This window comes from Pseudomonas sp. REB1044, from assembly GCF_038813925.1.
Classification (GTDB): domain Bacteria; phylum Pseudomonadota; class Gammaproteobacteria; order Pseudomonadales; family Pseudomonadaceae; genus Aquipseudomonas; species Aquipseudomonas boreofloridensis.
Genome location: NZ_CP046139.1, coordinates 2,809,748 through 2,922,844, shown reverse-complemented (window position 1 = coordinate 2,922,844; position 113,097 = coordinate 2,809,748). Strand labels below are relative to the sequence as shown.

Annotated in this window: 97 protein-coding genes, 14 pseudogenes and 1 riboswitch (2 of these 112 only partly in view); of the genes and pseudogenes, 52 read left to right on the top strand and 59 right to left on the bottom strand. The window is 65.3% G+C overall.

Annotation, left to right across the window (positions count from 1 at the left end):
* The 8 genes from GKC70_RS13280 to GKC70_RS13245 all read right to left on the bottom strand — a co-directional run.
* On the bottom strand, positions 1–1,029 hold the 5' portion of the coding sequence (locus GKC70_RS13280) for a cytochrome c (RefSeq protein WP_342648910.1). The gene continues 312 nt to the left of window position 1, outside the view; only the first 1,029 of its 1,341 coding nucleotides appear in the window; the start codon lies at positions 1,027–1,029; the stop codon falls past the left edge of the window.
* A 13-nt stretch (positions 1,030–1,042) separates the two neighbouring features.
* Positions 1,043–3,292 carry a molybdopterin cofactor-binding domain-containing protein gene (locus GKC70_RS13275; RefSeq protein WP_342648909.1) on the bottom strand — a complete coding sequence of 750 codons (2,250 nt, stop codon included), beginning with the start codon at positions 3,290–3,292 and terminating at the stop codon, positions 1,043–1,045.
* Positions 3,292–3,759 (bottom strand): (2Fe-2S)-binding protein, encoded by a 468-nt coding sequence (locus GKC70_RS13270; RefSeq protein WP_039577293.1) that lies wholly within the window; start codon positions 3,757–3,759, stop codon positions 3,292–3,294. Before GKC70_RS13270 ends, GKC70_RS13275 begins: the two co-directional genes overlap by 1 nt.
* A gap of 221 nt (positions 3,760–3,980) precedes the next feature.
* Positions 3,981–4,700, bottom strand: a complete 720-nt coding sequence (locus GKC70_RS13265; RefSeq protein ID WP_317871558.1) for a TorF family putative porin — start codon at positions 4,698–4,700, stop codon at positions 3,981–3,983.
* Between the two features lie 126 nt (positions 4,701–4,826).
* A complete protein-coding gene (locus GKC70_RS13260) occupies positions 4,827–5,090 on the bottom strand; it encodes a hypothetical protein (RefSeq protein WP_342648908.1) in 264 nt (87 codons plus the stop codon).
* Positions 5,091–5,285: 195 nt separating this feature from the next.
* Positions 5,286–6,347 carry a UV damage endonuclease UvsE gene (locus tag GKC70_RS13255; protein ID WP_342648907.1) on the bottom strand — a complete coding sequence of 354 codons (1,062 nt, stop codon included), beginning with the start codon at positions 6,345–6,347 and terminating at the stop codon, positions 5,286–5,288.
* A 78-nt stretch (positions 6,348–6,425) separates the two neighbouring features.
* The gene (locus GKC70_RS13250) at positions 6,426–8,000 is read right to left on the bottom strand and encodes a sensor domain-containing diguanylate cyclase (RefSeq protein ID WP_342648906.1); all 1,575 of its coding nucleotides are present in this window, start codon (positions 7,998–8,000) and stop codon (positions 6,426–6,428) included.
* A 101-nt stretch (positions 8,001–8,101) separates the two neighbouring features.
* Positions 8,102–8,590, bottom strand: coding sequence for a hypothetical protein (locus GKC70_RS13245; protein ID WP_342648905.1), 489 nt, complete (start codon positions 8,588–8,590; stop codon positions 8,102–8,104).
* Between the two features lie 229 nt (positions 8,591–8,819).
* On the opposite strand from GKC70_RS13245, the gene GKC70_RS13240 reads away from it, so the two are divergent.
* Positions 8,820–9,104: a hypothetical protein gene (locus GKC70_RS13240; protein WP_342648904.1), complete on the top strand. Its 285-nt coding sequence runs from the start codon at positions 8,820–8,822 to the stop codon at positions 9,102–9,104.
* 19 nt (positions 9,105–9,123) lie between these two features.
* Here GKC70_RS13240 and GKC70_RS13235 read toward each other — a convergent pair whose 3' ends face one another.
* The 3 genes from GKC70_RS13235 to GKC70_RS13225 form a co-directional block, all read right to left on the bottom strand.
* On the bottom strand, positions 9,124–9,279 hold the full coding sequence (locus GKC70_RS13235) for a hypothetical protein (protein ID WP_155290521.1): 156 nt from the start codon (positions 9,277–9,279) through the stop codon (positions 9,124–9,126).
* 67 nt (positions 9,280–9,346) lie between these two features.
* Positions 9,347–10,501 carry a DUF1624 domain-containing protein gene (locus GKC70_RS13230; RefSeq protein ID WP_342648903.1) on the bottom strand — a complete coding sequence of 385 codons (1,155 nt, stop codon included), beginning with the start codon at positions 10,499–10,501 and terminating at the stop codon, positions 9,347–9,349.
* Between the two features lie 99 nt (positions 10,502–10,600).
* Positions 10,601–12,730 (bottom strand): TonB-dependent receptor, encoded by a 2,130-nt coding sequence (locus tag GKC70_RS13225; RefSeq protein ID WP_342648902.1) that lies wholly within the window; start codon positions 12,728–12,730, stop codon positions 10,601–10,603.
* A 107-nt stretch (positions 12,731–12,837) separates the two neighbouring features.
* Positions 12,838–13,063: riboswitch (cobalamin riboswitch) on the bottom strand.
* 157 nt (positions 13,064–13,220) lie between these two features.
* On the opposite strand from GKC70_RS13225, the gene GKC70_RS13220 reads away from it, so the two are divergent.
* Positions 13,221–13,967: an outer membrane beta-barrel protein gene (locus GKC70_RS13220; protein WP_342648901.1), complete on the top strand. Its 747-nt coding sequence runs from the start codon at positions 13,221–13,223 to the stop codon at positions 13,965–13,967.
* Positions 13,968–14,034: 67 nt separating this feature from the next.
* Here the strand turns inward: GKC70_RS13220 and GKC70_RS13215 are convergent, their stop codons facing one another.
* From GKC70_RS13215 to GKC70_RS13195, 5 genes and pseudogenes are all read right to left on the bottom strand, one after another.
* Complete coding sequence (locus tag GKC70_RS13215; protein WP_116888083.1) at positions 14,035–14,604, bottom strand: N-acetyltransferase; 570 nt, start codon at positions 14,602–14,604, stop codon at positions 14,035–14,037.
* A 109-nt stretch (positions 14,605–14,713) separates the two neighbouring features.
* The gene (locus GKC70_RS13210; protein ID WP_342648900.1) at positions 14,714–16,105 is read right to left on the bottom strand and encodes a HAMP domain-containing sensor histidine kinase; all 1,392 of its coding nucleotides are present in this window, start codon (positions 16,103–16,105) and stop codon (positions 14,714–14,716) included.
* Positions 16,083–16,763 carry a response regulator transcription factor gene (locus GKC70_RS13205; RefSeq protein WP_039577318.1) on the bottom strand — a complete coding sequence of 227 codons (681 nt, stop codon included), beginning with the start codon at positions 16,761–16,763 and terminating at the stop codon, positions 16,083–16,085. Before GKC70_RS13205 ends, GKC70_RS13210 begins: the two co-directional genes overlap by 23 nt.
* An 858-nt stretch (positions 16,764–17,621) precedes the next feature.
* On the bottom strand, positions 17,622–18,869 hold the full coding sequence (locus GKC70_RS13200) for an IS256 family transposase (protein WP_342648746.1): 1,248 nt from the start codon (positions 18,867–18,869) through the stop codon (positions 17,622–17,624).
* 126 nt (positions 18,870–18,995) lie between these two features.
* Positions 18,996–19,930 (bottom strand): annotated as a pseudogene (locus GKC70_RS13195) (LysR substrate-binding domain-containing protein).
* A 146-nt stretch (positions 19,931–20,076) separates the two neighbouring features.
* On the opposite strand from GKC70_RS13195, the gene GKC70_RS13190 reads away from it, so the two are divergent.
* Positions 20,077–21,453: an L-serine ammonia-lyase gene (locus tag GKC70_RS13190; RefSeq protein ID WP_342648899.1), complete on the top strand. Its 1,377-nt coding sequence runs from the start codon at positions 20,077–20,079 to the stop codon at positions 21,451–21,453.
* A gap of 38 nt (positions 21,454–21,491) precedes the next feature.
* On the opposite strand, the pseudogene GKC70_RS13185 reads toward GKC70_RS13190, so the two are convergent.
* The 3 genes and pseudogenes from GKC70_RS13185 to GKC70_RS13175 all read right to left on the bottom strand — a co-directional run bounded on the left by GKC70_RS13185 (position 21,492) and on the right by GKC70_RS13175 (position 25,298).
* Positions 21,492–22,786, bottom strand: a pseudogene (locus GKC70_RS13185) (FAD-binding oxidoreductase).
* Positions 22,787–22,801: 15 nt separating this feature from the next.
* Positions 22,802–23,890, bottom strand: coding sequence for a polyamine ABC transporter substrate-binding protein (locus GKC70_RS13180; RefSeq protein ID WP_342648898.1), 1,089 nt, complete (start codon positions 23,888–23,890; stop codon positions 22,802–22,804).
* A 49-nt stretch (positions 23,891–23,939) separates the two neighbouring features.
* On the bottom strand, positions 23,940–25,298 hold the full coding sequence (locus GKC70_RS13175) for a glutamine synthetase family protein (protein ID WP_342648897.1): 1,359 nt from the start codon (positions 25,296–25,298) through the stop codon (positions 23,940–23,942).
* Positions 25,299–25,483: 185 nt separating this feature from the next.
* Here GKC70_RS13175 and GKC70_RS13170 point away from each other — a divergent pair, with 185 nt between their 5' ends.
* Both GKC70_RS13170 and GKC70_RS13165 read left to right on the top strand, forming a co-directional pair.
* Positions 25,484–26,386 (top strand): helix-turn-helix domain-containing protein, encoded by a 903-nt coding sequence (locus GKC70_RS13170; RefSeq protein ID WP_342648896.1) that lies wholly within the window; start codon positions 25,484–25,486, stop codon positions 26,384–26,386.
* Positions 26,387–26,708: 322 nt separating this feature from the next.
* The gene (locus GKC70_RS13165) at positions 26,709–27,245 is read left to right on the top strand and encodes a sterol desaturase family protein (protein WP_039577343.1); all 537 of its coding nucleotides are present in this window, start codon (positions 26,709–26,711) and stop codon (positions 27,243–27,245) included.
* Here the strand turns inward: GKC70_RS13165 and GKC70_RS13160 are convergent.
* From GKC70_RS13160 to fni, 5 genes are read right to left on the bottom strand one after another with little or no spacing between them, the layout of a single operon-like run.
* Positions 27,127–28,113, bottom strand: coding sequence for a phytoene/squalene synthase family protein (locus GKC70_RS13160; RefSeq protein ID WP_342648895.1), 987 nt, complete (start codon positions 28,111–28,113; stop codon positions 27,127–27,129). The genes GKC70_RS13165 and GKC70_RS13160 overlap by 119 nt on opposite strands.
* Positions 28,110–29,600 carry a phytoene desaturase gene (locus tag GKC70_RS13155; RefSeq protein ID WP_342648894.1) on the bottom strand — a complete coding sequence of 497 codons (1,491 nt, stop codon included), beginning with the start codon at positions 29,598–29,600 and terminating at the stop codon, positions 28,110–28,112. Before GKC70_RS13155 ends, GKC70_RS13160 begins: the two co-directional genes overlap by 4 nt.
* Entirely contained in the window at positions 29,597–30,763 is a 1,167-nt protein-coding gene (gene crtY / locus GKC70_RS13150; RefSeq protein ID WP_342648893.1) for a lycopene beta-cyclase CrtY, read from the bottom strand. Before crtY ends, GKC70_RS13155 begins: the two co-directional genes overlap by 4 nt.
* Positions 30,748–32,034 carry a glycosyltransferase gene (locus GKC70_RS13145; protein WP_342648892.1) on the bottom strand — a complete coding sequence of 429 codons (1,287 nt, stop codon included), beginning with the start codon at positions 32,032–32,034 and terminating at the stop codon, positions 30,748–30,750. The genes crtY and GKC70_RS13145 overlap by 16 nt, the downstream gene beginning before the upstream one ends.
* Positions 32,031–33,080, bottom strand: coding sequence for a type 2 isopentenyl-diphosphate Delta-isomerase (gene fni / locus GKC70_RS13140; RefSeq protein ID WP_304485335.1), 1,050 nt, complete (start codon positions 33,078–33,080; stop codon positions 32,031–32,033). The genes GKC70_RS13145 and fni overlap by 4 nt, the downstream gene beginning before the upstream one ends.
* Positions 33,081–33,257: 177 nt before the next feature.
* On the opposite strand from fni, the gene GKC70_RS13135 reads away from it, so the two are divergent.
* Both GKC70_RS13135 and GKC70_RS13130 read left to right on the top strand, forming a co-directional pair.
* Complete coding sequence (locus tag GKC70_RS13135) at positions 33,258–34,223, top strand: polyprenyl synthetase family protein (RefSeq protein WP_342648891.1); 966 nt, start codon at positions 33,258–33,260, stop codon at positions 34,221–34,223.
* Positions 34,220–34,447, top strand: coding sequence for a hypothetical protein (locus GKC70_RS13130; protein ID WP_342648890.1), 228 nt, complete (start codon positions 34,220–34,222; stop codon positions 34,445–34,447). Before GKC70_RS13135 ends, GKC70_RS13130 begins: the two co-directional genes overlap by 4 nt.
* Before the next feature lie 54 nt (positions 34,448–34,501).
* On the opposite strand, the pseudogene GKC70_RS13125 reads toward GKC70_RS13130, so the two are convergent.
* The 7 genes and pseudogenes from GKC70_RS13125 to GKC70_RS13095 form a co-directional block, all read right to left on the bottom strand.
* Positions 34,502–35,157, bottom strand: a pseudogene (locus GKC70_RS13125) (glycosyltransferase).
* The gene (locus GKC70_RS13120) at positions 35,154–35,753 is read right to left on the bottom strand and encodes an SAM-dependent methyltransferase (protein WP_342648889.1); all 600 of its coding nucleotides are present in this window, start codon (positions 35,751–35,753) and stop codon (positions 35,154–35,156) included. Before GKC70_RS13120 ends, GKC70_RS13125 begins: the two are co-directional and overlap by 4 nt.
* Before the next feature lie 13 nt (positions 35,754–35,766).
* Positions 35,767–36,522, bottom strand: coding sequence for a PIG-L family deacetylase (locus GKC70_RS13115; RefSeq protein ID WP_342648888.1), 756 nt, complete (start codon positions 36,520–36,522; stop codon positions 35,767–35,769).
* A complete protein-coding gene (locus GKC70_RS13110) occupies positions 36,519–37,562 on the bottom strand; it encodes an acyl-CoA dehydrogenase (RefSeq protein WP_342648887.1) in 1,044 nt (347 codons plus the stop codon). Before GKC70_RS13110 ends, GKC70_RS13115 begins: the two co-directional genes overlap by 4 nt.
* Positions 37,559–40,036 carry a DNA ligase D gene (gene ligD, locus GKC70_RS13105; RefSeq protein WP_342648886.1) on the bottom strand — a complete coding sequence of 826 codons (2,478 nt, stop codon included), beginning with the start codon at positions 40,034–40,036 and terminating at the stop codon, positions 37,559–37,561. Before ligD ends, GKC70_RS13110 begins: the two co-directional genes overlap by 4 nt.
* A gap of 60 nt (positions 40,037–40,096) precedes the next feature.
* On the bottom strand, positions 40,097–40,960 hold the full coding sequence (locus GKC70_RS13100; protein ID WP_342648885.1) for a DMT family transporter: 864 nt from the start codon (positions 40,958–40,960) through the stop codon (positions 40,097–40,099).
* Positions 40,960–41,844: a MurR/RpiR family transcriptional regulator gene (locus GKC70_RS13095; RefSeq protein ID WP_342648884.1), complete on the bottom strand. Its 885-nt coding sequence runs from the start codon at positions 41,842–41,844 to the stop codon at positions 40,960–40,962. The genes GKC70_RS13100 and GKC70_RS13095 overlap by 1 nt, the downstream gene beginning before the upstream one ends.
* A gap of 68 nt (positions 41,845–41,912) precedes the next feature.
* Here GKC70_RS13095 and GKC70_RS13090 point away from each other — a divergent pair, with 68 nt between their 5' ends.
* The 18 genes and pseudogenes from GKC70_RS13090 to GKC70_RS13005 all read left to right on the top strand — a co-directional run bounded on the left by GKC70_RS13090 (position 41,913) and on the right by GKC70_RS13005 (position 57,255).
* On the top strand, positions 41,913–42,809 hold the full coding sequence (locus tag GKC70_RS13090) for an oxidoreductase (RefSeq protein WP_342648883.1): 897 nt from the start codon (positions 41,913–41,915) through the stop codon (positions 42,807–42,809).
* Positions 42,810–42,915: 106 nt separating this feature from the next.
* Positions 42,916–43,382, top strand: a pseudogene (locus GKC70_RS13085) (phosphotransferase system, HPr-related protein).
* Entirely contained in the window at positions 43,375–43,605 is a 231-nt protein-coding gene (locus GKC70_RS13080; protein ID WP_029612109.1) for a metallothionein, read from the top strand. Before GKC70_RS13085 ends, GKC70_RS13080 begins: the two are co-directional and overlap by 8 nt.
* A 111-nt stretch (positions 43,606–43,716) precedes the next feature.
* Positions 43,717–45,381 carry a malonate decarboxylase subunit alpha gene (gene mdcA / locus GKC70_RS13075; RefSeq protein ID WP_342648882.1) on the top strand — a complete coding sequence of 555 codons (1,665 nt, stop codon included), beginning with the start codon at positions 43,717–43,719 and terminating at the stop codon, positions 45,379–45,381.
* Positions 45,381–46,226, top strand: a complete 846-nt coding sequence (locus GKC70_RS13070; RefSeq protein ID WP_295486922.1) for a triphosphoribosyl-dephospho-CoA synthase — start codon at positions 45,381–45,383, stop codon at positions 46,224–46,226. Before mdcA ends, GKC70_RS13070 begins: the two co-directional genes overlap by 1 nt.
* A gap of 1 nt (position 46,227) precedes the next feature.
* Complete coding sequence (locus GKC70_RS13065) at positions 46,228–46,527, top strand: malonate decarboxylase subunit delta (RefSeq protein WP_039577386.1); 300 nt, start codon at positions 46,228–46,230, stop codon at positions 46,525–46,527.
* On the top strand, positions 46,520–47,365 hold the full coding sequence (locus GKC70_RS13060; RefSeq protein ID WP_342648881.1) for a biotin-independent malonate decarboxylase subunit beta: 846 nt from the start codon (positions 46,520–46,522) through the stop codon (positions 47,363–47,365). The genes GKC70_RS13065 and GKC70_RS13060 overlap by 8 nt, the downstream gene beginning before the upstream one ends.
* Positions 47,365–48,156, top strand: a complete 792-nt coding sequence (mdcE, locus tag GKC70_RS13055) for a biotin-independent malonate decarboxylase subunit gamma (protein ID WP_342648880.1) — start codon at positions 47,365–47,367, stop codon at positions 48,154–48,156. Before GKC70_RS13060 ends, mdcE begins: the two co-directional genes overlap by 1 nt.
* Before the next feature lies 1 nt (position 48,157).
* A complete protein-coding gene (locus tag GKC70_RS13050) occupies positions 48,158–48,772 on the top strand; it encodes a malonate decarboxylase holo-ACP synthase (RefSeq protein ID WP_342648879.1) in 615 nt (204 codons plus the stop codon).
* A complete protein-coding gene (gene mdcH / locus GKC70_RS13045; protein ID WP_342648878.1) occupies positions 48,769–49,689 on the top strand; it encodes a malonate decarboxylase subunit epsilon in 921 nt (306 codons plus the stop codon). The genes GKC70_RS13050 and mdcH overlap by 4 nt, the downstream gene beginning before the upstream one ends.
* A 60-nt stretch (positions 49,690–49,749) precedes the next feature.
* Entirely contained in the window at positions 49,750–50,166 is a 417-nt protein-coding gene (gene madL, locus GKC70_RS13040) for a malonate transporter subunit MadL (protein ID WP_342648877.1), read from the top strand.
* A gap of 1 nt (position 50,167) precedes the next feature.
* Positions 50,168–50,931, top strand: a pseudogene (madM, locus tag GKC70_RS13035) (malonate transporter subunit MadM).
* A gap of 893 nt (positions 50,932–51,824) precedes the next feature.
* Entirely contained in the window at positions 51,825–52,676 is an 852-nt protein-coding gene (locus tag GKC70_RS13030; protein WP_342648876.1) for an STAS domain-containing protein, read from the top strand.
* A 4-nt stretch (positions 52,677–52,680) separates the two neighbouring features.
* A complete protein-coding gene (locus GKC70_RS13025) occupies positions 52,681–53,043 on the top strand; it encodes an STAS domain-containing protein (protein WP_029615277.1) in 363 nt (120 codons plus the stop codon).
* Positions 53,040–53,444, top strand: coding sequence for an ATP-binding protein (locus GKC70_RS13020; protein ID WP_342648875.1), 405 nt, complete (start codon positions 53,040–53,042; stop codon positions 53,442–53,444). Before GKC70_RS13025 ends, GKC70_RS13020 begins: the two co-directional genes overlap by 4 nt.
* Complete coding sequence (locus GKC70_RS13015; protein ID WP_342651517.1) at positions 53,441–54,451, top strand: ATP-binding protein; 1,011 nt, start codon at positions 53,441–53,443, stop codon at positions 54,449–54,451. The genes GKC70_RS13020 and GKC70_RS13015 overlap by 4 nt, the downstream gene beginning before the upstream one ends.
* Positions 54,444–55,319 carry an ATP-binding protein gene (locus GKC70_RS13010; protein WP_342648874.1) on the top strand — a complete coding sequence of 292 codons (876 nt, stop codon included), beginning with the start codon at positions 54,444–54,446 and terminating at the stop codon, positions 55,317–55,319. The genes GKC70_RS13015 and GKC70_RS13010 overlap by 8 nt, the downstream gene beginning before the upstream one ends.
* Complete coding sequence (locus tag GKC70_RS13005) at positions 55,309–57,255, top strand: response regulator (RefSeq protein ID WP_342648873.1); 1,947 nt, start codon at positions 55,309–55,311, stop codon at positions 57,253–57,255. The genes GKC70_RS13010 and GKC70_RS13005 overlap by 11 nt, the downstream gene beginning before the upstream one ends.
* Before the next feature lie 42 nt (positions 57,256–57,297).
* Here GKC70_RS13005 and GKC70_RS13000 read toward each other — a convergent pair whose 3' ends face one another.
* Positions 57,298–59,451 (bottom strand): TonB-dependent siderophore receptor, encoded by a 2,154-nt coding sequence (locus GKC70_RS13000; protein ID WP_342648872.1) that lies wholly within the window; start codon positions 59,449–59,451, stop codon positions 57,298–57,300.
* A gap of 203 nt (positions 59,452–59,654) precedes the next feature.
* Here GKC70_RS13000 and GKC70_RS12995 point away from each other — a divergent pair, with 203 nt between their 5' ends.
* Together GKC70_RS12995 and GKC70_RS12990 are read left to right on the top strand one after the other, a co-directional pair.
* On the top strand, positions 59,655–62,015 hold the full coding sequence (locus tag GKC70_RS12995; RefSeq protein WP_342648871.1) for a DNA polymerase II: 2,361 nt from the start codon (positions 59,655–59,657) through the stop codon (positions 62,013–62,015).
* An 86-nt stretch (positions 62,016–62,101) separates the two neighbouring features.
* Complete coding sequence (locus GKC70_RS12990; RefSeq protein ID WP_342648733.1) at positions 62,102–63,349, top strand: IS256 family transposase; 1,248 nt, start codon at positions 62,102–62,104, stop codon at positions 63,347–63,349.
* A gap of 103 nt (positions 63,350–63,452) precedes the next feature.
* On the opposite strand, the pseudogene lpxO reads toward GKC70_RS12990, so the two are convergent.
* A pseudogene (gene lpxO, locus GKC70_RS12985) lies at positions 63,453–64,350 on the bottom strand (lipid A hydroxylase LpxO).
* 203 nt (positions 64,351–64,553) lie between these two features.
* Between lpxO and thpR the strand changes: the two are divergent.
* A pseudogene (thpR, locus tag GKC70_RS12980) lies at positions 64,554–65,101 on the top strand (RNA 2',3'-cyclic phosphodiesterase).
* Here thpR and GKC70_RS12975 read toward each other — a convergent pair.
* Positions 65,062–65,688: an NAD(P)H-dependent oxidoreductase gene (locus GKC70_RS12975; RefSeq protein WP_342648870.1), complete on the bottom strand. Its 627-nt coding sequence runs from the start codon at positions 65,686–65,688 to the stop codon at positions 65,062–65,064. The pseudogene thpR and the gene GKC70_RS12975 overlap by 40 nt on opposite strands.
* Positions 65,689–65,776: 88 nt before the next feature.
* Between GKC70_RS12975 and GKC70_RS12970 the strand changes: the two genes are divergently transcribed.
* Positions 65,777–66,376, top strand: coding sequence for a TetR/AcrR family transcriptional regulator (locus GKC70_RS12970; protein ID WP_039577405.1), 600 nt, complete (start codon positions 65,777–65,779; stop codon positions 66,374–66,376).
* A 9-nt stretch (positions 66,377–66,385) separates the two neighbouring features.
* On the opposite strand, the gene GKC70_RS12965 is transcribed toward GKC70_RS12970, so the two are convergent.
* The gene (locus GKC70_RS12965) at positions 66,386–67,291 is read right to left on the bottom strand and encodes an AraC family transcriptional regulator (RefSeq protein ID WP_039577408.1); all 906 of its coding nucleotides are present in this window, start codon (positions 67,289–67,291) and stop codon (positions 66,386–66,388) included.
* A gap of 180 nt (positions 67,292–67,471) precedes the next feature.
* Here GKC70_RS12965 and GKC70_RS12960 point away from each other — a divergent pair, with 180 nt between their 5' ends.
* Together GKC70_RS12960 and GKC70_RS12955 are read left to right on the top strand one after the other, a co-directional pair.
* A complete protein-coding gene (locus tag GKC70_RS12960; RefSeq protein WP_342648869.1) occupies positions 67,472–68,524 on the top strand; it encodes an NAD(P)-dependent alcohol dehydrogenase in 1,053 nt (350 codons plus the stop codon).
* 202 nt (positions 68,525–68,726) lie between these two features.
* Complete coding sequence (locus GKC70_RS12955; protein ID WP_295485319.1) at positions 68,727–69,953, top strand: sugar transporter; 1,227 nt, start codon at positions 68,727–68,729, stop codon at positions 69,951–69,953.
* Here the strand turns inward: GKC70_RS12955 and GKC70_RS12950 are convergent.
* The 3 genes and pseudogenes from GKC70_RS12950 to GKC70_RS12940 all read right to left on the bottom strand — a co-directional run bounded on the left by GKC70_RS12950 (position 69,936) and on the right by GKC70_RS12940 (position 72,421).
* Positions 69,936–70,526: a LysE family translocator gene (locus GKC70_RS12950; protein ID WP_342648868.1), complete on the bottom strand. Its 591-nt coding sequence runs from the start codon at positions 70,524–70,526 to the stop codon at positions 69,936–69,938. The two genes, GKC70_RS12955 and GKC70_RS12950, sit on opposite strands and share 18 nt — an antisense overlap.
* Before the next feature lie 48 nt (positions 70,527–70,574).
* A complete protein-coding gene (locus GKC70_RS12945; protein WP_342648867.1) occupies positions 70,575–71,405 on the bottom strand; it encodes an AraC family transcriptional regulator in 831 nt (276 codons plus the stop codon).
* 105 nt (positions 71,406–71,510) lie between these two features.
* A pseudogene (locus GKC70_RS12940) lies at positions 71,511–72,421 on the bottom strand (LysR family transcriptional regulator).
* Between the two features lie 102 nt (positions 72,422–72,523).
* On the opposite strand from GKC70_RS12940, the gene nfsB reads away from it, so the two are divergent.
* Positions 72,524–73,174, top strand: a complete 651-nt coding sequence (gene nfsB, locus GKC70_RS12935) for an oxygen-insensitive NAD(P)H nitroreductase (RefSeq protein ID WP_116888110.1) — start codon at positions 72,524–72,526, stop codon at positions 73,172–73,174.
* Positions 73,175–73,219: 45 nt separating this feature from the next.
* On the opposite strand, the gene GKC70_RS12930 is transcribed toward nfsB, so the two are convergent.
* From GKC70_RS12930 to GKC70_RS12915, 4 genes are all read right to left on the bottom strand, one after another.
* Positions 73,220–73,765, bottom strand: coding sequence for a cupin domain-containing protein (locus GKC70_RS12930; protein ID WP_039577429.1), 546 nt, complete (start codon positions 73,763–73,765; stop codon positions 73,220–73,222).
* Between the two features lie 88 nt (positions 73,766–73,853).
* Complete coding sequence (locus GKC70_RS12925; protein ID WP_342648866.1) at positions 73,854–75,068, bottom strand: MFS transporter; 1,215 nt, start codon at positions 75,066–75,068, stop codon at positions 73,854–73,856.
* A gap of 76 nt (positions 75,069–75,144) precedes the next feature.
* Positions 75,145–75,678, bottom strand: coding sequence for a cytochrome b/b6 domain-containing protein (locus GKC70_RS12920; RefSeq protein WP_295485305.1), 534 nt, complete (start codon positions 75,676–75,678; stop codon positions 75,145–75,147).
* Positions 75,675–76,721, bottom strand: coding sequence for a catalase family peroxidase (locus tag GKC70_RS12915; protein ID WP_342648865.1), 1,047 nt, complete (start codon positions 76,719–76,721; stop codon positions 75,675–75,677). The genes GKC70_RS12920 and GKC70_RS12915 overlap by 4 nt, the downstream gene beginning before the upstream one ends.
* A 129-nt stretch (positions 76,722–76,850) precedes the next feature.
* On the opposite strand from GKC70_RS12915, the gene GKC70_RS12910 reads away from it, so the two are divergent.
* From GKC70_RS12910 to GKC70_RS12900, 3 genes and pseudogenes are all read left to right on the top strand, one after another.
* Positions 76,851–77,372 (top strand): sigma-70 family RNA polymerase sigma factor, encoded by a 522-nt coding sequence (locus GKC70_RS12910; protein ID WP_039577439.1) that lies wholly within the window; start codon positions 76,851–76,853, stop codon positions 77,370–77,372.
* Positions 77,369–78,120: pseudogene (locus GKC70_RS12905) on the top strand (anti-sigma factor). The gene GKC70_RS12910 and the pseudogene GKC70_RS12905 overlap by 4 nt, the downstream one beginning before the upstream one ends.
* A 51-nt stretch (positions 78,121–78,171) precedes the next feature.
* Positions 78,172–78,588 carry a hypothetical protein gene (locus tag GKC70_RS12900; RefSeq protein ID WP_342648864.1) on the top strand — a complete coding sequence of 139 codons (417 nt, stop codon included), beginning with the start codon at positions 78,172–78,174 and terminating at the stop codon, positions 78,586–78,588.
* Between the two features lie 3 nt (positions 78,589–78,591).
* Here the strand turns inward: GKC70_RS12900 and GKC70_RS12895 are convergent, their stop codons facing one another.
* The 3 genes and pseudogenes from GKC70_RS12895 to GKC70_RS12885 all read right to left on the bottom strand — a co-directional run bounded on the left by GKC70_RS12895 (position 78,592) and on the right by GKC70_RS12885 (position 83,517).
* A complete protein-coding gene (locus tag GKC70_RS12895; protein ID WP_342648863.1) occupies positions 78,592–79,860 on the bottom strand; it encodes a carbohydrate porin in 1,269 nt (422 codons plus the stop codon).
* Positions 79,861–79,967: 107 nt separating this feature from the next.
* Positions 79,968–82,384: pseudogene (locus GKC70_RS12890) on the bottom strand (glucose/quinate/shikimate family membrane-bound PQQ-dependent dehydrogenase).
* A gap of 218 nt (positions 82,385–82,602) precedes the next feature.
* Positions 82,603–83,517 (bottom strand): AraC family transcriptional regulator, encoded by a 915-nt coding sequence (locus GKC70_RS12885; RefSeq protein WP_317870694.1) that lies wholly within the window; start codon positions 83,515–83,517, stop codon positions 82,603–82,605.
* A 101-nt stretch (positions 83,518–83,618) separates the two neighbouring features.
* On the opposite strand from GKC70_RS12885, the gene GKC70_RS12880 reads away from it, so the two are divergent.
* The 5 genes and pseudogenes from GKC70_RS12880 to GKC70_RS12860 all read left to right on the top strand — a co-directional run bounded on the left by GKC70_RS12880 (position 83,619) and on the right by GKC70_RS12860 (position 88,053).
* Positions 83,619–84,179, top strand: a complete 561-nt coding sequence (locus GKC70_RS12880) for a carboxymuconolactone decarboxylase family protein (protein ID WP_029614370.1) — start codon at positions 83,619–83,621, stop codon at positions 84,177–84,179.
* Between the two features lie 45 nt (positions 84,180–84,224).
* A pseudogene (locus GKC70_RS12875) lies at positions 84,225–85,288 on the top strand (acyl-CoA dehydrogenase family protein).
* Entirely contained in the window at positions 85,285–86,106 is an 822-nt protein-coding gene (locus GKC70_RS12870; RefSeq protein WP_342648862.1) for an ABC transporter ATP-binding protein, read from the top strand. Before GKC70_RS12875 ends, GKC70_RS12870 begins: the two are co-directional and overlap by 4 nt.
* On the top strand, positions 86,093–87,298 hold the full coding sequence (locus tag GKC70_RS12865; protein ID WP_342648861.1) for an ABC transporter substrate-binding protein: 1,206 nt from the start codon (positions 86,093–86,095) through the stop codon (positions 87,296–87,298). Before GKC70_RS12870 ends, GKC70_RS12865 begins: the two co-directional genes overlap by 14 nt.
* Complete coding sequence (locus GKC70_RS12860) at positions 87,298–88,053, top strand: ABC transporter permease (RefSeq protein ID WP_116888118.1); 756 nt, start codon at positions 87,298–87,300, stop codon at positions 88,051–88,053. Before GKC70_RS12865 ends, GKC70_RS12860 begins: the two co-directional genes overlap by 1 nt.
* 3 nt (positions 88,054–88,056) lie before the next feature.
* Here GKC70_RS12860 and GKC70_RS12855 read toward each other — a convergent pair whose 3' ends face one another.
* Together GKC70_RS12855 and GKC70_RS12850 are read right to left on the bottom strand one after the other, a co-directional pair.
* Positions 88,057–89,322, bottom strand: a complete 1,266-nt coding sequence (locus GKC70_RS12855; RefSeq protein ID WP_317870689.1) for a D-amino acid dehydrogenase — start codon at positions 89,320–89,322, stop codon at positions 88,057–88,059.
* A gap of 47 nt (positions 89,323–89,369) precedes the next feature.
* Complete coding sequence (locus tag GKC70_RS12850) at positions 89,370–90,224, bottom strand: EcsC family protein (protein ID WP_052192026.1); 855 nt, start codon at positions 90,222–90,224, stop codon at positions 89,370–89,372.
* A 201-nt stretch (positions 90,225–90,425) separates the two neighbouring features.
* On the opposite strand from GKC70_RS12850, the gene GKC70_RS12845 reads away from it, so the two are divergent.
* From GKC70_RS12845 to GKC70_RS12830, 4 genes are read left to right on the top strand one after another with little or no spacing between them, the layout of a single operon-like run.
* Complete coding sequence (locus tag GKC70_RS12845; RefSeq protein WP_029614377.1) at positions 90,426–90,647, top strand: MbtH family protein; 222 nt, start codon at positions 90,426–90,428, stop codon at positions 90,645–90,647.
* A 3-nt stretch (positions 90,648–90,650) separates the two neighbouring features.
* Entirely contained in the window at positions 90,651–91,370 is a 720-nt protein-coding gene (locus GKC70_RS12840) for an alpha/beta fold hydrolase (protein WP_039577466.1), read from the top strand.
* Between the two features lie 60 nt (positions 91,371–91,430).
* Positions 91,431–91,982 (top strand): hydrolase, encoded by a 552-nt coding sequence (locus tag GKC70_RS12835; protein ID WP_342648860.1) that lies wholly within the window; start codon positions 91,431–91,433, stop codon positions 91,980–91,982.
* Positions 91,979–93,061 carry a DUF1615 domain-containing protein gene (locus tag GKC70_RS12830; protein WP_342651516.1) on the top strand — a complete coding sequence of 361 codons (1,083 nt, stop codon included), beginning with the start codon at positions 91,979–91,981 and terminating at the stop codon, positions 93,059–93,061. The genes GKC70_RS12835 and GKC70_RS12830 overlap by 4 nt, the downstream gene beginning before the upstream one ends.
* Before the next feature lie 101 nt (positions 93,062–93,162).
* Here GKC70_RS12830 and GKC70_RS12825 read toward each other — a convergent pair whose 3' ends face one another.
* From GKC70_RS12825 to GKC70_RS12800, 6 genes are all read right to left on the bottom strand, one after another.
* Positions 93,163–94,677 (bottom strand): DHA2 family efflux MFS transporter permease subunit, encoded by a 1,515-nt coding sequence (locus GKC70_RS12825; protein ID WP_342648859.1) that lies wholly within the window; start codon positions 94,675–94,677, stop codon positions 93,163–93,165.
* A complete protein-coding gene (locus GKC70_RS12820; protein ID WP_317870686.1) occupies positions 94,667–95,809 on the bottom strand; it encodes an HlyD family secretion protein in 1,143 nt (380 codons plus the stop codon). Before GKC70_RS12820 ends, GKC70_RS12825 begins: the two co-directional genes overlap by 11 nt.
* A complete protein-coding gene (locus tag GKC70_RS12815) occupies positions 95,806–97,251 on the bottom strand; it encodes a TolC family protein (protein WP_342648858.1) in 1,446 nt (481 codons plus the stop codon). The genes GKC70_RS12820 and GKC70_RS12815 overlap by 4 nt, the downstream gene beginning before the upstream one ends.
* A 104-nt stretch (positions 97,252–97,355) precedes the next feature.
* Positions 97,356–98,081, bottom strand: a complete 726-nt coding sequence (locus tag GKC70_RS12810) for a helix-turn-helix transcriptional regulator (RefSeq protein WP_342648857.1) — start codon at positions 98,079–98,081, stop codon at positions 97,356–97,358.
* A gap of 144 nt (positions 98,082–98,225) precedes the next feature.
* Positions 98,226–99,452 carry an MFS transporter gene (locus tag GKC70_RS12805; RefSeq protein WP_295485269.1) on the bottom strand — a complete coding sequence of 409 codons (1,227 nt, stop codon included), beginning with the start codon at positions 99,450–99,452 and terminating at the stop codon, positions 98,226–98,228.
* 187 nt (positions 99,453–99,639) lie between these two features.
* Positions 99,640–100,071: a hypothetical protein gene (locus tag GKC70_RS12800; protein ID WP_342648856.1), complete on the bottom strand. Its 432-nt coding sequence runs from the start codon at positions 100,069–100,071 to the stop codon at positions 99,640–99,642.
* 359 nt (positions 100,072–100,430) lie between these two features.
* On the opposite strand from GKC70_RS12800, the gene GKC70_RS12795 reads away from it, so the two are divergent.
* Complete coding sequence (locus tag GKC70_RS12795; RefSeq protein ID WP_342648855.1) at positions 100,431–100,631, top strand: hypothetical protein; 201 nt, start codon at positions 100,431–100,433, stop codon at positions 100,629–100,631.
* Between the two features lie 927 nt (positions 100,632–101,558).
* On the opposite strand, the pseudogene GKC70_RS12790 reads toward GKC70_RS12795, so the two are convergent.
* Together GKC70_RS12790 and pnuC are read right to left on the bottom strand one after the other, a co-directional pair.
* Positions 101,559–102,082: pseudogene (locus GKC70_RS12790) on the bottom strand (AAA family ATPase).
* Complete coding sequence (pnuC, locus tag GKC70_RS12785) at positions 102,079–102,645, bottom strand: nicotinamide riboside transporter PnuC (RefSeq protein WP_317870677.1); 567 nt, start codon at positions 102,643–102,645, stop codon at positions 102,079–102,081. Before pnuC ends, GKC70_RS12790 begins: the two are co-directional and overlap by 4 nt.
* 161 nt (positions 102,646–102,806) lie before the next feature.
* On the opposite strand from pnuC, the gene GKC70_RS12780 reads away from it, so the two are divergent.
* Positions 102,807–104,090, top strand: coding sequence for a DUF2599 domain-containing protein (locus GKC70_RS12780; protein ID WP_342648854.1), 1,284 nt, complete (start codon positions 102,807–102,809; stop codon positions 104,088–104,090).
* A 51-nt stretch (positions 104,091–104,141) separates the two neighbouring features.
* On the opposite strand, the gene GKC70_RS12775 is transcribed toward GKC70_RS12780, so the two are convergent.
* Positions 104,142–105,887 carry a DUF2599 domain-containing protein gene (locus tag GKC70_RS12775; RefSeq protein WP_342648853.1) on the bottom strand — a complete coding sequence of 582 codons (1,746 nt, stop codon included), beginning with the start codon at positions 105,885–105,887 and terminating at the stop codon, positions 104,142–104,144.
* Between the two features lie 91 nt (positions 105,888–105,978).
* A pseudogene (locus GKC70_RS12770) lies at positions 105,979–107,612 on the bottom strand (methyl-accepting chemotaxis protein).
* Positions 107,613–107,912: 300 nt separating this feature from the next.
* Between GKC70_RS12770 and GKC70_RS12765 the strand changes: the two are divergent.
* The gene (locus GKC70_RS12765) at positions 107,913–108,746 is read left to right on the top strand and encodes an undecaprenyl-diphosphate phosphatase (RefSeq protein WP_342648852.1); all 834 of its coding nucleotides are present in this window, start codon (positions 107,913–107,915) and stop codon (positions 108,744–108,746) included.
* Complete coding sequence (locus GKC70_RS12760) at positions 108,743–109,168, top strand: DUF1294 domain-containing protein (RefSeq protein WP_295485253.1); 426 nt, start codon at positions 108,743–108,745, stop codon at positions 109,166–109,168. Before GKC70_RS12765 ends, GKC70_RS12760 begins: the two co-directional genes overlap by 4 nt.
* A gap of 25 nt (positions 109,169–109,193) precedes the next feature.
* Here the strand turns inward: GKC70_RS12760 and GKC70_RS12755 are convergent, their stop codons facing one another.
* Positions 109,194–109,556, bottom strand: a complete 363-nt coding sequence (locus GKC70_RS12755; RefSeq protein ID WP_342648851.1) for an MmcQ/YjbR family DNA-binding protein — start codon at positions 109,554–109,556, stop codon at positions 109,194–109,196.
* A pseudogene (locus GKC70_RS12750) lies at positions 109,549–110,450 on the bottom strand (LysR substrate-binding domain-containing protein). Before GKC70_RS12750 ends, GKC70_RS12755 begins: the two are co-directional and overlap by 8 nt.
* A gap of 132 nt (positions 110,451–110,582) precedes the next feature.
* Between GKC70_RS12750 and GKC70_RS12745 the strand changes: the two are divergent.
* The 4 genes from GKC70_RS12745 to ilvA all read left to right on the top strand — a co-directional run.
* On the top strand, positions 110,583–111,191 hold the full coding sequence (locus tag GKC70_RS12745; protein WP_039577502.1) for an FMN-dependent NADH-azoreductase: 609 nt from the start codon (positions 110,583–110,585) through the stop codon (positions 111,189–111,191).
* 131 nt (positions 111,192–111,322) lie between these two features.
* A complete protein-coding gene (locus GKC70_RS12740; protein ID WP_342648850.1) occupies positions 111,323–112,354 on the top strand; it encodes a dienelactone hydrolase in 1,032 nt (343 codons plus the stop codon).
* Positions 112,355–112,420: 66 nt separating this feature from the next.
* Positions 112,421–112,858, top strand: coding sequence for a PACE efflux transporter (locus tag GKC70_RS12735; protein ID WP_342648849.1), 438 nt, complete (start codon positions 112,421–112,423; stop codon positions 112,856–112,858).
* A gap of 188 nt (positions 112,859–113,046) precedes the next feature.
* Positions 113,047–113,097: the 5' portion of a threonine ammonia-lyase, biosynthetic gene (gene ilvA / locus GKC70_RS12730; RefSeq protein ID WP_342648848.1), read on the top strand. Its footprint extends 1,512 nt past the window's final position; 51 of the gene's 1,563 nt are visible here — the first part of the coding sequence; its start codon is at positions 113,047–113,049; the stop codon falls past the right edge of the window.

Sequence of the window (113,097 nt, the reverse complement as noted above, 5' to 3'; positions counted from 1 at the left end):
AAGGCCGTGGCACGACGCACAGCGGGTGACATAGCTGTGCGCGCCGGGCTTGTCCAGCTCGCTGGCCGCCGACACCGCCTGGTACTGCCAGGGCGTGCCGTCGCGCGCAGGGTCGCCCGGCAGCGACTTGAGGTAGCGGGCGATGGCGCCCAGGTCGTCGTCGCTCATGAACTGCGTGGAGTTGTTGAAGGCCTCGGTCATCGAGCCGTAGACCACCGCGTGCTGGTTACGCCCGGTCTTGAGGAACTGCACCATGTCCGCCTCGCTCCAGCGGCCCAACCCGGTGTTGGGGTCTTGGCGCAGGCTCGGCGCATACCAGCCGTCGAGCAGGGCACCGGCGAGAAACGCCTTGCCAGACTCGTCGAGCGCCTTTTCGTTGAACGCCAAGCCCCGCGGCGTATGACAACTGCCGCAGTGCCCTGGACCCTGGACGATGTAGGCGCCCCGGTTCCACAGCGGGTCTTCGGTAGCCTTCTGCGCGTACGGCATGTCGGCCGCGAACAGCCCGTTCCACAGGGCGATCGGCCAGCGCATGTTCAGTGGCCAGGGAATGTCGCTGGGGATATTGGCCTGCTGGACCGGCTGCACACCTTGCATGAAGAAGGCGTACAGCGCGCGCACGTCTTCATCGCTGAGCTTGGCATAAGACGGGTAGGGCATGGCCGGGTACAGCCGCCGCCCACCGGGTGCGACGCCATGGCGGACGGCGCGGTCGAAGTCGGCCAGGCTATAGGCGCCGATACCGCTGTCACGGTCGGGGGTGATGTTGGTGGCATGGATCGCGCCCAGTGGGGTGGCCATTTCCAGCCCGCCGGCGAACGGCGCCTGGCCAGGCAAGCTATGGCAGGCCACGCAGTCGCTCAGGCGCGCGACGTACTCGCCGCGGTTGACCAAGGCGCGATCCTGCTCGGCCGCCTGCTGCTCGAACGGTGAGGCGATCTCGCGGTTGACGTACCAGGCGGTGAAACCGGCAGCGACCAGGCACGGCAGCGCCAACCAGCGGAGGGTGGTGGACAATCGGTTGTTCATGGCGGCTTCCGTGTCAGGCGAAGGTATGTCGGCTCAGGGGCAGGCTGCGCACGCGCTGGCCGGTCAGCCGCGCGACGGCGTTGGCCACTGCAGGCGCCACGGCCGGCAACGGCGGCTCGCCGATGCCGCCCATCTTCGCGCCGCTCTCGACGATGCGCACATGCACCCGGGCCATGCGCGACGGCGCCAGGATCGGGTACAGATCGTAGTTGCGCGCGCGCGGCAGACCATTGACGTACACCGCTTCCTCCACAAGCGTCTGCGACAGGCCCAGGGCCACGGCGCCGTTGACCTGATGCTCGATGATCGACGGGTTGACGATGCTGCCTGGGTCGATCGCCTGCCAGATGTCATGCACTTTGACCTGGCCGTTCTCCAGCGACACCTCGGCGATCACTGCCGCCTCCGAGCCGAACGGCGAGGCCATGGCCACGCCTCGGGCGCGTCGGGAGCCGTCCTCAGCGGTGAAGGGGCCCGGCTTCCAGCCGCCGGACAGCTCGCCCACGGCCTTGAGCAGGGTGGTCAGGCGTGCATTGTCGCGCAGCAGGTGCAGGCGCAACTCGAAGGGATCCTGGCCGCCTTTGTCGGCCAACTCGTCGAGGAACGACTCGTAGAAGAAGTCGTTCAGCGAGTTGCCCACCGAGCGCCAGTAGCCGAGCATGGCCGGGCCTTTGACGTAGATCTGCGCGATGCGTTTGTTGGCGATGGCGTAGGCTTTGCCCGACAGCCCTTCCAGCGCGGTCGGATCGATCTTTTCACCCTGCTTGCCGGCCAGGGCTTCGGTCGGGCCTTCGGTGGCACTGACCGCTTCGATGGCCACTGGCAGGCCTTTGTCGTCGAGTCCAGCGCGGAATTTCACCGCCGCCACTGGACGCAGCACGTCACGCAGGAATTCTTCTTCCCGGGTCCAGATCAGCTTCACTGGACGGCCGACCGCCTTGGCCAGGGCAATGGCTTGGGGATAAGGGTTGGCCGATTCGTAGAGGAAGTGGCGACCGAAGAACCCGCCCAACAGCGGCGAGTGCAGAATGATCTGCTCCTTGGCCAGGCCGGTGCGCTGGGCGATGTCGTCGCGGAACATGTCCGGCGCCTGGTTCGGCAGCCATACCTCCAGCGAGCCGTCGGCATTGAAGCGGGCCAGGGCTGACGGCGGCTCGAGCTGGGCGTGGTTGAGGTATTGATTGTGGTAGGTGGCTTCTACCTGGGTCTTGGCGCCCTTGAGCGCCTCGGCCACATCGCCTTCATGCTCGTCGTCGCGTAACGGGCCGGTCTGCGCGGCCAGATGATCGCGCCAGGCGTCACTGGAGAAGTCGGCCGGCATCGCACGCACCTTCACGTCGGCGCCAGGTTCTTGCCAGTCCACTTGCACGGCTTCGGCGCCCCGCTTGGCGTGCCACCAACGCTCGGCCACCACGGCCACGGCGCCGGGCAGTACATGCACCGAGTGCACGCCTTTCATGGCTTTGACCTGTGCCTCGTTGCGCAGCCTGCCGACACTCATGCCCAGGCGCGGGGCGTGTTGCACAGCGGCGTGGAGCATGTCGTCGACGGCGATGTCGATGCAGTACTGCGCCTTGCCGGTGGACTTGTCATAGGCATCCAGACGCCGCACGGGTTTGCCGATCCAGCGGAACTGGCTGGGGTCGCGCAGCTTGAGGGTGCTCGGGTCCGGCACGGGCAGGTCCAGGGCACCGCTGGCCAGTTCGCCATAGTCCAGCGAGCGCCCCGAGGCGGCATGCAGCACTTTGCCCGGCTCGGTGGTGAGCTCGCCGACCGGCACCTTCAGTTTCTCGGCCGCCGCCTGCAGCAGCATGGCGCGGGCCAGGGCACCGAGGCGGCGCATGGTCGGGTAGCTCATGCGCACCGACATGCTGCCGCCGGTGATGCGCATGCCGTTTTCCATGACCACGTAGGCTTCGCCGGGCGGCGCGCTCTGGACCACGAAGCGGGCAGGGTCCAGGTCGAGTTCTTCACCGACGATCTGCGCCATGGCGGTATGGGTGCCTTGGCCGCCCTCCATGAACGGGCACAGCAGGCGCACGCTGCCGTCGGGGCGCAGTTCCAGGAACGCCGGCACCTGGGTGCCGCGTTGATCGGCGGCGGCCGTTGCCGCCTGAACCCGCGCCGAGCCCAGCGGCAGGCCGAAGCCGAGCACCAGTGCGCCGATGGCGCTGCCGGCCAGGAAGCGTCGGCGCGACAGGTTCAGTGGACGATCCAGCGGCAGGTCAGGCAGGGCCAGGGGACGTTCGAACAGGGCGTTCATCAGGCGCTCTCCTTCCCGGCGGGCTGGGTGGCGAGCGCATGCACGGCGGCATGGATCGCATTGTAGGTACCGCAGCGGCACAGGTTGACCATCGCCGCGCTGATCTGCTCGTCGCTGGGCGCCGGTGTGTGCTTGAGCAGCGCCGTAGCGGCCATCACCTGGCCGGACTGGCAGTAGCCACACTGCGCCACCTGCTGGTCGACCCAAGTGGCGACCACGCGCTGGCCGACTGGGTCGGCTTCGATCGCTTCGATGGTGGTGACTTCACGGCCGACCACGCCGGCCACCGGGGTGACGCAGGCGCGCACCACATTGCCGTCCACCAGCACCGAGCAGGCGCCGCACTGCGCCAGGCCGCAGCCGTACTTGGTGCCGGTCAGGCCGAGGTCGTCGCGGATCACCCACAGCAGGGGCGTGTCGTCGTCGGCGTCGACCTGGTAGGTCTTCTGGTTGATGCGTAGTTCCATGGCGTTCACCCGCTGATCATCGGTTCTTGTGTCGTCGTTATAGGCAGCACGGCGCAGCGAGGCGCGGCACTGGCAGGATGACCTATGCTGGGTAGCGAGGCGGATTCCTGACCTGAAAACTCTAGACCGTGGCAGGGATGTTTCCTATCCATCGGTCAGTAAGTTCAGAGGATCAGGCAAGCATTCAGGTGGATTGCGCTAGGCATGCGCGGGCGAAACGTTCAGAAGAAGCTGCGCTGGGCCTTGAGCGTGACCATGCCGTCGCAGAAGGTATTCATGCCCGAGTACGCCCCGCAGCCGCCGCCACTGAGGTCGGAGTTGCTGTAGATCAGGTCGAGGTCCACGCCCAACCAGGGCCGCGACAGTTGCAACGACCAGTCATTGAAGCTGTCGACCTGGCTACCGTCGCCAATGGTGTATGGCGTGCCCAGGCGATGGTGCGCCACCTTGAGGGTGACGCTTGCCTGGATCAGCGGCACGTGGCCGAAATCGGCGAACAGGGTGCCGGTGCGATTGCTCGGGTTGTCGTTCAGCGCGCCGCCCAAGCGCGTGCCGAGCAGGGACAGGCCGCCGTACAGCGCGTGGCTGTCGGGGCGCGAGAGCGTGGGATAGCTGTAGCGGATCAGGCCCGCTTCATAGCCGAGGCTGTCGGTGAAACGCTGCTTGTAGCCCAGGTAGCTGTCGAGCTTGAAGGTCGAGGCCGCGCTCAGGCCCATGCTCGGGGCGTACTGGCCGACGTACCAGCCGCTGCGGTGGGTGAGGTCCAGGCCGCCATGAAAGGCGCCGGACGCGCTGGGTGAGATCAGCCCCTGGGCCATGCTGCGCGAGGGCGTGGTGCCAAGCTTGAAGTCGAAATCGCCCAGTTGTCGTTGGATCTGCTGGGCCGCGAGAGGGGCGCTGAAAAGCAGCGTCGCGCTCAGCAACAGGAGGGGCCTGGTCATGCGCGCTGTCCTGGAAGTGCCGTGTCAGAGCCCCAGAGGATACAACCACAACGCTGTTGAGAAAACCTCGCTTGTCGCTGAGCGCTGGGCCGATAGCGCGCGTATCGACCCTGGGGCGGCGCGACCTTAGCTGCCGCCGCCAGCTCCACCACCGCCAGCGCCGCTACCACCGGAGCCTGTGCCGCCACCCATGCCGCCGCCATTGCCCGTGGAACCTGAGCCATTGCCCATGCTGCCGGAACCGTTGCCCATGCTGCCCGAGCCATTGCCGGTGGTGCCCGAGCCATTGCCCATGCTACCGGTTGCGGTGCCATCGCCGCCGGTGCCGTGGGTACCGTTTTCGCGGGTGCTGCCGCTGCCCGAGCCCATGCTTTCGCCCGGCGTGCCCATGCCGCTGGCGCCCCTTGCTGGGTGCCCATACCGGGGGTCTGTTGGCCCGGCGTGCGCTGGTCATTCATGTCCGTGGCGGCCATGGCGAAGGGTGTGCCTGCGGCCAGGCACAGGACGAAGAGACCTGCGTGAATGCGTTTGCCGATCATGATGGATCTCCTGTTGCTGAAGGGATGCCCTTGATCGGGCAGCGCCTCAGTCCAGGGGTGCTACCGGATCGACCGGAGGTCGCAATGTCTGGGGCGCCTGTATGTAGCGCTCGAAGAAGTCCTGGGTGGCAAGGTTCTTGTGCTTGGCTTCGAACATGATGTCGAAACGATCGATGAACTGCAGTGCATAGCGGTTGGTCCAGTCGTTCCACATGCACTCGCTGTGCTGGTACAGGTCACGCTTGGGCACGTGCTCCAGCAACGCCGGGAGGGTCAGTTTCTCGGTGGCGCTGAAGCCCAGTGCTTGCAGACGCTCGGGCGGTTGCGAGTAGTGCATGGTCGGCCGCACGCCGCGCCAACTGTCGATGATCTGCGCGACCCTGGGCGCGTGCGGTTCGATGTAGGCGTTCTCGTGGATCCAGCAATGATGGATGTCGAGCACCACCGGCGCGAGGTCAGCCAGACCCAGGCAATCGTCGACGCCGTAGGTCTTCTCATCGTTCTCGAAGGTGATGACGTTGCGCGCTTCGCTGGACAACCGTGGCCATACGGCGCGGATGCCGTCGGCGCCGAGGCGACCGGCAATGTGGAGGTTGCATTTGAAATCCTGGAAACGCTGGCCGTAGCCCATCCAGCGGATCATGTCGGCGTGGTACTCGAACTCCGCCAGGCTGTTCTCGACCACCTCGGGACGGTCCGAGCCAAGCACGCAGTACTGACCAGGGTGAAACGAAAGGCGGATGTCATGGGCACGGGCGAAGGCGCCGAGGGCAGCGAAGCGTTGCTGTAACAGCGTTTGCACGTCGGCGTCCTGGTAGAACGCGGCGACGTCGGGATGGCTGTACAGCGGCAGCAGGTCGCTGGACAGGCGCAGCATGTGCAGCATCGGCGGCAACTCGGCGACATGGGCCAGCAGGCGCAACTGGGCGTCGAGGTTGTGCTCCACCAGTTCCAGCAATTTGGCCCGCGCCGCCTCCTGGCTGGCGCCTGACAGCCAGCGCAGGGTGGTGGTGCGCGGGTTGAAGGCGCGTTCGATGGCTTCCAGTGTCTTGATTGACTGGTCGCGGTGGGGATGGCGGTACTGGCAGGCAAAACCGAGGCGCGGCATGAACTGTGTCCTGAGCGGGGCAAGGAGGTCTTTGTCTAGGACAGCGCGGCACGACCAGTCGATCCCTGAGGTTGCGGGTCAGCTCTCGCTGACCTGCACGCGATTGCGCCCGCTGTGCTTGGCCAGGTAGAGGGCTCGGTCGGCATGGCTCAGGGCTTGCGTCGGATCGTCGACGCCATCGTTCCAACGCGCCACTCCCAGGGAAATGGTCACTGCGCCGACAGGCTCGATGGGCGTGTCCTGCACCACCAGTCGCAGGCGCTCGGCCACCACGGCCGCGACTTCCAGGCTGGCACCTGGCAGCAGCATGAGAAACTCCTCGCCGCCGGTACGGCACAGTACGTCGCCTTCGCGGCAGCAGGTGCGCATGAGGCCGGCCAGTGCGCGCAGCACCTGGTCGCCGACATCGTGGCCGTGCTGATCGTTGACCCACTTGAAATGGTCGATGTCGAGCACGATGGCGCAGAACGGGCGCTCGTCGGCCTGCAGCAGCGACAGGGTGAAGTCCAGTCGACGGCGGTTGCCCAGGCCCGTCAGCGGATCGGTCTGCACATCTTGATTGAGACGGCCGATGCGCTCCTGCAGCAAGTTCAGGCTGAACAGCAAGGCGCGCTTGAGCTCGGCGGCCTCGAAGTACCAGGCGCGCACGCCGTGGATACGTTCCAGGGTGTCGGGTCGGTCGAATGCGCGCGCGCCTGCGGCCAGTTTCCAGAGGGGCCGGGTGATGGTCAGCGCCAGCCACCACAGGGCGATACCGGCCAGCAGGGCCAGAGGCACGGAGATTTCCACTACATCGAGGATCAAGCGCTTGGTGGGCGCCAGGGTCTGCGTCAACGGCTGCTGGGCAACGATACCCCAGCCGGTGCTGGGTACCGTGGCGAAGCCGGCGAGCATGTCCACGCCGAAACTGTTGGTTACCTGCTGCACCCCATTGCCGCGGCTGTGCAGTTCGTTGATCAGGCTGTTGGTCTCGATCAGCATGCCCACGCGGTTGGGGTCAGGGTGATAGAGCATGCGGCGTTCGGCATCGACCACGTAGATGTACGAGCCGTCCTGGTAGAAATGCTCGCCCAGCAGTTTCTCCAGAATGTTGTGCTTGCGCAGGTAAAGGCTGCCGCCGACGTATCCCAGGTAGCGGCCGTCTTCGCTGAAGATGGGTTGCGAGGCCACTACGATGAGGTTGTTCGCTGCGGACACGAAGGGCGAAGACACCATGGCCCGTTTGACCCGCAGCGCCTCGGCAGTGCCGGGACTGTCCATGCGCTGGCCGATGATCCCGCGCAAGGGCGCTGGAGAGATGCTGCGCAGCACGCCTTGGCTGTCCACGACGAAGGTGGAGTTGAACGCGTTGCTCTGAGCGAGCAGCCGTTCGGTTTCGGCCAGCATCGAGGTGCCGTCGATCAATGCCTGCGGCAAATCGTGGGCACTGAAGGCCAATTGCTTGAGTGCGTTCTGCATGAACAGCTCGGTAATCGACGCCAACTTGGCCGCGTAGACTCGGTTGGACTCCAGCGCGTGATCGATGAGCAACTGGCGCTGCACTCGGTAGCTGGCGAAGTAGCTGCTCAGAAGCATCACAACGGCGGTGAGCGCCGACAGCAGGAGGATGAGCGTGCGCAGATCCATGCGCAGGCCTTTTTTAGCGTATGGCAATCCTAGGCTCGCTGACTGGGTGGTCGGAATAACCTTACTCGGAATGTGCGGTGGCAGCTATGGGGCGTGGCGAATAGGCCGCGAAAATGCCTCGCCGACCTTCAGCGATCTTCAGTGGCGGGCGCTGCGAGGTTCGCCAGTTCGTCCTGCACCTGTTGCATGCGCTGCGCGGCCAGTGCCTGGACCTGCTTGTCCTGGGCGGTGGCGCGCATCAACCTGGTGAGCTTTTCGCTCAGACGCTTGCCTTCTTCGCTTTCCCCCAGCGCCCGTGCCTTGGCCGGGTCCTGGGTGGCTGCGACGATGCTGTCGAATTCGGCGTCGGTGAAGTTCTTTTCGCTGTAGAGCTTGAACAGGTCGTTGCGCTGGTCTTCGACAGTCAGGTGCTTGCGCAGCACCTGCTTGATGGTGTCCTGCGGCACGGACGGGTGGGTCATCGCCAGCAATTGGGCCATGCGCTCGATGTTGTGGTCGTAGGCTTGCTGCAGCGGCAGGTTGGCCAGGATCCGCTCTTCGCGGGTGGGTTTCTGGTCGCAGGCGGTGAGGGCGGCGAGCAGCAGCAGGGGCAGCAGCAGTTTCGGCAGGCGGGGCATGGAAGAGGCTCGGGTAAGTTCTCGACAGTGTACTACTCCAAGGCAGTCCGGACGACAGCGTGGGAAATGTCCTTGAGAATCGACTGGCAGCGCTGCCGTGCTGGTCGACACCGCGTTTTTGACGCACAGGGCGGTGCGCCGGATTAATGCAGCTCGACTTTCAAAAGGAGCGTTTCATGCACATCGACGAACTGATTGACGCTATTGCCCGCATCTGCCTTTCCGTTCGGTGGAGGCCGCGCAAGCCTTTCTCTCGACCCTGGCGCCTGACGATCAGATCGCACTGATCTCGGCCCTGTATTTCGGCCGCTCGCACTTGGGCAGCGACTGCGTCAACGAGGATTTCCTGCCGTACCTGCGCTCTGGGCAGATGAACCGGCTGTGGGAACAGGACTCCATTGTCCCGGCCGACTTCGCCACCATCCTGTACGAAAAAGGCAGCAATCTGGCCAGCTACTACGACGCGTTCCTGCGTGCCACCAACGGTTCAGGCTACGACCGCGCCGCGTACTGATGCCGCCGGGCGGCGCGTCTCATTCCTTCAGTGGATTGCGCAGGCGCACCCAGACGATGGCGGGCAAGGCCATCAGCAGCCACTTCAGGTACTGGTTCACGGCGAAGCGTTCGCACAGCACGCCGATGGCCGTACACAGCACGACGACCACCAGGAATTGAATCATTCTGCTCATCTGACCGGCCTCGGTTGTTTGCGGGAGGGCGATGGTAACCTCATCGCCCGTCTGCCGTCGCCTCGGCTCACAGGTACTTGAGCCAGCGAATGTCGCGGCGCCCCGCCTTGAACTGGGCGAAACGCTGCACTGGCGGATACAAGGCCACGGCCAGCAGCACCGTCATCGCCCAGACGTCTCCGACGCTGCCGAAGCCGAAATAATCGCCGTGATTGCGCCCGAACATGCCGAGGGCGATCAGGTACAGCACTTTCAGCACATAAAGGTGCAACAGATAGAAGAACATCGGCGCGCTGCCCAGCACCGTCAGCACAGTTATCCAGCGTGTATCACCCACGCGCTCGAACGCGCGCAGCAGTAACAGACCGATGCCGAGGGTGAGCAGCAGGAACAGCAGCGAGGGTGGGTACTTGGTGATGTTGAGCAGGCTCATGACGGTGTGCGTGAGGTCGGGGTGCACACGCCAGGCCGCTTCGCCGTAACCATTGATCGCGCGCAACACGACAAAGCCCAACAAGGCGCCGCAGCCGCCGATCAGCAATTTGCTGGCACGCGATGCGGCATCGCTGCCGCGCGCGAACCAGGGTCCGAGGCCGTAGCCCAGGGCGATCACGCCGATCCAGGGCAGCAGCGGGTAGGTGACGCGCAGGCGCAGTTGTGGCACCACCTCGAGCCAACTGCGCTCATGCAGCACCGCCCAGGGTGCATGCCACAGCGAGTCGGGGGCGACATGCAGGCCGTCGAGCAGGTTGTGTCCGGCCACGATGAGCACACCCAGTGCCAGCAGCATCGGGCGTGGCAGCCAGATCAGCAGCGACAGGGCGATCATGCTCAGGCCGATGGCCCAGATCACCTGCAGGTAGATCACGCTGGGCGGCAGCTGCAGGCTCCAGGCGAGGTTTACCAAGGTCAGTTCGAGCACCACCAGAAACAGGCCGCGCTTGAACAGGAACGCCGAAACGTCGCCCCGGCCCTGATATTTTTCGCCATACAGCCAGGCGCTCAGACCGGTCAGTAGCACGAACACCGGCGCGCACAGGTGCGCCAGGGTGCGGCTGAAGAACAGCGCAGGCTCCGTGGTGTCGATGTCCATCGGGTCGCCGACCTGGCGGTGCAACAGGAAAGTCTCGCGCACGTGGTCCAGCAGCATGAACAGCATGACCAGGCCACGCAGGGCGTCAATGCTGTGCAGGCGAGTAGCAGGAATGTTTGAGTTTGGCATGGGGGAAGTCTGAAAAAAGCGAGATGTTATCTTATTTCTTTTGGCGGTGTGGTGTTGTCTTGCCGCTTCGCAGACCTTTGCCAGCGAAGCGGCACGGCGTCAGAAGCGGTAGTCCAGCGTCGCGAAATACGACCGCGGCGTGCCCAGCAGCCACTGCTCGCCACTGTGGGCCGCGACCACATACTGGCGGTCGAACAGGTTGTTCAGTTGCAGGCCAAGACGTACCTCGGGCAGCACCTGCCAGCCAAGGTTGGCGTCCATCACGGTATAGCCCGGTACGCTGGCCAGGTTCGCAGTGTCGGCGTAACGCTGATCGACGTAGCGCAGGCCGACGCCGGCATCGACGCGCTCGCCGAAGCCTTTGCTCAGCCACAGATTGGCGGTGCGCCGAGGCACATTGGCCGGTCGATTGCCGGCACGATCCTGGAACACGCCATCGACGCTTTCATCGAAATCGTCGTACCGGGCGCGCACCACCGCGGCGTTAGCCGACAGTTGCCATTGCTGGCCCAGGTCCAGCTCCAGGCTGGCTTCCAGCCCGTCCGCGCGCTGCTGGCCGGCCTGCTGCTTGTCATGGGTCAGCGGATCGTCCACCAGCAGCTTCTTCTTGACGATGTGGTACGCCGCCAGGGTCCACTCGCCCCGCCCCTCCCAGAAGCGCTGCTTGAGCCCTAGCTCGGTTTGCTTGGACTCGGTGAGGTCGTAGCCGATACGGCTGGCACTGAGGCTGACCAGGTCGCCCACGCCGTCCTCGCTGGTCGAAAACTGGCCGTACAGCGACAGGTCGTCGCTGACCGCGAACACCAGTCCCGCACGCCAGTTGCCGCCGTTCAGGCTGCGATCGACGCGGCTGTCGTCCACCAGGTTGTCGCGCTCGATATGGTTCTGGTCGCGGCGGATGCCGGTGACCAGCGATAGGCGTTCGCTGAGTTGGGTGCGGTTTTCGGCGAACAGGGCGAAGGTGCGAGTCGTGGACAGGGTTTGCGGGCGGGTCGCGCTGGCGCTCTGGAAACGTCCCGGCGCCGGACTCCAGGGGTCGATGAAGTCGCCGGGTTGCAGGTCGTCGTAGGGCGAATTGCTGTCAACGTTGAAGCGGATCCGGTTGTACTCGGCGCCGACCACGGTCTTGCTGGTCAAACCGAACAGGCTGTGATCGAAACTCAAGCTCTGGCGGTCGCCGACCTGTTCCTGGTTGTGGCGGATTTCAAGGTAGCTCTGCCGGGCCAGCAGGTCGCGATCCGGGTCCCAGCGGTAATCCTCGGCATTGCGCCAGTGCCGACGACTCTTGACGTAGTACAGCTGGTTGCTGGCACTGACGCTGTCGCTGATGGCCCAGTCGGTGTTCAGTCGCGTCCACTCGTCGTGGTAGCGCTGCACGTCGTTGCGGATGTTGTAGTTCTTGTCGCGCAGGCTGCCGTGCAGGCGGCCGTCGATCAGCGGGGTGCCGAAATAGTTCGCCGGCTGGTCATCGCCACGGTCGTGGGCGAGGGTGAAGCTCAGGTCGTCGCTGGCGTCGAAGCGCAGCGCCGCGTTCACCGCGAGGCTGCGCGAATCGGTGCGATCAACCCAGCCATTGCCCTGCTGCTGATCGAGGATCAGCCGGTAGCTGAGCCGCTCGCTCAGGCTACCGCCGCTGTCCAGGCCCGTCTGTTGGCGGTCCCAGGAACCGTAGCCCAGGCGCAGGTGGTTGCGAACTTCGCCTGCCAGGGGCTTTTTCGGGATCACATTGATGACCGCGCCGGTGGCACCTTCGCCGTACAACACCGAGGCCGGACCGCGAATCACGTCGATGCGCTCGACCATCCACGGGTCGACCGGAAAACTCTGGGTGCCGGCACCGGTGTACAGGCGCGAGCCGTCGAACAGGGTCATCACCGAGCTGTGGCCGGTGAAGCCTCGGGCGGAGAGGGCGGTGTTACCGTTGCCGGGCGTGCCGATCGAGGTGATGCCCGGCGTGCGGGTCACGGCGTCCTGTAGGGTACGGTTGGCGCGCTGCTGGATCTGCTCGGCGGTCAGGCTGCTGGTGCTGGCCGGGGTGTCCAAGGCGCTGAGGTTCAGGCGCGAGCCGGCCTGGGTCGGGGTGGCCAGGTCGATGCGCGGCTCTTCCAGCGTGTCAGTGACGGCCGTTGCCGGCAGTGCGAGCACGCCGCCGGTAGAGGTTTCGGCCAGGGACGGCAAGGAGACGGCCATGCAGGCGGCCAGGGTGTGAAGCGTGAAGTGTCGGGACATGTCGTTCCACTGTTGCAGGAATGAATGGATCCCGGTGGAAACAACGCAAAGACGCGCGGCCCCGCACGCAAGCGCGGGACACCGGCCTGCGCCCGCCCACCGCGGGTTTGCCAACTGAAGCTTCAGGCCGGTCTCCGGGCTTGCGAGGATCGTGAAGCCTTCACCTTCCCATGCCGATGCATTGCGGTTGCAATGCCGATACACAGTGGTGTGTTGAAGGATTCGCTCGCTTACCGTTGCGGGGGCAGCGCCGGACTTGTCCGCATGGACGCACCGGCTTCCCGTTTCACCCTGCGCACGGCGGCGCAGGACACCTAAAACTGGCGCGCATATGACCACCTGCCTGTGGGCGAGTCAATCGTTTGAGGGGATGGCGATGTGACAGACCGCAAATTCACGCTTTTTTCTCATATTTTTTTCGAACTTTTCTGGTGCACGTTGTCTCGAAACGACCGTTCGCCCATTTATTCAGTCATGGAGACTTCTGCGAATGTTTACTGCAAAACTGCTGCGTCACGCTTGCGCATTGGCCCTGGTCGGCGCGCCTCTGGCAGCGATGGCTGCGCCCAGCACCGATCCTCTGTTCACCTTCGGTCTGCTGGGCTCGTACAACAAGTTCAAATTCGAAGGCGGCAGCGACTCCGACAAGGAACATATGGGTCAAGGCGGCGTGTTCGCCAACTTTGGCAACAAGATGACCGCCGAATCCGGCTTCGTTTACCAAGTGGGTGCCGAAGCCAAGTACGGCAAGAAAAACGACGACAAGCTCAAGGAAGCTCAGGCTGACCTGGACCTGGGCTGGCGCGCCGCGCTGGATGCGCGCAACTTCGTCGACGTGATCATCGGTGGCGGCTACAGCTGGACCCGCTTCGAACCCGAGATCAACGATCTGGACACCAAGCTGACCTACAAGTCGCCGTTCGCCAAGGCCGCGCTGGGTTACAACCACCAGTTCGACGCCTCCACCCTGCGTGTGGAAGTGGGCGCTCGTCGCAGCATCGACGGCCGCGCGCGTCTGAAGGTCGAGGACTTCGAGAGCGACAGCGTCGACATGAAGGACCGTACCAACCCGTACGCCGAAGTGTCGCTGTTGATGAACCAGCAAGGCGCCATGCCGATTCAGGCCGGCCTCTACTACACCCGTACCGAATACAAGATCGACGAAGATTCGCCGGCTGCCGACAACACCAAGCTCAAGCGTGACGAGTTTGGCGTGAAGGTCGGTCTGGCGTTCTGACCCCGCGTGCCCCCGCCGTCCGGCAGGGGCGCAATGTGCGTGATCGGTAGGGGCTGTGCGACAGCCCTTACCGACCGCGTCGCCGCGACACTTTTGCCTCGATGTTCTTGCGTCCGATCAACAGCGCAGGTTTTTCCGTGACCGGCTCATCGGCCAACCACTTGTACATCACCAGGCAATCCACCAGTCCCAAGTGGGCATGGCGATAGGCCTTGGGCAGTCGCCCGACGATCTCGAAGCCCAGCTTTTGCCACAGCGCCACCGCCACCTCGTTGCTCGACACCACCGAATTGAACTGCAAGGCCAGGAAGCCTTCCTGGCGCGCCAGCTTCTGCGAGTGCTCGCACATCGCCCGGGCCACGCCGCGCCCGCGCGCCTGCTCGGTGACCATGTAGCCGCAGTTGCCCACATGGGCGCCGGGGCCTGCGGCATTGGCCTTGAGATAGTAGGAACCGAGCAACTGACCGTCGGCCTCGGCCACGTAGGTGTGCAGCGGCAGGTCGAGCCAAAGCTGGCGAGCCTGCTGCTGGGTCAGTTGCGGGTCGTAGGCGTAGGTTTCGCGCGCTTGGACGACGTGCTGGAAGGTCGGCCAGAAGCGCTCGAAGTCCTCGGCGGTCATGGGGCGGAGCTGGATCATGGGGGTTCCTACCAGGGCTGGGCAGGCAAGTCTGGCGGCGTGGCTGGCCCCTGGCAAGCCTGGATGAGGGGGCCAAGGCTTGCCAGGGGCCATCAGACCGACGCTGGGTCTAGGCGCGCGCGTCGGCGGGTAGGCAATGCAGCACCAGACGTGCGCCGCCCCATTCGCTGTCACCGACTTCTAGGGTGAAGCCATGCAGGTCGACGATCGCCGCCACGATCGACAGCCCGAGGCCGAAGCCTGGATGACGATGGCCTTCTTCGCTGCGGTAGAAGCGTTTGAGCACGGCGGTCCGTTCCTGTTCGGGGATGCCCGGACCGCTGTCCTTGATGGCCACATGCACGCCCGCGGCGTCCTGCACGGCCTGGATGCGCACCTGTCCGCCTTCGGGAGTGAACTTGATGGCATTGCCGACCAGATTGGCCAGGGCCTCGAACAGCAGTTCGCGGTCGCCGTGCAATGCGGGCAGGTGCGCGGGCTGTTGCAGTGTCAGGCGAATACCGCCGTCTTCGGCCAGGGGCAGGTAGAAGTCGTGCAGTTCGACTAGCAGGTTGTGCGGATCGAGCTCGACGAAGCCGGCGCGGCGTTGGCGGTCTTCCAGCTCACTGATGCGCAGCAGCCCGCGAAAGCGCGCCATGAGTGTGTCGGTCTCACCGATGGCCTGATCGAGGGCCTCGGCCTGGGCGGAGTCGGCACCGCTTTGCTGGCGGATGCGGTAGAGCTGGGCGCGCAGGCGGGTCAGCGGGGTGCGCAGGTCGTGAGCGATGTTGTCGCACACGCCCTTGACCTCGTGCATCAGTCGTTCGATGCGGTCGAGCATGGCGTTGACGATGGCGGCCAGCATGTCCAGTTCGTCGCGCCGCGCCGACAGCGGCAAGCGGTGGGTGAGGTCGCCGGCGACGATCAGCTCAGCGCTGGCCTGCACCGCACGAATGCGCTTGAGCGGCCGTCTGCGCAGCAGGTACCAGCCCGCGAAGCCTGGGATCAAGGTCAGCGAGATACCCCACAGCAGCGCGTGCAGGATGATCCGCGTGACCACGAACAGCGAGCCGTTGTCGCGCACCAGGACCAACCAGCGGCCATCGGCCACCCGCAGACCCACGGCATCGCAACTGTCTCGCGGCAGGTGCGGATCGTCGGCGTCCAGGCAGCGCTTGAGTTCGTGGACCTTGCCATCGAGGGCGAGCTCGGACGGGACCGAGCGTATGCGCCCGCCCAGCGGATTGAGTTGTGCATCGAACAGGCCATAGGCATCGAAGCTGCGCTCTTCGAAGGCCTGGCTGGCGATAAGGGCGTCATCGAGTTGCTTGCCGGACATGTGCACGAACAGGTGCTGACGTTGCAGCATCGAGTGGCGGGTCAGCTTGTTCAGGTAGCTGGTGACCTCGAAGTACAGCACGCCCATGAGGATGCTGCTCCAGGCCACGAACAGGAAGCTGTACAGCGCCAGCAGGCGGCTGGTGGAGGAACTCCAGCCTTTAGACGGGTTCGGCAATGGCATAGCCGGAGCCCCGTACGGTGCGGATCAGGGGCGTCTGGCCGGGGGGATCGATTTTCTTGCGCAGGCGGCCGATGTGCACGTCGATCAGGTTGGTGCCGGGGTCGAAGTGATAGCCCCAGACTTCTTCGAAGATCATCATCCGGGTGATCACCTGGCCGGAATGGCGCATGAGGAACTCGAGCAATTTGTATTCGGTGGGCAGCAGGTTGAGGCTGCTTTCGCCGCGGCGGGCTTCGTGGCTGATCAGGTCCAGCTCCAAGTCGGCGACCTGCAGGCGGGTTTGAGTCATGGGCACGCTGTTGCGACGCAACAGCACTTCGACGCGGGCGGCCATTTCATCGGAGGCGAAGGGTTTGGTCAGGTAGTCGTCACCGCCGGCACGCAGGCCGCGCACGCGTTCGTCGACATCCGAGAGGGCGCTGATCATGAGGATGGGGGTGGCGATCTTCAAGCTGCGCAGGGTGGTGACGATGGTCAGGCCATCGACCTCCGGGAGCATGCGGTCGACGGTGATCATGTCGTAGCCTCCGGCGATGGCTTTGGCCAGGCCTTCGCGGCCGTTGTCTGCCCAGTCGACTTCCAGGCCGTGGCTGGAGAGCTCGGCGACGATTTCCTGGGCGGTGACGGCGTCGTCTTCGATGGTCAGTACGCGGGGCATGCTAATAACCTGATCGGCGGGTGGATGGAGGGATTGTGCCAAAGAATAGAAAAGCAGGAATTTAAGAAAAATTCATCTTGGGTGGGGTTGGGTGTGCTAACTCGGCGCTTTGGCCTTTTTTGGAGGGCTGCTGCTGCTGCTGCTGCTGGGTTTGGGTGAATATCCGGTGGCTTTGGTGAGGCTGATTCACCTTTTCGCCCTTACGGCGACCCCCTTTTTTCTTGGAAAAAAGGGGGCAAAAACCGCTTGCTCCCGCATCCGGCCCCTTCGCTGCGCTGCGGGGTTCCCTCGCGCCGGTGGCACTCCGGGGGTACCGCGCTTAGGGGCCATCCATGGCCCCAAGCGCTTGACGGGCATCCATGCCCGTCAACCCCCTCCATGCCACCTCTGCTCGGCCTCCTGAGGTCGCGAGTGGCGGCGTCTGCACGATTGCGCGCTTAGAAGCGGGGCGGTGGGGCAGATGTTCTGGAGCGCTGCGCGATCGAATCGCCGTTGCCGTTGCCGTTGCCGTTGCCGTTGCCGTTGCCGTTGCCGTTGATCTTGATCTTAGTGCGCGGTAGCCCAATCACCGCCAACCGCGACTTCAGGAGGCCGAGCAGAGGCGTCGCGCAGGGAGGTGACGGGCATGGATGCCCGTCAAGCGCTTGGGGCCAGGACGGCCCCTAAGCGCGGTCCTCCCGGAGCGACGCCGGCGCGAGGGAACCCCTGCGCGCAGCGCAGGGGCCGTATGCGGGAGCAAGCGGTTTTTGCCCCCCTTTTTTCCAAGAAAAAAGGGGGTCGCCGTAAGGGCGAAAAGGGAGAGTGTCAGATTTTTTGTGTGCGGGCCGATAACGGCCTGCCGTCAGGCTGGCCATGCTTTTACCAGGTCGGCCTGATAAATCGATCTCCGTACAGCATCGCGAATTGATTCATCGCATTTTTCCAGTCATGGGCCGCTGAGCCCCAGTTTGCCGTGATGTTCCGCAGCCCCAGCCAGATCAGCTTGGTGGCGGCCTCATCCGTTGGGAAGTGACCACGCGTTTTGATGATCTTGCGTAGCTGGGCGTTGATGCTTTCGATCGCGTTGGTCGTATAGATCACTTTTCGAATGCCTGACGGGAAGACAAAGAATGGAATCACTCGATCCCAGGCTCTTCTCCATGCCGCAACTACCGTTGGGTACTGTTTGCCCCAAGGGCCGTTTTCAAAGGCATCCAGTGCCTGCTCAGCCGCCTCGGCGTTGATGGCCTGATAGATCGGCTTGAGCGCTTTGGCCAGATCACGACGCTTATCCCACGCTGCATAATCGAGACTGTTGCGGATCAAGTGGACGATGCATGTTTGCAGCGTGGTGGCCGGAAACACGGCGCTTAGCGCCTCTGGCATCCCTTTGAGGCCGTCGGTGACGGCGATCAGCACATCCTCAACGCCGCGCGTCTTGAGGTCATTGAAGACCTTCATCCAGAACTTCGCACCTTCGGTATTTTCGATCCAGATCCCGAGAATATCGCGCGTCCCATCGGGTAGAACGCCCAGCGCCAAGTAAATCGCTTTGTTGCGCACAAGGCCTTCTTCGCGAATCTTGACTCGTAGTGCATCAAAGAAAATGACCGGGTACATCGGCTCCAGCGGCCGCTGTTGCCACGCGCCGATTTCCTCCATCACCTCGGCCGTGACCGAACTGATGAAGTCATGCGAAACATCCGTTCCATACTGCTCGGAGAGGAATGCGCGAATTTCCCGAACGGTCATGCCTCGGGCATACATGGCGATGATCTTGTCATCGAAACCGGTATAACGGCGCTCGTGCTTGGGAATCAGGATGGGCGCAAAACTACCGTCTCGATCACGGGGGATATCCAGCCGCAGCGGCCCCTCTCCAGTCAGAACCGTCTTGCCAGTCCTGCCATTGCGCTGATTGGTTTCATCCTCTGGGCGCTGCGCGCCCGGCAGATACCCCAGGTGGTGACTGAGCTCGGCGTTCAAGGCCCGTTCGATCAACGCCTTCTTGAATGCCGCAGAGGCATCTTCGATAGCCTCCGCAGTCATCAGGCCCTCACCGAACTGCTCGAGCAGCTCCTTGGGGATTTTTGGTAGGTCACGCAGGGGTTTCTTCTTGGTTGGCATACATGCACCTCTTGCTCATGTTATGCCCGAACACAAAATTTCTGACATACCCCGAAAAGGTGAATCAGCCTCACCACAGCCAACGGATAAGCCCCCCAAATCAAAACCACCCGCAAAAAAACCAGATCACCGCAAAACCCCACCCCCCCGAAAAACCCGAGCCTCTTCCACCAGCCAATCATGCACCGCCCGTGCCCCCGGCTGAGTCAATCCCCCAGGCGGATACAGCAGCACATACCGCTTGTGATTAGGAATGGCCACCCCAAACGGCACGATCAACGCCCCCCGCTCAAGCTCATCGTTGAGCAACGTGCGCCTGGCAATCGCCACCCCAATCCCGGCAATCGCCGCCTCGATGGTGAGATGGTTGCGATTGAACGTATGCCCCCGCCGCACATCCAGTCCCCCGGCCCCAATCCCCTCGAGATAGAACTCCCACTCCGCGTATTCCGAACTCCCCCGCCAAGCCGTGATGTCATGCAGCAACGGATAGTGCACCAGGTCCGCCGGCCCGTGCAGCGGCGGGCGACCGCGCAGCAGGCTTGGCGAGCACACTGGAAATATCTGTTCGTCCAGCAACGGCGTTGAGAGCATGCCTGGGTAGCTGCCGTCATTGAGGTCGATGGCCAGGTCGAAGTCACCTTCGTTGAGCGCCTGTTTACTGTCCTCGGCCACCAAGCGCAGTTCGATGTCCGGATAGCGCTGCTGGAAGCGCGGCAGGCGCGGCGTGAGCCATTTGGCCAAGAATGAGGGAATCGAACGCAAGCGCAGGGTGCCACGGATCTCGCCTGCGTCCAGGCGCAACAGTTCGGCCTCGATGCTGCCATAGGCTTCGGCAACCGTCAGCGCCAGTCGCTGACCTTCAGCGGTCAGATCCACCCCCGGGCGCGCCGCAGGAACAGCGCAAACCCCAAGCGCTCCTCGAGCTGGCGCATCTGCTGGCTGACCGCGCCGGGCGTGATGTGCAGCTCTTCGGCGCATCGGGTGAACGACAAGTGCCGGGCTGCGCAGGCAAACACGTGAAGCCAGACGAACACCTGACCATTCAATTGGCCTTTCATCGTTTAGTCCTGCTAATGGCTTGTGTAGAAAGTTTCGTTGGTCATGCTGCGACTCGCGCGTCAGTATTACTCATACAAGCGATTCTCACCAATTACCCGCGAGGACTGGGCGGCGCCGACTATCGGCGCACCGGCCAGATATTAGTATGGCTATCAGCGTTTTCGACCTCTTCAAGATCGGCATCGGCCCGTCCAGCTCCCACACGGTAGGGCCAATGCGCGCTGCTGCAACCTTCGCCCAGCACCTGCGCGAAGCGGGTTTGCTGGCCCAGGTGACGCGGGTCGAAGTGCGTCTGTATGGCTCGTTGTCGGCCACCGGCGTGGGCCATGCCACCGACCGCGCCTGTTTGCTTGGGTTGATGGGCCAATGGCCGGACCGGATCGATCCGCACAGCATCGAGCCGCGTATCGAGCAATTGCTGCAGGAGCAGTGCTTGATCCTCGATGGCACGCAACCCGTACCCTTCGACTACGCGCGCGACATGCGCCTGCTCGACGAGAACCTCGCCTACCACCCCAATGCCATGAGCCTGGAGGCCCAGGGCGAGGCGGGCAGCCTGTTGACCGAGACCTACTACTCCGTCGGTGGCGGATTCATCGTCGAGCAGCGCGAGATCGACGCACCGGCCTGCGCCGAGGGCGAGGTCACGCTGCCCTACGAGTTTTCCTCCGGCGCCGAACTGCTGGCGCTGTGCAAGGCCCATGGCCTGAGCGTCAGCCAGCTGATGATGGCCAATGAACGTGCCTGGCGCAGTGACGAAGACATTCGCGCAGGTCTGCTGGCCATCTGGACGGCCATGCGTGAGTGCGTGGAAAACGGCCTGCGCAACGAAGGCATCCTGCCGGGCGGCCTGAAGGTCAAGCGCCGGGCTGCGCGCCTGCATCGAAGCTTGCAGGAACTGGGCAAGCCCAACGTGATCGGCTCAACGCTCAGTGCCATGGAGTGGGTGAACCTGTTCGCCCTGGCGGTCAACGAAGAGAACGCCGCGGGCGGGCGCATGGTCACTGCGCCGACCAATGGTGCTGCCGGAATCATCCCTGCGGTGCTGCACTACTACATGAAATTCAACCCCACCGTCTGCGATGACGACGTGGTGACTTTCCTGCTGGCCGCCGCTGCAGTCGGCATCCTGTGCAAGAAGAACGCATCGATTTCCGGGGCGGAAGTCGGCTGCCAGGGCGAGGTCGGCTCGGCCTGCTCGATGGCGGCCGCAGGCTTGGCCGAGGTGCTCGGCGCCACGCCACCGCAGTTGGAAAACGCTGCCGAGATCGCCCTGGAACACAACCTCGGCCTGACCTGCGACCCGGTCGGCGGTCTGGTCCAAGTGCCGTGCATCGAGCGCAATGCCATCGCCGCGGTGAAGGCCATCAACGCCGTGCAGATGGCGCTGCGTGGCGATGGCGAGCACTTCATCTCCCTCGACCGGGTCATCCGCACCATGCGCGACACCGGGGCTGATATGCACGCCAACTACAAGGAAACCTCGCGCGGTGGATTGGCGGTGGCGTTCGTCGAGTGTTGAGGGCACTCATGGCCAACGCCTGAGCAACCTCGTGTGAATCACCCCAACCGCTCCCGCATCCGATACCACAACATGCCCAACGCCAGCAGCGGCGAGCGCAGGGCCTTGCCGCCGGGGAAGGTCAGGTGCGGCACGGCGCTGAAGATGTCCAGGCCGGTGCTGTGACCGGTGGCGATGGCTTCGGCCAGCAGGCGCGCGGTCCAGTGGGTGACGTTCAGACCATGGCCTGAATAGCCCTGGGCGTAGTAGACGTTCGGCTGCTGTCGCAGCCTGCCGACTTGCGGAAAACGGTTGGCGGTGATGCCGATCATGCCGCCCCATTGGAAGTCCAGGCGCACATCGGCCAACTGCGGGAACACCTTGAGTACCTTCGGACGCATGTAGGCGGCGATGTCCTGCGGATCGCGGCCTGAATAGTGACAGGCGCCGCCGAACAGCAGGCGCCGGTCCGCGGTGAGGCGGTAGTAGTCCAGGCCGACCTTCTGGTCGCACAGCGCCATATTCTGCGGGATCAGGCTGCGCGCCCGTGCTTCGGACAGTGGTTCGGTGGCCACCACGTAGCTGCCGGCTGGCAGCACCTTGCCGCTGAGCCGCGGTTCCAGCTCATCCAGATGCGCATTGCACCCCAGCACCAGACGCCCGGCTCGCACCGTCCCCTCGGAACAGTGCAGGGTCACAGTGTCGCCATGCTCGATCCGCTGCACCGGACTCTGCTCGAACACCCTTACCCCAGGGTGCTGGCCGCACGCGCCTCGCCTTGGACCAGGTCAAGCGGATGCAGATGGCCAGAGCCCATGTCCACCAGACCGCCCGCATACTGGTCGCTGGCGACGATCTCGTGGATGTCCTGCGGGCCGATCAGGCGGGTTTCGTGGGCGTATTCCAAGTCGGCGAGGTCGCGCAGTTCGTCGTCGAACGCGGCGAACTGCGCTGGGGTATTGGCCAGCTCGCAGAAGCCCCAGCGCAGGTCGCACTCGATGCCATAGCGGGCGATGCGCTCGGCCACCAGCGTCACCGAGTCCAAGCCTGCCTGCTTGAGATAGCGCACACCGTCCTGGCCAACATGCCGGGCGAAACCCGACACGTCGTGACCGATGCCACGGATCAATTGCCCGCCATTGCGTCCGCTGGCGCCCCAACCGATGCGGCGGGCTTCGAGCAGGATCACCGAGAGACCGCGCTCGGCCAGCTCCAGCGCGGTGTTGACGCCGGTCAGACCGCCACCGACCACGCACACGTCCGCGTGCAGATCGCCCTGGAGCGTGGGGTAGTGGGTGTTGGCCCGGGCGGTGGCCGCGTAGTAGGAAGCAGTGTGTTCGGTTTGAGGGGGCATCGGCGACACTCGAAATCAGCGGTTGGACTTGATCTTGCTCCAGGAACGGGTCATGAGCCGCATGATCGGCGGACTCTGCATGCTGGACACGTACAAACGATCCAGCACCTCCTGGGGCGGGTAGATCTCGGGGTTGTCGACCAGCGACTTGTCCATGAACGCCTTGGCCTGCGGATTGGCGTTGGCATAGCCGACGGTGGTGCTCACCTTGGCGATCACCTGCGGGTCGAGCAGGTAGTTGATGAAGGCCAGGGCCTGCTCCGGGTTGCTGGCGTCCTTGGGAATGGCCAGCAGGTCGAACCACAGGTTGCTGCCTTCCTTGGGAATGCTGTAGGCGATCTTCACCCCGTTATGGGCTTCCTCGGCACGGTGGGCAGCCTGGAACACGTCGCCGGAGTAGCCGAAGGCCACGCAGACATCGCCATTGGCCAGGTCCGAAACGTACTTGGAGGAATGGAAGTAGGTGATGTAGGGCCGCAACTGCAGCAAGCGCGCTTCGGCTTTGGCGAAGTCCTTGGGGTTTTCGCTACGCGGGTTCATGCCCAGGTAGTTGAGGACCGCTGGGAAGAGTTCGTCGGGCGAGTCCATGAACGCCACGCCGCACTGCTTGAGCTTCTTCAGGTTCTCGGGCTCGAACAGCACCGCCCAGGAATCGATCTTGTCGATGCCCAGCACGGCCTTGACCTTGTCCACGTTGTAGCCGATGCCATTGGTGCCCCACAGGTAAGGCACCGCATAGCGGTTGCCCGGATCGTTCTGCTCCAGTTGCTTGAGCAGCTTCGGGTCCAGGTGCTTCCAGTTCGGCAGCTTGCTGCGGTCCAGCGGCAGGAAGGCCCCGGCCTGGGCTTGGCGGGCGAGGAAGTGGTTCGAGGGCACCACCACGTCGTACCCGGTGCGTCCGGCCAGCAACTTGCCTTCGAGGGTCTCGTTGGAGTCGAACACGTCATAGACCACCTTGATGCCGGTGCTGGCTTTGAAGTCGGCCAAGGTGGTGTCACCGATATAGTCGGTCCAGTTGTAGACGCTGACCGTCGGCTCGGCCTGGGCCGCCGCACCGAACAGCAAGGCGAAGGCGGTAGGAATCAGGGTTTGCAGATGACGCATGTCGACACCTCTTGTTATTCGAATGGAGGAGAGCGCGGGATCTGCCGGCTCAAACGCTCAGCAGCAGGAATTCCCGCTCCCAGGAACTGATCACCCGCTTGAAGTTTTCGTGCTCGGCGCGCTTGACCGCCACGTAGCCCTGCACGAACTGGCGCCCCAGATACTGTTCCAGCACCTGGCAGTCCTCCATGTGCTGCAACGCATCCTCGATGGTGATCGGCAGGCGCAGGTTGCGCCGCTCGTAGGCGCGACCCTGCACCGGCGCGCTCGGTGCGATGCGCTCGACCATGCCCAGGTAGCCGCACAGCAAGCTGGCGGCGATGGCCAGGTAGGGGTTGGCGTCAGCGCCTGGGAGGCGGTTCTCCACCCGCATCGCCTCGGGACTGGAGGTGGGTACGCGCAGGCCGGCGGTGCGGTTTTCCTCGCCCCACTCGACGTTCACCGGGGCCGAGGTGTCCGGCAGGAAGCGGCGGAACGAATTGACGTTGGGCGCGAACATCGGCAACACCTGCGGGATGTACTTCTGCAGCCCGCCGATGTGGTGCAGGAACAGCTCGCTCATGCTGCCATCCTCGTTGGCGAACACCGGTTTGCCGGTGGCGATGTCGACCACGCTCTGGTGCAGGTGCATGGCGCTACCGGGCTCGTCGGTGATCGGCTTGGCCATGAAGGTGGCGGTGACGTTGTGCTTGAGGGCAGCCTCGCGCATGGTACGTTTGAACACGGTGATCTGGTCGGCCAGGTCCAGCGCATCGCCGTGACGGAAGTTGATTTCCATCTGCGCCGGGCCGTCCTCGTGGATCAGCGTGTCCAGGTCCAGGCACTGGATTTCGCACCAGTCGTAGACATCCTCGAACAGCGGGTCGAATTCGTTGGCGGCATCGATGGAGAACGACTGCCGACCGCTCTCGGCGCGGCCTGAGCGTCCCACGGGCACCTGCAAGGGCAAGTCCGGGTCTTCGCAGCGCTGGGTCAGGTAGAACTCCATTTCCGGCGCCACAATCGGCTGCCAGCCCTTGTCGGCGTACAGTTTGAGCACCTTCTTCAAGACGTTGCGCGGCGACAGCTCGATGGGGTTGCCGTGTTTGTCGAAGGTGTCATGAATGACGATGGCGGTCGGCTCGATCGCCCAGGGAATCTGATACACCGCCGTAGGGTCCGGGCGACAGATCATGTCGATGTCGGCCGGGTCGAGCAGGGCGTAGTAGAGGTCGTCGTCGACGAAGTCGCCGGTGACCGTCTGCAACAGCACACTTTCAGGCAGGCGCATGCCGCCCTCGTTGAGGAACTTGTTGGTCGGCGCGATCTTGCCACGGGCGATGCCGGTCAGGTCGCTGACCACGCATTCCACTTCGGTGATGCGGTGTTCTTTCAGCCAGGCGGACAGCTGATCGAAAGGGGCGTTCATACAGACCTCTTGGTTGGGTTTTGGTGGTGGGTGCGGACTTGCCTGTGCAGTGGAACGCCGAGCGTCCATCGCCAAGCCCCTTCCCACGGGGCGCGCTGGGGACTATCTTGGGCGCAGCCCGTCAGGGCGATCTATCCGTTTTGTTCGTCAGAAAATGCACCATAAGAGTGCAAGAAGGACGCCGCGTGAACAGGCAACCCGCCTTGCAGGTCCAGGCTTACAGCACCTCCGATATCGGTGAGCAAGTGCGCGCCACTCCTGGATGGCAGCAGCACTATCGGCAGATGTCGCCCGGGCATTTCAGCGGCCAGTTGCGTTGCCTGGCGCTCGAGGGTGTGGAGGTCTACGAAGAATCGCTCAACACCCGCGTCGAGCAGTTCTTTCGGGCGCCGCCCGGCTCGCTGACCTTCTGTTTCGACCAGGTCGAGCACAGCCTCTACCTGCTCAACGAACACAGCCGCAACCTGTGGATCACGCCGGAGAACTACCGCGAGGTCGCCGTGGTGTTCGACCAGGCCTTCCTGCAACGGCATGGTCTGGACCTCGAGCACCTGCGGGGCTTGTTCATGGTGCCGCTGGGCAGTGGACAGAACGCCCTGTTCGGCCGCTGGCTCAGCACCACGCTGACCCGCCTCACCCAGGCCGACTGTCCCGTGCAAGGGCAGGCGCTGGCCGAGCAACTGCTCGAAGACTGCCTGTTCATCCTCGACAGCGCCTGCCAACGGCTGCAGGGCCCGGCGCAGGATCAACACGAGCAGGCGCGGGCGATCATGCAGCGGGTCGGCGACTGGGCAGCCGACTGTCCCGAAGAGACCCTCAATTTACTGGGGTTGGCGCAGGTGGCGGGGGTGTCGCTGCGCCAGTTGCAGCACGCCTTCAAAGCCTTCACGGGCATGCCGCCGGCGCAGTGGCTGCGCTTGCGCCGTCTCAACGGCGCGCGCCGAGACCTGCTGCGACCGGACGCGGGAGACGTGACGGTAGCAGAGGTGGCGATGCGCTGGTCCTTCTGGCATCTGGGGCGGTTTTCCGAAAGTTATCGCCAGTTGTTCAAGGAACTGCCGAGCCAGACGCTACGGCGGCGGCGCTGAGCCCGCCACAGCGTCCGGATCAACCGTCCGATTGCTCTTCAGGCGGCACCTGGCCGTCCGGCCATTCTGGCGCCTCCGGCTCGGTCTCCGGCACGGGTACTTCATCTCCGGGATTGTGCGGAATCGGATCGACGTAAGGGTCGAGCGGGTGCTCGGGGTCGGTTGATGGAGCGTTGCCATGGTGCACCTCCTGGGTGGGTATCATCGGTTAGGGTCATGCTCGCGGCGCGACGTTCATTCCAATTGACCCAGGTGCGCACGGAACGCCTCGCGCCGGTCCATACTCCAAGCTGCGTCCATCACCCACCCGGAGAGCCCGACGATGTTCACCAGCCTGCTGACCTTCCTGGTCACTCTGGCCGCCATGGAAGGCGTGGCGTACTTCGCGCATAAGCATGTGATGCATGGCTTCGGTTGGGGCTGGCACCGCTCGCACCACGAGCCGCGCACTGGCTGGTTCGAGAAGAACGACCTGTACGCGGTCGTGTTCGCCGTGCTGGCCATCGTGCTGATCGCCCTGGGCACAGGCGGGTGGTATCCGTTGCAGTGGATCGGCGCGGGCATGACCGCCTATGGCGTGCTGTACTTCGTCGCCCATGACGGCCTGGTGCACCACCGCTGGCCGCTGCGTATCGTCCCGCGGCGTGGCTACGCCAAGCGCCTGTATCAGGCTCATTTGATGCATCACGCCGTCAAAGGCCGCGAGGGCTGCGTGTCGTTCGGCTTTCTCTATGCCCCGCCTATCGCGCGGCTGCGCGAGCAACTGCGGGCGCGTCAGGGCGGGCCGTTGAAGCGTCCCGCCGCGGACGCTGCCACAGCCCCGGATCGCGTGGTCGATCGCGCCGCCAGCGAGCGCTGAGCGCCAGCCACAGGCCTGAGGCCACCGCCAGCAGTTTTTCCGCCTTGCCGGTCGAGCAGCGCACGTCCCAGGCGTGGCGGCCACCGGCGCGTACCTTCAAGCCGATACCGCGGTAGACCCGTGCCGCCGTGGCCACGGCCCAGGCTGAACGCCAGGGCAGGGCGGCGAGCCCGGCTTCGGCGCTGGCGTAGTAAGGTTCGGCTGCCGCGATCAAGTCACCGGCGATACGCGCCAACGCCTCGCGCTGCTCGGGCGCGGCGACCTGACCTGGGGCGATGCCCTGGGCCTGCAACCAATCTTCGGGCAGGTAACAGCGCTGCACGCCGGCGTCCTCGACGATATCGCGGGCGATGTTGGTCAGTTGCATGGCCAGGCCTAGGTCGCAGGCGCGATCAAGCACGGCAGCCTCGCGCACGCCCATCACCCGGGCCATCATCAGGCCCACCACCCCGGCCACGTGATAGCAGTAGCCGAGCAGGTCGTCGAGGCTGCGGTAGCGCTGGCCGCGCACGTCCTGATCGAAACCTTCGAGCAGGTCGAAGGGCTCGTGCGGGTCGAAGCCATGGCGCCGCGCCACGTCCCGCAAGGCGGCGAAGGCTGGGTCGTGCAATTCGCCGGCCGACAAGGCGACATCGGTCTGGCGGCGCAACTCGGCCAGACGCCGCTGGGCTTCCTCGACCGCGATCACCACCGCGCCATGGCCGGCTTCCTGGCCGTCGATGACGTCGTCACAATGCCGACACCAGGCATACAGCAGCACGGCACTGCGCCGGGTGTGCGGGTCGAACAGTCGCGAGGCCGTGGCGAAGCTCTTCGAACCGACGGCGATGCTGCGTTCGGCGTGGGCCAGAAGCTCGTCATGACTCATCGCTGCAGGTCCTCGAGCATCAACTGCGCCGTCGCCTTGGCCGACGCCACCACACCGGGCACGCCCGCACCGGGGTGCGTGCCGGCGCCCACCAGGTAGAGGTTGCTCAACTGTGCATCGCGGTTGTGCGGACGGAACCACGCGCTTTGGGTGAGCACCGGCTCCAGCGAGAAGGCCGAGCCCAGGTGAGCGCCCAAGGTGTCGCGGAAGTCTTCGGGGGTGAAGATGCGACAGGTCACCAAATCCTCGCGCAGGCCGGGGATGTAGTGACGTTCGAGATAGTCGAGGATGCGATCGCGATAGCGCGGACCTTCCACTTGCCAATCGATGTCGGCGTTGCCCAGATGCGGCACCGGCGCCAGCACGTAGTGCGCCGAGCAGCCGGGCGGCGCCAGGCTCGGGTCGGTGGCGCAGGGCGCGTGCAGGTACAACGAGAAGTCGTCGGCCAAGGTGTCGCCGTTGAAGATTTCCTGGATCAGCTCGCGGTAGCGCGGACCGAAGCACACGGTGTGGTGACGCAACTGTGGTTGCGCGCGCTTGAGGCCGAAGTGGATGACGAACAGCGAATTGCTGAAGCGCTTGCCGGCCAATTGGCGGCCATGCTGTTGGCCACGTGGGTGACCGGCCAGCAGATCCTTGTAGGTGTGCACCACGTCGGCATTGGAGGCCACGCAGTCGGCCTGGAACTGGCGGCCGTCGCGGGTGGTGACGCCGGTGAGGCGGTCGCCCTGGGTCTGCAAGGTCGCGACCTCGGCATTGAGGGCCAAGGTGCCGCCCAGGTCCTCGAACAGCCGCGCCATGCCTTGCACCAGCGCACCCGTGCCGCCGCGGGGAAACCACACGCCCCATTCACGTTCCAGGGCGTGGATCAGACTGTAGATCGACGAGGTCGCGAACGGGTTGCCACCCACCAGCAGCGCGTGGAAGGAAAACGCCTGGCGCAGCTTGGGGTGACGAATGTACTGCGCCACCTTGCTGTACACGCTGCGCCACGCCTGCAGGCGGGCCAACTGCGGACCGGCCTGGAGCATGTCGCGAAACGACAGGAACGGCACCGCGCCAAGCTTGATGTAGCCCGCGTCGAGCACCTGCCGGGAATAGGCGAGAAAGCGTCGATAGCCGTCCACGTCAGCCGGCTCCAGGGCGTGGATACGCCGCTCCAGGTCGTCCTGGTCGTTGCCATAATCCAAAGAGGTGCCGTCTTCCCAGCACAATCGGTAGAACGGGCTGACCGGTAGCATTTCGACGTAGTCGGCCATCTGCCGTCCGGCGCCGGTGAATAGCGCTTCCAGGGCGCCCGGATCGGTGATCACGGTGGGCCCGGCGTCGAAGGTGAACCCTTGGTCCTGGTAGACGTAAGCCCGTCCACCTGGCTTGTCGCGTCGCTCCAGCAGCGTAGTGCGCACGCCGGCGCTTTGCAGGCGAATCGCCAGGGCCAGCCCGCCGATGCCTGCGCCAATTACCACTGCCGATTTGCCTGGGGTCATCGATTGTCCTTGAAATGCCTGGGTGAAGAGCGAAGCGCCGCCTTGATAGCCGCGGCGACGGGAACGGGTGGCTTGCCGGTGAGGATACGCAGTTGATCGCGCCAGGTGCTGTGACCGGCGTAGAAACGTGCGATCAACGGTGCCGGGAGGCGATGGAAACGCTGCAGCACGCCCCAGCGATCCTGCGGGCGGCCGGCGAGGAACAGCATGCGGTTGAGCAGTCGGTAGAAGCCCTGACGCTGGCCGTGACGGTGAACGTACTGACCCAGCGCCGTCGCCAGTTGGGCGCTGTCATCCAGCGGCTGGGTCGCCAGCCAGTCGGCCAGGCGCACGGCGTCCGGCAGCGAGTAGCCAGTGGTGCTGTGGAACAGTCCGGCGCGCAGGCCGGAGCAGGGCAGGCCGCCGGCCTCGCGCCAGGCGCCAGGCAGGTCCTCGGCGAGGGTGATCGGCAGCACGCCATGTTCCTCGCGCAGGCAGGCTGCCACCGACCAGCCTTGCTGGTGCACGTACTCGGCGATGTGCTGGCGCAGGGTTTCGGCGGACGGCGCGGCGTCATCGACGTAGTGGGTGTCCTCCACCAGCACGGTGTCGTCGCTGAACGGCAGCAGGTAGACGAACCGGTAGCCCTGACCCTGGGTGACTCGTGCGTCCATCAACACGGGGATCTGCAGGCCGTGCGGGCGGTCCAGGCGCAGCAGTTGACCGACGAAAGCCTGATACCCAAGCACCCGGTGCGCACTGGGTCGAGCGCCACGGCCATCGATCACCACACGCGCCTCCAGTCGCCTGCCATCGTCCAGCAGCACGTGATCGGCGGCCACGCTGGCCACCGCACAGCCGGTGCGCAGGCTCAGGCCCAGCGCTGGGGTCAGCACCTCGGCGAAGCGCTCGCTGTCGAGGCTGGCGTAGCCACAGGGCAAGTTGCGCGAGAAGGCCGGGAAGTGCACCTGATAGGCCGGCCAGCGCTTGACCACCAGCGGCTCGATCCAGCGTTGCTGCGCGGCGCTGAGGTCGGCGTCATGGAATGACCAAGTGTGATTGCCGCCCAGGCGTTGGGCCTGTTCCAGACACAGGATGTTCAGTTCCGGGCGCAGCGTGCGCAGGCGCCAGGCGATCAAACCGTTGGCCAGGCCGCCGCCGGCGAGAATCAGATCGAAGCGCACGTTGCCTCCTCGTTCAGGACCGCGCGGCCGCTGGCCAGCGCCTGTTCGATCAACTGTGCCCCGCGTTGTGCGCCGTCCAAGGCTGCTGAGTCCTCGGCCAGCGACCTGAAGCGGCCCGCTGGCGCCTGGAGCAGTTCATTCAAGGCTTGGGCGATCCGCGCACGGCTAGCCCGGTGCGGCAGACGCAGGCCGAAACGATGATGCTCGACCCGCGCGGCCACGCCCGGTTGGTCGAAGGCGATCGGCAGCACCAGTTGCGGGGTGCCGGCCACGGCAGCGTCGAGCACAGTGTTCAGGCCGCCGTGGCTGATCACCACATCGGCGCGCCGCACCGCCCACTGCTGAGGGGCGAAATCGGTGACGAAGGTTGCGCCGCGGGCATGCAAGCGAGCCTGCTGCTGGGCATCGAGTCCGCCGCAATGGGCGAGCAGCAGTTGGACCTCGAGGTGCTGACAGGCACTGGCGATGCGCTCGAACAGGTCGAAGCGATGCCCTTGCAGGGTGCCCAGGCTGGCGAACACCAGCGGCCGTTCGGCGCTGATCGGCCAGGTGCCGGGTGCCTCGCGCGTGGCACGGCGCAGCGGCCCGAGGGCATGTGCGTGGGCGGGCCAGTGCTGGCGTGGGAAGTCCAAGCCAGCGGGCGTTTGACTCAGTTGCAGCAATGGCGAGAGAAAGGCATGCAATTGGCCTCTGGGCGCCAGCCCATGGTGCCGGCAAGCGCGCATCAATACCTTCGACACCGGTGTCATCAGCCCGTCATGCACGCGCTCGCTGCCGGCTTGCAGGCGCAACGCGCGGGCATCCGTACCCGCTGCGAAGGGGACGACCGGCAAGGGGATTCCCGCTTCGCGATTCACCGGCAACGCGCAGGCCACCGACACGCTCGGCAGGTGCAGCGCTTCGGCGATCAGTGCACCCGCAGGGGCCATCTGGTCGCAGATCAACGCGTCGACCTGATGCTTGCGCAAGGCGTCCGGCAGGTGCTCGCACAGCAACGCGCTGTTGTCGGCCATCTGCCGAATCAGCCGGTACAGGTGCCAGGGATTGCCTGTGCGTCCGGCCAGGCGCAGAGCCTGGGCGACATCCGCCTCGCCACGCGCCTGCGGGCCTAAGCCGACGAAGCCGATGCGTGGGGCATCGAGCCAACCGGCGACGCCGTGCTGCTGCATGAAGGTGACCTGATGGCCGCGTTCGACCAACGCCAGACCCAGCGCCTGCAAGGCGCTGAAGTGGCTGGGGTAGGTCGGCGCAACGACGGCGAAGTGGCTCATATCGGCAGCGGCGCCTGAGTCAGCAGCCGTGCTCGGCGCAACTGCGCCAGGTCGGCCGAGCCGGTGCAGAAGCAGGCGATGCGCAACTGGCGGATCAGCACGTGGAAGTGCTCGACCACCGCTTCACTGGAGCGGGTGGCCGCCTCCAGCACCCCTGCAGCCTGGCCGACCAGGTCGGCGCCGAGACGAATGGCCTTGGCCGCATCGATGCCGTCGCGAACACCTCCGGAGGCGATCAGTCCCACGCCGGGCAACGCCCGACGCACGCTCAGCACCGCCTGGGCGGTGGGTATACCCCAGTCGGCGAAGGCCAGCGCGACGGCGCGGTCGGCCGGGCTGGCGGCACGCGCAGCCTCTACTGCGGCCCAACGGGTGCCGCCGACACCCGCCACGTCGATGACGCTGACGCCCGCTTCGACCAGTTGACGCGCCACCGTCGGTGAGATGCCGCTGCCCACTTCCTTGGCGATCAGCGGCACCGGCAGTGCCTTGGCCAGCGCTTCGATGCGCCCCAGCACGCCACGCCAGTCGCGGTCGCCTTCGGCCTGCACCGCTTCCTGCAGGGGGTTCAGGTGCACGATCAGGGCGTCCGCCTGCACGCTATCCACCGCCCGCTGCGCCAGTTCCAGGCCATCGACTTCGCGCAATTGCGCCGCACCGAGGTTGGCCAGCAGCAGGATGTCCGGCGCCAGGCGCCGCAATTCGGCGGTCAGTCCCTGGTCATTGCCGCTGCGCAGGCCCACACGCTGGGAGCCGACGCCCATGGCGATGCCCAGCGCCTGGGCGGCTTCGGCCAGGTGCCGGTTGATGGCCTCGGCGCGGTCGGCACCGCCGGTCATGGAACTGATCAGCAGCGGTGCGCGCAACGCCTTGCCCAACAGGTGGGTACTCAGGTCGATGGCGTCCAGGTCCAGCTCCGGCAGGGCACAGTGTTCGAAGCGCAGCGCCGACCAACCGGCGCCATCATCGCCCGGGTTTCCGGCAGCAGAGGCCAGGACGATGTCCAAGTGATCGTTCTTGCGTTGACTGAGCATGTTTTCGTTCATGCCGGCTCCCTAGCATGGAATCATCTGCGCACAGATGAGGTCTGTGCTGAAGCGAGCTATACAACATAGAGGGCTATGTACAGCTAAGCTGAAAAAACTGCACAGCATCAGGCAACGGCACCTGCCAGTCGTTCCTTTTCACCGCGGCCTGCGTGCCGCCTGCATCCAGAGGCCGGAATGACGACCATCACCTGCGCGGCGGCGCTGACCGACACCGATTTTGCCGAGCACCTCGCCCAGTTGCGTGGGGCCCTCGAAACGCGCCTTGAGCAACTGTTGCCTGCGGTCGGCCACGAGCGCGACCTGTTGGCCGAAGGCATGCGCCACTGCACGCTGGCGCCGGGCAAACGTCTGCGTCCGCTGCTGCTGGCGCTGCTGGTCGAAGACCTCGGCGCTTGTCCGCAGGCCGCCTTGCAGGCCGGGTGCGCCATCGAGATGGTGCATGCGGCCTCGTTGGTGCTGGACGACCTGCCGTGCATGGACGACGCCGCGTTGCGTCGCGGACGGCCGACCCTGCATCGGGCTTTTGGCGAAGACGTGGCGATTCTTGCGGCGATTGCCTTGCTGTCGCGCGCCTTCGGCCTGCTGTCGGCGCTGGAAACCCTCAGTCCACGCGTGCGCAACGCCCTGGTGGCGACGCTCTCGGAAACCATCGGCGTGCAGGGCCTGGTCAAAGGCCAGTTGCAGGACCTGCGCGATGGCGCGACGCCGCGCACCGCCGAGCAAATCGCCGAGACCAACCAGCTCAAGACCGGCGTGCTGTTCGGTGCCATCGTCGAGATGGCCTGCCGCATGGCCAATGCCTCGCTTGACGTCAGCCGCGCGCTGCATGCCTTCGCCGAGGAACTCGGGCAGGCGTTCCAGTTGCTGGACGACCTGAAGGATGGCGACAGCGACACCGGCAAGGACTGCCTGAAGGATCAAGGCAAGTCGACGCTCTTTGCACTGTGCGGCGAAAAGGGCACCCGCCAGCGCCTCGACGCGCACCTGGCCGCGGCCAACCAGTGCCTGGTCCAGGCCGGTCTTGGCGGCGGGCGTATCGCCTCGCTGTTGCAGGCGTCGTTCAGCGATACCCGATCGAACCTTCCAAGCGCAGCGGGTTCTGCTGAACATCAGTCAGTGAATCGCGGAGGTATGCAATGAAATCCCATGATCCCCAACAGCCGCAGGATAAAGTGCCCGATGCCGTGTCTTCGGATCGCCTGCAGAAGGGCGAGCGCAACGAGGGTCCTGCCTTGGAGCGTCCCAACCCTGCCACCGAAACCGTGGACAAGGTCATCACGCCGACTGAGGTCAAAGAACTGGAAAACGACACGCGCGAGATCAACGAACGTTTGCGCGACGTGGAGCCAAAGCTGCGTCCCTGAGCCCACCTTGCGGGCCTGATCGCCAGGCCCCAGCCTTTTTCTGGCTGTATCGAGTCACGACCCCGCCAGCTGCGCCAGATAATCTCCAAATCCCTCCCGTGCCCGGCTGTCCCGACGGCTGCTGGTGGCCACGCTGTTGCGCGCAGTCCAGGCTATCTGCGCACCATTGGCTTCCAGCGCACGCACCAATTGCACGTCCTCATGGGCCGACAACGGCTGGAAACCGCCCGCCCGCCGATAGGCCTGGGCACAGATGCCGAGATTGGCCCATGAATGTGTCGGTGTCCTTCGCGAGCTTCGTAGCGGCTGCGGTACAGGCGGCGCAGCGCGGCGTCCTGCCAAGGCTCCCAGCGGTCCACGTGCACCGTGCCGCAGACGGCCTCGGCCTCGCATTGCAGTTGCCACATCAGCCAATGCGCGGGCACGCGGCTGTCGGCATCGGTGCAGGCCAGCCAATGGGCGCCGCGCTCGAGCATGGCCTCGGCGCCGGCACGCCGGGCGCAGCCCACGTTGCCCGCGTCCAGGCTCAAGGTGTCGACGCCATGGCGCTCGGCGATGCGCCCGCTGGTGTCGCTGCAGCGATCCAGCACCACCAGGATCTGCACCTCGTGACCCGCCGTCTGCGCCGCGAGTGCGGCGGCTTTCACCGCTTTCAGACAGCGGCCCAGGCGTCGGGCCTCATTATGCGCGGGAATGATGACGGCGATCATAGGCAGGTCTCGTCCAGGTCGACCACGCTGGGTTGGCACGACCAGTACTCGAGCAGGAAGTCCGCTTCCTCGTGGCGAAACACGCGGTACAGCGGCAGATACTCGGCCAGCCGCGCGTGCACTTCGCGGCCATCCTGCGGGCAGCCGGCGATGGGGTGAAGCCAGTGGCAGGCAAGCAGCCCGCCGTCATAGCTCAGGCTGGCCACCGACTGCTCGATGACCTGCCGCCAGGCGCGCGCATCGAGGTAGTAGCCCACTTCGCTGAGCACGATGAGGTCGAAGCTGCCGCCCGGCCAGTCTCCTGGCAGGCGCGCCTGTTCAGCGCTGGCATGGGGAGCATCGGCCAGGCGCGCGCGGGTCAGCTCGACCGCCGTTCGATCGAGGTCCTGGCACAGCAGCCCGGCGCAGCGCTCGGCCAGCAGCGCGCTGAGTTCACCGTTGGCGCAAGCCGGTTCGAAGATCCGTTCGTAGCACTGGCGCGGCAGGCTGGCCATCACCAGGTCGCGCTTGCGCTTCTCGTACCAGCGGGTGCGAAAGGCCCACGGGTCTTCGTTGCGGGCGTACAGGTCGGCGAAATACTCGGCATCGAGGCTCATGGCAGATCCTTCTTCAGAGAAACACCAGTTCAAAGGGTTGCAGCAGGCATTCCAGCAGCTTGGCGGACAGCACCGGCGGACGGTCGTCATCGGCCTGCAACTGGCTGACGTGGGCAGCGATGGCTTGACGCTTGCGCGCCACGCTGGCGTCGCTCAACTGGATCCGCCGTGCGCGTTGCCACGGCAGGCGCGGGTCATCGGCCTGCGCCCAGTGCCAGGCCCAGACCGGCACCTCGGCCAGCTCCGCACCGCGCGCCTGGGCCGCCTGGGCGCAGGCGCGGCCCACGGCGTCATGGTCGCAGTGGCCGTCCAGGCGCCAAGGACACATCAGCAGGTCGCCCGGCTGCAGCAGTTGGCTCAGGTGATTGACCAGGAACGGCTCGTCGCGGGGCAGGGCGCCGTCCTTGAGGTTCAGGCGCCGCCAGTCCACCTCGCGCAACTGCAGATCGAGCTGCTGCAGGGCATGCTGACTTTCTAGCGGACGCTGGTGGCGCAGGCGTCGCTCGCTCCAGTGCTCGGAGCCCGGATGGCTACCTTCGCCGTCGGTGGCGGAGATCAGGATCAGGTCCTGCTCACGCCCCTGGAAATGGCTGAGCAGACCGCCCGCCATGAGGATTTCATCGTCCGGATGCGGCGCCACCAGGACCAGGCGACGACCAGGCGGACACAGTTGTTCGGGGGTGATCCACGCGGCGCGGGCCAGGTGGGCGGACTTCTGCCATTCGCTCCAGGGCGTGCCAGCGCTGGCCTGGATAAGGTTCTCGCTCATAGCTGCCAGTCTCCTGCTGGGCGCTGCGCCCGCTGTTGTCCAAGGGCTGCCAGGTCGCGCTCGGCGTGGCTCTGGCGCAGGTACACGGGTAAATCGGCGTTGAGCCGGGCGAAGTGACTGTCGCGGCAGAACGGCGTGGCGCCCAGTGCGCGCCCGACATGGTGCAGAACTTGCTCGGCCGCCTGCTCGACCTGGGCCCGCGTGCGCCGCACTGGGTAACTGGCATCGGCCACAGGGTGGGCATCGATCCACGCCGCGCACTCGCGCAGCGCGGCACGTGCCCCGAGCAAGGCGCTGTCCACCGCGCCCAGATGCGCGTGGGCATGGGCATCGGCCCGGGGCGTGCGGCAATGTTCACGCAGGTAATCGGCGATCGCTGCAGCGGCCCCGTACCAGCAGGCGGCGATGCCCGCACCGCCTTGCCAGAAGCCGGGGCGCGACAGGTACTGTCCCGGCTCGCCGACGGCAATGCCAGGCGAGTCGTCGAAGTTGAGGGTGACGCTGGCGGTGGCCGCCATGCCCTGGGCTTGCCAAAGGTCCGTACTTACGCGCTGGCTAGGATGCGGCAGGTCGATAGCCACCAGTTGCGGCTTCTCGTCTGCAGTCCAGGCGGTGATCAGCCCTTGGTTCACCTGCAAGGCCCCGGAACACCAGGCCTTGGCGCCGTGCAGTCGGACTTGGTCGCCGTCCCGGGCGACGATTCGGGCCCGTGCGTCTGGCGGCTCCGCTGCCCACACGCCCCAGAGGCCATCACCGGCCAAGTGGGCGGCACCGCACTCGGCCAGAATCGCCAGGGCATCGGTGTGGCCCTCGTACAGCTTGGCCAGCGCCAGGTCACAACCGCCGACGCGTGCCAGCACTTGCCAGCGTTGCAAGGTCTGGCCCTGACCGGGCAGGGGCAGCTCATCGAGTGCCTCGGCCTGCATTGCCTGCATCAGCGTGGCCAATCCAGGGTCCAGATGCAGGGCCTGGCTGCGCTCGCCGAAGGCGCGCAGCACAGACGCCAAGCGTGTTGAGTCGATGGTTGGATCACTGTTCATGCGGTGGCGTCCATTCCCAGTTGCTTGCGCATGCGCGCGGTGATCGATTGGCGGGTCGTGCTCATCTGCGCCCAAGGGTCGTCGAGGTCGGCCAGGCGTTCGTGCAGGTTGACGAGGGTCCACTGGTCAGCGCCTTTGAGCTGCGCCAGTTCCTCGGGCCAGATCGGCACCGACACCGGCAGTCCATCGCGCGCGCGCACCGAATAGGCACTGACGGTGGTTGCGCCCTGGGCATTGCGCAGGTAGTCGATGAAGATCCGGCCCACCCGATTCTTCGGGCCGGACACGGCCGAAAAGCGATCAGGGAACAGGTCCGCCATGTGTTGCACCAGGGCATGACTGAACGCCTTCACCTGCTCCCAGGATGCGCGTCGGGTGAGCGGCACCACCAGGTGCATGCCTTTGCCACCGCTGGTCTTGAGGAAAACCTTCAGGCCCAACTCTTCGAGCAAGGTGAGGGTCAATTGGGTGGCTTCGACCATGGCTTTCCAGGGCAACGCCGGATCCGGGTCCAGGTCGAGCACCAGGCGGTCGGGCTTGTGGAAGTCCCGGGTCGTGGCGTTCCAGGTATGAAATTCCAGGGTGTTCATCTGCACGGCGCCCAGCACGCTGTCCACCCGGTTCAGCACCATGGCAGCCTGTCCCGCCTGGGCTTTGTCGAACGTGCGCACGTGAGGCAGGTGCAGTTGCCCGGCATGTTTCTGGAAGAACAGCTCCCCGCTCAGTCCTTCAGGTGCGCGCACCAAGGCCACGGGGCGATCCTTGAGTTGTGGCAGCAGCCACTCGGACACCTGGGCGTAGTACTCCAGAACCTGACGCTTGGTCACCCCGGTGGTGGCATCGATGACGCGGTCCGGGTGAGTCAGGCGCAGATCGCCGAGGGCTTCAGGCTCGGCCTTGCGGCGCTTTGCAGCGGGCTTGGGCATGGGTTGTTCCAGGTCGATGGCAGTGGCTGGCTTGTCGTCGCGCAGGCCGTGGAAAACGGCGTGGCGCACGATACCGTCGCGGGTCATCTGGGCGTAGGCGACCTCAGCCAGCAACCGTGGTTTGAGCCAGTGCACGCCGTGGGCCTGGGCACCGCTGGGCGGCTTCGCCAGTGCAGGCTTGGCGCTGTGCAAGGGCTTGAGCTGGGCATAGAGGGTTTTCAGGGTGGCGGCGCTGAACCCGGTGCCCACTCGACCGGCGTAGCGCAACTCGCCGCTGTCGGCGTCGTGCAGGGCCAGCAGCAGGGCACCGAAGGCCGTGCGGCTGCCCTTGGGGTCGGTGTAGCCGACGATGACGAACTCCTGGCGCCGCGTGCATTTGAGCTTGATCCAGTCGCGGCTGCGCTGGCCGCTGTAGGGGCTGTCGGCACGTTTGCCGATCAGGCCCTCGAGCCCCAGACGACAGGCGCTGTCGAGCAGCGAGTCGAGCGGTTGATCGAAGTCGCCGGAGTAATGCAGCACATCGGATGCATCGTCCGCCAGGAGCTGCTGCAGCGCGTCTCGGCGCTGCGACAGCGGCACCGGGCGCAAGTCCTTGCCGCCCAGGAAGGGCAGGTCGAACAGGTAATAACGAATGGCGTGGTCGTCATCGCGGTCGAAGGCGTTTTGCAGCGCCTGGAAATCCGCGACGTCGTCATCGCCGTTGACCACCACCTCACCGTCGAGCCAGGCGCTGTCCAAGGACAGCGCACGCAGGGCGTCCACCAGCCGCGGCATGCGCGCGCTCCAGTCATGGCCGTTGCGGGTGAACAGGCGCACATCCTGGCCGTCGATTCGCGCCAGAATGCGGTAGCCGTCGAATTTCACTTCATAGCGCCAGTCGCCCGCAGGCGGGGCGTCCACCAGTGTGGCCAGTTGTGGTTGCAGTGTCTGGGGCAGGCTGGCTTTCTTCGCCCGAGCGGGTGTGGACTTTGCGGTCTTGCGCGTGCGCGGCGTCAGGGTGCGATCGCTGACGACGCTGTCGGGTTGGTCCTCGACGATGCTGTAGTCGTCCTCGCTACGGGCGTGATCGTCCTTGGACTTGACCAGCATCCACTGTTCTTTCTTGCCTTCCAGGCGCGTGCGAAAAAGATTCCACGTTCCACCGAGCTTCTCCCCTTGCAGGCGAAAGCGCAGCTTGCCCTTGGCATAGGCCACCTGCGGATCACCTTCAGGCTGCCACACGCCACGATCCCAGACGATCACATCGCCGGCGCCGTAATGCCCCTCGGGAATGTGCCCTTCGAAGTCGGCGTAATCCAGCGGGTGATCTTCAACGTGCACGGCCAGGCGACGCACGCTGGGGTCGAGTGACGGCCCTTTGGGCACAGCCCAGCTCTTGAGCGCACCGTCCAGCTCCAGCCGGAAGTCGTAATGCAGGTGGCTGGCGTCGTGCTTCTGGATGCAGAACTGCAGCGCGTGGTCCGCGGCTTGGCGACGGCCCTTGCCAGAGGGCTCGGGCGTGGCCTTGAAATCGCGCTTGCGCTGGTATTCCTGCAGCGGCTTGGCCATGACTAACTCCGGGACGTTCGCGGATCGGTCTCTGGTTGAGGCGATCGGAACAAGCAGAGTTCAAAAAAGACTGATCACCATGATTCCGGCCAGCACGATCAGCCCGCCGAGGATGCGCCGTGCGAGGTGGCCTTCATGAAAAAACCACCACGCCAGGAATGAACCGATGACGATTGAAGACTCGCGCATCGGCGCGACCAGTGCCACGGGTGCGCGTTGCATGGCGGTCAGCACCAGCACGTAGGCCAGTGGGGAGAGCAGGGCGACGGCCAGGATCGGCGCTGCGTTGGCACGCAGCGCGACCGCAATGCCATGCCGGCGTCTCAACGCGAAAGGGGTCAGGATCAGGCCCTGTAGTAGCAGCGTGCCGGCGTAGTAGCTGACCGGCGGTAAATGCCACCCGGTGACAGCGTGGCTGTCCCATAACGTATACCCGGCGATGCTGGTCCCGGTCGCGACACCCCAGAACACGCCTGGGGACAGCAGGCGGCCAGCGGCCCCGAAAACCTGTCCGACCACGACGAAGATCCCGATGACGATGAGCAACGCGCCGCACATCGCTGCCAAGCCTAGGCGCTCCCCGAGTAGGGTAACCGCGATCACCATGGTCAGCAGTGGACCCGAGCCACGGGCGACTGCATACACCACGCCAAGCTCTGCGCGGTCGTAGCCAGCTTGGAGGATGAGCGAGTAGACGATGTGCAGTACCGCCGAGACGACGGAGGCGACCAGGAGCCGGCCATCGAGTGCTTGGTGTTGCTCGGCCATCAGCACCAAGCCGATCGGCAGGCACAATAACGCGCTGGCGAAGGTATAGGCCCAGACGAACAGCAAGGTGTCGCCACGCTTGTACTTCGCGGCGACGTTCCACAGCGCATGGGCGGTGGCTGCGATGAGCACGAGCGCTATTGTGTCGAGCCCCATCAGTCGATATCGGGCAGGTCGATACCGGCCCGCTCGGCTCGACGGTTGCGCTCAGGGTCGCGCATGGCGAGCGCCGTGACCAGCGAGTCGACGACCACTAGCTGGGCCAGCCGACTGCCGGCGGCAGCCATTTGCGCCGGCAGCGGTGCGCCGCCGACCACCAGAGCGGTGTCCGCGAGATTGGCCAGTGGCGTGCCGTACTGATTGGTGATGGCGATCAGCGAAGCCCCGGCCGAAGACGCGGCGTCGGCAACGGCGAGTGTGGTGGCTGTGCGTCCGGTCGAGCTGACGGCGATCACGACATCGTCCTGCCCTAACAGGCGCATAGCGATCATCGCTGACAGATGGTCCTGGATGCCGACCGTCGTTACGCCCACCGCGCGCAGGCGGAAGACGGCGTCGGCGGCCACGATGGATGACGGTCCGGCGCCGAAGGCGATCACTTGCCTGGCAGAGCGCAGCGCCTCAACCGCTCGGTCGAGCGCTGCGATGTCCAGCGCGCCCAACAGCGCATCCAGGGCGTGAGTGCCGGCATGGATCGAAGACTGGATCACGTCAACCGACGTTGCATTGGCTCCGAGCGCCTGTGGAGGTACGAAGAATTGGTTGGTACCCCGTGCCCGTGCGATCTCGATCTTCAGTTCGGCGAAGCCGCCGAAGCCCACCGCCCGTGCAGCGCGTACCACGCTTGGCGCAGAGACGCCCGCGCGGGCGGCGACCTGCGCAGCGGTGCTCGTACCGACGAACAAGGGATCGGTCATCAGCAGGGCAATGACCTTGCTTTCGCTGGCGGCCAGATCCCCGCTGCGGGCCTGAACGCTGCTTAGCCACTGGGCGATACGTGTCGAGCTATTTGAAATTTTGTTACCAGTTTTTTCATTCATTTGTTATTTATTACATGGTGTGGCGAAAGGCACAACCCTGTTTCCAACCCTTTGAGGAGCATTCGTCCATGACTAACGATCATTGCCTGTCCGTGGCTGTCGTGGGGCCTGGTGCCATAGGCACCACCCTTGCCGCCATGCTGCACGAGTGCGCACGTACGCCGACGTTATGTGGCCGACGGGCGCGCGATGAACTCACGCTGCTGGATGGCGAGCGCAGCATCCGCGTTCCCGGACCCGTGCAGACGAGTCCCGATCAGATCGGACCAGGCTTTGATGTTGTCTTTCTTGCGGTCAAAGCGACCCAAACCGACGCAGCGGCCGCCTGGCTGTCGGGCCTGAGCGGTCCGCAGACCGTGGTGTGCGTCCTGCAAAATGGCGTCGAGCAGGTGCAGGCCGTGTCTGCCCACCTGGCCGATGCGCGTGTGGTGCCCGCAGTGGTCTGGTTTCCTGCCCAGGCACAGGCCGACGGCTCGGTTCGCCTGCGTGGAGAGGCACGCTTGAGCCTGCCGGACATTCCCGCTGCCGAGGTGGTCGTGCGAGCACTGCGTGGCACGCGATGCGGCGTCGAGTTGACCGCCGACTTCAAGACGGTGGCGTGGCGCAAGCTGCTCCAAAACGCCCTGGCCGGGCTGATGGCACTCACCCAACGTCGCGCGGGCATGTACGCCAGGAGCGATATCTCCAGGTTGTCACTGGCTTATCTGCAGGAGTGTCTGGCCGTCGCTCGCGCCGAAGGCGCTAACCTGCGCGACGACGTGCCCCAAGCGATTCTCGACCAGTTTCAGGCCTTCCCCCGAGACATGGGGACCTCCATCCTGACCGACCGTGAAGCCAACCGACCGCTGGAGTGGGACATCCGTAACGGCGTCGTGTCGCGTTACGGGCGAGCCCATGGTATCGCCACCCCTATCAGCGACATGCTGGTAGCACTTCTCGCCGCGGCGAGCGACGGACCGGGCTGATTGGCCGTTGGCGTTGTCGCCCGACGAGGGCCCGCGTGATGAAAATCTGAATTTTCCCGAGCAGCGCAGAGTCGACCGCTTGAACGCACTTGACCGGAGAGCCGCCATGGCCCAAGCAGACGACGAGAAGTACCGCCCCCAGGAAATCGACGACACCGAAGACCGCATGGGCAGCATCCGTGAGCTGGACTTCAGCGAGCGCAAGGATGAACGCCGTGGGCGTGTTGGCGACGAGCGTCCCGACGCCGAGGCGGAGCAGGATTTTTCCCCAGAGCGGATCGCCGAGAGCGGCATGAGCGGGGCGAGGCGCTGACCGAGAGCTTGCACGAGGACAACGTGACCATGGACGACCTGAGCCTGGACACGCTGTACGGCGCGCCAGGTGCCCGTGACGCCCAGGACTCGGCCGAGGACGATGGGCCTGCCGACATGAACCTGCGCGAAGTGGATGCCGATGAAATTGCCGGTGGCAATGGCCTGGACGAAGCCGAACTGGCCCACGTCAAGCCCCTCGACGGCAAGCCGTGGACCGATGACGATTCGAACGCCGATGGAGAGCATCGCCATGAATGAGCAACGTTGCGCCTGTAACCACTGTTCCTGCACGGTTGACGCCAACGCCTTTTCCCACGACGGCAAGGCCTATTGCTGCGAGGCCTGCGCCAGTGGTCACCCGCACGGCGAGCACTGCCGCATGGGCGACTGCGGCTGCGGCGCAGCGACCCAGCCGGACGAAAAGAGCGTCGATAATGCGCTGGACGAAACCTATCCGGCGAGTGACCCGATCTCGCCGTGACGGCGTGGGCAATCGTTACGCTCAGCGTAATGAACTGCCGCCGTGCTTGATTGATGCCCCCCACGCCCAGGCCTAAGGTGACTCCACGACAGCGAATCCGTGGAGTCACCCATGACCACAACACAGCATCCACCGCCGCCGCACTGGTCGAGACGGCGCAGCGAAAAGCAGCGCCGCCTCGAACGGGTGCGTCACTTGGCCGAGGGCCGGGTACTACCCAGCGAGCGGATCGTCGAGGCGTTGGAGTTGCTGATCGCACCAGGCGATCGCGTGGTGCTCGAAGGCAACAACCAGAAGCAGGCCGATTTCCTCTCCCGCTCGCTGGCCAAGGTCGATCCCGAGCGCCTGCACGACCTGCACATGATCATGCCCAGCGTCAGCCGCGCCGAGCACCTGGATCTGTTCGAGCGGGGCATCGCACGCAAGCTCGATTTCTCCTTCGCCGGACCGCAAAGCCAGCGCATCGGCCAGTTGCTTGAAGACGGGCTGCTCGAAGTCGGCGCTATCCACACCTACATCGAGCTCTACTCGCGCCTGCTGGTGGACCTGATCCCCAACGTGACCTTGGTGGCAGGTTTCTGCGCCGACCGGGACGGCAATCTCTACACCGGCCCCAGCACCGAAGACACGCCGGCACTGGTCGAGCCCACCGCGTTCAGCGACGGCATCGTCATCGCTCAGGTCAACCAACTGGTCGACCGGGTGGACGACCTGCCGAGGGTGGACATTCCGGCCTCCTGGATCGATTTCGTGGTGGTCGCCGACCAGCCGTTCTACATCGAACCGCTGTTCACCCGTGACCCACGGCACATCAAGCCAGTGCACGTGCTGATGGCGATGATGGCGATTCGCGGGATCTATGAACGTCATCAGGTGCAGTCGCTGAACCATGGCATTGGCTTCAATACCGCCGCCATCGAGCTGATCCTGCCGACCTACGGCGAGTCGCTCGGCCTCAAAGGCAAGATCTGCCGCAACTGGACACTCAACCCACACCCCACCTTGATTCCCGCCATCGAGACCAGTTGGGTGCAGAGCGTGCACTGCTTCGGCACCGAACTGGGCATGGAGGACTACATCGCCCAGCGCCCTGACGTGTTCTTCACCGGCCGTGACGGCTCCATGCGCTCCAATCGCCTGATGTGCCAACTGGCCGGGCAGTACGCGGTGGACCTGTTCATCGGCGCCACCTTGCAAGTGGATGGCGACGGCCATTCCTCCACCGTCACGCGGGGCCGGCTGGCGGGCTTTGGCGGTGCGCCGAACATGGGCCACGACCCGCGCGGACGCCGCCACGCTACACCTGCCTGGCTGGACATGACCGTGCCGGACACCCTGCTCGAGCGCGGGCGCAAGCTGGTGGTGCAGATGGTCGAGACCTACCAGGAAGGCGGCAAGCCGACCTTCGTCGAGACCCTCGATGCGGTGGCGGTGGCGAAAAAAGCCGGCATGCCGCTGGCGCCGGTGATGATCTATGGCGACGACGTCACCCACCTGCTCACCGAGGAAGGCATCGCTTACCTGTACAAGGCGCGCAGCCTCGAAGAACGCCAGCAGATGATCGCGGCGGTGGCCGGCGTCACGGCCATCGGCCTGCGTCACGACCCCAAGGACACCGAGCGCCTGCGCCGCGAAGGGTTGGTGGCCTTGCCCGAGGACCTGGGCATTCGCCGCACCGACGCCAGCCGCGAGCTGCTGGCCGCGCGCAGCATCGCCGACCTGGTGGACTGGTCTGGCGGCCTCTACAACCCACCCGCACGCTTCAGGAGCTGGTGATGAAAGCGAACATGCTTGCCCCTTTGAGCCTGTCGGAGCGCCTGGCGGACCTGGCGGTGGACGCGCTGATCGACGAGGCCGAGCTGTCGCCCAAGCCCGGCCTGGTGGACCGTCGCGGCAGCGGTGCGCATGGCGACATGAGCCTGGCGCTGATGCAGGCCTCGGCGCTGTCGCTGTGGCCGTGCCTGCGGCAGATGGCCGAGGCCGCGCAACGGTTTGGCCACATCGCCACGCCATTGCGCGCCGAACTGGGGCGTCTGGGGCGTGAAGGCGAAGCGGCGATGTTGGTCACCACTGCGGGGGTGAACACCCACCGTGGCGCGATCTGGGCGTTGGGGCTGCTGGTGGCGGCGTGGGCCTTGAATCCGGCCGACAGCGACCCGCTGAGTGTGACGGCGCGGGCAGGGCGCTTGGCGCTGATCGAGGATCCTGCCGCGCCGATCGCGGACAGCCATGGCCTGCACGTGCGCCGCCGCTACGGTGTCGGCGGTGCCCGCGAGCAGGCCCAGCAGGGCTTCCCAGCGATCATCGGACATGGCTTGCCGCAACTGCTGCGCAGCCGCGCCGCCGGTGTCGGCGAAACCCCTGCGCGGCTGGATGCCTTGCTGGCGATCATGGCTGCGCTCAGCGACACCTGCGTGTTGTGGCGTGCCGGCGAGCAAGGCCTGGCAGTCCTGCAGCAGGGCGCCCGGGCCGTGCTGGAGGCCGGTGGCAGTGCCAGCCTGGCCGGCCGTCGCCACCTGCGCGCGTTGGATGCGCGCCTGCTGCACCTCAATGCCTCTGCGGGCGGGGCCGCCGATTTGCTGGCCGCCTGCCTGTTCCTCGACAAAGCCGGGAGCCTGTGACATGCAAACCCTGACCTTCGAATTTCCCGCCGCGCAGCCTGGCCGGGGCCGCGCCTTGGTCGGCTGCGTCAGCTCGGGCGACCTGGAAGTACTGATCGAGCCGGGCCAGCCGGGCCGTCTGCAGATCCAGGTGCTGACCTCGGTCGATGGCAGCCAGGCGCGCTGGAGCCAGTTGTTCGACCGCCTGTTCCAGGGCCGCGCCTGGCCTGCGCTGAACATCGACATCCATGACTTCGGTGCCACCCCCGGCGTGGTGCGCCTGCGCCTGGAACAAGGCTTCGAGGAGATCGACCATGACTGACCGCGAACACCTGCTGCGTAGCCGCAGCTTCGTTGAGCTAGGCGCGCGCCAGCGCGCTGGCGCCGTGCTCGATCCGGGGAGCCTGCGCGAATTGCTTGGCCCGTTCGAGCGCCTGATGTCGCCCTGGCTGCCGTTGCAGGGCATCGTGCCGCAGGCCGATGACGGGGTGGTCATCGCCAAGGGGCTGCTCAATCAGCGCCCCGCCGTGGTGGCCGCCATCGAAGGCGGGTTCCAGGGCGGCAGCATGGGCGAGGTGGGCGGTGCGAAGATCGCCGCGGCGCTGGAGTTGGCCGTGGAAGACAATCGCCAGGGCATCCCGACCTGCGCTGTGCTGCTGCTGGAGACCGGTGGTGTGCGCTTGCAGGAGGCCAACCTGGGCCTGGCGGCGATCGCCGAGATCCAGGCCGCGATCATCGCGCTGCGCGCGCATCAGCCGGTGATCGGCGTCATCGCCGGGTCCGTCGGCTGCTTTGGCGGCATGTCCATCGCCGCCGGACTGTGCAGCCATCTGCTGGTGACCCGCGAGGCGCGCCTGGGGCTCAACGGGCCGCAGGTGATCGAGCAGGAGGCCGGTATCGGCGAATACGATTCGCGCGACCGACCGTTCATCTGGAGCCTGACCGGGGGTGAGCAGCGCCATGCCAGCGGTCTGGCCGATGCCTATGTGGCCGATGACGTAGACCTTATCCGTGAGCAGGTACTGCGCCTGCTCGAACAACCCAGCGCTCGGCGTGCCAGCCGGCATGCCGAGTTCCTTGAGCGTCTGGCCCGCTTGGGGAGCGATTGCCCGCAAATGGACGCCGCCGCCGTGCGTACCCTGTATCGAGGAGAAGTCTGATGAACCGTGCCCAGAAGTGGTTGCAGCACCTGGCTGAAGGTCAGCCGCTGGCGGGTTTGCCAGCATCGGTGCAGGTGATCGACGCCGAGCTGGACAATCGCCCGGCGCGATTCATCGCGGTGGTCCCCGATGCGCACAATCCCTTTCCCCGCGCCCGCAATGGCGAGGTGGGACTGCTCGAAGGCTGGGGTCTGGCCAAGGCGGTGGATGACGCGGTGCAGGCCGACCGTGACGGCGACAAGCGCGTGCTGGTGGCACTGATCGACGTGCCGAGCCAGGCCTATGGTCGGCGGGAGGAAGCCTTGGGCATCCATCAGGCCTTGGCCGGCGCGGTCGAGGCCTATGCCCAGGCCCGCCTGGCCGGTCATCCGGTGATCGGGCTGCTGGTGGGCAAGGCCATGTCCGGTGCGTTTCTGGCCCATGGTTACCAGGCCCAGCGCCTGATCGCGCTGGACGACGAGGGGGTGATGGTGCACGCCATGGGCAAGGCCGCCGCCGCGCGGATCACCCTGCGCAGCGTCGAGGCGCTCGAGGCGCTGGCCGCCGAGGTGCCACCGATGGCCTATGACCTGGACAGCTATGCCTCGCTGGGCTTGCTGCATCAGCGGGTGAGCGTGACCAGCGCCGAGGCGCCGACAGCCCAGGACGTGGCGCGGGTGCGTAACATGCTGATCGAGGCGGTACGCGACATTGGCACGTGCACCGACTTGAGCGCGCGCCTGCACGGACAGCACCGCAGCGCCTCGCGCGAGGTACGTCAGCGTCTACGCGCGCAGTGGCAGGAGGCCTGAGATGAATGCCGTGCGCCCCCACGACCTGCTCTGGGGCATGACCCCGGACCTGCTGCCCGCTGACGCGCCAGCGTGGGCGCGGCAGGCGTTGGCAGCCGGTGAGCCGGTGGTGGTGCGCCGCGCGCTGCAGGCAGCGGGCTGGGTGGCGGTCGGTCTGCGCGGGCGCTCACGGGCGCAGCGCTTTGCCGCACGCATGCCGCTGGCGCAGGTCGTGCGCCGGGTCGCCCCCGAGCGCCTGCGCTGGCAGGGCGACACCGATTTACCCGCATTGCAGGCGGTGGAGCAGGTCGCCGCTGTCCTCGACGCGCAGGGGTGGTGCTGGGGGCCAACCGGCAGTGTCGGCTTCCAGTTGGCCAGCGGTATCGAGGTGGTGCACGCCGACAGCGATCTGGATGTGCTGCTGCACGCACCGCAGCGGCTGTCGTGCGAACGGGCGCGTGACTTGCTGGGCGCGCTGGAGGCAGTGGCGTGCCGGATCGATGTGCAGCTCGAAACCCCGCACGGGGCTGTCGCGTTGCGCGAATGGGCCAGCGGTGCCCGTCAGGTGCTCTTGAAAGCGGCTTCGGGAGCGCGATTGGTGAGCGATCCCTGGTCGCTTGAGGAGGCGGCCGCATGAGCAGTCTGTTCGCCTTCCCCGGCCAAGGCGCCCAGCAGCCCGGCATGCTGCATCATTTACCCGAAGGCAGCCGCGACGTGCTGGAGGCGGCCAGCGAGGTGCTTGGCGAACAGGTACTGGCGCTCGACAGCGCCGAGGCCTTGCAGCACACCCGTGCGGTGCAGCTGTGTCTGCTGCTGACCGGGGTGGCCTGGGCGCGCTGGCTGTTGCGCCGCGGCCCAGCGCCGGCCTGCGTGGCCGGGTTGTCGATTGGCGCTTATGCAGCGGCAGTCACGGCCGAGGCGTTGAAGCTGGAGGACGCGGTGCGCCTGGTGTCACTGCGCGGCGACCTGATGCAGCGGGCATACCCCAGCGGTTACGGCATGACCGCCCTCAGCGGCCTGGAGCAGGCCACGCTTGAGTGCGTGTTGGCCGAGGTCGATGGTGAGGTCTACCTGGCCAACGTCAACAGCGACAACCAACTGGTCATTGCCGGCAGCGATGCGGCCATGGGCGCGGTGGTCGCCCGTGTGCGCTCGTTGGGGCAGGGCGTGGCTCGCCGTCTGGCGGTCAGCGTGCCGTCGCACTGTGCATTGCTGCAGGCCCCGGCTGCGACCCTGGCGCAGGCCTTCGCCGAGGTCACGCTGCAGCGCCCGCGCCTCACCTACCTGAGCGGCAGCAGCGCGCGGGCGCTGTTCGACCCGCAACGCCTGCGTGAAGACTTGGCCTACAACATGGCGCGCCCCGTCGATTGGCGCGCCACCTTGCGCAGCGCCTGGGAGCGCGGCGTGCGGCTGCACCTGGAGCTGCCTCCGGGCAGCGTGCTCAGCGGCTTGGCGCGGCAGGTGTTCGACGCCGGCAAGGTGCTGAGCGTCGAATCGACCCGTGCGGATACGCTGGAGGCGCTGTTGCGCCAGGAGGTGGCTCACACCCGATGACTGTGCTGGCGCTCGAAGGACAACAACAAACAACTTCGATACAACCTGAGGACAACAATAATGATCATCTATGGTGTGGCTCTGCTGGCGGTCTGCACGCTGGCCGGCGTCATCGTCGGCGACTTCCTGGGCGTGCTGCTGGGCGTCAAATCCAATGTGGGCGGGGTCGGCATCGCCATGATCCTGCTGATCTGCGCGCGGCTGTACATGCACCGCAACGGGGGCATGAGCAAGGAGTGCGAGTTCGGCGTCGGTTTCTGGGGCGCGATGTACATCCCGGTGGTGGTGGCCATGGCGGCTCAGCAGAACGTGGTCACCGCACTGCATGGCGGCCCGGTGGCGCTGGTGGCGGCGGTGGGCGCGGTGCTGGTGTGCGGCGTGACCATCGCGCTGATCAGCCGCAGCCACCGTGGCGAGCCGTTGCCGGCGCTCGAAGCGCCAGTACCTGCGCAGGCGGCTGTGGCGGGAGGGCGCTGAGATGTGGTCGATCATTGAGAAAGCGTTGGCGCACAACGATCTGATCACAGCGTTTGCCGTGGTCGGGGCGGTGATGTGGGTGTCGGTCATGCTCTCCAAGTACCTGACTTTTGGCCGGGTGCACGGGTCGGCGATCGCCATCGTCATCGGCCTGGTCCTGGCCTGGGTGGGGGGCACCTTGACCGGCGGGCAGAAGGGCCTGGCCGATCTGACCTTGTTCTCGGGCATTGGCTTGATGGGTGGAGCGATGCTGCGCGATTTCGCCATCGTCGCGACGGCGTTCGAGGTCCAGGCGACCGAAGCGCGCAAGGCCGGAGTGATCGGCGCGGTGGCCTTGCTGCTGGGAACGGTGCTGCCGTTCATCGTCGGGGTGGTCGTGGCCTGGAGTTTTGGTTATCGCGACGCAGTGAGCTTGACCACCATTGGCGCGGGGCGGTGACCTATATCGTCGGGCCGGTGACGGGGGCGGCGTTGGGCGCCAGTTCCGAGGTGATGGCGTTGTCGATTGCCACCGGGTTGATCAAGGCGATTCTGGTCATGGTGTTCACCCCGGTTTCGGCGCGGGTGCTCGCCCTGGATAACCCGCGCTCGGCCATGGTGTTTGGGGGGCTGGCGGGGACGGTTTCGGGGGTGACGGCGGGGTTGGCGGCGACTGATCGGCGGTTGGTGCCTTATGGGGCTTTGACGGCGACCTTTCATACGGGGTTGGGGTGTTTGATGGGACCTTCGGTTTTGTATTTTTGTGTGCGGGGGATTGTGGGGTGAGGGGGTGGGTTTTGGGGCTTTGAGGGTGATGTGATTATCCGGATTTTGGGATGGGGCTGATTCACCTTTTCGCCTTTACGGCGACCCTCTTTTTTTTCTTGGAAAAAAGAGGGGCAAAAACCGCTTGCTCCCGCATTCGGCCCCTTCGCTGCGCTGCGGGGTTCCCTCGCGCCGGTGGCACTCCGGGGGTACCGCGCTTAGGGCCATCCATGGCCCCAAGCGCTTGACGGGCATCCATGCCCGTCAACCCCCTCCGTGCCACCTCTGCTCGGCCTCCTGAGGTCGCGAGTGGCGGCGTCTGCACGATTGCGCGCTTAGAAGCGGGGCGGTGGGGCAGATGTTCTGGAGCGCTGCGCGATCGAATCGCCGTTGCCGTTGCCGTTGCCGTTGCCGTTGCCGTTGCCGTTGCCGTTGCTTTTGATCTTAGTGCGCGGTAGTTCAAACACCGCCAAACGCGACCTCAGGAGGCCGAGCAGAGGCGTCGCGCAGGGAGGTGACGGGCATGGATGCCCGTCAAGCGCTTGGGGCCATGGACGGCCCCTAAGCGCGGTCCTCCCGGAGCGACGCCGGCGCGAGGGAACCCCTGCGCGCAGCGCAGGGGCCGTATGCGGGAGCAAGCGGTTTTTGCCCCCCTTTTTTCCAAGAAAAAAAGGGGGTCGCCGTAAAGGCGAAAAGGTGACTCAGCCCCACCACAGCCACCGGATAATCCCCCCAAACCCAATCCCCCTCCAACCCCTCAAAAATACCCAAACCCCCCGCCCAATTCAGCTTAAGATGGCCAATCGCGACCACCCCCACCTCAACGCATACAACTATTGAGCCCCAGGGTGGTCGGTATTCAGGGTCCAGGTGCAAATCACAAGACCCCCCCTATCAGCCCTCAGGAGCCCACAATGGCAGCACTGCAAGACAGCACGTTGAATGCGATGGAAACCCACCAGCAACAACTGCTCGAGGGTTGGCTCAAGGCCCTGCAAGCCACAGGCGCTACCCGCAATATCAAGGAACAGGAACTCACCCAGGAAGCCCAGGAGTTTCTCCAGATCCTGACCCTGACCACCCGTGCCAAGCATGGCGCCGATATCAACGCTGCCGGCTGGGAAGAGGTCCGCCGTTTCCTCGATCGCCTTTCGGCCAGCCGCGCCCGTCTCGGACACGACTCGCACCAGACCACCTTCTTCATCTTCGCCCTCAAGTCGCCCTTGTTCGGCCTGCTGCAATCGGTCTATGCCGATCAGCCGCAACTGCTCGCCGAGCAGCTCTGGGAAATCTCCGGGCTGCTCGACACGCTCGGCATGTACACCATGCGCGTTTACCAGAAAACCCGCGAAGAAGTGATCAAGCGCCAGCAGGAAGAGCTGCTCGAGCTGTCTACTCCGGTCGTCAAGCTGTGGGACGGTGTGCTGGCCCTGCCGCTGATCGGCACCCTGGACTCCCAACGCAGCCAGACCGTCATGGAGTCGCTGTTGCAGCGCATCGTCGACACCGGCTCGGAGATCGCCATCATCGACATCACCGGCGTGCCGACTGTCGATACTTTGGTTGCCCAGCATCTGCTCAAGACCGTCACCGCCATCCGCCTCATGGGTGCGGACTGCATCATCAGCGGCGTGCGCCCGCAGATCGCGCAGACCATCGTGCACCTGGGCCTGGATCTGGGCACCTTGACCACCAAGGCCAACCTCGCCGATGCCCTGCAACTGGCCCTCTCGCGCCTGGGCGTGAGCTTGGTCGGGCGCGGCTGACACTATGGAACGCATCCCGATTCTCCAGATGGGCGAGTTCCTGCTGGTGACCATCCAGGTCGACATGCATGACCAGCTCGCCCTGCGCCTGCAGGACGATCTCACCGACCGTATCAGCCGCACCTCCGCGCGCGGCGTGCTCATCGACATTTCCGCGCTGGACATGGTCGACTCCTTCATCGGCCGCATGATCGCGCAGATCGCCAGCCTGTCGCGCCTGATGGACGCGCAGACCATGGTGGTCGGCATGCAGCCGGCTGTGGCCATCACCCTGGTCGAGCTCGGCTTGAGTTTGCCGGGGGTCAGCACGGCGCTGAATGTCGAGCGCGGCATGCAGGTGCTGCGTCAGCGGACCCAGCGCTCATGAACGTACGCGACAGCGGCAGCCATCCGGTGCGTATCGAGCAAGACGTGGTGCTGGCCCGGCAACTGGTGCGCAAGCTGGCCAGTGAATGCGGCATGCGCCTGGTCGACTTGACCAAGCTGGTGACCGCCGTCAGCGAGCTGGCGCGCAACACCGTGGTTTACGGCGGTGGCGGCGACATGGACTGGCAGGTGCTGGACGACGGCGCCCGCGTGGACGTGCGCGTGCTGTTTCGCGATGAAGGCCCGGGTATCGCCGACCTCGGTCTGGCGCTCACCGACGGTTGGACCTCTGGCAACGGCCTGGGTCTGGGCCTGACCGGTGCGCGTCGGCTGGTCGACGAGTTCGAGCTGGATACGGCGGTGGGTGAGGGCACACGGGTGACGATCACGCGATGGACATGAACCTGTGCGGTAGTCTCACCCAGCTCATCGTCATCGATGACCTCAGCCACGTCGGCCACGCCCGGCGTCAGGTGCGCGAACTGGCCCAGCGCCATGCACTGGCCGAGGTTGATGGCGAGCGCGCGGCGCTGCTGGCCACCGAGCTGGCCAGCAACATCATCAAGCATGCCGAGCGCGGGGCCTTGCACCTGCGCGCCTGGCCGCACGCCGAAGGGGCGGTGCTGGAACTGCTGGCCATCGATCGCGCCCAGGGGTTTGATCGCGCCGCGTGCCTGACCGACGGCTTCTCCACCAGCGGCACCCAGGGGATCGGTCTGGGCGCCATCGAGCGCCTGGCCGACACGTTCGACCTGTACAGCGATGCGCGTGGCACGGCGCTGCTGGCCCGTGTGCACGGCCCACGCCAGGACCGTCGCGATCTGCGTATCGGCGTGTGCCAGCACACCCTGCCAGGCGAGACGGTGTGCGGCGACGGCTGGTACGTGGCCAAGCAGGAGGGTCACTTGAGCGTGCTGATGATCGACGGCCTCGGCCATGGCGAGCACGCGCGTGCGGCAGCGGACGCGGGCGAGACGGCCTTTGCTCAGGCGCCCTACGACGCGCCGGCGCGGGTGGTCGAGCGTTTGCATGGCGCCATGGGGTCGACGCGCGGCGGGGCGGTGGCCGTGATCCAGCATGACGCCGCACTCGAGCGCCTGACGTTCGCCGGCATCGGCAATATCGGCGGCGTGCTGCTGGGTCGCGAGCGCGCCCGTGGACTGGCCTCGATGCCTGGCATCGTCGGCGGGCAATACCGCAAGGTGCAGGTGTTCGACTACCCTCAGGTGAACGACAACCTGTTGATTCTCTACAGCGATGGCCTGCAGTCCAGGTGGGACCTGAAGGACTACCCAGGCCTGGCCTACCGTCATCCCGCCCTGGTGGCGGCGGTGCTGCACCGTGATTTCTGCCGTGGCCGCGACGATGTAACGATCATGGTCATCGACCTGGAGGGCGTTCATGCCTGAACAGCTTCACCCCGACAGCCCCGAACAAGACGCTGCCATTGCCCGATTGCAGGCGGAGAACCAAGCCCTGCGTGCGGAACTGGAAGAGACCAACCAAGGCGTCTTGGCGCTCTATGCCGAATTGGACACCCAGGCCGAGCAACTGCGCGAGGCGTCGGACCTCAAGAGTCGCTTCCTGTCGTACATGAGCCATGAGTTTCGCACCCCGCTGGGGTCGATCCTGAGCATCACCAGCCTGCTCAGCGACGAACTCGACGGCCCACTGTCGCCCGAGCAGCACAAGCAGGTGGCGTTCATCAGCATGGCCTCGCGCGAGCTGTCGGACATGGTCGACGACCTGTTGGACCTGGCCAAGATCGAGGCCGGACGCATCACCATCTCGCCGGCCTGGTTCGACATGCTCGACCTGTTCTCGGCCTTGCGCGGCATGTTCCGGCCCATCGTCGAAGGCTCGGCGGTGGACCTGATCTTCGAAGAGCCGGCAGGGTTGCCACAGCTGTACACCGACGACAAGAAGCTGGCGCAGATTCTGCGTAACTTCATTTCCAACGCCCTGAAGTTCACCCCGCGTGGCGAAGTGCGCGTCTGCGCGCGCCTGGAGGGCAGTGACCGGGTGCGCTTCTCGGTCAGCGATACCGGCATCGGGATCGCCGCCGACCTGCACGACGTGCTGTTCGAAGATTTCAACCAGATCGACTCGCCGCTGCAGAAACGTCTGCGGGGCACCGGGCTGGGCCTGTCGCTGTGCAAGCGGTTCGCCGAACTGCTGGGCGGTGAGGTGGGCATGGAGAGTTCGCCGGGCGTTGGATCCTCGTTCTTCGTCACCATCCCACTGGCCCTGGCGCAGGGGGATGCCGATGCGTGCTGAGACCCGCTTGCTCATCGTCGATGACAACTATGCCACCCGCTATGCCTTGCGCCGTCGCTTGGCGTTGCACGGCTATCAGGTACTGGAGGCTGCCACCGGCGGCGAGGGCCTGGCGCTGATCGCCAGTGAGGCCATCGATGCGCTGATCCTGGACGTCAACCTGCCGGACATGAGCGGTTTCGACATCGTCCGGCTGCTGCGCAAGGATCCGGCCACGGTCTTGTTGCCGGTGATTCATGTGTCGGCGGCGTCGATCCACAGCGGCGACATCATCACCGGCCTGGACGCCGGTGCCGATGCGTATCTGGTGCATCCGGTGGACCCAGACGTGCTCCTGGCCACCCTGCGTACGCTGCTGCGTGTGCGCGATGCCGAGCAGGCCCTGCGGCACAGCGAAGCGCGCTTTCGCGAGATCTTCAACAACGTGTCGGCACCGATCGCGGTGCTCGATTGCCAGTTGGGCGTGGCCGAATGCAACGAGGCGTTCGTGCGCCTGACCCAGGACAACCAAGACCGGCGCCAGTTGCGCGAGTGCTTTGCGCCCGGCCAGGAGGCAGCCATCGCTAACCTCTGCCAGCACCTGGTCGAAGGCGAGCGTTGGCGTGGCACCTTGCTGATGAGCGTCGAGGGCCAGTTGCGCGAGACCGAGTGGCAGTTGTCGCCTTACCAGGCGCCTGGCCTGTGCCTGGTCTTCGTCGAGGACATCACCGAACACCGGCACCGCGAGCGTTCGCACCTGGAGCGCCTGGACGCCACCACCCTGCAACTGGCGCAGAAGGTCGCCGAACATGCGCGCACCGAAGCACAGTTGCTGCAACTGCAGAAGATGGATGCGCTGGGTAGTCTCACAGGCGGCATCGCCCATGACTTCAACAACCTGCTGACCGGCATCATCACCAGCCTGGAGCTGATCCGCAAACGGATCGCCGACGGTCGTCCGGAGCGGGTGCCGATCTATGCCGAAGCCGCGCTGAACTCGGCCATGAGCGGCGCGGCGCTGACCCATCGGTTGCTGGCGTTCGCCCGCCAGCAGCCGCTCGACACCCGGCCGGTGGATGTCAACGCCCACGTGCGCTCGCTGGAGGAGTTGCTCAACCGCACCATCAGCGAGCGGGTGACGCTCAGGCTACAGCTGTCGAACAAGCCGGCCACCGCGCTGGTCGACCCGGTGCAGTTGGAAAGCGCGGTGCTCAACCTGGTGATCAACGCCCGCGACGCTTTGCCGCGTGGCGGACAGATCTGGATCACCACCAGTTCGGTGTGGTCGCATGGCGACCCCAACCTGTTGGACGGCCCGTACCTGGCGATCAGCGTGCGCGATGACGGCCAGGGCATCGACCCCAGTGTGCTGGACAAGGTATTCGACCCATTCTTCACCACCAAGCCACTGGGGCAGGGCACAGGGCTGGGCCTGTCGACCATTTATGGTTTCGCCCGTCAGTCCGGTGGTCACGTCCATCTCGACAGCGTGGTCGGTCATGGCACCGAAGTGCGCCTGATGTTACCGGCCACGGACGACCTGGCCATCGACGTCGAGCCGCCGCAGCAGCCCGAGCTGCGCGGCAGCGGTGAGCACCTGCTGATCGTCGACGATGTTGCCGCAGTGCGCATGCCGCTGGCCGAAGCGCTGGCCGATGCCGGTTATCGCTGCACTACGGTGGCCGGGGTCGAGCAGGCACTGGAGTTGCTGCGTGGCCAGACCCCGTTCGACCTGCTGTTGACCGATGTCGGCCTGCCGGTGCTTAGCGGTCGCGAATTGGCCGACCTGGCCCGCGAGGTGCGGCCTGAGCTGCCGGTGCTGTTCATGACCGGCTATGCCGAAACCGCCCAGGACCGCCAGTCATTCCTGGCGCCGCGCATGGACTTGCTGATCAAACCGTTCAAGATCGGTGATCTGCTCGAGCGAGTGGGGCGCTTGTTGGTCGAGGAGGGCTAGACGCCACGCGGCGGGCTGGCGCGTCCGTGCGCCGAGGTGGGGTCAGAAGCTGTATTTGGCCGTGAGCATCAGGTTGCGTGGATCGCCGAAGTTGTCGCCGCCATAGTCCACTGACTTGGAGATCGACGAGTAGTAGCGGCGGTCGAAGACATTGTTGGCGTTGAGCTGCAGGTCGAGGTGGCGATTGACCTGGTAGCCGGCCATCAGGTCGGTGACCGCGTAGCTGCCCTGCTGCAGGCGATAGGTGCTGCCGTTGACCGGGATGTTGTTGTACATCCGGCTTTGCCAGGTGACGCCGCCGCCCACGCGCAGCTTGTCCAGCGGACCTTGGAAGCGGTAGGTGGTGAACAGCTTGAACTGATGCTCGGGCGTGTCGGAGTTCAGCGGTTTGTTGACGGCGGCCGGGTTGTTGTTGTCCTTGATCGTGTGCACGCGGGCGTAGGTGTAGCCGGTGCCGACCTGCCACTGGTCGGTGAGGGCGCCCTGCAGCTCGAAGTCGATACCCTGGCTGCGCACTTCCCCGGAGGCCTGGTAGCAGGTCAGTTGTGGGCAGTTGGCCAGGCTCACTTCGACCTGGCGGTTTTCCTGGTCGATGCGGAACACGGCGAGGCTGGCATTGAGCGCACCGTCGAAGTATTCACCCTTGATGCCCACTTCGTAGTTCTTGCCGACGATGGGGATGATCGGCTTGCCGGCGGTGTCCTTGCCGTCCTGCGGGGTGAAGATGTCGGTGTAGCTGGCATACACCGAGTGGTGCTCGTCCAGCTCGTAGATGAGCCCGCCATAACGGGTGACGTTGCGGGTGACCTTGTAGTCGCCGTCGTCGCTGCCGCGCTTGTCGTAGTCGTACCAGTCCAGACGTGCGCCGAGGATGAGCGTGAGCGGGTCGGCCAGGCTCAGGCGTGTGGTGGCGTAGACGCCTTCCTGATTGATCTGGTAGCGATTGTTGCTGGTATGGACGAAGTCCGGCTTGCCGCCGTTGAGCGGGTAGTTGGGGTCATACGGGCTGTAGTCGCGCTCATCCATGTCGTAGATGCGCTTGGCTGCGCCGAGCACGAGTTCGTGCTCGCGTCCCAGCAGCTCGAACGGGCCACTGGCGAAGGCGTCCAGGCCTAGCTGGTTCTCGTCATGGGCAGACTGGTAGACGGTACGCTGCAACGCCTTGTCCGCCCTCCAGCGTGATTGGTAGGAGCCTCGGAACAGCGCGTTCTGTTCGCTGTAGTTGGCGTTGACCTGCAGTTTCCAATCATTGGCCAGTTGATGGCGCACTTCGGCGAACAGCGTGTTGATTTCCTGGTCCTTGTCTTCCCAGTCGCTGCCTGGGTTGTATGAGCGCGACAGGCGTTGGTGATGACCATTGAGGTCGGTGGGGATCGAGCCCCAGAACACGTTGGTCTTGTCCTTCTGGTGCGAGAAGCCCAGGGTCAGGGTGGTGTCATCGCTCAGGTCGGCTTCGCTGACGGCGTAGAACAGGCCATGGTTTTCCTGCTGGCCATCACGGAAGCCATTGCTGTCCTGCCAGGAGGTCACCACGCGCCCGCGCAGGATGCCGCTGTCGTTGAGCGGGCTGGAAGCGTCCAGTTCGCCACGGTAGTTGTCCCAGGTGCCGGCAGCGCCGGTGAGGGTCACGGCCTGGCCAGGTAGCGGGCGCTTGCGCACCAGGTTGATGGCGGCCGAGGGTGTACCGGCGCCGGTGACCAGCCCGGTGGCGCCGCGCACCACCTCGACACGGTCGAACATGGCCAGGTTGGGCTGAGCGCCGACCACCCAGCCGCTGTAGGCGCTGGGGATGCCGTCGTACATCAGGTTGTCGACATCGAAGCCACGGGCGGTGTAGGTCTGCCGACCGGGGCCGCTGGACTGGTTGAGGAACAGGCCCGGCGTGTAGCGGGCCACGTCGTTGATGCTGGTCATGTTCTGGTCGTCCATGCGCTGGCGCGTGACCACGGTCACGGCCTGTGGCGTCTCGCGCAGGCTCAGGGGCAGCTTGGTAGCGGTTTCCATGGCACCGGTGGTGTACGACGTGGTGCCTTCGGTGGTGCTGCCCAGGCGGTTGTCGCTGATTTCGGTGGCGCCGAGTTCCAGAACACCGGCGGTAGGGGCGTCTTCGGCCATGGCATTGGCCAGCGGTGTGGTGCAGAGAGCGAGGGCCAGCAGGTTGGGCGCGAAGCGGCGGGGCGGGGCAGCGGGGATCATGCCGGAGTTGTCCTTATTGAGAGTACGTATGAGAACGATTAGCAATAAGTGTGTCAGGATTTGTCGTGGTGCGGAAGCGGTGTGGGTATCGATTTCGACGAATTTTTCACAACTGCCCAACGGTCCGGTCGGTGGGCATAAAGATCCCGGTAGTGGCGCAAAGCCGTTAGACTCGCCGACCTGATGACTATTTCGAGGTGGCTGTGACGCTGCAGCAGGGGTTCGTCCTGACCCGCCATTGGCACGACACGCCCGAGGGCACCTGCGTGGAGTTCTGGCTGGCCACCGACCAGGGGCCGCGCCGAGTGCGTCTGGCGCCGCAGACCTCGGTGGCCTTCGTGCCGGCCGAGCAGGCCGCCCATGCTCGCGCGCTGCTGGCCGACGAGCCGGGCGCGCAGTTGCGCCCGCTGCAGTTGCGCGACTTTCAGCAGCGTCCGGTCATGGGCCTGTATTGCCAACAGCACCGGCAGTTGATGGCGTTGGAGCGACGCCTGCGCGAGGCAGGCGTCGAGGTCTTCGAAGCCGATATCCGCCCACCGGAACGCTACCTGATGGAGCGCTTCATCACCGCGCCGGTGCTGTTCGGTGGCCACGACGACGGTCAAGGCATGCTGGAGCGCGCCCAACTCAAACCGCATCCGCACTATCGGCCACGGCTGCGGCTGGTATCGCTGGACATCGAGACCACCGAGCGCGGCGAGCTCTACAGCATCGGCCTGCACGGTTGCGGGCAGCGCGTGGTGTACATGCTCGGCCCGCCCAATGGCGACGCACAGTCGGTGGACTTCGAACTGCACTACTGCGACGACCGCGCCGCGTTGCTCGACTGCCTCAACCAGTGGTTGGCTCACCATGACCCGGACGCGATCATCGGCTGGAACGTCATCCAGTTCGACCTGCGCGTGCTCCACGAGCATGCCCAACGTTTGAAGGTGCCGTTGTACCTGGGCCGTGACGGTGCGCCCATGACCTTGCGCGAGCATGGCAGCCGCACCCACTTCTTCGCCGACGCGCCCGGCCGCCTGCTGATCGATGGCGTCGAGGCGCTGCGCTCGGCGACCTGGAGTTTTCCGTCATTCAGCCTGGAGAACGTCGCCCAGACTTTGCTCGGCGAGGGCAAGGCGATTTCCACGCCGTACCAGCGCATGGACGAAATCAACCGTATGTTCGCCGAGGACAAGCCGGCGCTGGCGCGCTACAACCTCAAGGACTGCGAGCTGGTCACGGCGATCTTCGAGCACACCCGGCTGCTGGACTTTCTGCTCGAGCGTGCTTCGGTCACAGGTCTGCCGGCCGACCGCAGCGGCGGCTCGGTGGCGGCGTTCGGTCATCTATACATCCCGGCCATGCACCGCCAGGGTTTCGTCGCGCCGAACCTGGGCGAGCGCGACGGCGAGGCCAGTCCGGGCGGATTCGTCATGGATTCGCGACCCGGGCTGTACGAGTCGGTGCTGGTGCTGGACTACAAGAGTCTGTACCCGTCGATCATCCGTACCTTTCTGATCGATCCGGTGGGCTTGATCGAGGGCCTGCGTGAGCCGGATGAGTTGCATTCGGTGGAGGGCTTTCGAGGGGCACGGTTTTCCCGTACCCGGCACTGCCTGCCAGCCATCGTCGAGCGGGTCTGGCAGGGCCGCGAGGCGGCCAAGCAGGTGGGCAACGCGCCGCTGTCCCAGGCGCTCAAGATCATCATGAATGCGTTCTACGGGGTATTGGGCTCCAGCGGTTGCCGCTTTTTCGACCCGCGCCTGGCGTCGTCGATCACCTTGCGCGGGCACCAGATCATGCGCCAGACCCGTGCACTGATCGAGGCGCAAGGGTTGGAGGTGATCTATGGCGATACCGACTCGACGTTCGTCTGGCTCAAGGGTGCCCATGGCGAGGAGGCGGCGGCGCAGATCGGCCGGGCCCTGGTGGCGCAGGTCAACCACTGGTGGCGCGAGCACTTGAGCACTGAGATGGGGCTAGACAGCGCGCTGGAGTTGCAGTTCGAGACGCATTACCGGCGGTTTCTGATGCCCACCATCCGTGGCACGGAGGAGGGTAGCAAGAAGCGCTATGCCGGTCTGGTGCAGCGTGGCGAGCGGCACGATGAGGTGGTGTACAAGGGGCTGGAGTCGGTGCGCACCGACTGGTCGCCATTGGCGCGGCTGTTTCAGCAGGAGCTGTATGGGCGGATCTTTCGCGATCAGCCGTATCGCGAGTATGTGCGCGAGTTCGTGGGGCGTACGTTGGCGGGGGAGCTGGATGAGTTGCTGGTGTATCGCAAGCGGTTGCGGCGGCCCTTGAGCGACTATCAGCACAACGTGCCGCCGCATGTGCGGGCGGCGCGGTTGGCTGATGAGTACAACCGGCGGGTTGGGCGGCCTTTGCAGTACCAGCGGGGGGGATGGATCAGTTACGTGATGACTGTGGCGGGGCCGGAGCCTTTGGAGGAGCGGCGCTCGCCTGTGGATCATGAGCATTATTTGAGTCGGCAGTTGCAGCCGGTGGCGGATGCCATCTTGCCGTTTGTGGGGGATGATTTTGCGGGGTTGACGGGGCGGCAGCTTTTGCTTTTCTGAGGGTGGTTTTTTTGGGGGGCGGGGGGTGAATATCGGGTATGTCAGAAATTTTGTGTTCGGGCATAACATGAGCAAGAGGTGCATGTATGCCAACCAAGAAGAAACCCCTGCGTGACCTACCAAAAATCCCCAAGGAGCTGCTTGAGCAGTTCGGTGAGGGCCTGATGACTGCGGAGGCTATCGAAGATGCCTCTGCGGCATTCAAGAAGGCGCTGATCGAACGGGCCTTGAACGCCGAGCTCAGTCACCATCTGGGGTATCTGCCGGGCGCGCAGCGTCCAGAGGATGAAACCAATCAGCGCAATGGCAGGACTGGCAAGACGGTTCTGACTGGAGAGGGGCCGCTGCGGCTGGATATCCCCCGTGATCGAGACGGTAGTTTTGCGCCCATCCTGATTCCCAAACATGAGCGCCGTTACACCGGCTTCGATGACAAGATCATCGCCATGTATGCCCGAGGCATGACCGTTCGGGAAATTCGCGCATTCATCTCTGAACAGTACGGAACGGATGTTTCGCACGACTTCATCAGTTCGGTCACGGCCGAGGTGATGGAGGAAATCGGCGCGTGGCAACAGCGGCCGCTGGAGCCGATGTACCCGGTCATTTTCTTTGATGCGCTGCGAGTCAAGATTCGCGAAGAAGGGCTTGTGCGCAACAAAGCGATTTACTTGGCGCTGGGCGTTCTACCCGATGGGACGCGCGATATTCTCGGGATCTGGATCGAAAATACCGAAGGTGCGAAGTTCTGGATGAAGGTCTTCAATGACCTTAAGACGCGCGGCGTTGAGGATGTGCTGATCGCCGTCACCGACGGCCTCAAAGGGATGCCAGATGCGCTAAGCGCCGTGTTTCCGGCCACCACGCTGCAAACATGCATCGTCCACTTGATCCGCAACAGTCTCGATTATGCAGCGTGGGATAAGCGTCGTGATCTGGCCAAAGCGCTCAAGCCGATCTATCAGGCCATCAACGCCGAGGCGGCTGAGCAGGCACTGGATGCCTTTGAAAACGGCCCTTGGGGCAAACAGTACCCAACGGTAGTTGCGGCATGGAGAAGAGCCTGGGATCGAGTGATTCCATTCTTTGTCTTCCCGTCGGGCATTCGAAAAGTGATCTATACGACCAACGCGATCGAAAGCATCAACGCCCAGCTACGCAAGATCATCAAAACGCGTGGTCACTTCCCAACGGATGAGGCCGCCACCAAGCTGATCTGGCTGGGGCTGCGGAACATCACGGCAAACTGGGGCTCAGCGGCCCATGACTGGAAAAATGCGATGAATCAATTCGCGATGCTGTACGGAGATCGATTTATCAGGCCGACCTGGTAAAAGCATGGCCAGCCTGACGGCAGGCCGTTATCGGCCCGCACACAAAAAATCTGACACTCTCCAAAATCCGGATAATCACCCAATCACCCAATCACCCAACAAGTCAAATATAAATAAACACCAAAACCAACCCAGCCACCACCGCCCACTTCTCCAGGTAATACCGCGTCCGATTCCGCTTCTTCAGCGCCTTCCCCCGCTCCCGAATCCTGTAAATCCGAGTAAAGAGCCGGTTGATCCCCCAGTCTTGTCATTCGCATCATTAGGCGCCGCCGCCGCCGCCATGACATTACGACTGAACCACCGGTTGAACGCGCCGGCCCAACGATACTTCAGCGGCCGCTCCACATCACAGAACAGAATGATCCGGTTCTGTTCAGTAGTATTGGCCGCATAGTGGATATAGGTCTCGTCGAACACCACCGCTTCACCATCGCGCCAGGAATACTTCTCCCCGTCGACGTCGATGTAACAGCCATCGTCGTTAGGTGTTTGCAGCCCCAGGTGATAACGGTACGACCCCGCATAAGGATCGCGATGACGCACCAGCTTGGCCCCAGGGGCAGGGTGGCGAACATCGCTGCCTTCACCGTGCCGATGCCTTGCAGCAACTCGGTAGTACGTGGGCACAGACTCATCGCCGACGGATGACTTTCGCCATACCACTTCAAGTAAAAGCGCTTCCAGCCCGTCTTGAAGAACGAATTGAAGCCAACATCGTCATAGTTATCGGACTTCTTGATTTCCCCCGCCTGCAGCAGTCGCACCGCCTCTTCGCGGATTTCCTGCCAGTGGTCCTTCAGCGGTTGCAGTTCCGGGAACGACTCGACCGGCAAATAGGGCTTGGCCGGTAGCTTGGAGAACAGGTAGAGGAAGCTGTTCACCGGCGCCAGGAAGCTGGAGTGATCGCCCAACTGCCGGGTCAGCTTGTGACGGACCCGGCCGCGCAAGTGAACATAGGCGATCGAGAGGACGAAGATCAGTACGAGAGCAATTTTCATGGACGGTTACTTGTCGAGTAAAAATGGCCATGCGCCATGGCCGTAGCCTGTCAGCATAAACAATCGTGCAGATGGTTTGTACCTATTGTTGCTGCGTGACGTGGCTGCCTGGCACGATCCGCCGCTGTCAGCACAAACGATTCAACCTCGCGCGTTTCTCCCTGTTAGTCAGCCGAAGCGCTTCGAGCCAGGAGGCCATTTCAATGATTCAGGATGTCCGGTCGGGGGCGAGCCCTTCAAACGACTGTTTTTCGCATTCTCTTTGGCTGAGCCGCAACGCCGTGCCATAGCCCAATGGCGGCGTGCGCTCGGACTGCGGGCCGGTAAACCGGTGCCCGTTGAGAACTTCCATGTCACGCTGCTGTTTTTGGGCGATGTACCGGCCGCTCAGGTGCCGGCGCTGTGCGCGGTGGTCGACGGTCTGAAACGCCCGGCAGCGCCTGTGCGTCTACTGCTCGACCGCCTCCAGACCTGGCGACGCCCAGGCGTGCTGGTACTCGAGCCGAGTGACACGCCCGTTGCACTGCGCCAATTGGTCTACGCCCTGCACCAGGCACTGCTGCCGCTGGGCATCGCCGACCAGGCCCGCGATTACCGTGCACACCTGACCCTTTCCCGCGACTACCCAGGCGAGCCGCCCGAAGCAGGCGTCGCGCCCGACTTCCACCTCAATGTACGCCAGTTCGGCTTGTACGAGTCGCGCAAAGGGCGCTATCTGCCGCTGGCCGAATGGCCGCTGAGCGGCGCTTGAGCCCCGAGGTCGAACAGCGAGCGACCCAACTGATGGGCCTGCTGCTGATGCCACGCGGCCTCGGAGCCTTCACTGTCATCGAGCAACAGCGAAGTCGAGACCTGCGCGCCGCACCAGTCGAAGATGCCGTGCTCGATTTGCGTGCGCATGGCGCGGTCATAGCCGTGCCGCGCGAACAGGCCCTGATCGGCGCCACCGAGGGCGAGCAGATGCACGTTGAGGTGCCCGAGTCGCTTGGTGGTTCTGCCCTCGGCATCGTAGTCGAAGGCCCAGCCGTTGCTGAACACACGGTCGATCCAGCCCTTGAGCAAGGCAGGAAATGACCACCAGTAGACCGGGTACACCAGTACCAAGGCGTCCGCGCCTTCGATGCGCCGTTGCTCGGCGACCACTGCAGCGCTGGGTGGGCCCAGGCGACGATGTACGGCCAGGTCGGCGGGGGTGAAACGAGGATCGAAGCGTTCGGCGGCGAGATCGGCGATCTCGCTGCTGTGACCGGCGTAGGTCAGGCCCTCGGCGACCTGTCGGGCGAGGGTGTGGGTCAGCGCGTCGGGTTCTGGATGAGCGACGACGATCAGAGCGTGCATGGCAGTATTCCTGAACGGATGAAGAACGAGGGCGAGTGCGGTACACTCGGTAAGTTACGATTGGTAAGTTACTTTTGGTAGGTAATCGATGTCAAGCGAAGAACAGGCTCGCCCGCGCAAGCGATTGAGCCGCTCCGAACGCCGACGCCAACTGATAGCCGTGGCGTGGCAGATGGTTCGAGAGGAAGGTACCGACGCCCTGAGTCTGGGGCGACTGGCTGAACTGGCGGGCGTTACGAAACCGGTGGTGTACGACCACTTCGATACCCGAAACGGCTTGCTGGTCGCGCTCTACGAGGAGTACGACACGCGTCAGAGTGCGCTGCTCGACAGGCTGCTGGCCGACTGTGAAGCGACGCTCCAAGCGCGTGCGGCAGTGATTGCCGCCGCCTACGTCGATTGTGTGATGACCCAGGGCCAGGAGATGCCCGGGGTGGTGGCGGCACTCGCCGGCTCACCCGAGCTGGAGGCGCTCAAGCGCGGCTATGAAGATCCTTTTCTGGACAAGTGCCGCCAGGCGCTGGCGCCGTTCGCGCCGACTGGCGATATCGGCGTTGCGGGCCTGCGCCTGCTGGTCGGAGCCGGCGATGCCTTGGCCCAGGCAGCGGCCAGCGCAGAGGTCGAGCCGGGGCTGGCGAAGGAGGAACTGAGTGCGGCAATCAGCGCGATGGTGCTTCGCCAGAAATGACCAGGGTCGTTACACCGGCAGACTCTGATAAGGCAGTTCATCGCCCGGGCTGCGGGCGAACTGGCGCTTGTACTCGCGGCTGAACTGCGAGGTGCTCTGGTAGCCCACACGATGCGCCACCTGGGCCACGCCCAGGCGCTCGCCGATCAGCATCTGCTGCGCCTTGAGCAGGCGCAGACGCTTGAGGTACTGCATCGGTGCAAGCTCCGTGCAGCGCTTGAAGTGGTCGTGGAAGGTCGACACGCTCATGTTGGCGCGGCTGGCCAGCGCCTCCACGCTCAAGGGCTCGGCATAATGCTCACGCAGGTAGGCCAGCGCCGAGCCGATGCGGGCGAAATGGCCCTGCTGTTCCACCAGCGCCCTCAGCACGCCCGCCTGGGGACCGCGCAGGGCGGTATAGAGCACTTCGCGCACCCGGGTCGGGCCCAGCACCTTGGCATCCATCGGGTCTTGCAGGCATTCGAGCAGGCGCTCCACGCTGGCGCGCATGGCCGCGTCCAACGCCGCCGAGCTCATCGACTGTGGAGTCTGCACCTGCACCGCCGGATCCGGCGGCAGCGCCATGCTTTGCACCAGTTCGCCAAGCACCGCGCGGTCGATGTCCACCGCCACGCCGAGCATCGGCGCCTGCGCGGTGGCGAAGGTCTCGCACATGAACGGCACCGACAGCGCTTGGATCAGGTAATGCCCTGCGCCGTATTCCAGCGTGCGCGGGCCCAGGCGCGCCAGCTTGCTGCCCTGGGCGAGGATGATCAGGCTTGGCTCGTAGATCTGCGGGCTGCTGGCCACGTAATGGTCCCAGGACAGGACCTGCACCTGCGGCAAGTGGGTGGCAACGAAGCCGGGGCGCGAGGCGAGGGCGCGAATCAGTGCGCACAGGGGCGCATTGGCATCAACGTGGTGGGTCAGGTGCATGGCAAACCGCAGGCAGAGGATCAGACAGTTGGATGATCGCAGATTGACAGTCTAGCGCCAGATCGCGGTGAGCAGGTTCGGAGAATCAGGCACGAATCCCGGAGGATCGACCGTGGTCCGCGCGGTCTGAGGTGCGCAAAATGGCACGCCTGAATCGTTTCAATCTGCGAGGTCCAGAGCATGTACACCGCCATCGGCTACGCCGCCCAATCCTCCACTGCGCCCTTGGCGCCCATGACCTTCCAACGCCGCGCCCTGCGCGCCGACGACGTCGCCATCGACATCCTTTACTGCGGCGTGTGTCACTCCGACCTGCACCAGGCCCGCAACGAGTGGGGTATCGCTGTGTATCCGCTGATGCCGGGCCATGAAATCGTCGGCCGCGTCACGGCGGTGGGCGACAAAGTGGGCAACTACCAAGTCGGCGATCTGGTCGGCGTCGGCTGCATGGTCGACTCGTGCCGTCAGTGCGAAGCGTGCCACAAGGATCTGGAACAGTATTGCCTTGAAGGCCCGACCATGACCTACGCCACGCCCGACCGCGTGGACGGCAGCAACACCATGGGCGGCTACTCCAGCAGCATCGTGGTCAGCGAGCACTTCGTCCTGCGCATGCCGCAGGGCCTCGACCTGCCGAGCGCAGCACCGATTCTCTGCGCTGGCATCACCACCTATTCGCCGCTCAAGCACCACGGCGTCGGCCGTGGCCACAAAGTGGGCGTGCTGGGCGTGGGCGGTCTGGGCCACATGGGCATCAAGTTCGCCAAGGCCCTGGGCGCTGAAGTCACCGTGTTCACCCGTTCCCAGGCCAAGGCCGAAGAAGCGCGTCGTCAGGGTGCCGACCAGGTGATCGTGTCCACCGACGAGGCGCAGATGCGCGCGGCAGCCGGGCATTTCGACTTCCTGCTCGACACCATTCCGGTGCAGCATGATCTCAACCCCTACCTGGAAACCCTGAAGTTCGACGGCGTGCACATCCTGGTCGGGCTGATCGAGCCGATCGACCCGCCGGTGCACGCGGCCAACCTGGTGCTCAAGCGCCGCGTGGTCGCAGGTTCCTTGATCGGCGGCATCGCTGAAACCCAGGAAGTTCTGGATTTCTGCGCCGAGCACGGCATTACCTGCGACATCGAGATGCTCGACATCCGCAACATCAACGAAGCCTTCGAGCGCATGCACAAGGGTGACGTGAAGTACCGCTTCGTGATCGACATGGCCACGTTGCACGCCTGATCCGGGCTGTCCGACCGGCCTTCGGCGCTACGCCACTGCCCTGTGTGGCGCCGCAGCGGACTCCTGCGGTTGTGGCGCCTGGCCACGCCGCGTACCATGGCCGTCATTCCCCCTAACAAGAAAAACCGTGCAGCCGCCGCCCTGAACCTCGGGCGGCGCTGTGCGTCCTATCGCTTTGCCTGCGGAGAATGCAGTGGCCTCCATGAATGCACCCCTACCCGAATCCCTACCTGCTCCGGCAGGCGGCGGCAGCTGGCTGAGCGTGATCGCGCTGGCGCTGGCGGCCTTCATTTTCAACACCACCGAGTTCGTTCCGGTGGCACTGCTCAGTGACATCGGCCGCAGTTTCGACATGACCACCGCGCAGGTCGGCTTGATGTTGACCATCTATGCCTGGGTGGTGGCCCTGGCCTCGTTGCCGCTGATGCTGCTCACCCGCAACATCGAACGGCGGCGCCTGCTGCTGCTGGTATTTCTGGTGTTCATCGTCAGCCACTTGATGTCATGGCTGGCGCAGAGTTTTGCCATGCTGTTGTTGAGCCGCATCGGCATTGCCCTGTCGCATGCCGTGTTCTGGGCCATCACCGCCTCGCTGGCGGTGCGTGTGGCGCCGGCCGGCAAGCAGGCCAAAGCGCTCGGGCTGCTGGCGACCGGTACCACTCTGGCCATGGTGCTGGGCATTCCACTGGGGCGGGTGGTGGGCGAAGCGCTGGGTTGGCGCGTGACCTTCCTCAGTATCGCCGGGGTGGCCCTGGCCACCATGTTGTGCCTGATGAAGTCGCTGCCGCTGCTGCCGAGCCAGAACTCCGGCTCGTTGCGCAGCTTACCTGTCCTGTTCCGGCGTCCGGCACTGGTCATCACCTACCTGCTGGTCACCTTGGTGATCACCGCGCAATTCACCGCCTACAGCTACATCGAGCCGTTCGCCCTGCACGTGGCGCAGATCAGTGGCGACCACACCACGCTGGTCCTGCTGCTGTTTGGCGGCGCCGGTGTGTTCGGCTCGGTGCTGTTCAGCCGCTACAGCGATCGCTTCCCCCAGGGCTTCCTGCTGGGTTCGATCGCCTGCCTGGCGCTGTGCCTGCTGTTGTTGCTGCCGCTGGCCGGCAGCTTCACGGCGTTCGCCGTGCTCAGCATGTTCTGGGGTGTGGCGATTCTCAGTTTCAGTCTGGCGCTGCAATCGAAGACGCTGAAACTGGCGTCCGATGCCACCGATGTGGCCATGGCGCTGTTCTCCGGGATCTACAACATCGGTATCGGCGGCGGCGCACTGCTGGGCAGCATCGTCAGCAGCCAAGTGGGCGTGGCCTATATCGGCCTGACCGGCGGCGCGGTGGCACTGATCGGCCTGGTGATTGCGGTGACCAGCGCCCAGCGGTTTCGCCAGGCCTTGGCGGCGCCTACGGCGGCGTCAGGCTCCGCTCAGTAGTGCCGACCACGCCGAGACCAGCAGCACGAGCGCCAGCAGTTGGTTGAACCGCCGCCATTGCGGCGCTGCACCCAGCCAGCGGGCGCTGCCAACGCCGAGCAGCGCCCAGGCGCCCATGCAGGGCAGGGCGACCAGCAGAAATACCAGCGCCAATTGCCATACCGGCCACTGCGGTGCCGCGAACACCCCAATCACCGCCACCGCCATCAGCCAGACCTTGGGATTGACCAGTTGCAGCGATGCCGCGCTGCTCGCGCCGAAGCGCCGGGTAGGCGAAGCTCGAACCGGCTCGCCGGCAGCGCGAAACAACTGCCAGGCCAGCAGACTCAGCCACAGCGCACCGGCCCAACTCATCACCTGCTGCGCCAGTGGATGACGCAGCAGCACCTCACCCAACCCCAGCCCGACCAGCCAGACGATACCGGCCGCCGCCGCACAGGCCGCGAAGATCGGTGCCAGGCTGGCGCGCAGGCCATGTTGCGCGCCGTGGGCGAGGATCAACAGGTTGGTCGGGCCAGGGCTGATGCTGGCGACCAGGGCGAAGAGCATGAAAGGCAGCAACGAGGGCGACATGAGCGAACTCCAGAAAGACCAGTCACCAGGGTGCAGGGTGAGCGCGGTTCAGTCTGGAAGGTTTGAGCAGCGTCGGCGGTAGTCGGCGGGGGTCAGCCGGTAGGCGCGGCGGAACCAGCGCCCCAAGTGGCTCTGGTCGGCGAAGCCCAGGGCCATGGCCACGTCGCTGGGCGTGTCGCCTCGGGCCAGCAGGCGCCGGGCGCGGGTCAGGCGCAACTGGATCAGGTAGGCGTGCGGGGCCAGGCCGAACGCCGCCTTGAACGCGCGCGTCAGGCGGAAGCGGTCGACACCACAGGCCTGCGCCAGGTCGCTCAGGCCGATGTCGCTGCCCATATGAGCGTGCAGGTAGTCCCGCGCGCGCTGGGCGCTCAGCGGCAACCGTGGGTCGGGGTTGAGCCGCTTGCGCCAGTGCAGGTGGCGCGTCAGGCAGGCCAGTAGATCGTCCAGGGCAGTCTGGCGCACGATGCGCAGTTCCCCGCCGTGCAGCGCCTGAAAGGCGCGGCTGGTCGCCCCGGCCAGGCGCGGGTCGGTGCACAGGGTGTCGGCAAACGAGGGCAGGCACTGCGCCGGTGTGCTGTCGAACAGCGCATGCACCTGGTTTTCCAGCCAATGGCTGTCCAGGTACAAGGTGCAGTAGGTGAACCCCTCGTGAGTGGGCGCCTCGCCATCATGCAGATCGCCGGGTTCGAGCAGAAACACCTGTCCCGGTGTGCTGCAGTGGCGCACCCGGCGGCAGTTGAACTGTTGCACGCCCTGTTCGGTGACGCCCACCAGAAAACTGTCGTGCCAGTGCGGGTCGTAGGCGTGGCCGGTGAAATGCGCGCGGACCGACTCGATGCCCGTGTCGGCGTCCTGCTGGAGGTCGATCCAGTTGCTCATGGCTGCGGCTGTCCAGAAGAATGGAGGGTTAGCCTAGCGCAGATGCAGTGCTTGCGCTTAGAACGCCTGTGCAGCGTCTCGGCGCAGACTGCACGCGCTGTTCGTCTAGTCGCTGGGCTGTTGCGCGTTGCAGGGTCGCATCTGCGCGAACCTGTCATAGAGCCACTGGTGCAGCCTCGTCACTGCCGCAGACAACTGCTTGCGGTGGGGGCAGACCAGCACCAGCGGCCGCAGATCCCCCGGAAAGTCCGGCATCAGCACGTCGAGTTCGCCAGCCGCCACATTGGCGCTGACATCCAGCCAGGACTTGAAGGCGATGCCTTCGCCGGCCACCGCCCAGCGCCGGACCACGTCGGCATCATCACAGAACAATGGCCCACTGACCTGCACGGTCTGATCGCCCAAGTGCCACCGATCGAACACCCGCGACTGCTGCAGGTACAGCAGGCAGTCGTGGCGCTTGAGGTCCTCTGGGGTGTGCGGGCGGCCGCGCCGCGCCAGATAGGCTGGCGAGGCCACCACCACTCGGCGATTCCAGGGCACCAGCGGCAGGGCGATGTAGTTGGCGTCTTCCTCGACGCCGTAGCGGATACCGACATCCACCGGGTCGCGGAAAAAGTCGGCCAGTTCATCGGAGAGGAAGAAGCGCAGGTTCAGGCCTGGGTGTTCGCGCCGGAAGGCGCTGAGCCAGGCAGCAGCAGGTTGCGCCCGACGTCCGAGGGCGCCGACACCTGCAGCACCCCGCGCAGTTCGCTGTGGTCGCCATGCAGGCTTTCGCGGCCCTGGCGCAGGGTTTCCAGCACGCTGTGCGCGGTCGGCAGGTACAGCTCGCCCTCGGCAGTCAGGCGCAGGCTGCGGGTGGTGCGGGCGAACAGACGCACGTCCAGTTCGCGCTCCAGGCGCTTGATCGCCGCCGCCACCTGGCCGGGCAGCACACCCGTCTCCTGGGCGGCCGCGGTGAAACTGCCGAGCACGCTGGAGCGAATGAACAGATGGAGATCGTCGAGGCGCAGCATTTTCACTCCAATGATGAAAGTGTTGCTGCATTCTGCCGGTTTTTCTGGATGACAGAAAAGATAAGATACACACCATCACTCTCCCAGACTGGAGCCGTACCGATGGATACCGTCACCCTGGCCAAGCGCCGCTACACCACCAAGGCCTATGACGCCAGCCGCATCATCCCCCAGGCCACTCTCGATGCCCTGCTCGAACAACTGCGCCATAGCCCGTCTTCGGTCAACTCACAACCCTGGCACTTTATCGTCGCCGGCAGCGCCGAAGGCAAAGCGCGCCTGGCCAAGGCCACCGAGGCGTTTGGCTACAACACCGGGAAGATTCTCAACGCCTCGCACGTGATCGTGTTCGCCACCCGCACCTCGATGAGCGAAGCGCATCTGAACGCCGTGCTGGACCAAGAGGCTGCCGATGGTCGTTTCCGCGATGACCAGGCGCGTGTCGGTCAGGACCAGACCCGCCGTGGCTACGTGAACCTGCACCGCTACGACCTCAAGGACGAGCAGCACTGGATGGAGAAGCAGACCTACCTGGCCCTGGGCACCGCCTTGCTCGGCGCTGCGGCCCATGGTCTGGATGCCACGCCGATCGAGGGCTTCGACAGCAAGGCGCTGGATGCCGAGCTGGGCCTGCGCGAACAAGGCTTCACCAGCGTGGTGCTACTGGCGCTGGGTTATCACAGCGAAGACGACTTCAACGCCGGCCTGAGCAAGTCGCGCCTGCCGGCCGAGACCGTGTTCACGTACCTCTGATCGACCGCGCCGGGCCCTGTGTGCCAGGGCCCGGCGCCGCATCGATCAGAAGTTGGCCGGGGTATTGGCGCTGATGATTTCCGCCTCGTCCGGGCCGATGTTCTTGAAGCTGTGGGGCAGGGTGGTGGGAATGTAGTAGCCATCGCCGGCGTTGAGCACACTGACCTGGCCATCGACCCACAGCTCGACCGTCCCGCGCGTCACCAACCCGCATTCCTCGCCTTCGGCGTGCACGATCGGTTCGCCCGAATCGGCGCCCGGTGCGTACAGCTCGCGCAACATGCGCATCTGCCGGCCTTCGACGCTGGCGCCCACCAACAGCATGCGCAGACCATTGCGGCCCAGATCGGGCTGTTCACTGCCGCGAAATACATAGCGTTCTTCGCGCGCCGGCTCATCGAAGCTGAAAAACTCGGCGAGGCTCATGGGGATGCCTTCGAGGAGTTTTTTCAGGGAGCTGACCGAAGGACTGACGCGGTTCTGTTCGATCTGCGAGATCGTCGAGTTGGTCAGGCCACTGCGGCGGGCCAGCTCGCGCTGGGAGAGGTTGTTGCGTTCACGCACCAGTTTGAGTCGTGTCCCCGTGTCCATAGCCGCCTTGTGAAGTGAGTGATCGGAGGTGTCAAAAATAATGGGCAGCGCATTAGAACACACTCTGATCCGCCGCGCGCTTGGCGCGTCAATCGCTGCGCGCAGCAGGCATTGGCCAGAGTCCGACCAGCAGCAACAACGCCGCCACGGCCAGGAACGGCAGGCGTGGATCGAGGGCGTAAACCAGCGTGCCGGCCAGCGGGCCGATCACCGCGCCCATGCCTTGCGCGGCGCTGATCGAGCCTGCCGTGGCGCCTTGCTCGCTCGGCCCCATGGCGTTGGCCGCCAACGCTGAGAACGCCGGGAAGACGAAGCCCATGCCGCCTGCGGCGATGAAGAAGCAGGCCCACAAGGTCGGCGCACTATTGGCCAAGGCAGCTGCCGCAAAGCCCAGGGCGCTGACGCTGGCGCCGACACGAATCATGCGCAGCGGCGGCCACTGCAAACGACGCAGCAGCAATTGCGCGCCGATCAGCGCCACGCCGACCATCGTCAGCGCGATACCGGCGGCCTGGGCGGCATCGGTGCTGTTCAGTTGCAAGCGGTCGAGGGCGAAGAACCCTACGGTGATCTGCGACACGGTCACGCTCAGCATCGCGCTGAAGGCCACCAACAAGGGGCGACGCAAGCGTGGGTCGCCCAGGCGCACCGCACTGGACACGTGGTTGTGCGGCAGCGGCCGAGGCTTGAGCTTGAGCAGCAGGACTACGAAGGCGCAGGCTGGCAGCAGCGACAGGGCGAAGAACGGCAGGCTCAGACTGTAGCGGGCGAGCAGGGCGGCGAGCGCTGGGCCGAGCACCAGGCCGACTGCGTTGGCAGCGCCCAGCAGGGCCATGGCCCGAGCCCGCTGCTGCGGCTCGACATGGTCGGCGATCAAGGCATTGCCGCCCACCGGCAAGGCGGCGTAGAAGGCGCCGATCAAGCCCCGGGCGAGCATCAGCCCGATGAACGCCAGGGTCGCGCCGGGCAGCAGGCGCAGGGCGCTGTCGATGAACAGGCACAGCAACGAGTAGGCCACCGTGAAGCCGGCACTGCCCAGCAACAGGGTGCGCCGTCGGCCCAGGCGGTCGGCTGCCCGGCCCCAGGGGCGGGCGAGCAGCACCCAGACCACGCCGGACACGGTGACCGCCGCGCCGGCCTGCCAGGTGGCCATGCCCAGCAGGCGGGCAATGGGGCCGATCAGCACGACGAAGGCCATCATCGCCATGGTGCAACCCATGTTCGCCAGCAGCAGCGGTCGAAGGTCGAGCGTCTCCCCTGCGCTGTGCGGTGAAGCGGAGGCGGTATCCTGTGCAGTTGTCATCGGTACAGTCCATTGGCAAGTGAAAAAGTCGGCAATAGTAGTAAGAACGAATTAGCCACGCCGACCGTCACATGCGTCAGTCGCCCCGACGCAAAGGCCCAGGCCACATGCTGCGCATCACCCCGTCGCGGCGCACCAGCGCGTGCATCAGTGCTGCAGCGATATGCACCAGAACGGTGGCGAACAGCAGATAACCGGCCCAGCCATGGGCCTGGCGCAATACGGCATACAGTTGCAGGTCATGCGGTGCGATGGCCGGCAGTTGCAGTGGCCGGGGATAGCCGCCCGCCGAGAGCATCGCCCAGCCCAGCAGCGGCATGGCCAGCATCAGGCCGTACAGCGCCAGGTGCGAGGCCGCCGCAGCGAAACGCTGAAGCGGCGGCAGATCGGCCGGTAAGGGTGGGTGCGGCAGGCTCAGGCGCAGGGCAATACGCAGCACCACCAGCACCAACAGCGCCAGACCGGTGGCCTTGTGCAGTTCGATCAGCAGCGGGTGGCGGGTGGACAGGTCGCCGACCATGCTCACGCCGATGAACAGCATGGCCAGGATCAGCACGGCCATGAGCCAGTGCAACGTGCGCGCCAAGGGGTGAAAGGCAGAGGGTTTCATGGGCGGGCTCCTGCGCCGAGGGTTTCACGGCTGCGACGGTTGAACGATTCCGAGTAGGCGGCCGAGCGTGCGGCCAGGATCGGGTCGGCTGAGGGCTGAATGCCGTCGGGCAGGATCAGCGGGTCGAAATTCAGGTCGCGGCAGGCACCCTGTTCGGGCGCATCGACCTGGTCGATCACCAAGGTGCCAGCGTCCACGCTGCGTCGTGTCTCCGGCCACTGACTGGCCGGGTCGTCCACCGCATCGCCGGGCTCGGCAAGGGTCAGGCGCAAGGTCCAGCGCAGCGGTGCCTGGCTCAGACGGTGTTGCAGGTCGTGCTGCAGGTAGAGGTTGTCCTCGACCTTTGCCGGCAGTGGGCTGAAGGGCGTCTGCGCGACCATGCGCCAGCGTACGGCCTGGCGCTTGCCCTGGGCATCGACCAAGTAGAACGCGTTGAGGCTGTTGTAATCGGTGTTGGCGAAGCTGTCGCTCGGTTTGGCGCTGCCGGCCCATTGGCGGAATGCCGCGCTTTCCGGGTGGGCGGCAAAGAACGCCTGGAGCTTGGCCGGGTCCGGCTTGCCGGTGCCGGGTGCCGGACCGCTGGCCAGCACCAGGTCGTAGAACCCCTGTGGATCGCTGACCGCCAGCACCGGCGGGTTGTTCATGCCGGTTCGCCACACCTGGCCGTCATCGCTGCTGAGCTGCACCGCCAGGCTGCGCGTCGGCACGCCGGCGTCGGGGCTGTAGGGGTTGGCGCCGCCGATGGCGAAGCGCCCGATCACCGGCACCCGCGCCTGGCTGAACACCCGTGCCGTGGACAGTGCTTGGGCCTGACCGCTGCTTTCGAACCAGCCGCTGACGCACAGGCCTTTGGCGTGGTTCTTGCGATAGCCGGGGTGATGACCGGCTTGGGCTTCAAAGGTGTCGATGATGCGCTGTGGCGTCAGGCCGGGGCGGCCGATCCAGCCGGCGGCATAGGCGAAACCTGCGCCCAGCGCGGCCATCGTGGCGGCGATGGCCGCCAGGCGCAGGGCCTTGGCCGAACCTTGCAGGGGAGTGTTCATGGTGACGTTCCGGGTCAGTGAATGAGCCGGTATGACGCAGGGCGCGAAAATTTATTCCCGCGACGGGAATAGATTCGTTCCAGCCCCGTCTGATCTTTACACTGACAGCCCACGGGCCCGGAATCCGTTATGCACGACTTGGACGAACGACAATGGCGCGATCTGCTGCAGCGTTTGCGGCGCTTCGCCCTGTGGTTGACCCGCGACAGCGCGGCGGCCGACGATCTGGTCCAGGCCACCGTCGAGCGCGCCCTGGCCCGCAGCGGGCAGCGGCGCGCGGATGAAAACCGCCGGGCCTGGCTGTTCACCATCCTCTATCGGCTGTTTCTCGACGGCAAACGCCGCGAACGTCTGCACGCGCGCTGGCTGGGTTGGTTCGGCCGTGGCGCCCAGGCCGACGAGCCGCTGGGCTACGACACCGAAAGCATCGTGCTGGCCCAGGCCGACCTGCAGGCCTTCGCGCGGCTGCCCAGCGAGCAGCGCGCGCTGTTGCTGCTGGTCAGCGTGGAGGGCCTGAGTTACAAAGAAGTCGCCCAGGCCCTGGCCATTCCCATCGGCACGGTGATGTCGCGCCTGTCGCGCGCCCGCGCCGCGTTGCGCGAACTGACCGAGGGCACGCCTGCATCCCCGGCCTTGCGGAGACTCAAATGACCGACCTGATTCCCACCGAGCACGAGTTGCACGCCTATGTCGATGATCGTCTGACACCTGCACGGCGGGTCGAGGTCGAGGCGTGGCTGACGGCCCACCCGGACCAGGCGGCACGCATCGAAGCCTGGCGCCAGGACGCACGGCGCTTGCGTGCGGCCTTGGCAGGCTTCAGCGACCTGCCACCTAACCCGCACCTGGAGCTGGCGCCCTTGCGCCAACGCCTGGCTCGGCGCCGCCGTCAGCGTCTGGCCTCGGCGGCGGTGCTGGTGCTGGCGTTGGGCTGGGTGGGTTCGGCGGATGGCAAGCCCGTGAGTCGACCTTGTTTGCCGGCCTGCTGCCGATGGCTGATGCGGTCCAGGCGCACAAATTGTTCGCCCAGACCGCGCAGTTGGATATCGCCGCCAAGGACCCGGCGCAGTTGCAAGCCTGGCTGGGTCGCCATTTCGCCCGCGTCGGTCAACTGCCGGACCTGAGCAGCTACGGCTTGCAGCCAGTGGGGGCACGGCTGCTGGCCAATGAGGACGGTCCGGCGGCATTGCTGGTGTTCCAGGATGCCGAGGGGCAGCGCATCAGCCTGTTCCTGCGCTCGCCGGGCGCGCACTACGGGCAGATGCCCAGTGGGCAGCGCGTGGATGGCCAGCTCGAAGCGCGGTACTGGTCCCATGGCGCCTACAACTTCGCCTTGGTCAGCGCCGCCGACGACAGTCGCGGCGAGCCTGTGCGTCAGGCGCTCGGTGTGAGCCTTTAAGTGCGCGTAGGGGTGGGTGACGCCAGCGCTGAAAGCGCTATGCTTGCCGGCATGTCCAGCACACCACCCCTGCGTCAGCCCTGTCCTCCCGGCGCCTGCGATTGCGGCCGCGAGCAACTGCACGGGCAATCGCCCAAGGCCCAGCGCATCCTCTTGCTGACGCGGCAGGAGGAAAAGCGCCTGCTCGAACGCCTGGAGAATCTCAAGAGTCTCGAAGACCTGCAGCACTTGCAGACCAAGCTGTACGAGCAGTTGGGCATTCGTGTGCAGGTGGCGCCAGGCTACAACGAAGTGCGCACCATGCGCGGCTTCGTCATCGAGCTGCAGGACCAGCCGGGCCTGTGTCGCAAGACCCGGCAGGCGATTCCCGCTGCTATTCGCCGGGGGCTGGAGCGCAACCCGCAGGTGGCTTACCGCCTGCTCGATGCCCATGACTTGCTCGGCGGTGGCGGGGACACTCCGGTCTGAGCCTCAGAAGCTCGCTTTGACCTGCAAGCCGACGATCAGCGCGTTATCGATCGCTTTGCCGGAGAAGGCGCCCGGCTCGATGATGTATTGCACATCGGGGCGCAGGTTCAGCCAGGGCGTGGCCTGGTAGCCATAGCTCAACTCGATCAATTGCTCGGCGCTGTCCAAGTCCGGGAAGTTGCGACCGGCCTCGAACGCCGAGGTTTCCAGCACCTCACGGCTGCGCGGGTTGGGCACGGCGCGGCCGTAGCCCAGCGCCAAGGTGTCGCGTGGGCGACCCTCGAAGGGCTTGTACAGCACCACGCCCGCGCCGTACCAGCGGGTGAAGGGCGAGGCCGCCTTGCTCGACGCCGAATACTGCCCGAAGGCATGCAGGCTGCGCCCGGCCGAGGTCGGGTCGTTCCACAGGGCCTGGTCGATCAACAGGTAATGGCCACCGCGCCCGGCCACTTCGCGGTCGCTGCCGATGCGCCGCACATTCGAGCTGTCGTAGTAGTAGCCCAGTTTGTATTCGCCCGGCAGTTCGCCCTGAAGCGTGTACACCAGTTCCACCGGTAGCACGGTACCGGTGGTGTGCTTGGGCCCCAGGTGCCAGGCGCGGCTGGAATTGCCATTGCTCTGCGGGTCGACGTTGAACGCGGCCACGCGCAGTTGCCAGGACGGCGAGAAGTCGTACTTCAGGCGTGCCCCCAAGTGCGCGTTGGGGTAGTTGGTCCAGCCGCTGCCGCCGGACATGTTCAGAGGGTGACCGCAGAAACCGGCGTTCATGAAGTTGCACAGGATGCCGCTGTCCAGGCCGCCCAGGTCGTTGCCCATGGCCATGTAGCCGAGCTTCACGTTCAGTGCCGGGGTGAACAGGCTGCGTTCGTAGCTCAGTTCGGTCAGGCGGGTGTACAGGCCACCGTAGTTTTCCTGGATCGGCAGGCGGTTGCCCACCAGATCCGCAGAGGCGCTGTTGCCACGACGGTCATTGATCGTCAGTTGGACCTTGCCGCCATTGTCCAGGCCGTACAGCTTCGACAGGTCGAACTGCACGCCGAGCTTGACGTTTTGCGAGTAACGCGCCGAGCGGCGCAGGCCGCCATGGGCGTTGTAGGCGGTTTCGCCGCTGTAGTCGCCCGTGAAGCGGATGCCGTCGGCTTCGAGCTGGGAGCGCAGGCCGCCCCAGTCGCCGCTCAGGGTGGTGCGCTGCATCAGGTCGCCGTCGGCCAGGACGGCAGTGCTGGCCAGGGCCAGTAGCAGGGAAGGGGTCATGCGTGTTGCGGATGGCATTGCGGGGTCTCGGGTAGTCTTTCAGGGCCTGTTTGCGGATAAACCCACACCTACAGCCGTTGCGCGACTGCAGGTGCGGGCTCACCCGCGAAACAGGCGCCGCGGTTTCAAGGCAAGGCGTAGGAAATCACGTAGTCGCCACGGTCAGTGGACTGCCGCGCCCCACCGGCGGTGATCACCACGTACTGCTTGCCGGTCTTGGGCGAAACGTAGGTCATCGGCCCGCCCTGGCTGCCGATCGGCAGACGCGCCTTCCAGATTTCCGCGCCATTGCTGCTGTCGTAGGCGCGCAGGTAGAAGTCCTGGGTGCCGGCGATGAACACCAGCCCGCCCTGGGTGGACAGGGTGCCGCCCAGGGTCGGCAGGCCGATCTTGATCGGCAGGTGCATGCGGATACCCAGGGGGCCGGTGTCCTCGACGGTGCCCACCGGCACCTGCCAGGCGATCTTCTGGGTCTTCATGTCGATGGCGGTGAGGGTGCCGTAGGGCGGTGCCTGGCAGGGAATGCCGGCCACCGACAGGAAGCGGTTCTTGTTCACCGCATACGGCGTGCCCTTGAGCGGCACCGCGCCCATGCCGGTGTTCAGTGCTTCGCCGCCGGAGGTGGCCTGGCCTTTGTTCTGCGACGGGATCATCTGGATCCACAGGCCCAGGCGCATGTCGTTGACGAAGATGAAACCGTGCACCGGGTCGGTGGACAGGCTGCCCCAGTTCATGCCGCCCAGCGAACCGGGGAAGCTCAGCGACAGGTCGGTGCCTGGCGCGGTGTACAGGCCGTCGTAGCGCATCTTCTTGAAGTCGATGCGGCACAGCAGTTGGTCATACGGGGTGGCCCCCACATGTCCGACTCGGTGAGGGTCTGCGCGCCGATCTGCGGCATGCCGACCGATTTAGGCTGGGTCGGCGAGTACGGCTCGTTGGGGATGTTGCTCGGCTTGACCGGTACTTCGTCGACCTGGGTCAGCGGTTTGCCAGTGGCGCGGTCGAGCACGTAGATCTGCCCGGCCTTGGTGCCGATCACCACGGCGGGTACGGTGCTGCCGTCGGGCTTGGTGAAGTCGATCAGGCTGGGCTGCATCGGCAGGTCGAAGTCCCAGAGGTCGTTGTGCACGGTCTGGTACACCCACTTCTCGTTGCCCGTGGTGGCGTCCAGGGCCAGCACCGAGGCGCCGTAGGTGTGGTCGAGCTTGCTGCGTTCTACGCCGTAGATGTCGGTGGACGAGGAACCCATCGGCAGGAACACGGTGTTCATCGCCGGGTCGTAGGACATCGGCGCCCAACTGTTGGGCGTGCTGCGCACGTAGGTGCTGCCGTCGGCCGGGGCCTGGCGGTCTTGTGGGTTGCCCGGGTCGAAGGCCCAGCGCATCTGCCCGCTGATCACGTCGAAGCCACGGATCACGCCGCCGGGCATGTCGGTCTGGACGTTGTCGGCCACGCGGCCGCCGACCACCACGGTGGTGCCGGCCATCAGGGGGGCCGAAGACAGCTGATAGTAGGAGTCCGGCACGTCGCCCAGGCCGGCCTTGAGGTCCACTTGGCCGTTGTTGCCGAAGCCCTGGCAGAAGGCGCCGGTGTCGGCATCCACCGCAATCAGGCGGCCGTCGATGGTGTTGGTCAGCAGGCGGCGCTGGCAGTTGGCGCCTGCCGGTACGCTGGCGACAGTGACCGGCGTGCTGTTGGGCTGGCTCGGTTGGGCGGTCGGCACGGTGGCGTCGAAGTAGGCCATGCCACGGCAACGCTGCCAGACTTTGGACTGGGCGTTGATTTCGTTCTTCCACAGCTGTTTGCCGGTGTCGGCATCCAGCGCGATCAGGTTGTTGTGCGGGGTGCAGATGAACACCTTGTCGCCGACCTGCAGCGGGGTGAGCTGGTCTTCGGCGCCGTTGCCGTCGCTCACGGCCACGTCACCGGTGTGGTAGGTCCAGGCGACCTTGAGCTGGTCGACGTTGCTGCGGTTGATCTGGTCCAGCGCTGCGAAGCGGCTGCCGCCTTCGGTGTTGCCATAGTGCGCCCAGTCTTTCTGCTCGGTGCCTGGCTTGACGGCGGTCAGGCCCGGACCGTTACCGGTGGGGGCGACACTGGGGTGAGCGACGAACATGTTGCCGGCAGCGATGACCACCGCCACCGCCAGCACCGCCGCCACGCCGAACGCGCCACGGCCGGCGCGGGCGCCAGCGGCGCTCACCAGCAGCGGGTAGATCAGCGCCACCACGACGCCGATCACGGCGAACATGAACAGACGCGAGAACAGCGGCCAGAACACCAGGCCGACGTCAGCCAGTGCCCAGATCAGGGTGCCGATCAGGAACGCCGCGTACAGCCAGGCGCCCGCAGTCTTGCGGCGGGCGATCAGCAGCCCGGACAGGGTCATGGCCGCGCCGCCGATCAGGAAGTACCAGGAACCGCCCAGGCCGGCCAGCTTGATGCCGCCGGCGGCCAGCAACAGGCCGAGCAGGGCGATGATCACGCCCAGTCCTAGGAGGATGAAGGTTGATGCGCCGCAAGCGCGGGGTGAGTTGTTCATGCCAGGGATCTCGCAGGTGGAATGTGCGAAGTCTAAGCCCTTAGCAAGCTAATTAACAAGTTGGTACATTTTGCTTTGTGACGGATTGTCGCAGGGCTGGTAGGCGTCATTTGAGAGCGTGTGTCGACATCGAGTCGCTAAAAGAGGCGAAATAGGGGTAAATGCCTCATCAGCAGGATTCGACCAAAGTCGAGGCGCTGATCCATCGCTGCGGCTATTCAACCTTTGAGTTCATGCTGCTTTCGATAGGCACCCGGTTGCACCCCGACCGCCTTGGCGAAGGCTCGGGTAAAGGCCGCCACCGACTGATAGCCGGCCTGCGCGCCGACCTGTTCCACGGTATTGCCCGCGCGCAGCAACTGGCAGGCATGGCGCATGCGCAGCGCCAGCAGCACTTGGCCTGGCGACTGTCCGGCCAGTTCGTTGAAACGCTTGAAAAAGGCCGAGCGCGACAGACCGGCGCAGGCCGCCATGCTTTCCAGGGTCCAGGGCTGGCCCGGCGCATCGATCAGGCGTTCGAGCAGTCCGGCGAAGGCCGGCTGGCGGGCGAGGGCGATCAGGCCACCCAGCGAGTCTGCACCTTGGCCATGCTGGCGCAGCACGTAGAGGAACAACAGGTGAGTGAGGCGTTCGAGCAAGGTCTGCGACGGCGCGGGTACCCGTCGGCACTCTTGCAGGATCAACTCGAACAGCGCCCGCGCGGCACTGCCGGCAGGGTCTTCGGCGCGCAGCACGATCCAGTCGGCCAGCCCCTCGACGATCAGCGACGACAGCCCGGACTGGAACTGGAAGAAGCCGCACACCAGGCCCACACCGTCGCCGGCCTCCAGGTCCAGGGGCTGCATGCTGCGTCGCGGCTGGGCGCAGGCGTCGTGCGCATCGGCGTCGCTGGACAGCCGGTAGGGCAAGTCGCGCAGCAGGAACACCGCATCGCCGCTGTCCAGGCGCAGCGGCTCGGGCTGGCCGTCCAGGTGCAGCCAGCAATGCCCCTGGACCACCAGGTGGAAGCTGGCGCGGCCCATCCCCTGCGTGCTGGCGTGCCAGCCGCCGCAGTAACGGCCCACGTGGAACAGGCTGGCATCGAACTCCAGACCCTCTAATAACCAATCGACGAGATGGCAAGACGAAATCATCTAATGCAAAGACTCAGGAGCAAGGAAAGGCGACTGATGAATATGGATGCGGCTTCTTATAACCAACAGACTGTAGGGACACTGTCAAAGGAGACCCGTCCATGTCCTCGCGCATTACTCTACACACTCTGCAGAGCGCCCCGGAAGCGGCGCGCCCGTTCCTCGAGAGCGCGCAGAAGAATTCCGGCTTCATCCCCAACCTGCTGGGCATCCTGGCCAACGCCCCGGCGGCACTGGAAACCTATGTGACCGTGTCGGCACTCAATGGCAAGTCCGAGCTGACCTTGGCCGAGCGTGAAGTGGTGCAGTTGATCGCCGCGACCAATCACGGCTGCGATTTCTGCGTGGCCGGCCATACCGCCGTGGCCCTGAACAAGGCCAAGCTGCCCCCAGCCGTGGTCGATGCCCTGCGCGCGCGTGGCGAACTGCCCGATGCGCGCTACGAAACCTTGGCCGCATTCACCCGCGAAGTGATCGCCACCCGTGGCAATGTCAGCGACGCCACCTACCAGGCTCTGCGCGACGCCGGCTTCACCGAGGGCAACGCGCTGGAAGTCATCTTGGGCGTGAGCCTGGCGACGCTGTGTAACTTTGCTAATGTGTTCGCCCAAACGCCGCTCAACGACCAACTGAGCCAATACCGCTGGCAGCCCGAGGCGTAATCCGCGCCCGTTGCCGGCACCCGGCGTGATCAAAGGAGTAGGGACATGCTTGATACTGCATTTCGTCACTGGCTGGATGCCAATGCCGAGGCAATCGACCAGGGCCAGTGCGACCCGCACCGGGTCCTGGCGCACATCGCCGAATCGCAGGTGCTGCGCGTCGGCATCGCGCCGGCGCTGGGCGGCAGCGGTGGCGACGTCACTGATGCGGTGGAGGCCATCGCCGCCATCGCCAGCCGTTCGCTGGCCTCGGCGTTCGTCTGCTGGGGGCAACGCGCCTTCATCGAATACCTGTCACACAGCCCCAACGAGGCGCTGCGCGAGCGTCTGCTGGCCGACCTGCTGAGCGGTGAATTGGCCGGTGCCACCGGCTTGTCCAACGCCATGAAGTTCCTCTCGGGCATCGAGGCCCTACAAGTGCAGGCGCGTGCCCAGGCCGATGGCTGGATTCTCGAGGGCCGCCTGCACTGGGTCACCAACCTGCGCCAGAGCGGTTTCGTGGTGGCCGCCGCAATCGAGGCCGAGCAGGGCCAGGCACCCTTCGTCATGGCCATTCCCTCCGCCAGCGTGGGCCTGGAGCGCTCCGACGACCTGCAACTGATGGGCCTGCAATCGAGCAGCACGGCTGCGCTGGCGTTCCATCAAGTGCAACTGGACCGCAGTTGGCTGCTGCACGACAACGCCCGCGAGTTCCTGCCGCGCGTGCGCCCGGCGTTCTTGGCGCTGCAATGCGGCATGTCCATCGGCCTGGCGCGACGTGCTCTGGATGAGGTGCGCGAGCACTTGCAGGGCGTGGCTCGTTCCTCGCCGAGGCCGAGCAGGTGCTGCGCGAGCGCCTGGAAAATACCGTCGGCGAGCTCAAGCAAGGCCTGCTCGATGGGCGTTTCCTGGCCCAGCCCGCGGCGCTGTTCAAACTGCGCATCACCTTGGCCGAAAGCGCCGCCGATGCTGTGCAGATGGAGCTGCAGGCCAGCGGCGGCAAGGCTTACCTGACCGCCTATGGCGAAGGCTTCGCCCGCCGCTGGCGCGAGTCGGCGTTCGTGCCGATCGTCACCCCGAGCCTGGTGCAACTGCGCGCCGAGCTGCAGCGCCAGGCGGCCAGTGTATGACCGACGTGCTGCTCGAAGCCCGCGCCATCAGCCTGGGCTACCCGCGCGACGGCGGCTGGCACGCGGTGCTGGAACATTTCGACCTGCGCCTGGCGCCTGGCGAGGTGGTGACCATCCTGGGGCCAAGCGGCGTTGGCAAGTCCAGTCTGCTGCGGGTGCTGGCGGGGCTGCAGCAGCCTGGCGGCGGCAGCGTGTCGCTGCATGGCCAGCCGCTGCAAGGACCGCACCCGCGCCTGGCCGTGGCCTTTCAGGACCCGAGCCTGCTGCCCTGGCTGAGCTTGGAGAAGAACGTCGCCTTTGGCCTGGATTTCGCCCGCCAACCGAAGCTGGCCGCTGATCAGCGCCGGGCGCGGATCGACCATGCCATCGAGGCGGTGGGCCTGAGCCATGCGCGCAACCAGTACCCGGCGCAACTCTCCGGCGGCATGGCCCAGCGCACTGCGTTGGCCCGCTGCCTGGCGCGTCAGCCCGAAGTGCTGCTGCTCGACGAACCCTTCGGGGCGCTCGACGAAGTCACCCGCGCCGACATGCAGCAACTGCTGCTGCAATTGATCGCCACGCACAATACCGCGGCGGTGCTGATCACCCACGACATCGACGAAGCGCTGCTGCTGTCGGACCGCGTGCTGCTATTGGGCAATCACCCGGCGCGCACCTTGGGCCAATGGCACATCGACCTGCCGCAGCCGCGTGCACAGCGGATCGAGGAACTGGGCGCGCTGCGCATCGACATACTGAAAACCCTACGGCAGGCAAGCCGCCCCACCTCACATCCTTCCTCACCCCTGTCGTCGGAGTCCGTTCATGTGCATGGATGATTGCTGCTCTTCCTCTTCACGTCGCGATTTCATCAAGCTCAGCGCCATGCTCACTGCCGCCGGCGCCCTGCCGATGCTGGCGAGCCTGCAGGCGCGCGCTGCCGCCGAGCCGGATGCGCCGGTGCGCATCGGCTATTTGCCGATCACCGACGCCACGCCGCTGCTGGTGGCACACAACAACGGCCTGTTCGAGGCCGAGGGCATCAAGGCCGAGCGTCCGGTGTTGCTGCGCAGTTGGGCGCAGGTGATCGAGGCGTTCATCTCCGGGCAGGTCAACGTGATTCACCTGCTGTCGCCGATGACCGTGTGGGCGCGCTACGGCAGCAAGGTGCCAGCCAAGGTGGTGGCCTGGAACCATGTCGGCGGCTCGGGCCTGACCGTGGCACCGGACATCACCGACATGGAGCAACTGGGCGGCAAGACCGTGGCGATTCCGTTCTGGTACTCGATCCACAACGTGGTGCTGCAGCAGATGCTCGCCGACAGCGGCCTTACCGCCGTCTCCAAACCGGCCACTGCGGGGTTGGCGGCCAACGAAGTGAACCTGCTGGTGCTGCCGCCGTCGGACATGCCACCGGCCCTGGCCAGCAAGCGCATCGCCGGCTACATCGTTGCCGAACCGTTCAACGCCCTGGCCGAGAACCACAAGGTCGGGCGTGTGCAGCGCTTCACCGGCGATGTCTGGCGCAACCACGCCTGCTGCGTGGTGTTCATGCACGAGCACGACCTGAACAATCGTCCCGAGTGGTCGCAGAAAGTGGTTAACGCCATCGTCAAGGCCCAGCAGTGGACCCGCGAGCACCGCGCCGAGGCGGCTGCGCTGCTGTCCAAGGCCGGCCCGAACAATTACACCCCGCACGAACCGGCCGTGCTGACCAAGGTCCTGGCGCCCTCGGCAGCGGACCGCGCCGCCTACCTGGCCAGCGGCGCCATTCGCCATGCGCAGTGGGATGAACGACGCATCGACTTCCAGCCGTACCCGTTCCCCAGCTACACCGAGGAACTGGTCAAGCGCCTGAAAAACACCCTGATCGAGGGCCAGAGCGATTTCCTCGCAGCGCTCGATCCTGCGCAGACGGCCCGTGACCTGGTCGACGAACGCTTCGTGCGCAACGCCATCGCCGCAGTGGGCGGGCCCTCGGTGTTCGGCATTGCCGACAGCTTCGAGCGCAGCGAGGAGTTCGCGGACTGATGCGCAAGCCTGTGATCCATGCTGCCCTGGGCCTGGCCGGACTGGTGGCGTTGTTGCTGTTGTGGTGGGCCGGGGTGCGGGTGTTCGGCGAGGCCGATGGTTTGTCGGCGCGTTTCTCACCCCAGGCCACCTTGGCCAGCCTTGCCGAGTTGCTGGCGCACGGGGAGGTCTACGGGCACATCTGGGTGAGCCTCAAGCGCATCCTCATCGGCCTGCTGCTGGCGTTATTGATCGGCGTGCCGCTGGGGCTGCTGGTGGGCAGCTACCGGCACCTGGAGGCGGCGACCACGCCGGCCTTCCAGTTCCTGCGCATGATCTCGCCGCTGTCGTGGATGCCGGTGGTGGTGATGCTGATGGGCGTGGGCGATCAACCGATCTACTTCTTGCTGGCCTTTGCCGCGCTATGGCCGATCCTGCTCAATACGGCGGCGGGGGTGCGTCAGCTCGACCCGCGTTGGCTGCAGCTGTCGCGCAGCCTCAGCGCCACGCGCTGGGAAACCCTGTGCAAGGTGATCGTCCCCGGCGTGATCGGCCATGTGCTGACGGGCGTGCGCTTGGCCATCGGCATCCTGTGGATCGTGCTGGTGCCGTGCGAGATGCTTGGCGTCAGCGCCGGGCTGGGCTATTTCATCCTCGACACCCGCGACCGCCTGGCCTATTCGGAACTGATGGCGATGGTGCTGTTGATCGGTGCGCTGGGCTTTTTGCTCGACGCCCTGGCGCGTGGACTGCATCGGCGCTGGGTGCATGCCTGAGCGTCAGTTGCCCGCGCCATGGGCCGCCAGGCTGAAAGGCGCCAGGTCCACTGGCGGCTGCGTCTGGACGATCAGTCGAGCGAGGCCCTCGCCGCTGGCGCAGGCCAGGGTGAAACCCAGTGGGCCGTGACCGACATTGAGCCACAGGTTGTCCAGGCCCGGCGCCCGGTCGATGATCGGCTTGCCCAGCGCAGTGGCCGGGCGCAGGCCCGCCCAGGCTTGGATCTGGCGCAAGTCCAGGGCGGGAAACACTTCGCCGACCTGCCGCTTGAGCAGGGCGATGCGGCGCTCGGGGGCGTGCGCTGTGCGTGCGCCCAGATCCACCATCGCAGCGATGCGCAACGAATCCCCAAGCGGCGCGTAGAGGATCTTGCGGCTGGCATCGGTGATGCTGATTTTCGGCAGGCTGAGGTTCTCGTTCGGCTGCACGCTCAAGGTGTAACCGCGCAGGGGGTAGAGCGGCAGGTCGATGCCCAGCGGCTTGACCAACGGGACGCTGGCGATACCGCAGGCGATCACGAAACCATCGGCCGGCAGGCGATCCTCGCCCAACCTCAATGCGGCAAGCCGCGAACCGCGCCGCTCGAAGCCGCTGACCGCTTCACCCAAGTGCAAACGCACGTTGCGCATCCCCTGTAATTGCCGTTTCACACCCTCGCAGAACAGACGGCAGTTACCGACCGCATCCCCTGGCGTGAAGATCCCGCCCGCCAGACGTTCAGCCACCGCGGCCAATGCCGGCTCCAGTACGGTGCACTCACTCGCGCTGAGCACCTGGTGACGGGCGCCGGCTGCCTGCTGACGTTCGAGCAGTCTCGCGGCAGCGCTCAATGAGGCGGCGCTGCGATGGATGATCAGCTTGCCGCTGTGGCGCAGGTCGAAGTCGATGGGGATGTGCTGCAGCAGCTCCGTCATCAGCGTCTGGCTGCGCAACGACAGGCTGAGCATTTCGCCGAAGGTCTGCTCGACCCGCGATGCCCGGCACGCTCGCAGGAACGCTAGGCACCAACGCCACTGCCGAGGGTCCAGGCGCGGGCGCAGGTGCAGGGGGGCTTCGCGCGACAACAGCCAGTGGGGCAGGTGGCCCAGCACCGACGGGTCGGCCAGAGGCGCGACGTTGTTGTAGCTCAACTGCCCGCCATTGGCGAAGCTGGTTTCCAGCGCCACGTCCTGGTTACGCTCGACCAGCGTGACCTCGAGCCCGGCCCGCGCCAGGTACAGCGCGCTCGACAGGCCAATGACGCCTGCGCCCACTACCACGACGTGCATGCCATGCCCCCTGATCCGTGATCCGCTCCCAAGTATGGCCGGGAATCTCAATGGGTGCGTGGTCGGCTCTGACTCAACGCGGTATACGCCGCCCTGACCTCATCGAACCCGTAGCGCGCCTCCAGTCGCTTGACGATGAAATGGCCGCGCGCCATGTCCTGGTAGAAACGGGTGAACAGGGTATTGATCGTTGCCCCGGTCACCGCGCCGATGACCGGCACGGCCTGGGCGGCGAACTTGCTGGAAATGGTCACCCCGAAGCGCGTGGCGACTTTCTCGATCAGCAGCGCCAGCCACTTGCCGGCCTGCGCCGGATTGAGGTTCTTGACCGCCGAGGCGCCCTGGCGGGCGGCGATTTCAGCCAACTCGCGGGACACATGCTGCAAGGTGCGGCTGGTGAAACTGCGGGTCAGGTAGTAGCCGGTTTCGGCGGCGTCGTCGCTGTCGCTGGGACCGCCCAAGGCGAACACTTCGATGCACGCCTGCTTGGTGCTCAGCTCGCTCAGGTCGAAGCCTTCGCTGCGCGCCACGTCCGCGACGGCGCGCATCATCAAGGTGGTGGACACCGGCAGTTCGACGAACAGCGCCGGGGCACCGAAAGCGCCGCCGAGCGCGCCGCAGGTGGCGGCGTAGAATTTATGCAGGCGTGTCGAGGCGGCCGTGTGCGGACGGTTGTCCAGGCTCCACAGCGCCGCCTCGGCCGACGTGTGCAGCGCAGCCTTGACCGCGCCGTTGATGCGCTTGGCCACCGGGCCGGGCAGGGCCTTGACCGCGCCTTCGATGGGCGAGCCGATCAAGGCCGAGAGCTTGGCGGTGAGCGAAGGCGACTCGAGCAGGGCGACGGCGCGCTTGAGGTCGTTGTAGTCTTCGGGGTGGTCTTGGATAGGCACCAGAGTCTCCAGGGCGTGTCGGGCATTAGGTCGGCGGGATAGTCTTCTGACCTTCGCGTGGCGCTGATTTCACCCGCAGCGGACAGATGGATTATTTTTGCCGCAGACCGTGGCGGTCAACACGGCATAATTTTCTGCGCGCGGCTTTCGTTACCCTCAGAGCTGCCCTGGGTCCAGAAGGACCGGGCCACCATCATCCCAAGGAGATTGCCAATGACTTCCGTATTCGACCGCGACGACATCGTGTTCCAGGTTGTGATGAACCATGAGGAGCAGTACTCGATCTGGCCGGACTACAAGGCGATTCCCGCCGGCTGGCACGCCGTGGGCAAGAGCGGGCTGAAAAAAGAGTGCCTGGCCTACATCGACGAGGTGTGGACCGACATGCGTCCGCTGAGCTTGCGCCAGAAGATGGCCGAAGCGGCGGCGCAGTAAGCGGTGAGCGCACTCAACCTGCTGTGCCTGCCGTACTCCGGTGCCAGCGCCATGGTCTACAGCCGCTGGCGGCGCAAGCTGCCGGCCTGGCTGCAGGTGCGTCCGGTCGAGCTGCCGGGGCGCGGTGCGCGACTGGCCGAGCCTTTGCACACCGACATGCAGGGCCTGGCCCGACAACTGGCCAACGAGCAGCGCCTGGCCGCCAGCACGCCCTATGCGTTGCTCGGCCATAGCCTCGGTGCGCTGCTGGCCTTCGAGCTGGCCCATGAACTGCAAGCCCTGGGTTGTCCGCCACCGGTGGCGCTGTTCGCCTGCGGCACGGCCGCGCCCACGCGCCGCGAAGGCTATGACGGCGCCAACTGGCGCGAGCCCAGAAGCGACGCCGAGCTGATCGACGAACTGCGTGAGCTGCAAGGCACGCCCGAAGACGTGCTGGCCAACCAGGAGCTGATGAGCCTGACCTTGCCGGTGCTCAGGGCCGATTTCCTGCTGTGCGGACGCTACGCCTACCGCCAGCGCGCGCCGCTGCGTTGCCCGCTGCACGTGCTCGGCGGCACGGACGACCGCGCCACCGAGGAGCAACTGCTGGCCTGGAGCCGGGAAAGCCTGGGCGAGTTCTCGCTGGAGCGATTCCCCGGTGGGCACTTCTTTATCCATGAGCATGAGGACCGCGTGCTGGCCACGCTGACCGCAGCCTTGGAGCCCCATCGCCTGACAGCGTGATTGACGCGGCCCTTGTCCTGCGGGAGGCTGGGGGCTTTCTTCAGGACAAGGGCCGTCCCCATGCTCATCGATCCCCGCCAGGCCACGCTGCTCGTGGTCGATATCCAGGAACGCCTGATCGGCGCCATGAGCGACCCGCAGGGCATGCGTGAGCGCGCCCGCTGGCTGCTGGCCGCCAGCGCTGAGCTCGATGTGCCGACCGTCATCTCCGAGCAGTACCCCAAGGGCCTCGGCCCGACTCTGGGCGAGCTCAAGGCTGCCTCTCCCCAGGCCGAGGTGGTAGAGAAGTTGCATTTTTCGTGCGTGGCTGGCGACTGCCTGCCGCCAAGCCTGCTGGCCCGCGAGCAGGTCATCGTCTGTGGCATGGAAACCCACGTCTGCGTGCTGCAGACCGTCTTGGGCCTGTTGGCGCTGGGCAAGCAGGTGTTCGTGGTCGAGGATGTCTGCGACAGCCGCACGCCGGCGAGCAAGGCGGCGGGTCTGGCGCGCATGCGCGATGCTGGGGCGCAGATCGTCACCGGCGAGATGGTGCTGTTCGAGCTGCTGGGCAGTGCCAGTCATCCGCTGTTCCGTCATATCAGCAAAACCTACCTGGTGGGAGAGCGCTCCTGAACCGCGTGTGGTTGGCCAGCGCGGTACTGCTGCTGGCCGTGCTCCAGGGCTGCGCCGGGCGTCGGGAGCAGGCGCCGAGCGCCGACCCGGCCCAGGTGCGGGCCGAGCTTCTGCGTTTGTTGCCCACCACGCTCAAGGACCGCCAGGGCTGGGCCGAGGATATCCAGGTGGCTTTCGCTGCCCAGCGCCTGGAGCCCAGCCGCAGCAACCTGTGCGCGGTGCTGGCGGTGACCGAGCAGGAGTCGACATTCAGCGCCGATCCGCAGGTGCCGAACCTGGGGCGCATCGCCCGTGAGGAAATCGACCGCCGCGCCGCACGCTTGCACATTCCCGGTCTGCTGGTCGACGGTGCGCTCAATACCCGTTCGGCTAATGGCCAGACCTACCAGCAACGCTTGCAGGCAGTGCGCAGCGAAGGGCAGCTCAGCGCCCTGTTCGACGACTTCCTCGCCGGCCTGCCGTTGGGCGAGTCGCTGCTCGGCGGTTTCAACCCGGTGCGCACCGGCGGGCCGATGCAGGTCAGCGTCGATTTCGCCCAACGCCATGCCCGGGACTACCCCTATGCGCACGAGGGCAGCCTGCGTCAGGAGGTGTTCACCCGCCGTGGCGGCCTGTACTTCGGCATCGCCCACCTGCTGGGCTACCCGGCCCACTACGAGCGGCCGCTGTATCGCTTCGCCGACTACAACGCCGGCTGGTATGCCAGCCGCAACGCGGCGTTTCAGGCGGCGCTGAGCCGGGTGACGGGCACTGCGCTGGCGCTGGACGGCGACTTGATCGCCCCGGGCGCGTTGCTGCCGGGCACCACGGAGCGCGCCGCACGCCGCCTCGGCACGAAGCTGGGGTTGCGCAATCCGCAGATCCGCAGCCAGTTGGCGCTGGAAAACAGCCTGGCGCTGGAAGACAGCGCGCTGTATCGCGGCGTGTTCGCCCTGGCCGATGCCCAGGCCGGTAAGCCGCTGCCGCGCGCGGTGTTGCCTGGGATCGTACTGCAGAGCCCGAAGATCACCCGCACGCTGACCACCGCATGGTTCGCCGAACGGGTGGATGGGCGCTACCAGCGCTGTTTGCAGCGCTGAGGGCAGGGGCGGACTTGGCCTTCTACGCGTGTGATCCATGAGCGGGCTTGATGGGTACGAGCAACGCAGGGCGCTGAACGTTGAGCCCTGATCGCAACCTTTCAGGCGCTCCCCGCCCGTCTACCGCGCAGCAGCAGCGAAGCCAGCGCGCAGCCGGTGAGCGCCAGGCACGCCAGGAAGAACGCGTCACTGTAGGCCATCAGATAGGCCTCGCGACGGACCGTCGTCGCCAGCATTTCAAGCATCTGCTGCGGATGGGCCAGCCAGGTCTGCTGGCCGATCCGCTCTTGTACGCCTGCGGAAAACACCGTCACATGCTCATGAATACGCTCGCTGTGCACCCGCTCGCGGGTGGCGACGATCTGCGTCAGCACCGCCGTGCCAATGGCGCCGCCGAGGTTGCGCAGCATGGAGAACACCGCCGAAGCCGAGCCCGCCTCGCGTTTGTCCAGCCCGGCGACCGCCAGCACCGACAGCGCGACCATGATGAACGGCTGGCCAATGCCGCGCACCACAGTCGAGGGTATGATCACGTTGTCGGCGCTGTCGGCCGTGAGGCTCGCACCCAGCCAGCAGCCCAGCGCCATGATCAGAAACCCGCTGGCGACCATGAACTTGGCGCTGGTCCACTGCATCAGCCTGGGCATCAGCGGCGCCAGCAGCAGTTGCACCAGGCCATAGGCGATCAGCGCCACGCCCACGTCGCGGGCGCTGAAGCCCTGCAACTGCGACAGATAGTTGGGCACCAGGAACACCAGCCCGAAGGTGGCCGCGCCGAAGATGAACATCGCCACGCTGGCCACGCCGAAGTTGTAGTGCCCCAGCAACCGCAGGTTAATGAAGGCGCGCGTGCCCAGTAGCTGGCTGAGCACGAACACCACCAGGGCGATACCCGCCATCAGGCTCATACCGAGGATGTAGGAGGAACTAAACCAGTCCAGACGACCACCTTCCTCCAGCACGATCTGCAGCCCGCCCAGGCCCAGCACCATCGCCGCGATGCCCAGCCAGTCGCCCTTGCGCAGCAGTTCCAGGCGCAGCGCACGGGCGTCGATGGACCAGGTGATGGCTGCCAGCAGTGCCACCCCGGGAATCAGTTGCAGGTAGAAGATCCAGCGCCACGAGTAGGCGTCTGTCAGCCAGCCGCCCAGCGACGGGCCGGCGGCCTGGGCCACGCTGTTGGCCAGGCTGAACAGCGCCATGCCCATGGGCATGCGGCTGGGCGGCAGCTCGGTGATGATCAACTGGAACGACAGCGGAATCAGCACCGCCCCCGCGGCGCCCTGGATCACGCGCAGGAGAATCATCGCCTCCAGGTTCGGCGCCCAGGAGCAGGCTACCGAGGCCAGCAGGAAAATGAACGAGCCGGTCCACATCACCCGGCGCAGGGAAAATACCTCCACCAGCCAGGCGGTCAGCGGAATCATGACGATTTCCGCCACCAGGTAGGCCGTGGAGATCCACGAGCCTTCCTCGAAGCTGGCGCCCAGCGAGCCGCGGATTTCCGGCAGCGCCGCGCTGGTGACGTGCACGTTCATCCCAGCCATGAAGCAGCCCAGCAGCCCGCCCAGTACCGCCACCCAGGCGCGCAGCGAGACCGTGCGTTCAGTGCTCATCGCCAGGCTCCGCGCGGGTGTCGACGCTGGTCAGCACCGACATGCCGGGCAACAGGGTGATGCCCTCGGCGGGGTTGTCGAGCAGGATACGCACGGGAAAGCGCTGGACGATCTTGGTGAAGTTGCCGGTGGCGTTGTCCGACGGCAGCAGGGCGAAGACATTGCCCGAGGCCGGCGAGAAGCTGGCGACCCGGCCGTGCAGGCGCGCCTCGGAAAAGCTGTCGACGCGGATCTGCACCGGTTGTCCGGGGCGCATACGCGCCAATTGGGTTTCCTTGTAGTTGGCCACCACGTAGGCCTGCTGCACCGGCACCACTGCCAACAGCGGTTGGCCCGGCACCACGTATTGACCGGCACGCACGCGGCGCTGGCCGACCACCCCGGCGATGGGCGCGCGGATCAGCGTGTCCTGCGCGTCCTGCTCGGCCAGCGTCTGCCGCGCCTGGGCCTGGACCAGCGCCGCCTGCTGCTGCTCGAGCACTGCGCCCGCCTCGGTGGCGCGCGCCTGGACCATGGCCAGGGTCGAGCGCGCCTCGCGCCACGCCGCCTGCGCGCCTTGCCAGTTGGCCTCGGCCTGGTCCGCACTGGCACGGGCGCTTTCCAGGCGCTGGGCGGTCGCGGCGTGGTCGCGCACCAAGCCACGATAGCGCGTGAGGTCCAACGCACTGCGGCGACGTTCGGCGGCGGCACTGCGTTGCGTGGCCTCGGCCTTGAGGATCGCCTCGCGCTGCTGATGGATGCCCTCGGCGGCGATCTGCTGTCTGGCCTTGGCGACGTTCAGCGCGGCCTGCGCTTGCGTCACCGCCGCCTGCGCCTGGTCGAGACGGGCGCGGTAATCGTCGCTGCGCAGCTTGACCAGCACGTCGCCGGCGTGCACCGGCTGGTCGTCTTCGACCATCACCTCGGCCACATAGCCGGCCACCCGTGGGCTCAGGGCCACCCAGTCGGCGCGCACGTAGGCATCGTCGGTGGTTTCCAGATAACGCCCGGTGCTCCACCAGTGGCCACCGTAGGCCAGCACGGCGAGGCCCGCCAGGCCGGCCGCGCCGGCCCAGAACAGGCGGCGACGGGCGGCCTGACGCTTGGCATGGGCGGTGGCAAGCGCATCGTCAGGGGTTACGGCAGTGTTCATGGTCGCACGTCCATTTCGGTGGTTTGCCAGCGCCCGCCAAGGGCGCGGAACAGGTTGACCTGGGCCTGGGCCAGGCGACCGCGCGCCAGCACTCGCGTGGCGCGCAGGGTGATCAACTCGCGTTCGCTGTCGAGCAGGGCGAGGCCGTCCAGGCTGCCGGCGCGGTAACCGGCGTCAGCCAGGGCGTAGCCGCGCTGGCTGTGCTGCAGCGCCGCATCCAGGCCCTGCACGTGGCGTCGTTCGCCGTCGTAGCGGGCCAGCGCCTCACGCACGTCCTTGAGGGCGGCCAACGCCACGCTGCGGTAGTGCGCCACTTGGCCGTCGGCCAGCGCCCAGGCCTTGTCGAGGCGGGCGCGGTTGGCCTTGAGGTTGGGAAACTGCCAACTGATCAGCGGGCCGATGGCGAAGGTCATGGCGCGGCTGCTGCCGAGCCGGTGCAGGTGTGAGTCGGCGGCGGTGAATGCGGCGCCGAAGCTCACCTGCGGATACAGGTCGGCCTGGGCGATGTCGATCTGCAGCCTGGCAGCGTGCAGTTCGCGCTCGGCCTGACGCACGTCGGGGCGACGTTGCAGCAGGTGCCAGCCATCGCCCACGGGCAAGGGTGCGGACAGCGTGGGAATGACCGTGCAGCGATCGAGCGGGCGGGCATTGGCCTGGCCGCTGAGCAAGGCCAGCTCGAAGCGGGCGATCTGCTGCCGGGCTTCGAGCATCGGCATGCGCGCGCGCACCTGCTCGCGCAGGCCCAGCAGTCGTTCGCTGTCCAGTTGGGTGGTCACGCCGGCCTGCACTTGGCGCTCGCTCAGGCGCACGCTGCGTTCGAGCGAGTCCAGGGACTGCCGGGCCTGGACCAGGCTGGCGCTGGCCACGCAGTGGTCGAGGTAGGCGCGGGTCGTCTGGGTGGCCACTTGCAAGCGCACCTGTTCGAGGGCGGCGCGGCCGGCCTGGGCCTGGGCGCGTGCCCGTTGCAGGCTGGCCTGCACTTGGCCCCACAGGTCGAGCTGGTAAGCCAGTTCGATGCCGGGGCTGAACTGCCACTGGCTCGGCGCGTGGCGGTCGTTGACCTCGGCCAGGGTCTGCTCGTCGCTGCGCTTGCCGTAGGTGGCGCCCAGGGTCAGCTCGGTCGACGGCCAGCGTCTTGAGTCGATTTCGCCGATGCCGGCCAGCAGGGCCTGGACGTTGGCTTCGGCCTGGGCCAGGTCCTGGTTGTGCGCCAGGGCCTGCTCGACCCAGCGGTTGAGCTGCGCATCGTCGAACAGCGCCCACCAGCGTTCGGGCAACGGGCGTTGCTCAACACCGGCTGGCAGATCACGCAATGGCCCGTCCGGTATCACGGCAGGCGGGTCTTGCGGCGCAGGTGGCCCGGCGCAGGCGGCGAGCAGGACGAGCGCGCCAAGGGTCAGCCCGCAGCGGGCAGGGTGGCGCAAGGGAAAAGGTGGAAACATCGCATCGGTCGCTCGAAAGGTCGTGCTGCAAGCTTAAGGAGCCCGACCCCCAGGGTGCTGTCGCCAACGGGACAAGCCCGCGCGCAGTACGGACAACCTGAGGCTCAGCGATCCTGCGCCTGCGCACCACCCAGCACGCCGAGCTGCCAGTCGCTGGGTGCATGCCCGAGAATGCGTTTGAACATGGCGGAAAAGGCGCTGGCGCTCTGATAGCCATGCTCCAGCGCCACGGCCAGGATCGGCCTGCCAGCGGCCAGGTGCTGCTGACTGAGCATGACCCGCGCCCGCGCGCGCCATTCGCCGCAGGACATGCCCAACTCGCGCTGAAACAGCCGCGCCACGTTACGGGCGCTCATGTTCAACTGCGCGCCACAAGCCTCGAGGCTCAGTTCCTGGGAAGGCTCTTCGAGGAAGCGCTCGCACCAGGCGCGCAGACGGGCATGCTCGGGCATCGCCACGAACCCTTCGACGCGGCGGGCATGGGCCAGTTCACGGCGGATCAGCGCCCGCACATGTTCGCCTTCCTGCGCGCCGAGCATGCGCGAAGCGGCGAGGATCAGCTCGCGTAGCAGCCCCGACACCACGATCAGTTGGCAGCGCTCGGCCTGGCCGTCGAGCAGCAGCGTGCGCAGGCACACCGCACCTTGCATGTGCAGGGCGTGGCTGACCCCAGCCGGCACCCACAAGGCGTGGCCGCCGGGAATCACCCAGTTGCCGCGTTCACTGCTCACGCGCATCACGCCGCAGGCGGCGTAGATCAGTTGATCTTCGGCGTGACAGTGGCTGGCGATGTGTTCGCCAGATCGATAGTCCATCTCCAAGGCTTGCATGCACGAGGCTCCAATTTATTGGATCCAATCATACGTGGGCGCAGCGCGCATGGCTTGCTAAGAGTGGTGTGGATTTGAGATCAATCGCCTCTGTGTGCCGTCCCTAGCGCTCAGAAGGGTGAATTATTGCGTGATCCAGGCCGTTCAAGCAGGCTGCGTGGCAGCGCTGTTGCTCACGTGGCGCCCAAGCACCAGCACGGTGACGAAGCCGCAGCCGACCAGAGCCGTGGCCAGGCTCAGCAGCATCGGGCTGCCGAACTGATCGACGATGCGCCCACCGAAGAACGAACCCAGGGCGATGATGACCTGGAACATCGCCACGAACAGCGGCATGCCGCGCTCCACGTCCTTGGGCGCGACCACGAACATCCAGATGTTGGCGCAGGCTGGAAACGCGCCGAAGGCGAACCCCCACAAGGCAATCAGCATCAGCGCACCGGTCAGACTGGTGGCAAAGGCGGGGAACAGCGCGGTACTGGTGCCGATCAGCAGGGCAACCAGCAGCAGGGTGTAGCGCACGCTGCGGCTGGCGGCATAGCCGGCGAACAGGTTGCCGATCACCCCGGCCACGCCGTACAGCAGCAGCAGCGAGCCGATGGTCGGCCCGTCGAAGCCGGCGCGTTCCTTGAAGAACGGCGCGACGTAGGTGTAGGCGGCGAAATGTGCCAGGCCGATCAGCAGCACGGCGATCAGGCCCACCCGCGCCAACGGATTGAGGAACAGAGCCGGCAGGTCGCTGACCCGAATGGCCTTTTCCGGGGTCAGCCGTGGCAGCAGGAACACCTGGGCCAGCAGCACCGGCACGCCCACCAGCGCTGTGACCAGGAAAGTCATGCGCCAGCCCATCAGGCCGCTGAGCCAGGTGCCCACCGGCACCCCCAGCACGGTGGCGAGGGTCACGCCGGCCATGATGATCGAGTTCGCCTGGCCGACGCCGACGCCCCGTGGCGCCAGGCGCCCGCTCAAGGCGATGGCGGTGGCCCAGAAGCCGCCGATGCTGATGCCCAGCAGCACGCGGCCGAGCAGCAGCAGGTTGAAGTCGCTGGCGTAGGCCACCACGGCGTTGGCCACGATCATGTTGAACGTCAGGCCTACCAGCAGGTAGCGGCGATCCAGCGCGCCGATGCTCACCGACAGCAGCGGCGCAGCGAGGGCAGCCATGATGCCGGGCAGGGTGACCATCAGCCCGGCGTGACCGGCGCTGATACCCAGGTCGGCGGCGACATCGTTGAGCACACCGACCGGGAGGAATTCGCTGGTCACCAGGGCAAAGGCGCCGACGGCCACCGAGAGGATCGCCAGCCATTGCTGGAGCAGGCTTTGTTGCGCATGTTCGGGACGGCCCTGATGGGCCGGGTTCGGGCTTGGCATGATACAGATTCCAAGAAGAGGTCGCCTGGGGCAGGCGAGTGAGGCAGGGGAAAAATGGAAGGCGATTATAGGAGGGCCTGCGGCCTGCTCCATAAGCAGGCCGTTCGATAGTGATCATCAGTCAGATCGATGGTGCGTGCCGCGCTTCAGCGCGTTGAGACGACAGGCGTCGGCCGACACGAGGCGTTCAGTGGGTGAGGACTTTGGCCAGGATACGCCAACCCTTGTGCAAGGTTCTGCCGCATGTGGGTGATGCCAAGGATAGAGGGTCGCAGCAGACGGTGGCATGAACTGCGGGATTCGACCTGACCGTGAGTTGTCTTGGAGGCATGGCGGGTTCGCAGGTCATGGCCGGCCACTGGGGAGTCGGCTGATCGATGTGCAGCACTTTGAATGAAGCCCTGCCGTGCTCCACGTTGGGGATGGCAAGTTCGACGGTCATTCCAGTCAATGTAGTGAGGGTAATTCGGACATCGATAACTTCGTCATGAACGCCGTTGCACAGCAAACGAGTGATTTCATTACCGAACAAACCGGCGCCCTCGTTTTGCCCCCAGACATCGCCGTTATGTAGAGATGCCGTGACCTTGATAGTGCCTCTCGTATCCTTGAGTTTCAATGCAGACATACTCCTGTCAATGGCAAGGGACCCAGTGGCTCGTCTCGATGATCCCGGTAAGGTATCAGTTAAAAAAGGTCGAATGACTCCAACTCTGGAGCATTGGGTCAAAGGGGAGAGTCATTCGACCAAAGCACAGTTGGGAGCAACTGAGGATGGAACCGTCACAATTATGGCGGTAGCGCTTTCACGGGCCAATTGAAATTACTAACCGCGCTATTGGAAAAAACTATAGGGTTGCGAGCGTGCGATGCTCAGTTCTATAGTGACTGCCACTTGACGTTCTGTCGGGTGAGTGATGAAGTCAGCAGAAAACGTGCCGTATTTCCACGGCGCCCTTATTGAGAGGCGGTGATGCAATGAGTAAATATACGGTGACCTGTTTGCACTTGCACAGTCTGGCCCTTGGGCAGTTTGGTAAGTTGACTGCCGAGATCCAATTGCCAGCGGGTTCGACGACCCACTATTCAATCCCCGCACCGGTCAAGTTGGAGCACATGAGTATCGCTGAACTGAAAGCGTACATCCTCAGGGATTTCGAGATGGCTAATCAGGATTGACCGATCCCCGGGATCGGCCTCTATAGAACTAACGTCATGCGCATTCTCGGGCTATCTGCAGCAAGGGATTTGGCATAAGACTGTGTTCATAGATGAGTATTTTGGCCCCTGTCGGTACGGCATAGACATCGATTACTTCATCGGCATGAACAGTACTTGGCACGACAATTTTCTCGTGTCGAGAGCCCTGTGAATGTTGCGCCAAATAGTGCTGTGAGTGTAACTTCGACATTAAACATATGCCGTAATTCCGTGGTGTTTTGTCCGTACTCAATGCCAGTGATGGTGTGTGCGGTGTCAATGAGCAGCCCGTCAGAATGGCTAAGATCATCCCGGCGCTAAAGGGTGCTAAGTTTATTCGCTTATTCATGGTCGGCTTGCGCTGTAGTACTATGGGTTAGGTCATGATTATTACCTTTCAGTGCGTTTTTTGAAGCGGTTAGTGATGATGTTCATTATTGCCGTGAGCGATAGAGCTGGTCCAACGCTTCTGCCACAGTGGCCTCCATGAGCCTGCTGAGCGTCGCTCGGGCTTGTCAGACTGCTGTGCGCCTCGGCAGCAAGTGCGTTGTATCGAAGGAGATGATAGTGGCTAGCACTGGGTTAAATTTTTTGGCACGGTGCGTTGCGCGTAGTGTGAGCCCAAGACCCCGAACACTTGACGAGACGGGGAGGTCATCAAGGTGAACATCCTGGGACTCATGGATGCGCTTCACGGTCTGGCTGCCATTGGTTTGGCCGGAGCGGTCATTCTGGCATTGGGCGTTCCATGGCTGGGCTTTCTGCCGTTCTGAAAACGCTGGAAAAGCCTCGTCTGAAACGAGGCCAAGTGACTGTCGTCAGAAATCGTCACTAATACACCTGCCGGTGCAGCATCGAAATGCCTTGAACGGTGCGAATTTGCGAGAAGCAAGGTGTATCGCCGACTTAACAATCGAGCAGTGCCGCAACCGCTGTGAAGGCTTCTTCGCGGCGGTGCGACCAGTCGCCGCCGATCACTTTGAAGGGCTGGTTGTGCGAGCGCAGCCAGAGCAGGCTGTCGTCGAAGAACGCCTGGCGCTCTTCGAGCCGCGGTTGGCAGCGTTGACCGTCGGCGATCCACTCCACGCCTTCGGGGCTCAGCAGCAGGTGCAGGTCGTAATGGCGTTGCAGCAACGCTTGCTCCAGCCAAGTCGGGCAATCACCGAACAGCGCGCGGCTCCAGAGCATGTTGCTCAGCAGATGAGTATCGAGGATCAGCAGCTGCGGGGCCTGGGCGCGCGCCTGATCTTCCCAGGCCAATTGCCCCGGGCGATGGGCGCAATATCGGCGTAGCAGGTATCGCGCTGCTCGACATCGATGAAATGGCGCACGTACTCACCCACCGTCACACCGCCGAAGCGCCGTTGGATCTCGCCGCTCAGCCAGCTCTTGCCGCTGGACTCAGGGCCGCACAACACCAGAACCTTCATGCGCTCGCCAGCGCCGGGTCGCGCCGCCACGCCACCCAGCCGCGCACGGCGATCAGGGTGAACAGGGCATAGAGTGCCGCCGTCAGGTACAGGCCCTTGTACAGGAACAGGCCGACGAAGATCACATCGACCACGAACCACAGCGCCCAGCACTGCAAACGCTTCTGCGCCATCCACACCTGCGCCACCAGGCTGAAGCCGGTGAGCGCCGCATCCAGCCAGGGTTGCGCGGCATCGGTCCAGTGCGCCATGGCGGCCCCCAGGGCGATGCTGGCCAGCAGTCCCACGCCCAGGCCGCGCATGAGTGTCGGTGTATCCAGGCGCGAAACCTGACGGGCCTCTTCGACTCGGTCGGGACGTGTCCACTGCCACCAGCCGTACAGGTTGAGCACGGCGTAGACCAATTGCAGGAGCATGTCCGAGTACAGCTTCACGTCGTAGAAGATCCAGCTATAGAGCACCACCATCACTAGGCCGATCGGCCAGCACCAGATGTTCTGCCGGACGGTGAGCCAGACAGCAATGACGCCGAGCACGGCGGCGAACAGTTCGAGGCCGGACATCGGCGCTCCTTGGGGAGGGGAGGGGGCGCGATTGTAACCTGCAAATGCGTAGCCGGTAACGGGCGCGTCGGGCCTGGTATGACTGGTATTTCTGCCAGTAGTGAGGTTTGCAGGTGGGCCATAGGATGACTTGACACCTGATCAACCGAGGGTTGTCACCCATGAAACGATCACGATTCCGCTTCATCCTTGCCTGCGCAGTACCGATGTGCGTGTCTACCGGTGCGATATCGGCTGACCAATGCGAGGCCGTCGCCAGCGAGGTGACCCAGTGGTACAACAAGACGGTTGATGCTTGCGGGCGCAACCCGGCCGTCGATTGTTCCGGTGTGATGATTCGCGGCACCAAGCGCGCCGATGCCCACAAGGGCGAGCGCTACGACGTGTGGAACCCCAGCCCGGCCTCTGAAAAGTCAGGAGGCGTGTCGGTGTCGTGGATGCGTGCCGACAAGATCGGCTATGAGGACCCCGGCTTGGGCTACACCGATGGAATAATCTTTACCCCACGCGATTATGTGGGCGAAGGGCAGAAGAAACTCGACGTCTATTGTGCCTTTCCAGTCGATGCCTGGAGCGACTACCGCGACAGCCGGGGTTGCGGTGACAACCGCACCACTCGCCGCACCGAAGCCAGTTGTCAGTCGGCGAAGCTGACCAACGCACAGGATTGGCGACAGTATTTCGACAAGCTGCACGAAAACAAAGGTGGTCGCCATCGTCGCGAGCGTCAATGCTCGTTCGATATGAACGGACGCCTCGATGCCAGCGCGCGCCGTGATGCATTCGCCTCCTTCATCAAAGCGCGCCAGTCGATCGCCGACACTCGGACCGGGCGTGAAGTGCAAACCGAATTGCGCCTGGTGAGCTGGAAGGCCGATGAACCCGTACCGATCGCCGCCTTCTTCTACAGCGAGTCGCGAGGATTGGGCGCAGCGCAGCGTAACCAGCAGGACTATTACGCGAAGACCGGCAATTGGGTGCCGGTGATGCGGATGGACTTTCCCAAAGACGCTTCAGCCAAGACGCGGTTCGCCTGTGAGTCCAATGCCCAGTTCCTCAAGGCGGACGGCAGCCGCGCTAATGCTACATGCAGCCAGTACGTGGAAAGTGCCGAGTGGATCCGCCGCTACGATCCGGGTTTCCGCAAGAATGTCTGGACCTTATCGGTCAAGCCGACCCGTTGCGGCCGCAACGTCGAACGCGCTGAAATCGATGCGATGTATGCAGAGCTCAAGAGCCGCTACGGCAGCGACTCGCGCTGGAAAGATTACGACCGTGGTTCACGGCGCAACTCCATGGCCACTCAATTGAGTTGCCATGTGTTCGGCAAGGACAAGGTCGGCAACCCGATCCGCTACAAGTCCACCTATAACCTGGAGCCGGTACGGCCCTTCGTGAACGAGGAGCAGGCCGAGAAAGTCGGTTGCAATCCCGTTTCAGCGTGAATGACTCGGCCCATCGTCCGCCGTTTGCGCGGGCACTGGGCCGATGCACGTTCACGGGTTGCACTTGGCCCGTTCGGTCTGCGCCGACGAGGTGGCCTTGCGGTAGGGTTCAAGGTTCCAGTCGGCCTTACGGTTATAGAGTTTGTGCAGGCAGGCCAGTTGCAAGTCCATGCTGCCGGCAACGCCTTCCTGCCAACGCGGATCGAGGCCCTCCTGGCGGAACAGTTCGGCGTACAAGTCCTGTGTACTCGCTTGCCGGCCCAAAGCGGTTGGCACCACCTGCAAACCGAGCAGCGCCTCGTCGCTGTCTTCGGATTTGAGCGGGTGCCCCTTTTCAGTCAGCACCGTCCAACGGGTCGACTCGATCAGCCTGCGCAATGGGTTGCAGTTGGTCTTTTGCATGTCGGCGGGCGAGAGCACCGGGCGCCAGGGTTCGAGCTGCCATTGGGCATTGTCCGGGTGACGCACGGCCAGGCACTGCAGTTGCGCACGCATGCTGCCGGGATGGATTTCATCGTGCAACCATTGCGGACTGTCGCCGTAGCGAGCTTCCAGGTCCTCATAGATGGCCTCGACGTTGTCGGTGCTCAATTTCACCCCGGGCGCCAGCTTGAGGACCAAGGACTTCTCGGTACGGCCCATGCCCAGTTCGTCCGGCTTGCGCTCGACCCAATCGGCGGAGGCGATCAGCACGCCCGGCTGCGGCGCCGCAGGTGCAGGTGGGGTGGGCGTTGGCGTATCGCTCAGCGGCACCAGTTGATCCTTGGGCTCGTAGCTGAAGCGCTGGCTGGCGGGCTGAGTGAAGTCCAGGCGCAGGATCGGCACCGCGTAGCCTTGCGCGTATAGCTTGCGCTGGAACGCCTGGGCCGGCTTGAGACCGACCGTGGGCCGAGCCTTGCGCGTATCGCCGCGGGTGCTGGCCACATAGGTGCTGTTGACGTCCCAGACGAAGGCATCGATGTAGGGCAGGCGGGCGCTGCCGTCGTCGGGCGTCTTGCCGGACTGGTCATTGCGCAGCAGGAACTCGTTGAGCAGTTCCTTGCGTGCAAAACCGTCCCGATGGCGGGTGCCGGGGGCTTGGTGGACGTCGATCATGGCATTCCAGTCTGAGGCCTGTTCGGCGTTCCACGAGCACTGCTGGACTTGGATGCGGTTCAGGTTGTTGGGCGCCAGTGCAGGTGGCTTGAGATGGCCGAATTGGCTGCGCCACTGCGCTGCGGTATCGATCTTGCGCAGGTCGCACGAGCCCCAGGCCAACGCAGCGTTGACGTTGGGCGGAGTGGTTGCCGAGTGCAGTTGGTAGCCCTCGGGGCGGGTGTCGGACCAGCGCGTGCCTTTTACAGGCTGCTTGAGCGTGCCGCAGCCCCACGCTTGGCGATCCGGCCCGGTGAAGCCGTCGAAGGCGTAGATGCACATGAAGCCGGTTTCCATCACCGGTGTCTGCAACCGCCGGGCGTCTTCGGGCGTGCGCAGGATGAACCCGGCCGGGCGAATCAGGCGGCTAGTGCTCAGGTCCTTGCGGATCCAACTGAACGAGGTGGCGCCGGTACTGATGGCGTAGGGGCTGTAGTCCCAGGGATTGAACGGTCCGTCATCGACCATGCGCAGGGTGACACCGCTGCAGTAATAGTGGCCGCGCGGCGCGCCTCCGGGCTCCTTGCATGCGTTGTCGATGCGGTTGTAATTGTCGTTGATGCGCCGCAGCGTTTCCTGTGGTGTGCCCACTTCGATGGGCGCGGCGGCGAATGCGCTCGGCAACCCCAGGACCAGGGCTGCGGCCAGGCTATACCTGAACATGTCGATCTCCAGTGGTGGCATGGAGGCTCAACGGTCTGCCAGGTCCGGCTGGGCGGTCTACTGGCAGAGTTGTCAGGTGGGACAGGGCCGCTCAGACCCTGAACTGGCGCAGCAATTGTTCGAGCTCCTCACTCAGGCGGGCCAGTGCCGTACCGGCGTCGCTGGACTGGCGCGCGGCCTCGGCGGTCTGCTGGGACAGGCCGGCGGTGTCGAGCACGTTGCGGTTGATTTCCTCCACCACGTGGGTCTGCTGCAAGGTGGCGCTGGCAATCGAGGTGTTCAGTGTGGCCAGGGTGTGCAGCGCCTGCTCGATGGCGGTCAGCCGGCTGCCGGCCTCGCGGGCCTGGGCGACGGTCTGGCGCGAGGCCTCGCTGCTGGTGTCGATGGCCTTGACCGCCGCGTCCGACTGACCTTGCAGGTGCTCGATCATGGTCTGGATCTCGGCCGTGGACTGGGCCGTGCGCTGGGCCAGCAGGCGCACCTCGTCGGCCACCACGGCAAAACCGCGACCCTGTTCGCCCGCCCGTGCGGCTTCGATGGCCGCGTTCAAGGCGAGCAGGTTGGTCTGCTCGGCGATCGAGCGGATCACTTCCAGTACGCCGCCGATGCGCGTGCTGTGCCCGGCCAGGTCGCGAATCACGCCCTGCGCCTGGTCGATGGTCGCCGACAACCGGTCGATCTGCTGCAGGCTGCCTTGAATCGCCTGCTGGCCCTGGTCCACTTGTTCCTGGGCGGTGCGCATCTCGCTGGCGGCCTGTTCGGCATTCTTGGCCACGTCCTGCACCGCGTAGGTCACTTCATTGACCGCAGTGGCCACTTGGTCCATCTGCAGCGATTGGCTGGCGCTGTGCTGCTGGGCACTGCCGGCGTTGTCGCCGACCTGTCCGGCAGTCTGGGCCAGGGCATGGGCGGTGCCTTGCAACTGTCCGATCACGCCCTGCAGCTTGCCGTTGAAGCGGTTGAAGTATTCGCCCAGGTGGGTGATCTCGTCGCGGCCGTGGGTGTCCAGGCGCCGGGTCAGGTCGCTTTCGCCGCTGGCGATGTTACCCATGGCCTGCACCGCTTCCTGCAACGGGCGGGCGATGCTGCGGGCGATCAGCCACACCAGCAGGCCCATCAGCGCGGCGATCGCCAGCCCCAGCAGCGAGGCGTCGCGCACCTGGCGGGCGAACTCGGCCTGGACGTCGTCTACGTAGACCCCCGAGCCAATGATCCAGCCCCAGGGTTTGAACAACTCGATGTACGAGGTCTTGGCCACCGGCTCGCTGGCGCCGGGCTTGGGCCAGTGGTAGTTGACAGGCCCCGCGCCTTGGCTTTGGCCAGACTCACCATTTCGTTGAACACGGCGAAGCCGTTCGGGTCGCGGATCGCCGAGAGGTCCTGGCCGTCGAGCTTGGCATTGATCGGGTGCATAATCATCGTTGGCTGCAGGTCGTTGATCCAGAAATAGTCGTCCTTGTCGTAGCGCAGCCCGCGCACCACTTGCAATGCTTGCTGCTGTGCGCTTTGCCGATCGAGCGTGCCGGCGGCTTCCAGGCCTTGGTAATAGGCCAGTACGCCCACGGCGGTCTCCACCACGTGGCGGGTCTTTTCCGCCTTGGCCTGGTACAGGTCGCCGTGGATCTGGCGCAGCAACAGCAGCCCGAGCACCAGCAGCATGGCCAGGGACACCAGCAGGATCAGCCATAGACGCCGGCTGATCGACATCGATCTCAGTGTGTTCATCGAAAGCTCACTCCATTGCGTTGTTCTTTTTATACGAGCGACATCCAACCACGGTTGGCGCCCGGCAACCCAGTCGACCAACGTCGGGCGACCTTCCCTGTTGCATCCCGCACGCGCCTGCGCACGGGTCTCTGTTAGGATCTCGGCCGCGCAAGATGAAACCTTTAGTCTGCGCGAACTTTTTCGCTGGCGTCCGGACCAACAGACGCTGTAAAACAGCGACGCCGCGCGGGCGGTGCACATCTGTAATAGAAAAAAACTAGGATGCCGCCAACGAGCGGTATTCATTTGGGGGAGTTGATGGATTTTTGGAGTGCCTTGCAGGCAATCATTCTGGGTGTCGTCGAGGGACTGACGGAGTTTCTGCCGATTTCCAGTACCGGTCACCAGATCATCGTGGCCGACCTGATCGATTTCGGCGGCGAGCGCGCAATGGCGTTCAACATCATCATCCAGCTCGGCGCCATTCTTGCCGTGGTGTGGGAGTTTCGCAGCAAGATCTTCCAGGTGGTGCAGGGCCTGCCGACGCAGCCCAAGGCCCGGCGATTCACCGCCAACCTGCTGATCGCCTTCATGCCGGCGGTGGTGCTCGGCGTGCTGTTCGCCGATCTCATCCATGAATACCTGTTCAACCCGATCACCGTGGCCGTGGCCCTGGTGCTGGGCGGTGTGATCATGCTCTGGGCCGAGCGGCGCGATCACCGCATCGCGGTGGAGCATGTCGATGACATGCGCTGGAGCCACGCCCTGAAAGTCGGCCTGGTGCAGTGTCTGGCGATGATTCCGGGCACCTCGCGCTCGGGCTCTACCATCATCGGCGGCCTGCTGTTCGGCCTGTCGCGCCAGGCGGCCACCGAGTTCTCGTTCTTCCTGGCGATGCCGACCATGGTCGGGGCCGCGGTGTACTCGGGCTACAAGTACCGTGACCTGTTCCAGCCGGCCGATCTGCCCGTCTTCGCCATCGGCTTCGTGGTGTCGTTCATCTTCGCCATGATCGCGGTGCGCGCCTTGCTCAAGTTCATCGCGCATCACAGCTATGCGGTGTTCGCCTGGTACCGCATCGCCTTCGGCCTGCTGATCCTGGCGACCTGGCAGTTCGGCTGGGTCGACTGGGCAACGGCGCACGCCGGATGAAACGTGATCCAGCCGCCGCCCGGCCTGGCCCTGGTCGGGCTGGGGAGGGCGCTGTGCGCTACCTGCGCCTGAAATTGTTGGTGTTGCTCGGCCTATGCCTGCTGCCAGGTGCAGGTATCGCACGCATGGCCTGGAACGGGCAGTCCTGGCTGCCGTTGGCGCTGTACCCCCTGGCCAGCCTGGTGTGCCTGGCGCTGTACTGGCAGGACAAGCGCCAGGCCCGCCAGCTGGGTCGACGCATCCCGGAGAAGGTGTTGCACGCCAGCGAACTGCTGGGCGGCTGGCCGGGGGCACTGGTGGCCCAGCAACTGTTTCGCCACAAGACACGCAAGGTGTCTTATCAGGTGGTGTTCTGGGGCATCGTGGTGGTGCACCAGGCGGTGTGGGCGGATTATCTGTGGCTGGGGTGGCTGGGGCGTTGAGGGGGGCTGACCAACTGCTCTGTACTCACTCGATCACCAACCCCACCTGCAACCGCTTGGCCAAGCGCCGCACCACCAGTTGGTGCGAGCGTCGCAACAAGTCGGTCAGTTCTTCGCGGCCAATGGCGTAGGGCGGCATCACGCTGATCCAGTGAGCCCGCGCCAGGTAGGGCGCCGGCCGCACGCCGGGGCGGTCGCAGTAGCCGAGAAAGTGTGTGTCGTCCACTTTGAACGACAGGCCGGCGCCCGCCAGGTCTTGCACGGCGAACATCTTGTTGCCCGCCACCGAGAACACCCGCACACCGCCCCATTTGTAATCCTCCCGTGCCCCGGGCAGGCTCAGGCAAAAGGCCGCGGCCTGTTCGGCCGTCAGGTGTCGTTCAGACATAGCGCTCTCCACAGGCCTCGAACGAGGCCGCCAGATGATCGATCCATACCCGCACCGCCGGCAGCATGCCGCGTCGATGGGGGTAGACCGCTTGCAGGAACCCGCCGGGCAGCGACCAGTCTGGCAGCAGGCGGACCAGTTCGCCACGCGCCAGCTCCTCTTCGCAGTACATGCTCGGCAGTGCGGTGAAACCAAGGCCCGCACAGGCCGAGGCCTTGCGCACGATGAAGTCGTCGATGGCCAGGCGCGGTTCCAAGGCGATGTCCTGCGCCTGGCCATGGGGCCCGATCAGGCGAAAGTGCACCAGCCGATCGGCTTCGGCGGCGCCCAGCACCGGCAGGCTCAGCAACTGCGAGGGGTGCTCTAGGCCGACGGCGAAACCCGGCGCAGCCACCAGGTGCATGCGCGCCTGGCGCAGGCGGCGGGTGGCCAGGGCTGGGTCTTCGTCGCCCACGTCACGCACGCGCAAGGCAACGTCGATGCCTTCGGCGATCAGGTCGACGCGGCGATTGAGCAGCACCATGTCCAGTTGCACCTGCGGATACTGTTGCAGAAAACGATTGATCACCGGTGGCAGGAACGCGTGCGCCAGCGCCACCGGCGAAGACACCCGCAGCCGCCCGCGCGGTTCGCTGGTCATGCTGGCCACCGCTTCGTCGGCCATTTCGGCTTCCAGCAGCATCGCCTGGCAATGGTGCAGGTAGCGCTCACCCACGGCGGTCAACTTCAATTGCCGCGTGGTGCGCTGCAACAGGCGCGTGCCCAGGCGTTCCTCGAGCTCGGCGATGCGCCGTGACAAGCGCGATTTGGGAATGCCCAATTGACGGCCGGCCGCAGCGAAGCCCCGGCTTCGACCACGCGGGCGAAATAGAAAAGGTCATTGAGGTCTTGCATGTTCGGTCCCACCGTTCCACCAGTGGAACAAACTAATGCACTTTTGCTCACTATTCACCTATTCAACCCTTCTGTAGCATCCTGCCCATCCTGATCGCCTCACTGCGCGGTCGTCATTCACAGGAGATTCCCATGAAACTGTTGCACATCGACTCGAGCATCCTGGGCGACAATTCCGCCTCCCGTCAGTTGAGCCGCGAAGTGGTCGAAGCCTGGAAAGCGGCCGACCCGAGCGTGGAAGTCACCTACCGCGACCTGGCGAGCGATGCCATCAGCCACTTCTCCGCCGCGACCCTGCTGGCCGCCGGCACCGCCGAAGAAGCCCGCGACGCCGCTCAAGCCCATGAAGCACGCCTGAGCGCCGAGACGCTGGCCGAGTTCCTGGCGGCCGACGCCGTGGTCATCGGCGCGCCGATGTACAACTTCAGCGTGCCGACTCAGCTCAAGGCCTGGATCGACCGTGTGACCGTCGCCGGCAAGACCTTCCGCTACACCGAAGCCGGTCCCGAAGGCCTGTGCGGTGGCAAGAAGGTGATTCTGGTCTCCACCGCTGGCGGTCTGCACCAAGGCCAGCCGACCGGCGTCGGCCACGAAGAATTCCTCAAGGTGCTGTTCGGCTTCCTGGGCATCACCGATCTGCAGATCGTCCGCGCCGAAGGCTTGGCCTACGGTCCTGAGCAGCGCAGCTCGGCCATCGCGGCCGCACAGGCGCAGATCGCCGGCGAACTGTTCGCCGCCTGATTCAGCGCTGCTGAAAAAGCCGGCTGTCGTGGCGCACGACAGCCGGCTTTTTCATGGAGGTTTCATCTGCACCCCAGCGCTGCGCTTCTATGCTTGTGCTACTCGTCCACCTCCAGGGGAGAGCCGCCGCGATGAAGCCCCGTGCCCTGTTGACCCTGCTCCTGCTCGGTGGCCTGCTGGCCCGCGCCGACGCTGCGCCCTGGGTGGCCGGCCTGCATCGTCTGGCCCTGACCGACCCGCTGGATGCCCAGCCCATGCAGGCACTGGTGTTCTACCCCAGTAGCGCCACGGCGCATCAGACGCGTATCGATGGCTATACGCTGCGCGTGGCCGAGGAAGCGCCGGTGGCTCTGGGGCAATTTCCGCTGTTGGTGATCTCCCACGGCAACACCGGTACGCCCGTAGCGTTGCATGACCTGGCCACGTCCCTGGCGCGCCAGGGTTTCGTGGTGGTGGCGGTGACTCATCCCGGCGACAACCTGCACGATCACAGCCGTCTCGGCACCCTGAGCAACCTGTATGGACGCCCGCTGCAGGTGAGTGCCGCGATCAGCGCCGCACGTGCCGACACGCTGCTGGGGCCGTATCTGAACCCCGGCAAGGTCGGTGTGATCGGCTATTCGGCCGGCGGCGAGACCGCGCTGATCCTCTCCGGCGCCCGACCAGACTTGGAACGCTTGCGCAACTACTGCCTGGAGCGGCCGTTGGACGCCGATGCCTGCAAGACCCATGGTGTGCTGATCTCCGATCGCAGCGAGCTGGCGCCGCAGGCCGATCCGCGGGTCGGGGCGGTGGTGCTGATGGCCCCACTGGGGCTGATGTTCGGTCGCCATGCCCTGGCCAATGTGCAGGTGCCGGCGCTGATCTACAGCGGCGATCAGGATCAATTGCTGGCCGTGGAGCGCAATGCCAGCGCCCTGGCGCGCAAGCTGCCGGTCGCCCCCGATTACCGCCTGCTCTCCGGTGCCGGCCATTTCGTGTTCATGGCGCCGTGCGACGACGAGCAACGCCAGCGGATGGCCGTGCTGTGCAAAGATGCCGATGGCGTCGATCGGCGCAAAGTGCACCGCAGCCTGCAAAGCGAGACCGCCGCCTTCTTCAGCCAGGCACTGGGCGCCCCAGAGCCGGCCGAGCGCTCGGCGGCAGTGGGGGATGCGCCGTAGCGCATCGCTTGAACCGCACGCTGAACCGGGGTACCGTCGTCGTCCGTTTACGCGAAGGAACGCCCCATGCAAGGCAAGGCTCGCAAGGTCGTCCAGGCCATCCTCTATGAAATCATCGCCGTCGCCTGCGTGGCGCCCGCGCTGGCGCTGATGTTCGACACCAGCATGGCCCATTCCACGGTGCTGTCGGTGCTGATGTCCGGCATCGCCATGAGCTGGAACATGGGCTACAACTGGGCCTTCGAGCGCTGGGAAGCGCGCCAGGCACAGCGTCGCCGGACCTGGCTGCGGCGCCTGCTGCATGCGTTGGGCTTCGAAGGCGGGCTGGTGCTGATCCTGCTGCCGCTGGTGGCGTTCTGGTTGGACATCAGCCTGTGGAGCGCTTTGCTCACCAACCTGGCGCTGTTCGTGTTCTTCTTCGTCTATGCCTTCGTGTTCCAGTGGGGCTTCGACAAGGTCTTTGACGTGCCGCTGTCCGCCCAGCAGCGCACGGCGCAGTGTTGACTTCCTACGAGTTGGCGAGATAAGTTCCTACCCCATGAATACCTCCCTGCCAGCGCGCACCTTCGGCCTGATCATTATTACCGCCATCATCGGATTGGCGGGCTAGCGCGCACTGGCACCGAACCCGCCCTGGAGGCGGGTTTTTTCTTCTCGACTCCTGGGCCCGTGAAACCACCCAGGAGTCATCGATGAGCAATCTCAGCGTCAGCCCCCGTACTGCCGTCACGCCCCAGCAACTG

Coding starts and splice junctions, on each gene's coding strand:
- madL (WP_342648877.1), top strand. CDS start 49,750: ATGATCATCTATGGTGTGGCTCTGCTGGCGGTCTGCACGCTGGCCGGC.
- GKC70_RS12805 (WP_295485269.1), bottom strand. CDS start 99,452: ATGCCAAGCCCGAACCCGGCCCATCAGGGCCGTCCCGAACATGCGCAA.
- GKC70_RS13225 (WP_342648902.1), bottom strand. CDS start 12,730: ATGTCCCGACACTTCACGCTTCACACCCTGGCCGCCTGCATGGCCGTC.
- GKC70_RS12780 (WP_342648854.1), top strand. CDS start 102,807: ATGAAACGATCACGATTCCGCTTCATCCTTGCCTGCGCAGTACCGATG.
- GKC70_RS12885 (WP_317870694.1), bottom strand. CDS start 83,517: ATGATTTCGTCTTGCCATCTCGTCGATTGGTTATTAGAGGGTCTGGAG.
- GKC70_RS13110 (WP_342648887.1), bottom strand. CDS start 37,562: ATGAACAGTGATCCAACCATCGACTCAACACGCTTGGCGTCTGTGCTG.
- GKC70_RS12815 (WP_342648858.1), bottom strand. CDS start 97,251: ATGTTTCCACCTTTTCCCTTGCGCCACCCTGCCCGCTGCGGGCTGACC.
- GKC70_RS12845 (WP_029614377.1), top strand. CDS start 90,426: ATGACTTCCGTATTCGACCGCGACGACATCGTGTTCCAGGTTGTGATG.
- GKC70_RS13155 (WP_342648894.1), bottom strand. CDS start 29,600: ATGACCCCAGGCAAATCGGCAGTGGTAATTGGCGCAGGCATCGGCGGG.
- GKC70_RS12765 (WP_342648852.1), top strand. CDS start 107,913: ATGGATTTTTGGAGTGCCTTGCAGGCAATCATTCTGGGTGTCGTCGAG.
- fni (WP_304485335.1), bottom strand. CDS start 33,080: ATGAACGAAAACATGCTCAGTCAACGCAAGAACGATCACTTGGACATC.
- GKC70_RS12835 (WP_342648860.1), top strand. CDS start 91,431: ATGCTCATCGATCCCCGCCAGGCCACGCTGCTCGTGGTCGATATCCAG.
- ligD (WP_342648886.1), bottom strand. CDS start 40,036: ATGGCCAAGCCGCTGCAGGAATACCAGCGCAAGCGCGATTTCAAGGCC.
- GKC70_RS13260 (WP_342648908.1), bottom strand. CDS start 5,090: ATGGGCACGCCGGGCGAAAGCATGGGCTCGGGCAGCGGCAGCACCCGC.
- pnuC (WP_317870677.1), bottom strand. CDS start 102,645: ATGTCCGGCCTCGAACTGTTCGCCGCCGTGCTCGGCGTCATTGCTGTC.
- GKC70_RS13190 (WP_342648899.1), top strand. CDS start 20,077: ATGGCTATCAGCGTTTTCGACCTCTTCAAGATCGGCATCGGCCCGTCC.
- GKC70_RS12975 (WP_342648870.1), bottom strand. CDS start 65,688: ATGCACGCTCTGATCGTCGTCGCTCATCCAGAACCCGACGCGCTGACC.
- GKC70_RS13175 (WP_342648897.1), bottom strand. CDS start 25,298: ATGAACGCCCCTTTCGATCAGCTGTCCGCCTGGCTGAAAGAACACCGC.
- GKC70_RS13025 (WP_029615277.1), top strand. CDS start 52,681: ATGGAACGCATCCCGATTCTCCAGATGGGCGAGTTCCTGCTGGTGACC.
- GKC70_RS13120 (WP_342648889.1), bottom strand. CDS start 35,753: ATGAGCCTCGATGCCGAGTATTTCGCCGACCTGTACGCCCGCAACGAA.
- mdcE (WP_342648880.1), top strand. CDS start 47,365: ATGAACCGTGCCCAGAAGTGGTTGCAGCACCTGGCTGAAGGTCAGCCG.
- GKC70_RS12735 (WP_342648849.1), top strand. CDS start 112,421: ATGCAAGGCAAGGCTCGCAAGGTCGTCCAGGCCATCCTCTATGAAATC.
- GKC70_RS12920 (WP_295485305.1), bottom strand. CDS start 75,678: ATGAAACCCTCTGCCTTTCACCCCTTGGCGCGCACGTTGCACTGGCTC.
- GKC70_RS13000 (WP_342648872.1), bottom strand. CDS start 59,451: ATGATCCCCGCTGCCCCGCCCCGCCGCTTCGCGCCCAACCTGCTGGCC.
- GKC70_RS13135 (WP_342648891.1), top strand. CDS start 33,258: ATGACGACCATCACCTGCGCGGCGGCGCTGACCGACACCGATTTTGCC.
- GKC70_RS13265 (WP_317871558.1), bottom strand. CDS start 4,700: ATGACCAGGCCCCTCCTGTTGCTGAGCGCGACGCTGCTTTTCAGCGCC.
- GKC70_RS12965 (WP_039577408.1), bottom strand. CDS start 67,291: ATGCACCTGACCCACCACGTTGATGCCAATGCGCCCCTGTGCGCACTG.
- GKC70_RS13200 (WP_342648746.1), bottom strand. CDS start 18,869: ATGCCAACCAAGAAGAAACCCCTGCGTGACCTACCAAAAATCCCCAAG.
- mdcA (WP_342648882.1), top strand. CDS start 43,717: ATGACCACAACACAGCATCCACCGCCGCCGCACTGGTCGAGACGGCGC.
- GKC70_RS13020 (WP_342648875.1), top strand. CDS start 53,040: ATGAACGTACGCGACAGCGGCAGCCATCCGGTGCGTATCGAGCAAGAC.
- GKC70_RS12950 (WP_342648868.1), bottom strand. CDS start 70,526: ATGTCGCCCTCGTTGCTGCCTTTCATGCTCTTCGCCCTGGTCGCCAGC.
- GKC70_RS13080 (WP_029612109.1), top strand. CDS start 43,375: ATGAATGAGCAACGTTGCGCCTGTAACCACTGTTCCTGCACGGTTGAC.
- GKC70_RS12900 (WP_342648864.1), top strand. CDS start 78,172: ATGTCCAGCACACCACCCCTGCGTCAGCCCTGTCCTCCCGGCGCCTGC.
- GKC70_RS12760 (WP_295485253.1), top strand. CDS start 108,743: ATGAAACGTGATCCAGCCGCCGCCCGGCCTGGCCCTGGTCGGGCTGGG.
- GKC70_RS12895 (WP_342648863.1), bottom strand. CDS start 79,860: ATGCCATCCGCAACACGCATGACCCCTTCCCTGCTACTGGCCCTGGCC.
- GKC70_RS13130 (WP_342648890.1), top strand. CDS start 34,220: ATGAAATCCCATGATCCCCAACAGCCGCAGGATAAAGTGCCCGATGCC.
- GKC70_RS13060 (WP_342648881.1), top strand. CDS start 46,520: ATGACTGACCGCGAACACCTGCTGCGTAGCCGCAGCTTCGTTGAGCTA.
- GKC70_RS13065 (WP_039577386.1), top strand. CDS start 46,228: ATGCAAACCCTGACCTTCGAATTTCCCGCCGCGCAGCCTGGCCGGGGC.
- GKC70_RS12910 (WP_039577439.1), top strand. CDS start 76,851: ATGCACGACTTGGACGAACGACAATGGCGCGATCTGCTGCAGCGTTTG.
- GKC70_RS13210 (WP_342648900.1), bottom strand. CDS start 16,105: ATGCCATTGCCGAACCCGTCTAAAGGCTGGAGTTCCTCCACCAGCCGC.
- GKC70_RS12945 (WP_342648867.1), bottom strand. CDS start 71,405: ATGAGCAACTGGATCGACCTCCAGCAGGACGCCGACACGGGCATCGAG.
- GKC70_RS12740 (WP_342648850.1), top strand. CDS start 111,323: ATGAAGCCCCGTGCCCTGTTGACCCTGCTCCTGCTCGGTGGCCTGCTG.
- GKC70_RS13100 (WP_342648885.1), bottom strand. CDS start 40,960: ATGGGGCTCGACACAATAGCGCTCGTGCTCATCGCAGCCACCGCCCAT.
- GKC70_RS12870 (WP_342648862.1), top strand. CDS start 85,285: ATGACCGACGTGCTGCTCGAAGCCCGCGCCATCAGCCTGGGCTACCCG.
- mdcH (WP_342648878.1), top strand. CDS start 48,769: ATGAGCAGTCTGTTCGCCTTCCCCGGCCAAGGCGCCCAGCAGCCCGGC.
- GKC70_RS12990 (WP_342648733.1), top strand. CDS start 62,102: ATGCCAACCAAGAAGAAACCCCTGCGTGACCTACCAAAAATCCCCAAG.
- GKC70_RS12745 (WP_039577502.1), top strand. CDS start 110,583: ATGAAACTGTTGCACATCGACTCGAGCATCCTGGGCGACAATTCCGCC.
- GKC70_RS13145 (WP_342648892.1), bottom strand. CDS start 32,034: ATGAGCCACTTCGCCGTCGTTGCGCCGACCTACCCCAGCCACTTCAGC.
- GKC70_RS13115 (WP_342648888.1), bottom strand. CDS start 36,522: ATGAGCGAGAACCTTATCCAGGCCAGCGCTGGCACGCCCTGGAGCGAA.
- GKC70_RS12930 (WP_039577429.1), bottom strand. CDS start 73,765: ATGGACACGGGGACACGACTCAAACTGGTGCGTGAACGCAACAACCTC.
- GKC70_RS13010 (WP_342648874.1), top strand. CDS start 54,444: ATGCCTGAACAGCTTCACCCCGACAGCCCCGAACAAGACGCTGCCATT.
- GKC70_RS12810 (WP_342648857.1), bottom strand. CDS start 98,081: ATGCAAGCCTTGGAGATGGACTATCGATCTGGCGAACACATCGCCAGC.
- nfsB (WP_116888110.1), top strand. CDS start 72,524: ATGGATACCGTCACCCTGGCCAAGCGCCGCTACACCACCAAGGCCTAT.
- GKC70_RS12955 (WP_295485319.1), top strand. CDS start 68,727: ATGAATGCACCCCTACCCGAATCCCTACCTGCTCCGGCAGGCGGCGGC.
- GKC70_RS12775 (WP_342648853.1), bottom strand. CDS start 105,887: ATGTTCAGGTATAGCCTGGCCGCAGCCCTGGTCCTGGGGTTGCCGAGC.
- GKC70_RS12755 (WP_342648851.1), bottom strand. CDS start 109,556: ATGTCTGAACGACACCTGACGGCCGAACAGGCCGCGGCCTTTTGCCTG.
- GKC70_RS12865 (WP_342648861.1), top strand. CDS start 86,093: ATGTGCATGGATGATTGCTGCTCTTCCTCTTCACGTCGCGATTTCATC.
- GKC70_RS13180 (WP_342648898.1), bottom strand. CDS start 23,890: ATGCGTCATCTGCAAACCCTGATTCCTACCGCCTTCGCCTTGCTGTTC.
- GKC70_RS13235 (WP_155290521.1), bottom strand. CDS start 9,279: ATGAGCAGAATGATTCAATTCCTGGTGGTCGTCGTGCTGTGTACGGCC.
- GKC70_RS13255 (WP_342648907.1), bottom strand. CDS start 6,347: ATGCCGCGCCTCGGTTTTGCCTGCCAGTACCGCCATCCCCACCGCGAC.
- GKC70_RS12880 (WP_029614370.1), top strand. CDS start 83,619: ATGTCCTCGCGCATTACTCTACACACTCTGCAGAGCGCCCCGGAAGCG.
- GKC70_RS13015 (WP_342651517.1), top strand. CDS start 53,441: ATGAACCTGTGCGGTAGTCTCACCCAGCTCATCGTCATCGATGACCTC.
- GKC70_RS13230 (WP_342648903.1), bottom strand. CDS start 10,501: ATGCCAAACTCAAACATTCCTGCTACTCGCCTGCACAGCATTGACGCC.
- GKC70_RS13090 (WP_342648883.1), top strand. CDS start 41,913: ATGACTAACGATCATTGCCTGTCCGTGGCTGTCGTGGGGCCTGGTGCC.
- GKC70_RS13275 (WP_342648909.1), bottom strand. CDS start 3,292: ATGAACGCCCTGTTCGAACGTCCCCTGGCCCTGCCTGACCTGCCGCTG.
- GKC70_RS13270 (WP_039577293.1), bottom strand. CDS start 3,759: ATGGAACTACGCATCAACCAGAAGACCTACCAGGTCGACGCCGACGAC.
- GKC70_RS12970 (WP_039577405.1), top strand. CDS start 65,777: ATGTCAAGCGAAGAACAGGCTCGCCCGCGCAAGCGATTGAGCCGCTCC.
- GKC70_RS13070 (WP_295486922.1), top strand. CDS start 45,381: ATGAAAGCGAACATGCTTGCCCCTTTGAGCCTGTCGGAGCGCCTGGCG.
- GKC70_RS13005 (WP_342648873.1), top strand. CDS start 55,309: ATGCGTGCTGAGACCCGCTTGCTCATCGTCGATGACAACTATGCCACC.
- GKC70_RS13160 (WP_342648895.1), bottom strand. CDS start 28,113: ATGAGTCATGACGAGCTTCTGGCCCACGCCGAACGCAGCATCGCCGTC.
- GKC70_RS13220 (WP_342648901.1), top strand. CDS start 13,221: ATGTTTACTGCAAAACTGCTGCGTCACGCTTGCGCATTGGCCCTGGTC.
- GKC70_RS13205 (WP_039577318.1), bottom strand. CDS start 16,763: ATGCCCCGCGTACTGACCATCGAAGACGACGCCGTCACCGCCCAGGAA.
- GKC70_RS12925 (WP_342648866.1), bottom strand. CDS start 75,068: ATGACAACTGCACAGGATACCGCCTCCGCTTCACCGCACAGCGCAGGG.
- GKC70_RS12825 (WP_342648859.1), bottom strand. CDS start 94,677: ATGAGCACTGAACGCACGGTCTCGCTGCGCGCCTGGGTGGCGGTACTG.
- GKC70_RS13215 (WP_116888083.1), bottom strand. CDS start 14,604: ATGATCCAGCTCCGCCCCATGACCGCCGAGGACTTCGAGCGCTTCTGG.
- GKC70_RS12820 (WP_317870686.1), bottom strand. CDS start 95,809: ATGAACACTGCCGTAACCCCTGACGATGCGCTTGCCACCGCCCATGCC.
- GKC70_RS13030 (WP_342648876.1), top strand. CDS start 51,825: ATGGCAGCACTGCAAGACAGCACGTTGAATGCGATGGAAACCCACCAG.
- GKC70_RS13245 (WP_342648905.1), bottom strand. CDS start 8,590: ATGCCCCGCCTGCCGAAACTGCTGCTGCCCCTGCTGCTGCTCGCCGCC.
- GKC70_RS13165 (WP_039577343.1), top strand. CDS start 26,709: ATGTTCACCAGCCTGCTGACCTTCCTGGTCACTCTGGCCGCCATGGAA.
- GKC70_RS13095 (WP_342648884.1), bottom strand. CDS start 41,844: ATGAATGAAAAAACTGGTAACAAAATTTCAAATAGCTCGACACGTATC.
- GKC70_RS13050 (WP_342648879.1), top strand. CDS start 48,158: ATGAATGCCGTGCGCCCCCACGACCTGCTCTGGGGCATGACCCCGGAC.
- GKC70_RS12795 (WP_342648855.1), top strand. CDS start 100,431: ATGAGTAAATATACGGTGACCTGTTTGCACTTGCACAGTCTGGCCCTT.
- GKC70_RS12855 (WP_317870689.1), bottom strand. CDS start 89,322: ATGCACGTCGTGGTAGTGGGCGCAGGCGTCATTGGCCTGTCGAGCGCG.
- GKC70_RS12915 (WP_342648865.1), bottom strand. CDS start 76,721: ATGAACACTCCCCTGCAAGGTTCGGCCAAGGCCCTGCGCCTGGCGGCC.
- GKC70_RS12960 (WP_342648869.1), top strand. CDS start 67,472: ATGTACACCGCCATCGGCTACGCCGCCCAATCCTCCACTGCGCCCTTG.
- GKC70_RS12860 (WP_116888118.1), top strand. CDS start 87,298: ATGCGCAAGCCTGTGATCCATGCTGCCCTGGGCCTGGCCGGACTGGTG.